The organism is Streptomyces sp. P1-3 (genome assembly GCF_050613155.1).
Lineage (GTDB): Bacteria > Actinomycetota > Actinomycetes > Streptomycetales > Streptomycetaceae > Streptomyces.
The window spans coordinates 6,607,277-6,721,692 of sequence record NZ_CP192512.1 but is presented as its reverse complement, the minus strand read 5'-3'; the positions used below and the strand labels follow the sequence as shown (position 1 = coordinate 6,721,692).

95 protein-coding genes, 1 tRNA gene and 3 pseudogenes (2 of these 99 running past the window's edge) are annotated in these 114,416 nt (G+C 71.3%); 51 read left to right on the top strand and 48 right to left on the bottom strand.

Features of this window, described 5'->3' with window-relative positions:
- On the top strand, positions 1–374 hold the final stretch of the coding sequence (locus ACQUSR_RS28780) for an alpha/beta hydrolase (protein WP_431045516.1). It extends 553 nt beyond the left edge of the window; 374 of the gene's 927 nt are visible here — the last part of the coding sequence; its start codon lies off the left edge, out of view; it ends in the stop codon at positions 372–374.
- Positions 375–413: 39 nt separating this feature from the next.
- Here the strand turns inward: ACQUSR_RS28780 and ACQUSR_RS28775 are convergent, their stop codons facing one another.
- Positions 414–3,449 (bottom strand): ATP-binding protein, encoded by a 3,036-nt coding sequence (locus ACQUSR_RS28775; RefSeq protein WP_431045515.1) that lies wholly within the window; start codon positions 3,447–3,449, stop codon positions 414–416.
- A 35-nt stretch (positions 3,450–3,484) separates the two neighbouring features.
- On the opposite strand from ACQUSR_RS28775, the gene ACQUSR_RS28770 reads away from it, so the two are divergent.
- The 10 genes from ACQUSR_RS28770 (at position 3,485) to ACQUSR_RS28725 (ending at position 18,588) form a co-directional block, all read left to right on the top strand.
- Positions 3,485–3,715, top strand: a complete 231-nt coding sequence (locus tag ACQUSR_RS28770; RefSeq protein ID WP_431045514.1) for a hypothetical protein — start codon at positions 3,485–3,487, stop codon at positions 3,713–3,715.
- Positions 3,712–6,486 (top strand): class IV lanthionine synthetase LanL, encoded by a 2,775-nt coding sequence (lanL, locus tag ACQUSR_RS28765; protein WP_431045513.1) that lies wholly within the window; start codon positions 3,712–3,714, stop codon positions 6,484–6,486. Before ACQUSR_RS28770 ends, lanL (ACQUSR_RS28765) begins: the two co-directional genes overlap by 4 nt.
- Positions 6,483–8,315 carry an alpha/beta fold hydrolase gene (locus tag ACQUSR_RS28760; RefSeq protein WP_431045512.1) on the top strand — a complete coding sequence of 611 codons (1,833 nt, stop codon included), beginning with the start codon at positions 6,483–6,485 and terminating at the stop codon, positions 8,313–8,315. Before lanL (ACQUSR_RS28765) ends, ACQUSR_RS28760 begins: the two co-directional genes overlap by 4 nt.
- Complete coding sequence (locus ACQUSR_RS28755; RefSeq protein ID WP_431045511.1) at positions 8,312–8,461, top strand: hypothetical protein; 150 nt, start codon at positions 8,312–8,314, stop codon at positions 8,459–8,461. Before ACQUSR_RS28760 ends, ACQUSR_RS28755 begins: the two co-directional genes overlap by 4 nt.
- 42 nt (positions 8,462–8,503) lie before the next feature.
- A complete protein-coding gene (locus ACQUSR_RS28750) occupies positions 8,504–8,659 on the top strand; it encodes an ALQxL family class IV lanthipeptide (protein WP_431045510.1) in 156 nt (51 codons plus the stop codon).
- Between the two features lie 41 nt (positions 8,660–8,700).
- Positions 8,701–8,880: an ALQxL family class IV lanthipeptide gene (locus ACQUSR_RS28745; RefSeq protein ID WP_431045509.1), complete on the top strand. Its 180-nt coding sequence runs from the start codon at positions 8,701–8,703 to the stop codon at positions 8,878–8,880.
- A 154-nt stretch (positions 8,881–9,034) separates the two neighbouring features.
- Entirely contained in the window at positions 9,035–10,726 is a 1,692-nt protein-coding gene (locus tag ACQUSR_RS28740; protein ID WP_431045508.1) for an ABC transporter ATP-binding protein, read from the top strand.
- Positions 10,713–12,506, top strand: a complete 1,794-nt coding sequence (locus ACQUSR_RS28735; RefSeq protein WP_431045507.1) for an ATP-binding cassette domain-containing protein — start codon at positions 10,713–10,715, stop codon at positions 12,504–12,506. The genes ACQUSR_RS28740 and ACQUSR_RS28735 overlap by 14 nt, the downstream gene beginning before the upstream one ends.
- Position 12,507: 1 nt before the next feature.
- Positions 12,508–15,384: a helix-turn-helix transcriptional regulator gene (locus tag ACQUSR_RS28730; protein ID WP_431045506.1), complete on the top strand. Its 2,877-nt coding sequence runs from the start codon at positions 12,508–12,510 to the stop codon at positions 15,382–15,384.
- Between the two features lie 48 nt (positions 15,385–15,432).
- A complete protein-coding gene (locus ACQUSR_RS28725; protein WP_431045505.1) occupies positions 15,433–18,588 on the top strand; it encodes a BTAD domain-containing putative transcriptional regulator in 3,156 nt (1,051 codons plus the stop codon).
- Here the strand turns inward: ACQUSR_RS28725 and ACQUSR_RS28720 are convergent.
- The 4 genes from ACQUSR_RS28720 to ACQUSR_RS28705 all read right to left on the bottom strand — a co-directional run bounded on the left by ACQUSR_RS28720 (position 18,572) and on the right by ACQUSR_RS28705 (position 21,478).
- On the bottom strand, positions 18,572–19,339 hold the full coding sequence (locus tag ACQUSR_RS28720; protein WP_431045504.1) for an ABC transporter permease: 768 nt from the start codon (positions 19,337–19,339) through the stop codon (positions 18,572–18,574). The two genes, ACQUSR_RS28725 and ACQUSR_RS28720, sit on opposite strands and share 17 nt — an antisense overlap.
- On the bottom strand, positions 19,336–20,274 hold the full coding sequence (locus ACQUSR_RS28715; protein WP_431045503.1) for an ATP-binding cassette domain-containing protein: 939 nt from the start codon (positions 20,272–20,274) through the stop codon (positions 19,336–19,338). Before ACQUSR_RS28715 ends, ACQUSR_RS28720 begins: the two co-directional genes overlap by 4 nt.
- 170 nt (positions 20,275–20,444) lie before the next feature.
- Positions 20,445–20,876, bottom strand: a complete 432-nt coding sequence (locus tag ACQUSR_RS28710) for a nitroreductase family deazaflavin-dependent oxidoreductase (protein ID WP_431045502.1) — start codon at positions 20,874–20,876, stop codon at positions 20,445–20,447.
- On the bottom strand, positions 20,873–21,478 hold the full coding sequence (locus tag ACQUSR_RS28705) for an NAD(P)-dependent oxidoreductase (RefSeq protein ID WP_431045501.1): 606 nt from the start codon (positions 21,476–21,478) through the stop codon (positions 20,873–20,875). Before ACQUSR_RS28705 ends, ACQUSR_RS28710 begins: the two co-directional genes overlap by 4 nt.
- A 59-nt stretch (positions 21,479–21,537) precedes the next feature.
- Here ACQUSR_RS28705 and ACQUSR_RS28700 point away from each other — a divergent pair, with 59 nt between their 5' ends.
- From ACQUSR_RS28700 to ACQUSR_RS28690, 3 genes are all read left to right on the top strand, one after another.
- Complete coding sequence (locus tag ACQUSR_RS28700) at positions 21,538–21,933, top strand: winged helix-turn-helix transcriptional regulator (protein WP_431045500.1); 396 nt, start codon at positions 21,538–21,540, stop codon at positions 21,931–21,933.
- Between the two features lie 225 nt (positions 21,934–22,158).
- Positions 22,159–24,258 carry a PEP/pyruvate-binding domain-containing protein gene (locus tag ACQUSR_RS28695; RefSeq protein ID WP_431045499.1) on the top strand — a complete coding sequence of 700 codons (2,100 nt, stop codon included), beginning with the start codon at positions 22,159–22,161 and terminating at the stop codon, positions 24,256–24,258.
- Complete coding sequence (locus ACQUSR_RS28690) at positions 24,255–25,175, top strand: hypothetical protein (RefSeq protein ID WP_431045498.1); 921 nt, start codon at positions 24,255–24,257, stop codon at positions 25,173–25,175. The genes ACQUSR_RS28695 and ACQUSR_RS28690 overlap by 4 nt, the downstream gene beginning before the upstream one ends.
- 17 nt (positions 25,176–25,192) lie before the next feature.
- Here the strand turns inward: ACQUSR_RS28690 and ACQUSR_RS28685 are convergent, their stop codons facing one another.
- The 3 genes from ACQUSR_RS28685 to ACQUSR_RS28675 all read right to left on the bottom strand — a co-directional run bounded on the left by ACQUSR_RS28685 (position 25,193) and on the right by ACQUSR_RS28675 (position 28,119).
- Positions 25,193–26,416, bottom strand: coding sequence for a beta-ketoacyl-[acyl-carrier-protein] synthase family protein (locus ACQUSR_RS28685; RefSeq protein ID WP_431045497.1), 1,224 nt, complete (start codon positions 26,414–26,416; stop codon positions 25,193–25,195).
- Positions 26,417–26,623: 207 nt separating this feature from the next.
- Entirely contained in the window at positions 26,624–27,805 is a 1,182-nt protein-coding gene (locus ACQUSR_RS28680) for an aminotransferase class I/II-fold pyridoxal phosphate-dependent enzyme (RefSeq protein WP_431045496.1), read from the bottom strand.
- Between the two features lie 47 nt (positions 27,806–27,852).
- On the bottom strand, positions 27,853–28,119 hold the full coding sequence (locus tag ACQUSR_RS28675; protein ID WP_431045495.1) for a phosphopantetheine-binding protein: 267 nt from the start codon (positions 28,117–28,119) through the stop codon (positions 27,853–27,855).
- Between the two features lie 402 nt (positions 28,120–28,521).
- Between ACQUSR_RS28675 and ACQUSR_RS28670 the strand changes: the two genes are divergently transcribed.
- On the top strand, positions 28,522–30,843 hold the full coding sequence (locus ACQUSR_RS28670) for an MMPL family transporter (RefSeq protein WP_431045494.1): 2,322 nt from the start codon (positions 28,522–28,524) through the stop codon (positions 30,841–30,843).
- A 41-nt stretch (positions 30,844–30,884) separates the two neighbouring features.
- On the opposite strand, the gene ACQUSR_RS28665 is transcribed toward ACQUSR_RS28670, so the two are convergent.
- From ACQUSR_RS28665 to ACQUSR_RS28630, 8 genes are all read right to left on the bottom strand, one after another.
- Positions 30,885–31,121, bottom strand: coding sequence for a Trm112 family protein (locus ACQUSR_RS28665; RefSeq protein ID WP_431045493.1), 237 nt, complete (start codon positions 31,119–31,121; stop codon positions 30,885–30,887).
- Positions 31,118–32,059 carry a DMT family transporter gene (locus ACQUSR_RS28660; protein ID WP_431045492.1) on the bottom strand — a complete coding sequence of 314 codons (942 nt, stop codon included), beginning with the start codon at positions 32,057–32,059 and terminating at the stop codon, positions 31,118–31,120. Before ACQUSR_RS28660 ends, ACQUSR_RS28665 begins: the two co-directional genes overlap by 4 nt.
- Positions 32,060–32,061: 2 nt before the next feature.
- Entirely contained in the window at positions 32,062–32,970 is a 909-nt protein-coding gene (locus tag ACQUSR_RS28655) for a class I SAM-dependent methyltransferase (protein ID WP_431045491.1), read from the bottom strand.
- On the bottom strand, positions 32,967–34,637 hold the full coding sequence (locus tag ACQUSR_RS28650; protein WP_431045490.1) for a condensation protein: 1,671 nt from the start codon (positions 34,635–34,637) through the stop codon (positions 32,967–32,969). The genes ACQUSR_RS28655 and ACQUSR_RS28650 overlap by 4 nt, the downstream gene beginning before the upstream one ends.
- Positions 34,634–39,499, bottom strand: coding sequence for an alpha-(1->3)-arabinofuranosyltransferase domain-containing protein (locus tag ACQUSR_RS28645; protein ID WP_431045489.1), 4,866 nt, complete (start codon positions 39,497–39,499; stop codon positions 34,634–34,636). The genes ACQUSR_RS28650 and ACQUSR_RS28645 overlap by 4 nt, the downstream gene beginning before the upstream one ends.
- On the bottom strand, positions 39,496–40,221 hold the full coding sequence (locus ACQUSR_RS28640; RefSeq protein ID WP_431045488.1) for a class I SAM-dependent methyltransferase: 726 nt from the start codon (positions 40,219–40,221) through the stop codon (positions 39,496–39,498). Before ACQUSR_RS28640 ends, ACQUSR_RS28645 begins: the two co-directional genes overlap by 4 nt.
- A gap of 3 nt (positions 40,222–40,224) precedes the next feature.
- Positions 40,225–41,487, bottom strand: coding sequence for a glycosyltransferase family 4 protein (locus tag ACQUSR_RS28635; protein ID WP_431045487.1), 1,263 nt, complete (start codon positions 41,485–41,487; stop codon positions 40,225–40,227).
- A 167-nt stretch (positions 41,488–41,654) separates the two neighbouring features.
- Entirely contained in the window at positions 41,655–42,608 is a 954-nt protein-coding gene (locus tag ACQUSR_RS28630; RefSeq protein WP_431045486.1) for a DUF3068 domain-containing protein, read from the bottom strand.
- Positions 42,609–42,843: 235 nt separating this feature from the next.
- Here ACQUSR_RS28630 and ACQUSR_RS28625 point away from each other — a divergent pair, with 235 nt between their 5' ends.
- Entirely contained in the window at positions 42,844–43,005 is a 162-nt protein-coding gene (locus ACQUSR_RS28625; protein WP_431045485.1) for a hypothetical protein, read from the top strand.
- Between the two features lie 2 nt (positions 43,006–43,007).
- A complete protein-coding gene (locus tag ACQUSR_RS28620) occupies positions 43,008–44,243 on the top strand; it encodes a helix-turn-helix domain-containing protein (RefSeq protein ID WP_431045484.1) in 1,236 nt (411 codons plus the stop codon).
- On the opposite strand, the gene ACQUSR_RS28615 is transcribed toward ACQUSR_RS28620, so the two are convergent.
- Positions 44,237–45,220, bottom strand: a complete 984-nt coding sequence (locus ACQUSR_RS28615) for a hypothetical protein (protein WP_431045483.1) — start codon at positions 45,218–45,220, stop codon at positions 44,237–44,239. The genes ACQUSR_RS28620 and ACQUSR_RS28615 overlap by 7 nt on opposite strands.
- A gap of 352 nt (positions 45,221–45,572) precedes the next feature.
- Between ACQUSR_RS28615 and ACQUSR_RS28610 the strand changes: the two genes are divergently transcribed.
- On the top strand, positions 45,573–45,953 hold the full coding sequence (locus tag ACQUSR_RS28610) for a VOC family protein (protein WP_431045482.1): 381 nt from the start codon (positions 45,573–45,575) through the stop codon (positions 45,951–45,953).
- Between the two features lie 342 nt (positions 45,954–46,295).
- On the opposite strand, the gene ACQUSR_RS28605 is transcribed toward ACQUSR_RS28610, so the two are convergent.
- Positions 46,296–46,985 (bottom strand): FadR/GntR family transcriptional regulator, encoded by a 690-nt coding sequence (locus ACQUSR_RS28605; RefSeq protein WP_431045481.1) that lies wholly within the window; start codon positions 46,983–46,985, stop codon positions 46,296–46,298.
- 185 nt (positions 46,986–47,170) lie between these two features.
- Between ACQUSR_RS28605 and leuA the strand changes: the two genes are divergently transcribed.
- Positions 47,171–48,922, top strand: coding sequence for a 2-isopropylmalate synthase (gene leuA, locus ACQUSR_RS28600; RefSeq protein ID WP_431045480.1), 1,752 nt, complete (start codon positions 47,171–47,173; stop codon positions 48,920–48,922).
- Positions 48,922–49,713, top strand: a complete 792-nt coding sequence (locus tag ACQUSR_RS28595) for an ABC transporter ATP-binding protein (protein WP_431045479.1) — start codon at positions 48,922–48,924, stop codon at positions 49,711–49,713. Before leuA ends, ACQUSR_RS28595 begins: the two co-directional genes overlap by 1 nt.
- Positions 49,714–49,782: 69 nt before the next feature.
- On the opposite strand, the gene ACQUSR_RS28590 is transcribed toward ACQUSR_RS28595, so the two are convergent.
- Complete coding sequence (locus ACQUSR_RS28590; protein ID WP_431045478.1) at positions 49,783–50,919, bottom strand: NAD(P)H-dependent flavin oxidoreductase; 1,137 nt, start codon at positions 50,917–50,919, stop codon at positions 49,783–49,785.
- Positions 50,920–50,979: 60 nt separating this feature from the next.
- On the bottom strand, positions 50,980–51,588 hold the full coding sequence (locus ACQUSR_RS28585) for a flavodoxin family protein (protein ID WP_431045477.1): 609 nt from the start codon (positions 51,586–51,588) through the stop codon (positions 50,980–50,982).
- 115 nt (positions 51,589–51,703) lie between these two features.
- On the opposite strand from ACQUSR_RS28585, the gene ACQUSR_RS28580 reads away from it, so the two are divergent.
- Positions 51,704–52,297, top strand: coding sequence for a TetR/AcrR family transcriptional regulator (locus tag ACQUSR_RS28580; protein WP_431045476.1), 594 nt, complete (start codon positions 51,704–51,706; stop codon positions 52,295–52,297).
- 116 nt (positions 52,298–52,413) lie between these two features.
- Here the strand turns inward: ACQUSR_RS28580 and ACQUSR_RS28575 are convergent, their stop codons facing one another.
- Positions 52,414–52,998, bottom strand: coding sequence for a YdeI/OmpD-associated family protein (locus tag ACQUSR_RS28575; RefSeq protein ID WP_431045475.1), 585 nt, complete (start codon positions 52,996–52,998; stop codon positions 52,414–52,416).
- Positions 52,999–53,139: 141 nt separating this feature from the next.
- Entirely contained in the window at positions 53,140–53,526 is a 387-nt protein-coding gene (locus tag ACQUSR_RS28570) for a peptidase inhibitor family I36 protein (protein ID WP_431045474.1), read from the bottom strand.
- Positions 53,527–54,256: 730 nt separating this feature from the next.
- Between ACQUSR_RS28570 and ACQUSR_RS28565 the strand changes: the two genes are divergently transcribed.
- The 4 genes from ACQUSR_RS28565 to ACQUSR_RS28550 are packed head-to-tail and all read left to right on the top strand — an operon-like array spanning position 54,257 to position 60,436.
- Complete coding sequence (locus ACQUSR_RS28565) at positions 54,257–56,629, top strand: HAMP domain-containing protein (protein ID WP_431045473.1); 2,373 nt, start codon at positions 54,257–54,259, stop codon at positions 56,627–56,629.
- Between the two features lies 1 nt (position 56,630).
- Complete coding sequence (gene pgsB, locus ACQUSR_RS28560; protein WP_431045472.1) at positions 56,631–57,980, top strand: poly-gamma-glutamate synthase PgsB; 1,350 nt, start codon at positions 56,631–56,633, stop codon at positions 57,978–57,980.
- Positions 57,977–58,459: a poly-gamma-glutamate biosynthesis protein PgsC/CapC gene (locus ACQUSR_RS28555; protein ID WP_431045471.1), complete on the top strand. Its 483-nt coding sequence runs from the start codon at positions 57,977–57,979 to the stop codon at positions 58,457–58,459. The genes pgsB and ACQUSR_RS28555 overlap by 4 nt, the downstream gene beginning before the upstream one ends.
- A gap of 54 nt (positions 58,460–58,513) precedes the next feature.
- Positions 58,514–60,436 (top strand): ArnT family glycosyltransferase, encoded by a 1,923-nt coding sequence (locus tag ACQUSR_RS28550; protein WP_431045470.1) that lies wholly within the window; start codon positions 58,514–58,516, stop codon positions 60,434–60,436.
- A 13-nt stretch (positions 60,437–60,449) separates the two neighbouring features.
- On the opposite strand, the gene ACQUSR_RS28545 is transcribed toward ACQUSR_RS28550, so the two are convergent.
- Positions 60,450–60,650, bottom strand: a complete 201-nt coding sequence (locus ACQUSR_RS28545) for a helix-turn-helix domain-containing protein (RefSeq protein WP_431047903.1) — start codon at positions 60,648–60,650, stop codon at positions 60,450–60,452.
- Between the two features lie 98 nt (positions 60,651–60,748).
- Between ACQUSR_RS28545 and ACQUSR_RS28540 the strand changes: the two genes are divergently transcribed.
- On the top strand, positions 60,749–61,159 hold the full coding sequence (locus tag ACQUSR_RS28540) for a DUF6463 family protein (protein ID WP_431045469.1): 411 nt from the start codon (positions 60,749–60,751) through the stop codon (positions 61,157–61,159).
- Between the two features lie 48 nt (positions 61,160–61,207).
- Here ACQUSR_RS28540 and ACQUSR_RS28535 read toward each other — a convergent pair whose 3' ends face one another.
- The gene (locus ACQUSR_RS28535) at positions 61,208–62,659 is read right to left on the bottom strand and encodes an alpha/beta hydrolase family protein (RefSeq protein WP_431045468.1); all 1,452 of its coding nucleotides are present in this window, start codon (positions 62,657–62,659) and stop codon (positions 61,208–61,210) included.
- 411 nt (positions 62,660–63,070) lie between these two features.
- On the opposite strand from ACQUSR_RS28535, the gene ACQUSR_RS28530 reads away from it, so the two are divergent.
- The 5 genes from ACQUSR_RS28530 to ACQUSR_RS28510 all read left to right on the top strand — a co-directional run bounded on the left by ACQUSR_RS28530 (position 63,071) and on the right by ACQUSR_RS28510 (position 69,921).
- Positions 63,071–63,325 carry a hypothetical protein gene (locus tag ACQUSR_RS28530; RefSeq protein ID WP_431045467.1) on the top strand — a complete coding sequence of 85 codons (255 nt, stop codon included), beginning with the start codon at positions 63,071–63,073 and terminating at the stop codon, positions 63,323–63,325.
- Between the two features lie 45 nt (positions 63,326–63,370).
- Positions 63,371–64,522 (top strand): radical SAM protein, encoded by a 1,152-nt coding sequence (locus ACQUSR_RS28525; RefSeq protein WP_431045466.1) that lies wholly within the window; start codon positions 63,371–63,373, stop codon positions 64,520–64,522.
- A 1-nt stretch (position 64,523) separates the two neighbouring features.
- Complete coding sequence (gene lanL, locus ACQUSR_RS28520; RefSeq protein WP_431045465.1) at positions 64,524–67,355, top strand: class IV lanthionine synthetase LanL; 2,832 nt, start codon at positions 64,524–64,526, stop codon at positions 67,353–67,355.
- Between the two features lie 5 nt (positions 67,356–67,360).
- Positions 67,361–67,462, top strand: a complete 102-nt coding sequence (locus tag ACQUSR_RS28515) for an ALQxL family class IV lanthipeptide (RefSeq protein WP_431045464.1) — start codon at positions 67,361–67,363, stop codon at positions 67,460–67,462.
- Positions 67,463–67,620: 158 nt separating this feature from the next.
- Positions 67,621–69,921, top strand: coding sequence for a M14 family metallopeptidase (locus ACQUSR_RS28510; protein ID WP_431045463.1), 2,301 nt, complete (start codon positions 67,621–67,623; stop codon positions 69,919–69,921).
- Here ACQUSR_RS28510 and ACQUSR_RS28505 read toward each other — a convergent pair.
- The gene (locus ACQUSR_RS28505; RefSeq protein ID WP_431045462.1) at positions 69,884–70,597 is read right to left on the bottom strand and encodes a response regulator; all 714 of its coding nucleotides are present in this window, start codon (positions 70,595–70,597) and stop codon (positions 69,884–69,886) included. The two genes, ACQUSR_RS28510 and ACQUSR_RS28505, sit on opposite strands and share 38 nt — an antisense overlap.
- Positions 70,590–72,650, bottom strand: a complete 2,061-nt coding sequence (locus tag ACQUSR_RS28500; protein ID WP_431045461.1) for an ATP-binding protein — start codon at positions 72,648–72,650, stop codon at positions 70,590–70,592. Before ACQUSR_RS28500 ends, ACQUSR_RS28505 begins: the two co-directional genes overlap by 8 nt.
- Before the next feature lie 166 nt (positions 72,651–72,816).
- Here ACQUSR_RS28500 and ACQUSR_RS28495 point away from each other — a divergent pair, with 166 nt between their 5' ends.
- Entirely contained in the window at positions 72,817–74,919 is a 2,103-nt protein-coding gene (locus tag ACQUSR_RS28495; RefSeq protein WP_431045460.1) for a BTAD domain-containing putative transcriptional regulator, read from the top strand.
- A 207-nt stretch (positions 74,920–75,126) separates the two neighbouring features.
- Here ACQUSR_RS28495 and ACQUSR_RS28490 read toward each other — a convergent pair whose 3' ends face one another.
- Genes ACQUSR_RS28490 through ACQUSR_RS28480 form a run of 3 tightly spaced genes read right to left on the bottom strand, consistent with a single transcriptional unit; the run spans position 75,127 to position 79,264 of the window.
- Positions 75,127–75,789: a response regulator gene (locus ACQUSR_RS28490; protein ID WP_431045459.1), complete on the bottom strand. Its 663-nt coding sequence runs from the start codon at positions 75,787–75,789 to the stop codon at positions 75,127–75,129.
- A gap of 38 nt (positions 75,790–75,827) precedes the next feature.
- Positions 75,828–77,045 carry a sensor histidine kinase gene (locus tag ACQUSR_RS28485; protein WP_431045458.1) on the bottom strand — a complete coding sequence of 406 codons (1,218 nt, stop codon included), beginning with the start codon at positions 77,043–77,045 and terminating at the stop codon, positions 75,828–75,830.
- A gap of 5 nt (positions 77,046–77,050) precedes the next feature.
- Positions 77,051–79,264 (bottom strand): MMPL family transporter, encoded by a 2,214-nt coding sequence (locus tag ACQUSR_RS28480; protein ID WP_431045457.1) that lies wholly within the window; start codon positions 79,262–79,264, stop codon positions 77,051–77,053.
- Between the two features lie 302 nt (positions 79,265–79,566).
- Here ACQUSR_RS28480 and ACQUSR_RS28475 point away from each other — a divergent pair, with 302 nt between their 5' ends.
- Positions 79,567–79,908, top strand: coding sequence for a hypothetical protein (locus ACQUSR_RS28475; RefSeq protein ID WP_431045456.1), 342 nt, complete (start codon positions 79,567–79,569; stop codon positions 79,906–79,908).
- Positions 79,909–80,055: 147 nt separating this feature from the next.
- Here the strand turns inward: ACQUSR_RS28475 and ACQUSR_RS28470 are convergent, their stop codons facing one another.
- Positions 80,056–81,309, bottom strand: a complete 1,254-nt coding sequence (locus ACQUSR_RS28470) for a neprosin family prolyl endopeptidase (protein WP_431045455.1) — start codon at positions 81,307–81,309, stop codon at positions 80,056–80,058.
- A gap of 744 nt (positions 81,310–82,053) precedes the next feature.
- On the opposite strand from ACQUSR_RS28470, the gene pqqD reads away from it, so the two are divergent.
- Together pqqD and pqqE are read left to right on the top strand one after the other, a co-directional pair.
- Complete coding sequence (pqqD, locus tag ACQUSR_RS28465; protein WP_431045454.1) at positions 82,054–82,275, top strand: pyrroloquinoline quinone biosynthesis peptide chaperone PqqD; 222 nt, start codon at positions 82,054–82,056, stop codon at positions 82,273–82,275.
- Positions 82,272–83,411, top strand: a complete 1,140-nt coding sequence (pqqE, locus tag ACQUSR_RS28460) for a pyrroloquinoline quinone biosynthesis protein PqqE (protein WP_431045453.1) — start codon at positions 82,272–82,274, stop codon at positions 83,409–83,411. Before pqqD ends, pqqE begins: the two co-directional genes overlap by 4 nt.
- Positions 83,412–83,591: 180 nt before the next feature.
- Here pqqE and ACQUSR_RS28455 read toward each other — a convergent pair whose 3' ends face one another.
- Positions 83,592–84,281 (bottom strand): DUF4232 domain-containing protein, encoded by a 690-nt coding sequence (locus ACQUSR_RS28455; RefSeq protein ID WP_431045452.1) that lies wholly within the window; start codon positions 84,279–84,281, stop codon positions 83,592–83,594.
- 422 nt (positions 84,282–84,703) lie between these two features.
- Here ACQUSR_RS28455 and ACQUSR_RS28450 point away from each other — a divergent pair, with 422 nt between their 5' ends.
- A complete protein-coding gene (locus tag ACQUSR_RS28450; protein ID WP_431045451.1) occupies positions 84,704–86,176 on the top strand; it encodes an FG-GAP and VCBS repeat-containing protein in 1,473 nt (490 codons plus the stop codon).
- A gap of 27 nt (positions 86,177–86,203) precedes the next feature.
- Here the strand turns inward: ACQUSR_RS28450 and ACQUSR_RS28445 are convergent, their stop codons facing one another.
- From ACQUSR_RS28445 to ACQUSR_RS28425, 5 genes and pseudogenes are all read right to left on the bottom strand, one after another.
- Positions 86,204–86,746, bottom strand: coding sequence for a DapH/DapD/GlmU-related protein (locus ACQUSR_RS28445; protein WP_431045450.1), 543 nt, complete (start codon positions 86,744–86,746; stop codon positions 86,204–86,206).
- Entirely contained in the window at positions 86,715–87,695 is a 981-nt protein-coding gene (locus ACQUSR_RS28440; protein ID WP_431045449.1) for a LysR family transcriptional regulator, read from the bottom strand. The genes ACQUSR_RS28445 and ACQUSR_RS28440 overlap by 32 nt, the downstream gene beginning before the upstream one ends.
- Positions 87,696–87,704: 9 nt before the next feature.
- A complete protein-coding gene (locus ACQUSR_RS28435; protein WP_431047901.1) occupies positions 87,705–88,046 on the bottom strand; it encodes a transposase in 342 nt (113 codons plus the stop codon).
- A gap of 54 nt (positions 88,047–88,100) precedes the next feature.
- Positions 88,101–88,796, bottom strand: coding sequence for a maleylpyruvate isomerase family mycothiol-dependent enzyme (locus ACQUSR_RS28430; RefSeq protein ID WP_431047899.1), 696 nt, complete (start codon positions 88,794–88,796; stop codon positions 88,101–88,103).
- Positions 88,797–88,968: 172 nt separating this feature from the next.
- A pseudogene (locus ACQUSR_RS28425) lies at positions 88,969–89,344 on the bottom strand (IS701 family transposase); the annotation flags it as partial.
- Positions 89,345–89,577: 233 nt separating this feature from the next.
- Here ACQUSR_RS28425 and ACQUSR_RS28420 point away from each other — a divergent pair.
- Positions 89,578–89,703 (top strand): hypothetical protein, encoded by a 126-nt coding sequence (locus ACQUSR_RS28420; protein ID WP_431045448.1) that lies wholly within the window; start codon positions 89,578–89,580, stop codon positions 89,701–89,703.
- Positions 89,704–90,244: 541 nt separating this feature from the next.
- Positions 90,245–90,364: pseudogene (locus ACQUSR_RS28415) on the top strand (transposase); the annotation flags it as partial.
- Between the two features lie 86 nt (positions 90,365–90,450).
- Here ACQUSR_RS28415 and ACQUSR_RS28410 read toward each other — a convergent pair.
- Positions 90,451–91,983 (bottom strand): carboxylesterase/lipase family protein, encoded by a 1,533-nt coding sequence (locus ACQUSR_RS28410; protein ID WP_431045447.1) that lies wholly within the window; start codon positions 91,981–91,983, stop codon positions 90,451–90,453.
- 580 nt (positions 91,984–92,563) lie between these two features.
- Here ACQUSR_RS28410 and ACQUSR_RS28405 point away from each other — a divergent pair.
- The 3 genes from ACQUSR_RS28405 (at position 92,564) to ACQUSR_RS28395 (ending at position 94,526) form a co-directional block, all read left to right on the top strand.
- Positions 92,564–93,088 (top strand): GNAT family N-acetyltransferase, encoded by a 525-nt coding sequence (locus ACQUSR_RS28405; RefSeq protein ID WP_431045446.1) that lies wholly within the window; start codon positions 92,564–92,566, stop codon positions 93,086–93,088.
- A 195-nt stretch (positions 93,089–93,283) separates the two neighbouring features.
- Positions 93,284–93,922, top strand: coding sequence for an ATP-dependent Clp protease proteolytic subunit (locus ACQUSR_RS28400; protein ID WP_431045445.1), 639 nt, complete (start codon positions 93,284–93,286; stop codon positions 93,920–93,922).
- A gap of 1 nt (position 93,923) precedes the next feature.
- Positions 93,924–94,526: a ClpP family protease gene (locus ACQUSR_RS28395; protein ID WP_431045444.1), complete on the top strand. Its 603-nt coding sequence runs from the start codon at positions 93,924–93,926 to the stop codon at positions 94,524–94,526.
- 90 nt (positions 94,527–94,616) lie between these two features.
- Here ACQUSR_RS28395 and ACQUSR_RS28390 read toward each other — a convergent pair whose 3' ends face one another.
- Together ACQUSR_RS28390 and ACQUSR_RS28385 are read right to left on the bottom strand one after the other, a co-directional pair.
- Positions 94,617–95,048, bottom strand: a complete 432-nt coding sequence (locus tag ACQUSR_RS28390; protein ID WP_431045443.1) for a helix-turn-helix domain-containing protein — start codon at positions 95,046–95,048, stop codon at positions 94,617–94,619.
- A gap of 188 nt (positions 95,049–95,236) precedes the next feature.
- A complete protein-coding gene (locus ACQUSR_RS28385) occupies positions 95,237–95,854 on the bottom strand; it encodes an isochorismatase family protein (RefSeq protein ID WP_431045442.1) in 618 nt (205 codons plus the stop codon).
- A 104-nt stretch (positions 95,855–95,958) separates the two neighbouring features.
- Here ACQUSR_RS28385 and ACQUSR_RS28380 point away from each other — a divergent pair, with 104 nt between their 5' ends.
- From ACQUSR_RS28380 to ACQUSR_RS28360, 5 genes and pseudogenes are all read left to right on the top strand, one after another.
- On the top strand, positions 95,959–96,936 hold the full coding sequence (locus ACQUSR_RS28380) for an ArsR family transcriptional regulator (protein WP_431045441.1): 978 nt from the start codon (positions 95,959–95,961) through the stop codon (positions 96,934–96,936).
- Between the two features lie 173 nt (positions 96,937–97,109).
- A complete protein-coding gene (locus ACQUSR_RS28375) occupies positions 97,110–97,664 on the top strand; it encodes an AAA family ATPase (RefSeq protein WP_431045440.1) in 555 nt (184 codons plus the stop codon).
- A gap of 2 nt (positions 97,665–97,666) precedes the next feature.
- Positions 97,667–97,932: pseudogene (locus ACQUSR_RS28370) on the top strand (IS701 family transposase); the annotation flags it as partial.
- Positions 97,933–97,955: 23 nt separating this feature from the next.
- Positions 97,956–98,573 (top strand): TOPRIM nucleotidyl transferase/hydrolase domain-containing protein, encoded by a 618-nt coding sequence (locus tag ACQUSR_RS28365; protein WP_431045439.1) that lies wholly within the window; start codon positions 97,956–97,958, stop codon positions 98,571–98,573.
- Between the two features lie 71 nt (positions 98,574–98,644).
- Positions 98,645–99,160 (top strand): GNAT family N-acetyltransferase, encoded by a 516-nt coding sequence (locus ACQUSR_RS28360; RefSeq protein WP_431045438.1) that lies wholly within the window; start codon positions 98,645–98,647, stop codon positions 99,158–99,160.
- 120 nt (positions 99,161–99,280) lie between these two features.
- Here ACQUSR_RS28360 and ACQUSR_RS28355 read toward each other — a convergent pair whose 3' ends face one another.
- A complete protein-coding gene (locus ACQUSR_RS28355) occupies positions 99,281–99,844 on the bottom strand; it encodes a GlcG/HbpS family heme-binding protein (protein ID WP_431045437.1) in 564 nt (187 codons plus the stop codon).
- Between the two features lie 287 nt (positions 99,845–100,131).
- On the opposite strand from ACQUSR_RS28355, the gene ACQUSR_RS28350 reads away from it, so the two are divergent.
- The 4 genes from ACQUSR_RS28350 (at position 100,132) to ACQUSR_RS28335 (ending at position 104,822) form a co-directional block, all read left to right on the top strand.
- On the top strand, positions 100,132–101,358 hold the full coding sequence (locus ACQUSR_RS28350) for a sensor histidine kinase (RefSeq protein ID WP_431047897.1): 1,227 nt from the start codon (positions 100,132–100,134) through the stop codon (positions 101,356–101,358).
- Positions 101,355–102,023, top strand: a complete 669-nt coding sequence (locus ACQUSR_RS28345; RefSeq protein ID WP_431045436.1) for a response regulator — start codon at positions 101,355–101,357, stop codon at positions 102,021–102,023. The genes ACQUSR_RS28350 and ACQUSR_RS28345 overlap by 4 nt, the downstream gene beginning before the upstream one ends.
- 268 nt (positions 102,024–102,291) lie before the next feature.
- Positions 102,292–103,698 carry an aldehyde dehydrogenase family protein gene (locus ACQUSR_RS28340; RefSeq protein WP_431045435.1) on the top strand — a complete coding sequence of 469 codons (1,407 nt, stop codon included), beginning with the start codon at positions 102,292–102,294 and terminating at the stop codon, positions 103,696–103,698.
- Positions 103,699–103,727: 29 nt separating this feature from the next.
- A complete protein-coding gene (locus ACQUSR_RS28335) occupies positions 103,728–104,822 on the top strand; it encodes an AMP-binding protein (protein ID WP_431045434.1) in 1,095 nt (364 codons plus the stop codon).
- Here the strand turns inward: ACQUSR_RS28335 and ACQUSR_RS28330 are convergent.
- The 6 genes from ACQUSR_RS28330 to ACQUSR_RS28305 form a co-directional block, all read right to left on the bottom strand.
- Entirely contained in the window at positions 104,803–107,088 is a 2,286-nt protein-coding gene (locus ACQUSR_RS28330) for a xanthine dehydrogenase family protein molybdopterin-binding subunit (RefSeq protein ID WP_431045433.1), read from the bottom strand. The genes ACQUSR_RS28335 and ACQUSR_RS28330 overlap by 20 nt on opposite strands.
- 75 nt (positions 107,089–107,163) lie before the next feature.
- Positions 107,164–108,153, bottom strand: a complete 990-nt coding sequence (locus ACQUSR_RS28325) for an FAD binding domain-containing protein (protein WP_431045432.1) — start codon at positions 108,151–108,153, stop codon at positions 107,164–107,166.
- A gap of 18 nt (positions 108,154–108,171) precedes the next feature.
- Entirely contained in the window at positions 108,172–108,717 is a 546-nt protein-coding gene (locus ACQUSR_RS28320) for a (2Fe-2S)-binding protein (protein ID WP_431045431.1), read from the bottom strand.
- Positions 108,718–109,366: 649 nt separating this feature from the next.
- Positions 109,367–110,299, bottom strand: coding sequence for an aminoglycoside phosphotransferase family protein (locus tag ACQUSR_RS28315; protein WP_431045430.1), 933 nt, complete (start codon positions 110,297–110,299; stop codon positions 109,367–109,369).
- A gap of 326 nt (positions 110,300–110,625) precedes the next feature.
- Positions 110,626–110,699, bottom strand: a tRNA-Pro gene (locus tag ACQUSR_RS28310).
- A 138-nt stretch (positions 110,700–110,837) separates the two neighbouring features.
- On the bottom strand, positions 110,838–111,167 hold the full coding sequence (locus ACQUSR_RS28305; RefSeq protein WP_431045429.1) for a winged helix-turn-helix transcriptional regulator: 330 nt from the start codon (positions 111,165–111,167) through the stop codon (positions 110,838–110,840).
- 177 nt (positions 111,168–111,344) lie between these two features.
- Between ACQUSR_RS28305 and ACQUSR_RS28300 the strand changes: the two genes are divergently transcribed.
- Positions 111,345–112,235: an NAD(P)-dependent oxidoreductase gene (locus tag ACQUSR_RS28300; RefSeq protein WP_431045428.1), complete on the top strand. Its 891-nt coding sequence runs from the start codon at positions 111,345–111,347 to the stop codon at positions 112,233–112,235.
- A 250-nt stretch (positions 112,236–112,485) separates the two neighbouring features.
- Here ACQUSR_RS28300 and ACQUSR_RS28295 read toward each other — a convergent pair whose 3' ends face one another.
- Entirely contained in the window at positions 112,486–112,857 is a 372-nt protein-coding gene (locus tag ACQUSR_RS28295) for a transposase family protein (protein WP_431045427.1), read from the bottom strand.
- An 84-nt stretch (positions 112,858–112,941) separates the two neighbouring features.
- Positions 112,942–114,416: the 3' portion of a DUF5722 domain-containing protein gene (locus ACQUSR_RS28290; protein WP_431045426.1), read on the bottom strand. The gene runs 103 nt beyond the window's last position; only the last 1,475 of its 1,578 coding nucleotides appear in the window; its start codon lies beyond the right edge, outside the window; it ends in the stop codon at positions 112,942–112,944.

Genomic DNA, 114,416 nt, shown 5'->3' with positions numbered 1-114,416 from the left:
GGATCGACCCCGACTACCCATCCCGTACCGAGTGCGCCACCGGCTACCTGCTGGCCACAGCCGAGTGCGAGAACGACATCCACCTCTACCTCGCCGATGATCTGGCCGCCGGCACCCGCGCCCCGGCCTCCCCGCTGCTCGCCGACAGCCACCAGCGACTGGCCCCCGCGGTCATCGGCTGCGGCGAGCTCGACCCGCTGCGCGACGAGGGCCTGGCCTACGCCGACGCCCTGGCCGCCGCCGGCGTCCCGGTCAGCAAACACACCTATCCCGGGCTGATCCACGGCTTCCTCAACTACGACACGCACTCCACCGCGGTGAACGCCGCGGCAACCGAGATGTACACCGAGCTCGGCGCGCTGCTGCGCATCTGACGTCTCCAGCCCGGATCACCTGCCGCTGGCGGTTCTTGGTCACGGCTGAAGTCCGTGACCATGGCGCCGCAGGGCTTCGGCCAGCCGGGATCGGCCATCGATACCGAGCTTGCGGTACACGCTGGTGAGGTGGAACTCGATGGTCCGCGTGCCTACGGAGAGCACATTGGCCAGCTGCTTGTTCGTCAGTCCCTGTGCCGCCAGCGTCGCGATCCGCCCTTCACGCTCGGTCAGGCGCTCCCCCACACCCCTTGTCCTCGGCCGGTCGAGCCCGGCGGCGATCCGCTCTCGGTGCAGGTGCTGGACCAGCGGCTCCGCGCCGCACTCCCACACCAGTTCGGTGGCCTCCAGGAGGTGCGCCCGCGCCGCCTCGGGATCACGGTTTTGTCGGTCCATGGCGGCGAGCTCGATCAGGGACAGCGCCAGTTGGTAGGTGGCCGGTGAGTTCCGCAGTGCGACGACAGCGTCGGACAGGAGCCCGCGCGCCTCGGTGTCATGGCACGTCATGGCCAGTACCCGCGACGCGGTCCCGATGGCGCGCCCGGTTCCCCAGCGCCGCGCCGCCTCCAGCTCGCTCTCGGCGAGCACCCGGGCCTGCTCAGGTTGCCCGAGTGCCAGGTGTGCCTGCGCCGCCGCCGACCGCCAGGGGAACACCACGGGATTGGTCACGCGCCAGGCGGTCATCCGGCGACCGCACTCCAGCAGGTCGTGCAGTCCGGCCTCGAGGTCGCCGGTGTGCACCCGTAGATTGCCCCGAGCGACGAGTACGAAGTTCTGCGGGAACAACGTCGGGATGTCACCCCACAGATCTCGCCGTGAGAGGACTTCCCGCGCCTCGTCGAACCTGCCGCAGACGGTGAGCGCCTCGACGAGCGCGGCGGCGCAGCGCAGCGCTTCGCGGTCGTTGTGCGAGGTGTCCCACTCGTCGAACAGGTCGAGGGAGGACTGGAGAAGATCGGCCGCCTGCGGATACCGCCCGGCGAACGAGGTGACCAGTCCGCGCACCAACAGGGCTATCGCAGTGGGCCGTAGGTAGCCGCTGGCGTGCGCTTCCCGCTCGGCACTGCGGCACACCTCTTCGACGCGATCGAGTTCGTCGGCGCGGATCAGGACGATCAGCGCCATGAAGGAGGGGCGTTCGAACACGGTCAGATCCGGGTTCGCGAGCGCTTCCCGGGCGTAGCGCACGGCATCTTTGCATGATCCGCCCCCCAGCATCTCGCGGGCGGCAAGGAAGGTCAGCCGTGCGCGTTGCAGCTGCGGGTTGTCGGGGACGTCCGCGCACAACTCGTCGCGGCGGACGCGGGCTTCCGCCACGGTGGCCAGGTCGGTGTAGGCGGCCACGACGGCCATACAGCGCAGGCGCCAGGCGAGATCGTGGTCGTCGGCCGACAGGTGCTTCACGACTCGATCGGCTGTCTCGATGGCCTCGTGGGTCGATTCCGGGGCGAGGCGGGGAATGAGGTTCAGCGCCGTGTTCGCGGCGTCGCGCGGGTCTGTTGTCTCCTCCAACGCGGCCCGAAGGTGCTGGATGCCCGCGGCCGAGTCGAAGGCCAACTCGGCATGACCCAACTCGCCCAGCACCTCGGCGCGTTGGCCGGTGGTGAGCTGCTGGGCGAGGGCGTGTCGCAGGTAGGTGGCCGAGACGTCCGGCGCCCCTCGCTCCATCGCGCGCCGGGCCACTCGCCGCAGTGTGTCGACCGCCCAGGGCAGGCCGGCCCCGGCCTTGAGCAGGTGGGCGGCGATCTGGTCGTCCGGGGCGTGTGCTTCGTGCAGCAGCCGGGCGGCTTCGGCGTGGCCGGTGATGCGCGCGCCGACGGACATGTCGTCGAGGACTGTGTTGCGCACCAGGGAATGCGTGAACGCGAGCGGGTAGGAGTTGCGCAGGATCCTCAGCCGCACCAGCGTGTCGAGGGCGCGGGCGGTGGTCTGGAGGTCCGTCCCGAGAAGCTCTGACACAAGGCGGAATTCCGCGTTGTCGCCCAGGATCGCGACGGCCTGGGCGAGTTGCTCGGCCTGGGGGCTGGCGTGGAGCTTCCGGCGTAGATGCTCCGCGAGTTTCGGTGAGCTCAGCTCCAGCACGTCCTCGACCCTGATCCCGGCGGGCAGTGTGCCGTCCGGATCCTTCAGCGCCCACAGCAACGCGTGGAGGAGCAGTGGGTTTCCACCCGTCGCCTGATGGCAGGCCGCGGCGAAGTCCTCCCCGATCAACGCATTGGTGGATCGTTGCAGCAGTTGGGTCGCGTCCGCGGGAGTCAGCCCGGTCAACTCGATCCGGTGTGCCGATCGGGCGAGATCATGTCGCGACGCCTCGTCGAGCGCCGGTTGCCCTTCGGTCGTACAGAACGCGAGGAGCGCGGGCATCGAGCGGAGCCGCCTCGCGGTATAGGCGAGGAACCGCATCGAGGGGGCGTCCGCGAGGTGGGCGTCGTCCACCGCGATGAACAGGGGGCCTCGGTCGGACAGGGCGATCAGCAGCCGGTGGAGGCCGTGCAGCATCTCGAATACGGGCTTCACCTCGTCGGGGATGGCGGGGCCCTGGTCATCGAGAACCAACCGGGAGGCAAACCCCGCGCCGTCGAGCAGCTCGCGGCGCTCCTCGTCATCCGCCTCGGAGAGCAGGGCCTCGAACAGCTGGTGCACCACCCCGAACGCGAATTCTCCCTCCAGTGGAGCTCCGGCCACGCGTCCGACCGTGAATCCCTGTTCGCGGGCCTGTTCGGCGACCGCCCGGAGGAGTGCGGTTTTGCCGATCCCGGATTCGCCCTCGACAGCCACCGTGGAACCGGCACCACGGGCTGCGTCCTCCAGCAGGAGACCGAGCGATCTCAGCTCACTGGTCCGTCCGACCAGAGGCGGATCACGCATCGCTTCGTTGATCAACTGGCGTCCACATCTACTCCAGTGCCCGCTGCCGAATATCAACGGTAACTGATCAGTATGGCGAAATCCAGCCGTTGAATCTTGCAATATCTTTCCGTCCTTCGGTACCGAAGGCTCCGTGTCGCAGCGCACCGCGAATTTTCTGCGGTAGCGACCGTAGGGACACAGGAATGCGGTGGCTGACAGGCTCAAGTGGCCCCGAACAATGATCGCAGTAGGGAAATCCCATGACTGAGTGGATCGTCACCATTCCCACCGTCCGCCGCGGCACCTCCGGTACGGATCCGACCCATGGCAGCCAGACCTGGATCGTCCAGACCGACGGGCAGGAGCAGGCCCGCCGGCTCGCCCTGGCCGCCGCGGCCACCGACGATGCCGTGCGCCACCGGCGCGGAGCGGTTCTGGACACCGCCAACATCGACATCGGTGTGCGCGCGGACAACCTCCTCGGCCAGTGAGACCCGGTCTTACGAATCCACCTGAATTCGGCTGGCATCGAGGAGCCATCGTGTCCTTCCACAAGAATGATTCCCTTTCCCTGCCGGGGCTTGCCGGAATCCTCGCGCAGCGGGAAGACCGTGCAGACTGGACGTTCACAACGGACGATTTCTGGTGCCACGTTCAGCCGGCCGACTATCCCTGGCAGTCGCAGGGATGGAAACTGCACGTCTCCGCCACACCGCTTGCGGCGCCTTGCGTGCTGGAGCGAGCGGCCACCGTATTGCTGCGTGCGGGTTGCGCCTTCAAGTTCGCCAGGTCGCTGGAGCAGGTGACCACCCTGGTGTCTGCGTACTGCCCGCGGGGCAACAGCGGGAAGTTCCTCACGGCGTACCCGCGTGATGACGAGCAGTTCCGGCTGCTGGCGGAGGAACTGCACCGTGCGACACAGGGGTTGCCCGGCCCCGCCGTGTTGTCCGACCGCCCGTACCGGCCGGGAAGCCTGGTCCACTACCGCTACGGGGCCTTCCTGGGCAGGACGGTGCTGACCAATGACGGCGGCTACGAGTCGGTGCTCGTCGGCCCGGGCGGAGAACTGGTCCATGACGAGCGCACCCCCTGGTTCTCCCCGCCGCCGTGGGCGGTCTCTCCGCTGACGGGCGACCCGCACGCGAGCGCTGCCCCGCGTCGGCCTTCCGCTGTCCTGCTCGCTGACCGGTTCGTCGTACGGGAGGCGATTCAGCACTCGAACAAGGGCGGCGTCTTCCGGGCGGTCGATCGGCACACGGGTGAGGACGTCGTCATCAAACAGGCGCGTCCCCACGTCGGTTCGGGCCTGTCCGGCACCGACGCGCGCGACGCCCTGCGGAACGAGGCCGAAATACTCGACATCCTCGAACCGCTGCGGCTGGCACCGCGCAAGGTCGCCCTGTTCGAGCAGCAGAACAGTCTGTTCCTGGCCCAGGAGGCGGTCCCCGGGCTGTCGATGCGGCATTGGGCGGGCCGGCACGACGAGTCCGGCGGCCGACAGGAGGCGGACGGCCGGACAACGGCGATGGCGTCGCGGCTGGTGGAGATCGTCGCCGCCGTGCACGAGCGCGGACTGCTGCTCCGGGACCTGTCCCCCAACAACATCATGGTCACGCCCGATGACGGCCTGCGGCTCATCGATCTGGAGCACGTCAGCCGCCCTGGCACCATCGTCGGCCGGGTCCAGACGCCGGCCTACGCTTCGCCGGAGCAGACGGGGGCGCCGGAGCTGGGGCCCGCCCCGGAGCTGACCTCCGACCTGTACGCCCTCGGTGCGACGCTCTTCTTCCTGGTCTCGGGCTCCGACCCGGTGCTGCCCGAAGATCGCCCGGTGTGCCGGCCGGGTCTGCGGCGCATAGCAACGCTGCTCGGTGCCATGGGGGCACGGAGCGCACTCATTCAGTCCTTCACACCGCTGATCCTCGGGCTGATGGATGACGAGCCCGCCCGCCGCTGGCCTCTGGACCAGGTCCGCGACCACCTGGAGAGGCCGGCCGCCACGCCCCACGTACCTGTCCCCGTCCCAGGCGGCGAAGGGCATCGCGCACTGCCGCCGGCGGACGGGAACCGGCTGGCGGCTGACGGGATCAGCCACATCCTGGCCACGATGGACCTCGCCGACAGGAACCGGTTGTGGCCCTCAGGCAGGTTCGGTTCGACGACCGACGCATGCAACGTTCAGCACGGTGCCGCCGGAGTGCTCCAGGTGCTGACCACGGCAGCCCGGCAACTGCGGGAGCCACGCCTGGCCGACGCGGTCCGGGACGCGTCCGACTGGCTCGTCCGCCGGCTGCCCGACGAGCCGCGGCTCCTGCCCGGTCTGTACTTCGGCCGGTCCGGCACGGCATGGGCACTGCACGACGCGGGGCTGCTGCTCGGCGATCAGACTCTGACCGACCGGGCCTTGGAGCTGGCCCGCCGCATACCCGTCGACTGGCCCAACCCGGATGTGTGCCATGGCACGGCCGGCGCGGGTCTGGCCCAGCTGCGGCTGTGGCAGACCACCGGCGAGGCCGAGTTCGGCAAGCGGGTTCGCGACTGCGCGGACTCCCTGGCCGCCGCGGCGGAACACACCGAGGGGCACGTGTTCTGGCCCGTTCCGGCGGACTTCGCCTCGCAGATGGCGGGCTCCACCTACTACGGATTCGGGCATGGCGTCGCCGGAATCGGCACATTCCTTCTGGCCGCCGGGCTGGCCACGGAGAACGACGCGTACCTGCGCCTCGCCCGGGCCGCCGGGCGCACCCTGGCCGACGCCGCGATCCCGGTGGGGGACGAGGTGCGCTGGCCCGCCGAGCTCGGCCAGAGCCGACCCTCCCGCCTGCCGCTGTCCTGGTGCAGTGGGGTCTCCGGAATCGGTGCCTTCCTGATCCGGCTCTGGCGGGCCACCGGCGAGCCGCGCTACCGCGAACTGGCGGAACGCGCCGGCCGCGCCGTGCAGGCGGGGCCGGAACAGCAGGCTCCGGTCATCTGCCACGGGCTGGCGGGAAGTGGGGAGCTCCTGCTCGACCTCGCCGAGCACCTCGACTCCCCCGCGTACCGGATCGCGGCAGAGGAGCAGGCCGCCCGCATCGTGGCCCGGCACGCCCTGCGCGAGGGCCGGATGGTGGTCGCCGACGAGTCGATGCACGAGGTGACGGTGGACTACAGCACCGGCCTGTCCGGTGTCGTCGGCTTCGCCCTCCGGCTCCGGCACGGCGGCCCGCGCCTGTGGATGCCCGACACGGCGACTGCCGCACTCGACCGGAGCGCTGTCCGATGAATCCGCAGACCTACCCCACACCGCTCCGGCGCTTCAGCTTCCGGTTCGACGTACCCGGCCGGTACGCGGCGGGTCTCGCCGCAGGGCACGACGGCACCCTGTGCGTCGAGTCCTGGTCGTTCGGCCCGGCCGGATGCCGCAGTCGCCTCCTGCCCACGGTGAGCACCGAGACGCTGCTCACCCAGCCGGTACCCACCGGCGACGGACGAGTGGTCGTGTTGCGCAACGGCTCACCCGCGCACGAGCTGGCGCTGATCGAACCCACCGACCAGGGCGCGCTCGAACACCGCATCACCCGTCTCGGCCACCCCGCCGCGCGGCTGCTGCCCAGCCCGGACCCCGCGACCCTCGCACTCCTCATCATCACGGACACCGGCAGCCGCAGCACCGTATGGCGTCTCACCGCGTCAGAACGACGCCTGGAGCCGGTGCTGGAGCAGCCCGGGACGTTGGGAGGCGGCCTGTGGCTGGACGACGAAGGCCGCCGACTGGCCCTCACCCACGTGCGGGGAGACCGGCCCGCGGCGGCCATGGCCGACCTGGCGCGTGGCACCGTGACACCGCTGTGGCCGACCGGCGGCCGGCCGCTGCTGGTCGGCCGCCGATCACGGCGGATCCTGGTGGCCGACCAGACGGCCGCCGGCGTGCGGCTGGGCGTGACCGACGTGTACAGCTCGCCGCCGCGCTTCCCTGCGGCCCTGAACGCCATCGAGGGCAGCGTGTCCCCCCTGGCCGCCGATCCCTCCGGGCAGCGCTTCGCCCTCAAGGTCGATCGGGGCGCCCGCTCCCACCTGGCGGTGTTCGACACGAACTCCGACATCGTGGTCGAACACCCGCTTCCCGCGGGCGTCATCGCGGGAACGGGTGCGTGGACCGGGACCGGCCTGCGGTTCCTGTTCGCCGCGCCCCACCGGCCGGCGACCGTGGCCACGTTGGGCGAGTCAGGGGCGTGCGCGTGGCCCGCGCCGTCCCCCGGCGAGGAGACCTGGACACCTGCGCACCTGGAGTGGCTGGACGGCCCGGCGGGGCCGATCGAGGCCGTGGTGTACGGCGGGCCGACGTGGCGCGACAGCCCGGAGTTGGTGATCGCGCTGCACGGCGGCCCGGCGTCCGCCTGGAGATTGGACTTCTCACCGCTCTTCCAGCGCCTGGCCGCAGCCGGGATCGCGGTGGTGGCCCCCAATCAGCGGGGCAGCACCGGCTACGGCCCCGGGCACCACGATGTCCTGCGCGGCGCGTGGGGCGTGCCGGACCTGGAAGACGTGACGCACCTCGCCCGGTCGCTGGCCGAGCATCGCCATCGCATCGGCGTCGCCGCGCCCGCGCTGTACGGGACGAGTTACGGGGCGTTCCTCGCCTTGCTGGCCGCGGGCGTCGAGCCGGGGCTCTGGTCGCGGTGCGCCGTCGTGGCACCGTTCGTGTCCGGACCTCGGCTGCACCGTCAGGCTTCCGCACCCGTGCGCGCGATGCTGGAGCGCCTGGGCGGTCTGCCCACGGCAGACGACGGCCTCGGCCCCCGTGACCTGCTGCGCTTCGTCGGCCGCATTCGTGCACCGCTGCTCATCCTGCACGGCACGCGAGACGACGTCATCCCGGTCGCACACGCCAGGGCGCTGCGACGGCGGCTGCTGGACGCGGGCCGGTGCGAGGGCGAGGAGTTCCGCTACCTCGAGGTGCCCGGCGGCCGGCACGGCCTGCTCGACGAAGCGGGCGGTGCCGAGCTCACCGCCGACCTGGTGCGCTTCCTCGCTTCACGCCCCCATGAACGCCGCGACCGACGCGTCGCGGTCCGTCCCGACGGCTCACAAGCGACGAAAGAAGGGAGGTGACGAGATTGGAAGTGGACATCGAAGCCCTGCAGATGCTCACCGGCGACGACCCCGTCGCCCTCGGCGACTGCAACTGGACCTGCCTGTGGAGCACGGGCGGCTTCTGCGCAATCACCGACGGCTGCTGGTTCACAGCCATCAGATGACATCGCCCGTACCGGATCTCGCTCGCGAAGGGAGGTGACCAGATGGAACTGGACATCGAAGCGCTGCAGATGCTCGCCGGCGACGACCCCGTCGCTCTGGGCGACTGCCAGTGGACCTGCGCCTGGAGCGACGGCTGGGCCTGCTCCCTCAGCAATGTCTGCGCTGTCAGCACAGCCTGCGTCTTTTCGAGCTGGTAGCCGGACAACCACCGAATGATTCATCAGACAGGAGAAACACCATGGAATTCGACGTGAGCGCTCTGCAGATGCTCACGGGCGACGACCCCGTCGCGCTCGGCGACTGCTTCGTCACCTGCGGCTGGAGCGACGGAAACATCTGCAGCATCACCAACCCCTGCGGCGTCACCAACCCGTGCGCCTTCACCACCAACAGCCCGTGCTTCTTCACCGGCAAGTGACATGCGCTCGTAACTGAACGCAGTGCCGGTCGTGTGAGTCACGGACACCCTCATACGACCGGCATCCGGCCGGCGCATTGCCCCCTTAAGACAATGACCTGACGGACAGAAGGCGAGAGAGATGCCCCGTCGTGAGGATCGCCTGCTCGCTCGCATGGCGTGGCAGAAGCCCGGCTGGTTCGCGACCTTCGCCGTGGCCTCGGTGGCCGCGGCGGCCACCGCGCTGCTCATGCCGTTGATGCTGAAGGCGACGACCGATGCCGTGCTGACTCACGACAACGAGACGGCCGCGCTGGCCGAACTCGGCGTGGTGTTGGCCGTCAACGTGGCGGCGCAGGTCACGGCCGGCCACGCCGCGGCCGTGTGCGTCATCGGAACGGCCACGTGGCTGCGGAGGACGCTGCTCCAGCACATCCTCGCGTTGGGGGTCCAGGGCACCGGCCGGTACCCGGCGGCCGACCTCACCAGCCGCCTGCTGGGCGACGCGGCCATGACCGCCCAAGCGCTGCCACTCGTCGTCGGCATCGCGACGTCCCTGGGCACCTCGATCGGCGGTGCCGTCGCCCTGTGGCTGATCGACCCGCTCCTCGGGCTCACCTTCGTGCTCGGGCTGCCACCGGCTCTGCTGCTGATCCGCCGGTTCATGGCGGACTCGACCGACCTGCACGTGCGCTATCAACGCTCGCTCACCGCCATCGCGGTGCGCATGTCCGACGCGCTGACCGGCGTCCGCACGATCCGTGCGGCCGGGACCACCAGCCGTGAGGTCGAGCGCGTGCTCGGTCCGCTGCCGGAGCTGGCCGAGATCGGGCAGGCGACCTGGTCCGTGCAGCGGGGTGCGGTGTGGAGGGGCATGCTGCTCATGCCGATGATCGAGGCCATGGTGCTCGCGGTCGCCGGACTGGGAGTCGGCGGCGGGTGGCTCTCGCCCGGTCAGCTCATCGCCAGCCTGCTCTATCTGGGCTTCGCCCTCGGCTTCTTCAGCCAGATCGACGCCCTGATGGAGTTCGCGGGCCTGCGGGCCAGTGCCCAGCGGGTCGTGGAGATCCTGTCCGAGCACGTGCAGCGAACGGCGGCCGAGCCGTGCCCGATACCGGCCGGCCCGGGTGATGTCGCCTTCCGCGGGGTCACGGTCCGCGCGGGCGGTCGGATGGTGCTCGACCGTGTCGATCTCCAGGTGTGGGCGGGGACGTCCCTGGCCCTCGTCGGCCGTTCCGGAGCGGGGAAGTCGACGTTGGCCGCGCTGGTCGGCCGACTGGCCGACGCCGATGAGGGCACTGTGCTCCTGGACCAGGTCGACGTCGGCGCACTCGACCCGGTGCTCCTGCGTCGGCAGATCGCGTACGCCTTCGAGCGACCGGTCCTCTTCGGGGACACCGTGGCCGAGGCGATCGGCTACGCCCGGCCGGCGGCGACGCGCGCCGAGGTGGAGCACGCGGCGAGCGCCGTACGGGCCGACGCGTTCATCCGGCGCCTGCCCGACGGTTACGACAGCCCCCTGTCGCGGACTCCGCTCTCCGGCGGCGAGGCGCAGCGGCTCGGCCTCGCCCGCGCCGTGCTGCAGGACGCGCGGGTGCTGGTCCTCGACGACGCCACGTCCAGCCTCGACACGGTGACGGAGGCGCAGATCAGCGCCACGCTCACCGAACTCTTCCGGGACCGTACCCGGATCATCGTCGCCCACCGCGCGGCCACGGCCGCACGGGCCGACCTGGTCGCGTGGCTGGACGACGGCCGCGTCCGCGCGGTGGCACCGCACGCGTCGCTGTGGCAGTACCCCGACTACCGCGTCGTCTTCGGCGCGCCCGGCCCGACCACGACCTGGAGGAACGATGAGCCGCAGTGACTGGCAGTTGGTCACCCGGGAACTGCGGCAGCGGCGCCGGGCCCTGGCGAGGGTCGCCGGATGGTCGCTGGTCGAGGCCCTGCCCGCGATGGCGTCCGGAGCCCTGATCTCCCTCGCCCTGGACGAGGGCTTCCTCGCGCACCGGCCACTGGTCGGCCTGGGCTGGCTGGCGGGATTCGGGCTGACCATGCTGATCGGCGCCGTCGGGACCCGAGCGGTCTTCCCGCATCTGGCCGCGACGGTGGAACCCCTGCGGGACGCGCTGGTGCGCAGACTCGTGGACGCCTCGCTGACCAGGGCCGTGGCCGGCGTCGACCGCGGCGACAGCTCCGGCGTCGCCCGGCTCGTCAACCTCGCCGAAGGGGTGCGCAAGCTGGTCTCGGCACTGCTGCGCACCCTGCGTCCCCTCGTCTTCAAGCTGGCCGCTGCCCTGGTCGGCGTGGTGGCTCTGGCGCCCTCCATCGCGCTCATCGTGGCCCCACCGCTGCTGCTCGCCCTCGCGGCGTCCGTCGCGCTGACGCGCGTCATGGCCGGGCAGCAGCGAACGGTGCTCCTCGCCGAGGAAGCGATCGCTCAGGCATCGGGTGCTGTCGTGGCCGGAATCCGCGACGTCGTGGCATGCGCCGCCCAGCAGCCCGCGCTGGCCGGCATCGACAGATCCCTCGACGCCCACGTGCGCGGCGCCAGGCGCATGGCATCGCTCACCTCGCTTCGCACCCTGATCATCGGCCTCGGAGGCGTACTTCCGCTCCTAGCCCTCCTCGCGGCCACTCCCTGGCTGATCAGGCAAGGGCAGCTGCTGCCCGGGGAGATCGTCGGTGCCGTGACCTACCTCAGCGCGACCCTGGTGCCCACCCTGGGCGCGCTCGTCGGCACCATCGGCTCGTCGGGCCTCGAACTGTACGTCGTACTGCGACGCCTACGCGAAGCCACCACACTGCCCGCCGACGCGCCCAAGGACGTCCTGCCCGACCAGGCCGGAGCCCTCCCGGGACCGAGCCTGCAACTGCACGGCCTCACCTTCGCCTACGGCCCCCACGCCCAGCCGGTGCTCGACGACTTCCATCTGGACGTGCCGCCAGGTGATCACCTCGCGATCGTCGGCCCCAGCGGCATCGGCAAGTCCACGCTGGCCCGACTGCTGATCGGCGATCTGCACCCGCAGGCAGGTGAGGTGCGCCTCAACGGCATTCGGCTGACCGACATCTCGGCGCACGTGGCGCGCACCAGCATGGCCCTGATCCCGCAAGAGGCGTACATCTTCGCCGGAACCCTGCGGGAGAATCTCGCCTACCTCCACCCCCACGCGACCGAATCCGAGCTCGACGCCTCCGTCGACGCGGTCGGCCTGCGTCCCCTGGTGCGGCGGCTCGGCTCGTACGACACCTGGCTCGGTCCGGAGACGGCTCAGCTGTCCAGCGGCGAACGGCAGCTGATCGCGCTGACCCGGGTCCATCTGTCCCCGGCGGGCATCGTCGTGCTGGACGAGGCCACCTGCCATCTGGATCCGGCCGCAGAGGCCAGAGCCGAGCAGGCGTTCGCCGCCCGAGGGGGAACCCTGATCGTCATCGCCCACCGCATCACCTCCGCACGCCGCGCCCGGCGCGTCCTGCTGTTCGCCGACACCGGCCCTGTGCTGGGGTCCCACGCCGAGCTCCAGGCGTCCTCCCCGCTCTACGCCGAACTCGTCGGACACTGGCGCACACCGCCGAGGCCACCCCATCAGGCGTCCCCCAGCCGATACCCCGGCGACGGGCTCCCAACGATCACAGCAGGTTGAGATGGCGCGACACCACCAGGCGGAACCACGGCCCTTCGTCGGACGGAGTAATGAGCTCCGCTCGCTGCACGACCTACTGTCCGACGCCACCCGAGGCCACCCCGCCGTCGTCCTGCTCACGGGCGAGCCCGGAATCGGCAAGACCGCACTGCTCGACGGAGCCGTCGACTCGGCCCGTCGAAGCGGGGTCATGGTCGGCCGGGGCAACGGCGCGCCCTTGGAGCGCGAGTTCGCCTTCGGTGTCGTCCGCCAGGTCTTCGGGGGGCTCCTCGCCGACATGGGTGACGCGGAGAAGGAAGAGTTGCTGGGGGCTGCGGGGCATGCGGCGGCGACCGTCCTCAGGGACCGCGGGTTCAGCGCTCCGCCCAGCGTTCGCGGCAGCTTCGCGACGCATCACGCCCTGTACCGGCTGATGGGCGCGCTCGCGGACCGGGGCCCGCTGTTCATCGCCGTGGACGACGCCCACCTCGCCGACGCGCCGTCCCTGCGCTATCTGTCGTACGCGGTCCGCCGCATCGAGACGATGCCCCTGCTGTTCGTCCTGTCCATGACCGAAGGCGAGCGGCCGCACGCGGAGGAGCCGCTCCACGACCTGGTGGCCGCGGCGCACCGCATACGGCCGGCACCTCTGGGACCGGACCATGTCGCGGAGATCGTGCGGTGGTCGGTGGGCGACACCGCCGCCGCACAACTCGCCCCGGCCTGCCACGAGGTCACCCGGGGAAACCCGTTCCTGCTCGGCGAACTGCTGCACACGCTCCATGCGCAGAACACACCATCGGCGCAGATCACCGACGCGACAGTGCGCGAACTGGGCTCCCCGACCGTCGCCGCACGGCTGATGGCCCGATTCCGGTCCTGTCCCGACGCGGCGGCACTCGCCCATGCGGTGGCCATCCTGGGAGACCGCGCGGAATTCGGTCTCGCCGCCGACCTGGCCGACCTCGGCCTCGGCGCCGCTGCCCAGGCGCTCGACGCGCTCGTGCAGATGAAGGTTCTGCAGAACTCCTACCCGCTCACGTTCATCCACTCCTTCGTCCGCAAGGCGGTACTGGAGAACACCCCCGTCGGCCGTCGCATCGCCACGCACATCACGGCCGCCCAGCTGCTGCGCCAGGCACAGGCACCCGCCGAGCAGATCGCGGCCCACCTGCTCAACATCGGCTCGACTCCCCTTCCGTGGGCCGTGGACGTCCTGCGTCGAGCGGCCTATCTGGCCGAGGAACGGGGCGCCCCCGATGTCGCCGCCACCTACCTGCAGCACGCGCTGCGTCAGCGCCCCTCCCCGGCCGAGCGCACCCGCCTGCTGACCGAACTGGGCAGTGCTGAAGTGGCCTTCGCCCCGGCCCGGGGCATCGATCGACTGCGTACCGCGCTGGAGGACGCGGTCGACGCTAGGGACGCCGCGCGGGCGGCACTGAGCCTCGTTCCCGCACTGTGCATCGTCTGCGCCCACGAGGAAGCCGTGGACGTGGCCGATGCCGTCCTCGCCCGGCTCGGTCCGGACGACCGCGATCTGACCTGGGCACTGAACTCCATGGCGATGGTCTCGCAGTTCCAGCGGATGTCGACCGTGCCCGAGGCTCGAGCACGCATCGACCGCATGTCCGCACAGGTGCCGGACAGCGCCAACCTGCGGCGGTCGCGGTTGGCGTTCATGGCGGCGATGAACAGCTGGCACGGCCGGTCGCGAGAGCAGGTCGTACGGTTCACCCGAGACGCCCTCACCGGAGCCGACGCGCTGTTCTTCCGGCCGCCCGGCTACTACTCGCTGTTCTCGCTCGCCTGCGCCGACGAACCCGAGACCGCCAAGGAGCTGTACGCGGTGGCGGACCGCATCGCCAAGGACAGCGGATCACCACGCGCCGCCGCGATCATGGCCATGGCTCACGGCCGCCTGTCACAGGCCTTCGGCGATATCGCCCGCGCCGCCGACGAGTTCCGCGCCGCTCTCGCGGCCTTCAGGGACTGCGGCACCGCCCACGCCACCGACGGCGACGCGCTGAGCTGCGTCGCATGGCTCGTCGACGTCCTCGTGCCCGCCGGCCGACTGCGCGAGGCGCACAAAGCCCTGGCCGACTGGGGGCTACTGGCCGACCCGCTCCCCGAACTCCTCCACCACAACTTCGTCCTGTGTGCCCGCGGCTCACTGCGGATCGCCGACGGCGACCCGCACGGCGCCATCGACGACCTGGAGGAGTGCGGCCGCCGGGCCGAGGTGTGGCAGATGCGGAACCCGGCGGTGGCTCCCTGGAGAACGCGGGCCGCCATGGCGTACACCCGGCTCGGCACGGTGGACCGCGCACGCGAGCTGGCAGCCGAGGAACTGTCCTACGCCCGGCAATGGGGCACCGCCCGCACGATCGGCAACGCCCTGCACGCGCTCGGCAGAGCAGCCGACGGCGAGGAGAGAGCCACGTTGCTCACCGAGGCGGTGGCCATGCTGGAGCGATCCCCTTCCCGGCTCCACCTGGCTTGCGCGCTGCTGGACTTCGGCGTCCACGCGCACGAGCGAGGCCGGCGGGAGACCGGCCTCGACGCCCTCCGACGGGCCGCCGAACTGGCCCGCTCGTGCGGCGCGGAACCCCTTGAGACACAGGTCCGCGGCCACCTTGCGGCCCTTGAGCCGAGCCGGGGCACGGCGCGGCGCACAGCACCGGACGGCCTCACCCCGCAGGAGCACCGGATCGCCGTGCTGGCAGCCCAGGGGGCGACGAACCGGCAGATCGCCGAGCAGTTGTGCGTCACGATCAGAAATGTGGAGTTCCACCTGTCCGGCGCATACCGCAAGCTCAGGGTCAAACGCGACGGGCTCGCAGCGGCGCTGAGCTCTGGCGGCACGCCGACCGAACAGGGCCCTCAGCCAGACAGTGGGTAGCACGTCAGCAATTGCGTGCCTGCCAAACGCCCATGGCAAAATCAGCGGGTGCAGATCGGGATGCTGGGTCCATTCGAGGTGCGCACGGACGACGGCGGCCTGGTCGACGTGCCGGGCGCGCGGCTGCGCGGACTGCTGATCGCCCTCGCGCTCAAGCCGGGGCACGCGGTCCCGAAGGCGTCGCTCGTCGACTGGATCTGGGGGGAGCACCCGCCGGCCGATGCGACGAACGCCCTCCAGCGCCTGGTTTCCCGGCTGCGGAAGGCACTGCCGGACGGGGTGGTCGAGGGGCAGACGGACGGCTACCGGTTGACGGTGGGGCCCGACGCCGTCGACGCCGTGCGGTTCGAACGCCTCGTCATCGCGGGCCAGGCCCGCACCGAGGAGGCTTCCCGGCGGGTGCGGCTGCTACGCGAGGCCCTCGAGCTGTGGCGCGGTGCGGCCATGCAGGACGTCAGCCTGCAGGGCAGCGCCGCGTTCGACGCCGCGGTCGTCCGGCTCGAGGGGTTGCGCCTGACGGCCACGGAGGAGCGGTTCGACGCGGAGCTCACCCTCGGGCGCGGCGCGGAGGTGGTCACGGAGCTGACCGACCTGGTGGCCGCGCATCCGATGCGGGAGCGGCTCGTCGCCGCGCTGATGCGCGCCCTCGTGGCGGCCGGTCGCGACAGCGAGGCGCTGCTGGTGTACGAGCGTACGAGGGAGGCCCTGGCCGACGCGCTGGGCATGGACCCCTCGCCGGAGCTGTCCGCGGTGCATGTCGCGCTGCTGCGGGGCGAGCTGGGGCGGGGCCTGCGGCGAAAGGAAGCGACCCGCAAGACCAATCTGCGCGCCGAGCTGACCAGCTTCGTCGGCAAGGACGCCGATGTCGCCGCGGTCCGCGAACTCGTCGCCGACCACCGGCTCACCACCCTGATCGGCCCTGGCGGCTCGGGGAAGACCAGGCTGGCCACGGAATCCGCGTGCACCCTGCTCGGTGACCTGCCGGACGGCGCCTGGCTGGTGGAGCTCGCGGCCATCGGCGCCGACGGTGACGTGGCGCAGGCGACACTCGCCGGGCTCGGCCTGCGGGACACCCTGCTCGGCGAGGCACCGAACATGGAGCCGACGGACCGGCTCATCGCCGCGATCCGCGACCGCGAGACGCTGCTGATCCTGGACAACTGCGAGCATGTGATCGAAGCGGCGGCGGCGTTCGCCCATCGGCTGCTCGGGGAGTGCAGGCGGCTGCGGATCCTGGCGACGAGCAGGGAACCGCTCGGCATCACCGGCGAGGCGCTGTGGCCGGTCCAGCCGCTTGCCCTGCCGGAGAGGGACGCCCGCCCCGGCGAGATCGAGTCCGCGCCCGCCGTCCGGCTGCTGCGGGACCGGGCGAGCGCGGTGCGCACGGATCTCGCGGTCGACGCCCGCACGCTGTCGACGATGGTGCGCATCTGCCGGGCGCTCGACGGGATGCCGCTGGCGATCGAACTGGCCGCGGCCCGGTTGCGCACCATGTCCATCGACCAGCTCGCCCACCGGCTCGACGACCGGTTCCGCCTGCTGACCGGCGGCAGCCGCACCGCGCTGCCGCGGCACCGGACGCTGCGCGCGATGGTCGACTGGAGCTGGGAGCTGCTGACCGACGCCGAACGGACGGTCCTGTGCAGGCTCTCGGTGTTCTCGGGCGGGGCGAGCCTGGAAGCGGCCGAGCGGGTCTGCGTCGGCGACACCGTCGAGCAGGAGGAGGTCCTCGAGCTGCTCACCGCGCTGACCGAGAAGTCGCTCCTCGTCGCCGCGGGTGACAGCGCACCGCGCTACCGGATGCTCGGCACGATCAAGGAGTACGCCGCGCAGCGCCTCGCCGAGGCGGGGGAGTCGGAGCTGGCGCGCCAGGCGCATCTCGCCTGCTTCACCGAACTCGCCGAGACCGCCGACCCGCAGCTGCGCCGCTCCGACCAGCTGGAATGGCTCGCCACGCTCACCGCGGAGCACGACAACATCAGTTCCGCGATGCGGGGCGCGCTCGCGGCGGGCGAGGCACAGGCGGCGATGCGGCTCGCGGCAGGAGCCGGCTGGTACTGGTGGTTCAGCGGCCACAAGACCGAAGGCGTCGAGCTGATCACCGCGGCCACCAACACCCCCGGCGAGGTGGACGACGAGACCCGGGCCCTGGTGTACGGGCTCGTCGGGATGTTCGCCAGCTCCGGGCGGGCCGACGAACGCGACGCGGCGGAGTGGATCCACGAGACGTACCGGCTCCGCGAGCGCATCAAGTCCCCCAACCCTCTGCTGTCCCTGATCGTCCCCCTGGAGCGCATACTGCGGGAGCCGGGCGCGTTCCTGTCCGCGTGGGAACCGCTGCTGGACCACGAGGACCCCTGGGTGCGCGCGCTCGCCCGGCTGCACCTCGGCAAGATGCGGGTCATGGCAGGCGACGGGGGGCGGGACGCGGACGCATGCCTCGAGACGGCGCTCGCCGAGTTCCGTGTGATCGGCGACCGGTTCGGGATCTACTTCGCACTGGCCGAGCTGGCGGACCGCATCGCCGTGCGCGGTGAGTTCGCCCGTGCGTGCGCACACCTGGAACAGGCGATCGCGGTCGTCACCGAGGTCGGGTCCGTCGAGGACATCATCCGGATGCGGGCGCGCCAGGCCCAGCTGTACTGGCTCCTCGGCGACGAGGACGCCAGCGCGGCCGCCATGGCTGAGGCGCAGCGGTACGCCGAGAAGGTCACCTGGCGGGAGGCGCTGGTCGAGCTGGCCTTCACGAAGGCGGAACTCGCTCGCTGGAGCGGCGACGCCGAGGAGGCTCGCAGGCAACTCGACGTCGCGATGACCATGCTGGGCGACGAGGCGGAGCGTGCAGGCATCCGCGGGGTGACGCACGACTTGCTGGGCTACCTCGCCGACGATCTCGACGAGGCCCGTGAACACTACGCCGCGGCCTGCAAGGCGGCGGCCGAGTCGGGGTACGCGCTCATGATCGCGCAGGTGCTCGTCGGCGTCGCGGACCTGGCGCTGCGCCGCGACCAGCCCGAGCAGGCCGCGCGGCTGCTCGCGGCGAGCGCGGGCGTACGCGGGCTGCAGGACCGCTCCCACCCGGACGTAGCCCGGATCGAGCAGACCGCGCGGCGCCGCCTCGGCGACGCGCGGTTCGCCGAGGCGGCTCGGGAGGGGACGCGGACCAGCTGGTCGCAGCTGGTCGAGGTCACGCTCGCTTCTTGAACGTGGAGACCGCCCACACGTACCCGAGGACGGCGAGCCCGACGCACCAGGCGAGGGCCGCGATCGCGTCGCCGGTCGACAGGTCGCCTCCCAGCAGCCCGCGCAGCGTCTCGATGATCGGGGTGAAGGGCTGGTACTCCACGAACTGCCGCACGCCGGTGCCCATCGTGTCCGCGGGCACGAACGCGCTGCTCAGGAACGGCAGCATGACCAGCGGCACGGCGGCCATACCCGCCGACTCCGCGGTCTTCGCGGCGAGGCCCATGGCGACGGTGAGCCAGCCGGCCGCGAAGCTGAGCAGCACGACGAGACCGATCACGCCGAGCCAGTCGACGGCGCTCGCGTCCGGGTCGAACCCCATCGCGAAGGCCACCCCGATGATGGCCGCGCAGGCCACCAGGCAGCGCACCGTGGTGACGACGACGTGTCCGGTCAGCATGGCTCCGCGGGAGACGTCCATGGTCTTGAACCGGTTGATGATGCCCTTCGTCATGTCGTCGTTCACGGCCGTCGCGGTGGCCCCGAGGCCGTAGCTGACGGCCATCACGAGCAGACCCGGCGTCGCGTAGTCGATGTAGTCGACGTCGGGGCCGACGTTGAAGGCGCCACCGAACACCTTGACGAACATGAGCATCATCACGATCGGGAACAGGACCGCGTTGAACATCGTGGTCGGGTTCCGCAGGGTGTGCTTCAGGTTGCGGCGCAACATGATCGCCGAATCGGCCAACGGTGTCGAGACAGTGCTCACTGTGCGATCGCCTCCTTGCTCGTGCGCTCGGTCAGGGCGAGGAAGACGTCGTCGAGGTCGGGGGTGTGCAGGGTCAGCTCGTCCGCCTCGATGCCGGCCGAGTCCAGCCAGTCGAGGATGACACGCAGCTCGCGCTGGCTGCCGTCGCTCGGGATCTGCAACGACAGCGTCTCGTCGTCGGTGGTGACCTCGCGCAGCGCGGTGGCGGCCGCCCGGTACGCGGCCGGGTCGGTGAACCGCAGCCGCACGTGCCCGCCCGGGATGAGCCGCTTCAGCTCATCGGCGCTCCCCTCGGCGGCGATCCTGCCGTCGCTCAGCACCACGATCCGGTCGGCGAGCTCGTCGGCCTCGTCCAGGTACTGGGTGGTGAGGAAGATGGTGGTGCCCTCGGCCACCAACTCGCGGACGATCTCCCACATCGTGCGCCTGCTGCGCGGGTCGAGACCCGTCGTCGGCTCATCGAGGAAGATGATCTGCGGGTTGCCGACCAGCGTCATCGCCAGGTCCAGCTTCCGGCGCATACCGCCGGAGTAGGTCGACGCCAACTTGGCCGCCGACTCCACCAGGTCGAACCGCTCCAGCAGCCGCGTGACCACCTGGTCGCCGGAGCGCACGCGCTTCAGGTCCGCCATCAGCTGCAGGTTCTCCCGACCCGACAGCAGCTCGTCCACCGCGGCGAACTGACCGGTCACTCCGATGACCGAGCGCACCTCCTTGGTCGCGGTCGCCACGTCGTGCCCCATGACGCGCACCGTCCCGGCGTCTGCTTTCAGCAACGTCGTCAGGACGTTCACCGTCGTCGTCTTGCCCGCCCCGTTCGGGCCGAGCATGGAGAAAACCGATCCCGCGGCGACTTCGAAGTCGATGCCGTCGAGCACGACCTTGTCGCCATATGCCTTGCGCAGCCCTGAAACTGCGATTGCCGAACTCTTCATGCCTCCACCATCCCCGCCGGGCCTGTCACCCATCTGTCACGCCCCTGACACGACCACTGACACGGAGTTCCACCGCATCGCCCCTGGTCAGAGCACCGCCACAGCCCACAGGCGACCGCCTCCGCTTCGACGGCAACCGCCTGCGCCGGGCCCTCCCCCAGGCTGAACCGTCAGCCCGCTCGCTCCGCCGGAGCAACCAGGACCAAGGGGATCTCCCGGGTCGTGGCGGTGCGGTAGCCCGCGTACGCCGGCATCGCGGCTATGACGACCGGCCACAGGCGGGCCGCCTCGGTCACCGTGGCCGGCCGGGCCGTCGCCGTGAAGGTGGCCGCCCCGACCTGGAGCGTGACTTCCGGGGTGGCCAGCAGGTTCAGGTACCAGGCCGGGTGGTGGTCCGCGCCCGCGTTGGACGCCGTCAGGACGTACGCGTCCCCATCCCGCACATAGGCGAGGGCTGTGCGGCGCAGCAGGCCGGACTTGCGGCCCCTGGTGGTCAGGAGCAGGTCGTTCACCCCGGGGCGGGGGCGGCCGCCGGTCTCCTCGAAGCGGCGGATGTGGTCGGCGACCCAGGGCGTCGGGTTGTCGTGGACCGTGTGCGTCATACGGCGGACACCCCCACGTGAGTCCGGTGCAGGGTCGGGACCTCGACCTCGTCCAGCAGCGCACGGGCGAAGTCCCCCGGCGTGATCCGGCTGTCGGCGGCGGCCGGGGTGACCGCGTACCCGCCCGAGGGCTCACCCTCGTGGTCGAAGTCCCCCGCCGGGCTCAGCACCGCCCAGTCCAGCGCCGCCGGCGCGGCCGCCCGCAGCGCGTCGGTGCCGGCGCCGTGGCCGACGAAGAACTCCCGCCAGTCCTGCGGGTACCCGGGGGTGTCCATCAGCAAGGCCCCGGACGCGGTGGGGAGTACGGACGCCAACCCGACCGACACCAGCCGCCGCACCCCGGCCGCCGCGAGCCCCTCCGCGAGGGCGCGGGCGACGGCGGGAAAGAACTCGCCGGGGCGTGCCCCTGGGTCGTACACGGCGACGATCGCCGCGTCGTGCCCGGCCGCGAGCCGCGCCACGGCCGCCGGGTCCGTCGCCTCCCCGTCGGCCCGCCTGGCCGCCGTGACCTCGTGGCCCCGTCGCCGGGCCTCCGCCACGGCCGCCCCGCCGACCCTGCCGCCGGATCCGAATACGATGATTCTGCTGCTCTTCGCTTCCATGGGCGGGAGCGTAGGCGGATGGCTGGTTTCCGATCGGATACCGCCTTACGGTAAGGATCATGGCGAAGTCCCAGGCCGTACGGGCCCCACTGGATCCCGAGATGTTCGACCCCGTCTGCCCGTCCCCGCTGGTGCCGTTCCGCGTGGGCGACAAGTGGGCCACGATGATCCTGCGGTGCCTGCAGGACGGCCCGCGCCGGTTCTCGGAGCTCAAGGTCCCGCTGCGCGGCGTCACGGCCAAGTCACTGACCCAGTCCCTGCGTGGGCTGGAGCGGGCCGGTTTCGTCGTACGGGAGGAGTACAGGGGAACGGAGCGCCGTGTCGAGTACGCCCTGACCCCGCTCGGCCGGGGCCTGCTGGGGCCGCTGGACGCGGCCTGCGCATGGACACGGGATCACTGGGACGAGCTGATCGACGCGCACGAGGCAGGTTCATTGGGGGCGGCTGATGGCTGATCAGTTCGGGAGGCGGTGCTGATTCTGTCGGCATCTGTCGGCGCGGGGCACGACCCGGCACACCTGGGGTGGGCGTGTTCACGCCCGATCGCGGTGGGGCCCGCCCCTGGAAGTAACCGTCTCTCAACCTCCCGTATGCGATGAGGCGTCTCTACCTGGTAGGGGCTATCGCATGCGTCCACCGGGTCGGCCCTGGCCCGCGCGCGTGCGGAGAAGGAGGGGGACGTGGGAATCGATGCGGATCTGCTGGCGGTGGTGCCGCTGGATGCCGAACGTGCGAAGGACCTCGCGGTCACTGGCGCCAAGGCCGCTCATCTGGCCCGCGCGGCCGTGGCGGGGCTGCCGGTGCTCCCAGGCTTCGCCCTCGTACCCGCCGGGCGGGCGAAGGGCGCCCCCACCGGAGAAGAAGCGCTGCGCCTGGCCTGGCGCGAGCTGTCCGGTGAAGGCGGGCGGCCGTTGGTCGTACGGTCCTCCTCGGCGCACGAGGACACGGAGGACTCCTCGATGGCCGGCCGCTTCGAGTCCGTGCTCGACGTAGGAAGCTGGGAGGAGTTCACCGCCGCGGTGCGGGCGGTCCTCGACTCGGCCCGCCGCGTGCAGGTGCTGCATCCTCCCGAGGGGCGGAACGCGGACCCGCTGGACGGCATGGCGGTCCTGGTGCAGCCGATGCTGCGGGCGGTCACCGGCGGGGTGATGTTCGGCGCGGACCCGGTGGAGGGCCGCGAGGACCGCATCCTGGTCAGCGCCGTCAGTGGCGGCCCCGACCGGCTGGTGGACGGCAGCACCCAGGGAGTGCGCTACCAACTGTCCCGCTCAGGCAGACGGTTACGGGCCGATCCGGCCGAACCCCGCTCCGCACGGCTGCTCGGCCGGCGCGAGACCACCTCGCTGGCCCGGCTGGCCAGGAAGACCCAGCGGGTGTTCGGCAGCCCCCAGGACATGGAGTTCGGCTTCGACGCCGAGGGGCGCCTGTGGCTGTTCCAGTCCCGTCCGATCACCGCGATGGCCGTCCGGCCGCCGCGCGGCGCGCGGCTGCTGGGTCCCGGCCCGGTCGCCGAGACCTTTCCCGGGGTGCTCCAGCCGCTGGAGGAGGACCTGTGGGTCACCCCCATGTCCCACGGCCTCACCCTCGCCCTCGACATCGCGGGAGCCGCCCCCCGGCGGCAGCTCCGCACCCTGCCGGTGGTCACCACCGTCGACGGCCGGGCCGCCGCCGACCTGCACCTCCTCGGTGCGGCGCCCGCCACCCATCCCCTACTGCGCCTCATCAACCCGGCGCCCGGTGCCCGCCGCGTCATGGCCGCCTGGCGAGTGGGACGGCTGCGCTCCGCGCTGCCGCTGCTCGCGCTGGACCTCATGGCCGACGTCGACCGGCACCTCGCCCACCTGCCCGCCCCGCAGCAGATGCTCAGCGGCCAGATCCTGGACGCCGTCTCCTGGGGGCGCGCCGTACTGTCCTCCCTGCACGCGCAGGAATCGCTGGCCGGCGCGCTGCTCGGGCCGGGCTCGGGTGCGACGGCCGCCGGTGAGGCGCTGGCCGTGCTGGCCGAGGTCCGGGCGCAGGGCCTGAGCGACGACCAACTGCTCGCCCGCCACCCCGTTCTGCTGTCCCTGCTGCCCCCCACGCTCGGCGAACGCGGCGCCCTCCCGGAGGCCACGGCCGGGACCGGCGTGCCACACGGTGTGGGAGCGCTCCCGGTCCGCGAGGGCCTGCGGCTGCGTATCCGCTGGGTGCAGGAGATGCAGGCCGGGATGATCCGCGAACTCAGCGCCAGGCTACGCGTCGGTGACGGTGTGATCGGGCTCTCCCGCCTCCTCCTGCTGCGCTGGAGCGAGCTGACCGAGGCCGCGGACGGCGGCGGACTCCCGCCCGACCTGGCCGAGCGCCTCCCCCGGCCGGACGCCCCGGCCCTCCCCGCCGCCTTCCGGCTGGCCGACGGCCACCCGGTGGCACAGATCACGGTGGGTCGCGGCCGCACCGGCGCGGGCCAGGGCGCCGGCGGAGGCTTCGGCACCGGCATCGCCTGGGACGGCCACGGCGACCGGCCCGAGCACGCGGTGCTGGTCGTCCGCGCGCTGGACCCCACCCTGGCTCCCCTGCTTCCCGGACTCGCGGGCCTGGTGGCCGAGACCGGCAGCGTCCTGTCCCACCTGGCCGTACTCGCTCGCGAGTACCGGGTGCCCACCGCCGTCGGCGTACCCGGCGCCCTGGACCGCTTCCCGCCCGGCACCGGACTGTCGGTGGACGGCGGCACCGGAGCGGTGGAGAAGACCGGTGAACACGCGCCGCGGACCTCGGCGAGCGGGAAGGGAGCGGCGGCGTGAAGTATGTGAGCTACCTCTTCGGCGGGCTCTCGGCCGCCTACGCCGGGTACTACGTGGTGCTGTACCTGTACCGGTGGGAGTGGCAGCGCGCGCTGATCTCCGGCGTCCTGCTCCTGGTGATCGAAGGCTTCCTGGTCTGCCTGATCCTGCTCTCCCGGCTGTCCCGGCTGGAGCGGCGGCTGGCGGAGTACGACGCCCGCGTCGATGAAGTACGGCGGCGGCTGGAGCAGTCCCGGGAGACGGCGCAGGACCGCCGCTTCCGCTGGATCGCCTCCCAGGACGTGAACGGCACCCAGCGGACCTTCGTCTTCATCCCCGTCCTCATGGTGGCCGGAGCCGCCCTCTCCGGCGTCGCGTTCGTCATACAGAAGATCGCCTCAGCCACCGCCCGCCCGGACGCGGAACGCCGTCTGGCCGGACGGCTGGCAGCCCTCACCGCCCCGGCCGACACCGCGCCCGGCGCGGTGTCGCGCGCGGCGCGGCTGGAAGACCGGCCGGCCGTACCGCCGTCCCGCGCCGGGCGGAAGCTGGCGACCCTGGCCGCCGCCGTCGCCGCTGTGGCGCTCCTGACGCTGCTGCGGGGCAGCCTGGCCGACGCCACCCAGACCCGCCCGGAAGCCACCCCGGACGCGGCGGCCACCACCGTGGTGTTCCGGGTCGAGATGCGCGGCGACGAGACCCCGGAAGCCCAGGAACTCGCCGCGGGCGACCTGTGGCAGACCTGCCGCCGCTCCACCGCCGCCCTGAACGACCGGGCCTTCCTGCAACGCCTGGAGAACGAGGTGTACGCCGGGGTGATCCGCCCCGCCCTTCCCCCGCACGACCTGATGCGGTTGCGGGGCTGCATCGAAGACGCCTCGACGAACCGCGCGACGGCGAGTGTCCTTGGCGAGGGTCAGGCCGAACCCCGGCGCTGAGTGGCCGTCGGGCGTGCTCATTCCCCGGCGAACACCAGGACGGTGTTCTGCCCACCGAAACCGAATGAGTTGCTGACAGCGGCGTTGATGGCCGCGGCCCGGGGGGCTTGGGTGACGATGTCCAGTTCCCAGTCGCCGTCCTGGCGTTGGAGGTTGGCGGTGGGAGGGATGAGCTGGTGTTGCTGGGTGAGGACGGTCAGGGCTGCCTCGATGGCGCCGGCCCCTCCCAGAGCGTGGCCCAGAATGCTCTTCGGGGCGGTGACGGGGGGCGGCACCGGGCCGAAGACGCGGTGCAAGGCGCGTGCCTCGGCTCTGTCGCCGAAGGGGGTTGAGGTGCCGTGGGCATTGACGTGCCCGACGTCGCGTGGCTGGAGGCCCGACTCCTTCAACGCCGTACGCAGGGCGCTCTCGACGCCGGTGCCCTCGGGGTGCGGGGCCACCGGATGGTGGGCATCGCTGGTGCAGGCGTGTCCACAGAGCAGTGCACGCTGATCGGCGCCGCGGCGCAGGGCGTGCCGGGGGCGTTCGAGGACAAGGATTGCCGCGCCTTCTCCCAGGACGAAACCGTCGCGGTCAGCGTCGAAGGGGCGTGAGGCGAGGTGCGGAGCGTCGGTGCGCTGGGAGAGGGCATGCATTTGCTGGAAGCTGGTCACGGTCATCCGCGAGCATCCGGATTCGGCGCCGCCGGCGAGAGCGATGTCGCAGGCGCCCGAGGTGACCATGTCGGCGGCGACCGCCAGGGCGGTGGCGCCGGAGGCACACGCGCTGGCAACGGTGAAGTTCGGGCCGCGGGCATCCAGGGCGATGGCGACCTCGGCGGCGGCCATGCTCGGCACGCTCCGCGGGAGCGCCAGGGGGGAGACCAGTTCCGGGTGGCCTTGGCCCATGAGATCGAACTCACGGGCGTAGGTGTGCAGGCTGTTGCTGCCGACACCGAGGACGACGGCTACGCGGGGAGCGTTCCAGGTGGCCGGGTCGAGTTTGGCGTCCCTGACCGCCTGCTGGGCGGCGGCGAGAGCGAGGTGGATGAAGGGGTCCAGGCGTCGTGCCAGTCGCCGGCCGAGTACGGCGTCGGCATCGAACCCGTCGACGCGGCAGGAGATGTCCACGGGCAGCCCCGCCAGGTCGGGATCCGTGCGAGCCAGGCTACGTCCCCGGCACACCGTGGCCCAGGTGGATTCCGTGGTGAGTCCGGCGGGGGTGATCATCCCGATGCCGGTGACAGCGGCCTCGCAGCGCATGTCCGTTCCCTTTCGTCGTGGGGTGTGGCGACGCGGTGGCTGAGCGAGCGGGCTTGAAGAAGCTCTCAGGGGCCGCGGTGCGTACCAGGACCGGGAGTTCGCGCGGGGCGGGCGCGCGGGGTCAGGAACCGGAGCACCTTGCCTCTCCGTCCCCGACGGTCCGGTGGGGCCGGCGTCGGTGCGGGGACTGCGGGAAGGACCAGAGGACTAGGCCGCAGTGGTTTGGGGCGGGAGGTGCCGTCCGACCACCTCGATGATCCGGTCGACCTGGTCCGGCGTGTGTGCCGCCGTGACCGTGATGCGGAGGACGAGCTGGTCCCCGGCCACACTGGGTGGCAGAAACGCCCCTGTGAAGACACCCGCGTCGAGCAATGCCCGCCATGTCTTCAGACCCGGTTCGGGCTCCCCCGCTGGCAGTGCGACCGCGGGGCCTGGCCAGGCCGGCATACGGTGCCCCAGCTGCGCCAGGCCGCGATGGAGGCGTTGCGCCGAGTCCCGCAGCGCGGCGCGGAGCTCGGGCCGCGCGCGAGCCGTCCGTACGGCCGTCAGCGCGGCGGCTGCGGACGCCGGTGGCAGCGATGCCGAGTAGACCTGGGCAGTTCCGAAGTGACGCAGGTTGCGGATGGCTTTCACCGAGCCTGCGACGAACCCACCGCTGGAGCCGAACGCCTTGCAGAGGGTGCCGGTGACGATGTCGATCGCGCCCTCGGCGTCGAAGTGCTCGCCAATACCTCGCCCGTTGTTTCCGAGCACGCCGAAGTCGTGCGCGCCATCGACGATCAGGCCGGCGCCGTAGCGCTCGGCCAGTTCGGCAAGTTGCGGAAGTGGGCAGAGGTCACCGCCGAGAGAGAACGCGCCCTCGGTGAGAATGACGGGGGTCTTGCCCTTTTTGACGGCGGTACGCATGAGCCTTTCGGCATGGGCGATGTCGTTGTGCCCGAACCGGCGGTGCTCAGCTCGTCCGAGGGAAACGGATTCCACGAGAGAGGCGTGGATGTGCTGGTCCGCGATCACCATGTGATGGGTGCCGAAAAGAGCGGACAGCGAAAGGTTGGCCTGGAACCCCGTCATGGTCAGCATGACCGCAGGACGGCGGAGAAAGTCGGCCAGCTCCTCTTCCAGCTCATGATGGAGTCCAATGGTGCCGAGCAGCGGAGAACCGGTGCAGCAGGTGCCGTACTTGGCGGCAGCTTTCGCGGCCGCCGAGCACACGCCGGAATCGGTCGCAAGCCCCAGATAGTCCGTCGAGGCCGCGTTGATCGCGCGTACGCCATCGACGACTACCTCCCCCGGCGTTGGCCGGTCCCCAATGACCAGGTAATAGGGATAGATGTCGCGACGGGTGACGAACTCGTCGAGTATGGGGACATCATCGATCCAGCCAGTCATGGTGATCCTGTCGATAGGGGGTTCGTCGCAGCGCATCCCGGCCGCGCCTACTTCACGACCGTACGCGTGGAATCCCGGCGTTGAGAGGATGCTTCCTCGGCTGGAACGAAATTCGCTGCGATCTCTTCGAGGGTGCTGTCGAGGTTCACGGCATCCTCATTGAACCGCATTCCCGTCCTTTCCCTGATCATCACTTCCAGTTCCACCAAGGACAACGAGTCCAGTTCGATATCTCGGGCCTTGGCTTGGGGACGAACCAAGTCGTCCGCTATCCCGAACTCCTGGACCAACAGGAGAGCCACCGTCTCGTACATTGACGCGCACCCTTCTCGTACTGGCGGTTTCCATGCAGTCGGCCAGCCGCCCGAGATCGATTCTGCACCCGGTAGACGAAGAGCGCATGCCGACCCCTGACATTTCCACCAGGGACAACGAGTCCCATGCGGTAGTCGACGAAGGCGTTGCGGGCATTCACGGCGCCTTCCGTCCCGGAACTGAGTGATGCCGGGCCGGTTCACCTGAAAGGCTGAGGCGCTCCGTGTAGACCTTCCGGCATAAGCGGCCCGACTGGAGCAGGCTTTGGAACGCGGCCCTTGGCCTATGACCGGGAAGGCCAGCGGTGGACGCCGGTCCGGGTGCCCACCTCGTGCGGTCCCCTTAGCCTGGTGAACCGTGCGAAGGCAACAGATCTCCCGAGTGGACCCACAGGAATCACCGTGCGCAAAGCCGCTCACACCACCGCCTCAGCCGAAAGCCCGTCCCCCGCGCCCGAGGCCGGGCCCGGGCCCGGGAGACCGGCCGACCACTCCCGGCTCGCCGCTCTCGGACGGCTCCTGGTCCGCCGCCGCGTACCCGTGCTCCTGGCCGTGCTGCTGGCCGTGGCGGCCGCCATCCCGGTCGGCGGAGGTGTCGCCGACCGGCTGTCCAGCGGCGGCTTCACCGACCCGGCGGCGGAGTCGTCCAAGGCCCAGGAGTTCCTCGCCGACCGCTTCGGCTCGGGTGCGCCCAATCTGGTGCTCCTGGCCCGCGCCCCGGGACCGGTCGACGATCCACGGGCCGCGTCCGCCGGGCGGGACCTCACCCGGCGACTCGCTCAGGAGCCGGGAGTGCTGTCGGCCGCGTCGTACTGGACGGCCCCCCGCGAGTCGGCACAACCGCTGAAGGCCCGCGACGGGCGCTCGGCGCTGGTGCTCCTGCGGCTGGGCGGCGACGAGGACCGGGTACGGGTCACCGCGAAGGAACTGGTCCCCCGTTTCACCGGCCGCCACGGGGCGCTGCGGCTCTCCGCGACCGGGGAGGCGCAGATCGCGGCGGAAGTCCAGGAGCAGAGCGAGCATGACCTCTTCCGGGCCGAGGCGTACGCGGCCCCGGTCATCCTGCTCATCCTGCTCTTCGTGTTCGGAAGTGCGGTGGCGGCCAGTCTGCCGCTGCTCATCGGGGTGTTCTCCATCCTGGGCACCTTCGTCGTGCTGGAGGTCCTCTCCCGCCTGACCCCGGTCTCCGTCTTCGCCGTCAACATCACCACAGCGCTGGGACTCGGGCTGGCCATCGACTACAGCCTGTTCATCGTCACCCGTTTCCGGGAGGAGATGGCCCGCGGCCTCGGCACCACCGAGGCGGTCGCGCAGAGCGTCCGCACGGCCGGGCGCACGGTGCTGTTCTCCGCGCTGACGGTGGCCCTGTCGCTGTCGGCCCTGCTGGTCTTCCCGCTGTACTTCCTGCGCTCCTTCGCCTACGCGGGCGTGGCAGTGGTGGCGCTCGCGGCCGTCGCGGCTCTGGTGGTACTGCCTGCGGCGCTCGGCCTGCTCGGCCCGCGGGTCGACGCGCTGGACGTGCGGCGGCTGTTCCGGAGGCGACGGCCGAAACCGGACGCCGACCAGGGCACGGGGGCCGGGCAGGCCACAAGGAACGGCGGCTTCTGGCACCGGCTCGCCACCGCGGTCATGCGGCGGCCGGTGCTGTGTGCGACCGGCGTGATCACCTTGCTGGTGGTACTCGGCCTGCCGTTCACCCGGGTCTCCTTCGGCCTGATCGACGATCGGGTCCTGCCCGGCGACGCGCCCGCGCACCGTACGGCGCAGTTCGTACGGGAAGAGTTCGCGAGCCGCGAGAACGCCGCCCTGTCCGTGGTACTGCCGACCGTCAGCGGCTCCGGCGACCGGCCGCGGGTCGCCGCCTACGCCGCCCGGCTGTCGGCCGTGCCGGGCGTGGCCCGGGTGGACACCGTCACGGGCTCCTACGTCGCAGGGCGGCAGGTGGTGGCCGCCTCCGCGGCCTCCGCCTCCTTCGCGGCGGGCGGTGCCAGCTGGCTGTCGGTGGTGCCGTCGGTCGAGCCGTACTCCTCCGCCGGGGCCAGGCTGGTGCAGCGGTTGCGGGCGGACAGCGCGCCGGGCTCGGTGCTCGTCGGCGGTGACGCCGCGGTCCTCGCGGACACCCGTGACACGCTCGCCGACCGGCTGCCCGCGGCAGGGCTGATCATCGGCGGCACGACTGTGGTGCTGTTGTTCCTGTTCACCGGCAGCGTGCTGATCCCGGTCAAGGCCGTACTGCTGAACCTACTGAGCTTGACCGCGACCTTCGGCGCCATGGTGTACGTCTTTCAGGAAGGCCACCTGCGTGCCCTGGTGGGCGACTTCACGGTGACCGGCTTGGTGGACATCACCATGCCTGTGCTGATGTTCTGCGTCGCCTTCGGGCTGTCCATGGACTATGAGGTGTTCCTGCTCTCGCGGATCAAGGAGGCGTACGCCCAGACCCGGGACAACACGCTGGCCGTCGCCGCCGGGCTGGAACTCACCGGACGCCTGGTCAGTGCCGCGGCCGCGCTCGTCGCCGTCGTCATGATCGCGCTGGCCACATCAGGAATCACCTTCCTGAAGCTGCTGGGTGTGGGCCTGGCGCTGGCCGTGCTGCTGGACGCCACGCTGGTGCGCGGCGTGCTCGTGCCGGCCGTGATGAGGCTCGCGGGCCGGGCCAACTGGTGGGCGCCGCCCGCACTGCGCCGCCTGCACGCCAGGCTGGGGCTCACCGACGAGTGATCGTCCCCCTTCGCCCGGGACCGCGGCGTCGGTCGTCGGAGTCATGGCTCCCATCGTGACGCGGCGGCCGCGGCGGGGTGTCTCGCCAGCAGCAGGAGGTGCTCCTCCGCGCCGACCTGTTCGCCTGAGGAGGGCAGCAGCTGCGGAATGCCGTCCAGGATCGGATAGCGCAGCCGCAGCCGCGGGTTGTAGAGCGCCTCGTCCGAGTGGAGCAGGGCGAGCGGGCCCTTGTCGAGCGGGCAGGCGAGGATTCTCAGCAGCGGGTCATCGGGTTTCATGGCGTACTTCCTTCGATACTTTGGACTGCCGGGTTCCGCTGATCCGGCTTCGCGGCGGCGGGCTCGGGGTTGTGGCGGGGCAGGGTGAGCAGCACGGTCACCGCCAATGCGGTGCCGCCGAGCCGCAGGGCGAGTCGCAGCGGCTCGTGCGGCAGCGGCTCGCCGAAGACGACCGTGCCGCAGGCGACGGTGAACACGCAGGTGACCGTGGTGCAGACGGGCACGATCAGTGAGGCCCGGCAGCGCTGCAGCGCCGTCTGCGAGAGCACCAGCCCGCCGGCGCCCGTGATCAGCAGCAGATACGGGTACGGGGTCAGGGCCAGCCGAGCCGGCGCCGCGCCCGGACCATGAGTCGCCAGCACCCCCGACACCCCCTTGACCGCCAGCGAACTCACCCCGTACAGCAGGCCGATGGCCACGCCGTACGCCACGCCGGTGGTCGGCAGCCGGTGCCGCCGCCGGGCCCGCCGCTCCGCCGCGACGTACAGCCACAGGCCCGTGGCCAGCGACGGCGCGCACACCGCGAGCAGCACGGCGGCGGGCGCGGAGTGGCTGATCGACTCCCCGCCGCCGTGCAGCGAGGCGACGACCATCACCAGCGCGCCCAGGATCACCACGATGCTCCGCCGCTCGCGCCCGCTGGTCCGCTCGCCCAGCACGGCGGAGGACAGCATCAGCAGCAGGACCAGACCGGACACGAACAGGCCCTGCGCGGCGGCGATCGGCAGGGTGCGGTAGACGACGAGCTGGGCGCCGAAGCCCAGTGCGAGGGCGAGTGCGCCGCCGATCCACAGCGGGCTGCCGAGCACCAGCCGCACCAGCCGGGCGGGGCTGGTGACGCTCAGCGGAGGCAGAGCGGACAGGGCGCGTTTCTCCAGCACGAAGCCGGTGCTGTAGAGGACGTTGGCCAGCAGCGCGCCCGCCACACCCCACAGCACGACTACACCCGCCTCGCGTGCACCAGCAGGATGGAGGCCAGGGACGGCAGGCGGCAGGCGACCCGGTCCAGTCCGCGCAGCGGGCGTGGCACCCCGTGGAACGGCGCCCCGGCCACGGCGGTCACCTCGAAGCCCGACGCGGTCAGGAAGCCGCGCAGCGCCCGGGCGGTGTACAGCCGCAGATGGCCGACGACCTGGCTGCCGGGGCGGCCGTGGACGCCGCGCAGGCTCACCTCCGAGAACACCGGTTGCACCCCGGCGAGCAGCAGGCCGCGGTTGTACCAGGCCGCCAGATTGGGGGTGGACAGCAGCAGATGGCCACCGGGGCGCAGCACCCGGCGCAGCTCGTCCAGGGCCGCGTCCGGGTCGACGACATGCTCGATGACCTCGCTGAACAGCACCGCGTCCGCGCTGCGGGCCGCGAACGGCAGCCCGCCGTCGGTGAGTTCCCCGCGGACCACGGCCGGCAGCCGGGGCGCCGCGCGGCGCAGGGCGTCCTGCGACCAGTCGACACCGATGACGCGGTGCCCGCGCAGATACGGCAGGGCCACGGCCGCGGCCGTGCCGTCGCCGCACCCGATGTCCAGCACCGTTGCCGGGCGGCCGGCCCCCGCCGGGCCGAGGGCGCGGGCCAGCATCCGGGCCTGCCGACGGCTGCGTTCCGGGCCGGAGGCGACCGGCACGGCGGGGTCCTCGTAGAAGTCCCGCAGCCCGGGCGCGGTCGCGGTCGCGGTCGCGGACCAGGCGCGCGGAGACGGGACGGGACGGGCGGGGGACGACGCGGCGAAAGGGGTCGGGGCGGCACGGGATGAGGCAGGGCGGGACGAGGCGGAACGGGGCGGGGTGGAACGGGGCGGGGTGGAACGGGGTGAGGTGGTCACCGGCCCGGTGGTCGCGGGGCGGTCGCTCATGATCCGCCTCCGGGGGACGGGGACGGGGCCGGTGGTGGGGACGGGGGCGGGGGCGGTCCGGCCGCGGGACGCTGATCAGAGGCGGGCTCGGGCGCGCTGGCGGACAGCGACCGAGTGAAGATCTCCGCCAGCGCCGCGCCCGCCGCGTCGTCGAGCAGCGCGCGCGACCAGCGCAGCGTCAGGTGCAGCCGGCCCCCCGTGGAGGCGCAGGTGAAGGTGAGGCCGCGCGGCATCCGGGCTGGGGCGGAGAACCAGACCGCGTGGGCCCGGCCCGCGTCGCCGAAGTCCAGCGGGTACGCGATCCGTCCGATGTTGCTGAGCAGGACCGTCGACGTCCAGGGGGCCGCCGCCCGGCGTACGCCCCGGGTCAGCGCGGCGCGCAGGCCGACCGGCAGCACCGGGGCGGTGAGCAGGGTGCCGGCCGGCCCCAACTGCGCGGTGGGCCTTGCCTTCAGCGCCCGGGTCAGCTCGGCGGTGCGGTGCACCAGGCGGGCCACCGCCGCCGGGTCGGGGTGCTCGGCGGTCAGCAGCTCGGCGTCCGTCTGCTCCTGCCTGCCGAAACCCACCTCGACCAGCCGGGTGCCGTTGCCGATGGGCATCTCGGCCGCGCGCGGCCGGTCGTCGATCGGCATCGTGATCCGCACCGGTGCCGCCGGCCGGTCATGGAGACGGTTCCAGCGGGCCGCCGTCAGACAGGCGGCGACCAGCAACCGGTCGTTGACTGTCGGCCGGACCGCCGCCCCTTCCCCGGACCCCGTCCGGGCGGACCCCCGACCGGGGTGCGGCGGGCGGGCCGGGACCGGCAGGTCCAGCAGCAGCATCCCGTTGCCGGGTGTCCCCGGAGTGCGGGTGTCGGCGGCGATCCGGGTCGGCCGGGACCCGGAGCGGGACGCGCCGGACCCGGAGCGGGACGCGCCGGACCCGGAGCGGGACGCGCCGGACCCGGAGCGGGACGCGCCGGACCCGGAGCGGGACGCCCGCCGCGCCGGCCCGGGGCCGGACGCGGTGCGGGCGGGAGGCGGCGCCGGCGCCGGCGCGTTCTCCCGGCCGCTGTACAAGGTGGCCGCGGTGGCGAGGATCCGCAGACAGGACGGCCCGTCCAGGGCGGTGTGATTGATCGTCAGCAGCAGTACGCAGCCCGGCTCGTCCGGCGTGGTCACCTGCTCCAGCCGGATGGGCGGGGAGAGCTCCAGCGGCGGGCACCGGTCCAGCGCGCGGGCGCGCGCGGCGGCCAGGGCGTCGGCGGCGGGCGGCGGGAAGCTCACCGGGTCCAGGTCCGGTCCGTCGGTCAGCTCCCACTCGTACCGCCACCGCCACCAGTTGCTCGGCGCCTGACGCATCAGGATCCGCGGATGCCGCCGCAGCGCCTGGTGGAAGGCGTCACGCAGCCGGCCGGGCTCCGGGCGGCCGGGCAGATGGACCTCGATGTGTATGGTCTCCGGCTCCTGCTCCTGGTAGCAGTGCCGGGACACCTCGTCGACCGTGGGGAAGGGCACCCGCGGCAGCGGTCCGGCCGCCGCCGGGCTGCCCGGCCCGCCGGGATGGGCGGGCGGATGGGCCGGTCCGCTGGGGTGCGCGGCTCCGGGCCCGCCCGGTCGCGGCGACCCCGCACCGGGCACCGGGACCGGCGTGGGATCGTCGCCGCGGCCTTCGTCGAGGGTGGTCATCGGCCGTTGTCCTTCCCCGTGTCGTGCGGGTTCTGCTGCGCGTGCGGTTGCGGGTGGTGGTGGTGCGGGTGCGGGGGTCCGGCGGGCGCCCCGCCCCCGGCCAGCCCGCCCAGGCGGGGCTGCCCCGCGGCCCCGGGTGACCGCCCGCCACGGCGGGGTTGCCTGGTGGCCTCAGGAGTCCCACGTGCGCCTGCCAGTCCGACGGGCCCGGCTTGCCCGCCCGGCGCGGGATGCCCGCCGGGCCCCGGTGGCACTGTGCCCGTGCCGGGTTGCCCTGCGGCGGGCTGTCCGCCGGTGCCGGGCTGGGTACTTGACCGGGGACGTTCGCCTGTGCCCAGTTGCCCGCCCGGCGCGGGATGCCCGCCGGGCCCCGCCGGCTGTGTCCCCGTGCGGGGTTGCCCTGCGGCGTCAGGCGGTCCGGCGGTGCGGGAGCCGCCCGGGCCGGGGTGTCCGCCCGCGCCCGGCTTGCGGTGCGGGAGTGGGCTCGGGGCGTTCGGGGGTGGCCCGCCGAAGGGCGCCGGGCTGGCCGAGATGGTGCGCCCGGAGGCCACGCCGACGCCACCGGCGGCCGCACCGGCCCCGGCACCCGCCAGGTCGCCGTCCGGCCGCCCCTCCACGTCACCGTCCGGCGGCCCGGACGGGACCTCGCCCGGCCATCCGGCCGCGTGGCGGCCGGGGATGCGGGCCGGGACGGTGACGACGGCGGCGGCCAGGGCGATGACCGCCAGCAGCTGGGCCGCCGGGCTGAAGGCGCCGTCGTCCAGCCCCGCCGGGCGGCCCGCGCCGGTGGCGGCGACGATGCCCGCGGCGGCCATGGCTGCCAGCGCCGTCGGCGGCAGCAGCGCGGGGCGCCACCAGGCGACCAGGGCTAGCACCGGCACCGCGAGCGCCAGCGGACCGGCGACCACGACCAGCACCGCGGTCAGGGCGACCGTGCCGAGCACCCCGCCCGGCGGCGGGGGCACGGCCTGCCGCTCCTCCGGTGCCGGGGCGCCCGCATGACGCCGGATCAGGGCCAGCCCGAGCAGCAGCACCACACCCAGCGCGCCGCCGATCAGCCCCGCCTGGTAGGTCGTGGACGGCTGGTAGCTCAGGTGGACCGTGCCGCCGGCGCCGGCCGGGATCAGGAAGCCCTGCTGCCAGCCGTCGATCCGCAGCGGGGTGAGCCGGCGGCCGTCGAGGGTGGCGTGCCAGCCCTTGTTGTGGTTCCCGTAGGTCTGGAGGTAGACGGCCTGGCCCGCGCCGACCCGGACGGTGCGGTCGTCGCCGGACCAGTCGGTGGCCTTGACCGTGCGGCCCGCCGCGGCGGGCGCCGGGGCCGTCCCGCGTCGCAGGGTGACATCGGTCAGGACCAGCGGGCCCGTGTCGCCCGCCTCCACCCGGTGCCGTCCGGAGTCCAGGTCGAGGGTGCCGTCCTCGGCGTCGCCCGCGCACAGTTCGACCGTGACCGGCCTGCGCTCGGTCAGGTCCCGCACCCGCCCGGACGCCTTGGTGGCGTGCAGGGTGCCGTCCACCGCGAGCGGCGGGCCCTGGCCGCAGGGCAGCGCGAAGCGGGCCTTGGGGTCCGGCGGCGGGGTGCGCAGCTCGTCGAGCGCGGGGATGTACACCTCGCTGAGTCCGACCGGGAGTTGGAGGTCCCGCCCGGCCAGCGGATTGTGCAGCGCCAGCGGCGCGGTCTTGCTGATGGTGATGTCCAGCCGGTCGGTGGTGATCGGCTCGAACCTGGCCTGGCCGTTCTCGTCGACCCCGGCCGTCGCGGCGCCGTCCGGCGAGTTGATCACGACCTGTTCGGGCCGGGTGGAGATGCCGCCCGCCGCCGCGAACACGATCTCGTCGATCTCCTTCTTCTTCGGCCAGCGCAGATGCAGCACCGGGCGGTCCCCGGCGATCCACGCGGTGGTCAGGTCGCCGTCCACCAGGTTGCGGGAGCTCAGGCCGGCACCGGCCCGGCTGGTGGAGTCGGCTGTCACCGAGATCCGGGCGCGCCGCCCCGGCACCACCGCGTCCAGCAGCTCGTCCAGCTCTCGGCCGGGCACTGCCAGCGCCTGCGCCGAGAGCGCGTACTCGCCCGGGGAGGTGGTGCGGAACTGGCGGTGCAGCCCCACCTCGGCGGAGACCGGCGACAGGCCGCCCGGGTCGCTACCCCGGTGCAGCGAGAAGACCGTGGCCGGGGAGTCACCGCCCTGCGCGTCCGAGGGCAGCGCCAGCAACCGGGTGACCTGCACCCCGGGGACCGACACCTCCGAGAATCCGGCGCCGGACAGCCCGGGCCGCGGCTCCTGCGAGGCCACGATGGTGATCTTCAGCCACTTCGCGGGCCCGGCGGGGGCCCGCACCGACTGCGCGCCCCCGCCGGGCTGCAGCGGGCTGTCCACGCTGCCCTGCTCGGTCTGCACCCGGACGACGGTGGGCGCGGCCCGCAGCCCGTCGCCGGGCAGCGGCGTCAGCTGGAGGGAGGCGGGCATCGTCACGGTCTCGGTGAAGTCGGCGCGCAGCCACTGCCCGGCCGGGCGGCCCGCGCTGCCCTCGGCCCACGCGGTGTCCGGGTTCGCGTCGAAGGCGTTCACCGGGTCGTACTGCGGCAGATGGAACAGCCAGTTGCCGCTGCTGGAGGCCGTCACGCGGGCGGCGCCGCGCAGCACCGCCGTCGTCTGGTGGCCGGTCCCGGACACCGGCAGGATCTGCTTCGGTTCCGCGCCGGGGTGCTGCAGACTGCCGGAGTGGTTCCGCTCGTCCGCGGTGTAGGTGTACGAGGTGTTGGCGTTCACCAGGCCGAAGCGGGTGTCGGCACGGCGCAGACCGTCCGCGACGACCTGTAGCGGCGGGGTGTCGAGCCCGGGATGGGCGTCCCCGGTGAGCACGGTCGGGCGGTTCCGCAGCGAGGGGTCGGCCGACATCTGGAGTAATGCCTCCGGTCCGCCGCTGACCCGCGCGGTGGCCGCCACGGACCGGACCCCGACCGGCCCCGGCCGCGCGGTGCCCACCGGCCGGTAGATCTCCACCGCCTGCCGGCGCGGGAAGAGCCCTTGCACCTGCACCGGGGTGTCGTCGGGAATCCGGCCGCCGGTCAGCAGCGGACCGAAACCGGTGACCTTGCGGTAGCCGGACGCCTCCAGGGTGGCCGCCACCGTCTGCGGCGGCACATAGCCGAGCTGGTCGGGATCGAGGTCGTTGCGCACCACGACGTCATACAGACCGGCCCGGGTCAGGAAGTCCCGCAGCCCCGGCACCTCGGCCCCGGTCATCAGCGCCTGCTCCACCGCGTCCATCGCGCGGCGCGACCCCGGGGTGCCGAACGGCACGTAGTCGCGCTGCGCCCAGCGGGAGTCCGCGAGGACGTCGAGCGGCTGGTCGATCGGATCGCCCCAGGTGTACAGGCCGTGTGCGGTGGCCGGGACGACCAGGGCGCGGCTGCCCGCGGAAGTCTTCTCCAGCCAGTCCGCGGCCTGTTCCCAGTGCCCGGGGAGCTTCTTGAACGCCCCCGGCTGGAGCACCGTGCCGTTGAGATACGGCAGGGCCAGGCCGGGCAGCAGGAGCAGCGCGGCCAGCGCGGGCACCAGCCGCCCGGCCCCCGGGAGCCGCCCCAGGGCTGGTCCGCGACCGGGCTCCCGCCCGGCCGGGTTCGCGGGCGCGGGCCCGGCGCCCGGCGCGGGTGTCACGCGGGCGGCCGCCACCGCGGTCAGATGGGCGATGCCGAAGGCGAGGGCGAGCGCCAGCCCCGGCTGGAACTTGTAGATGTTCCGGAACGGCTTCAGCCAGCCGTTCAGCCACTCCTGCACGGTGCCGTGGAAGGGCGCGCCCAGCGCGCCCCCGTATCCGGCGAGCGTGATCAGCGTGACCGCCAGCACCGTCAGCAGCAGCCAGCGGCGCTCGGGCAGATCGCGCCGGGCCAGCCCGGCCAGGCCGAGCGCCGCCGCGCCCGCCGAGCCCAGCACGGCGAGGGTGTAGGTCGCGGCGGTCCAGCCGCCGGGCAGCCAGGCGTCGCCGAAGTGCAGATAGGCCACCCAGTTGCCGGCGCCGCGCAGCAGTTCGGTCGCCGACATGGTCGCGGTGGTGGTGTCGGCCTGCTCGACGTACGGCATGAAATCCTCGCCGTACACGCCCAGGAGCAGCAGCGGCACCACCCACCAGGCGGTGGCCAGCACCACGCCCGGCAGCCACCAGGCCAGCAGCGCCCGCCGCCGCTTCCCCGCCGGGCGGCTGAGCAGATACAGGCCCACCGGCAGCAGCGAGGCGAGTGTGGAGGCGGCGTTCACCCCGCCCATGAACGGGATCAGCAGCGCGGAGCGGGCGGCGGCCACCCGGGCGCTGGTGGCCGGGTCGGTCAGTGGCAGCAGCACCCAGGGCAGCAGCGCGCCGGGCAGTGCGGCCGCCGACGTGGAGCCCACCACGATGCTGAAGGTCGGCCACAGCGCGTACCCGGCGGCGGCGAGCAGCCGGGTGGCGGGCGAGCCGACGCGCAGCCGCTCGGCGAGACGCAGCGCGCCCCAGAAGGCGGTCGTCACCACGATCGACAGCCACAGCCGCTCGGCCAGCCACACCGGCAGGTGCAGCACGTCGGCCAGCGCGTAGTACGGCAGCATCGGGAAGGCGTAGCCGATGTACTGGTCCGCGATGCCGCCGAATCCGGCCCGGTCGTGCCACAGCCGGGTGAGGTCGCTCAGGAAGCCGAACGGGTCGAGCGCCACCCCCAGTTTGGTGTCGAAGGTCATCCGGCCGGGGGACGGGGCCAGGAAGGCCACCAGCACCAGGGCCCAGAAGCCGAACAGCCAGCGCCGCCCCCGGGGCCGTCCGGGATCCGGAGGCGGTGCCGCCGCGGCGGCGCTCGGTGCCGGAGGAGGGGAGTGGAGCACCTGGGTCATGACGACCGCCTCAGGATCAGCAGGAGGTTCCACGTGGCGACTTCACGCAGTCCGGGCACCCGGGTGACGGCCTCGGCGAGGAACGGCCAGTACCGGGAGCGGGCGCAGACCACGGACACGTCGTCGCGGTCGCGCACCTGCCGCAGCGTGGGCCCGATGTGGAGGGGGAAGAGGTTCTCGCCGACGGTGTGCTTGGGCCAGCGACCGGTACGCCGCCGGTAGCGCTGCCGCGCCCGGCGGGCGCCCACGTAGTGCCAGGGCGCGGTCTCATGGCCGCCCCAGGGCGAGAACCAGTTGGTGAACGAGACATAGATCAGCCCGCCGGGCCGGGTCACCCGCACCATCTCGCTCAGGAAGGTCTGCGGATCGGCCACATGCTCCAGGACGTTGGACGAGAAGCAGACGTCCGCGGCACCGTCCGCCAGCGGCAGCAGATAGCCGTCCGCGACGACCGCCCCGGCCGGCGCTCGGCCGCGCGCGCCCAACTCCCGGACATCGGGCTCGAAGAGATAGCTGTGCGCGCCGCGGCGCCGGAACTCCTCGGTGAAGTGGCCGCTGCCACCGCCGATGTCGACGACCACCCGGTCGCGCAGCGGCACATACCGCTCCACCTGCCGCACGGCGTCCCGTGCCAGCAGCCCGTAGCAGTGGTCCGGGTCGGTCTGCTCCCGCAGGAAGGCGCGGAACAGCGCCACCGACCGCCGCATCGATGGATCGCGCATGCCCTACCGCCCGGATCCCGGCCCCGGCGGGGACGCCGGAGCCACGGCGGCCGAACGCGGCGGCCCGGAGGCGGCGAACGCCTCGGCCGCCACCTCCCGGAAGCCCCGGACCGTGCTGCTCCAGCGGAAGCTCTCGGCGCGGCGGCGGGCCGCCGCCCCCAGCGCGTCCCGCCGCCCGGCACTGAGCGCCAGGGCGCACCAGGCGGCCGCGAAGGAGCTCTCGCCGCGCGTCAGCACGCCGGTGGCGCCGTCGGCGATGGAGTCCCGCAGGCCGGGGATGTCGAAGCCGATGGCCGGGGTGCCCCGGATCGCGGCCTCCATCACCACCAGCCCCCACCCCTCGACCAGCGAGGGGTGCAGCAGCAGCCAGGACGCGCACAGCAGGCGGTGCTTCTCCTCCTCGGACACATGCCCGGCGAAGGTGACCCCGGGCCCTGCCATCGCCTCCAGCCGGGCGCGCTCAGGCCCGTCGCCGACGATGACCAGCCGCCCGCGGGTGACCGGCCGGACCCGCTCCCACAGCCGGAGCAGCAGGTCGATCCGCTTGTACTCCACCAGCCGGCCCATGGCGACGAACAGCGGTTCGCGGGCCTTGGGCAGCAGACTTCCCGGCTCCGCCACGCCGTTGTGCACGATCCGGATCCGGTCCTGCGGTACGCCCAGCGCGCGCAGCGCCGCGGCGGTGGAGCCGGAGACCGCGACCATCAGGTTGCCGCGGTGCGTGCCGGCCAGTGCCCAGTGCTCCAGGCGTCTGCCGAGCCGTGCGGCGGGCGCGGGCAGCCGCTTCCCCCACAGGTCCGTGTGCACATGGTTGACCAGGCACAGGGTGGGCCCGCGGTGCCACAGCGGCGCCAGATACGGCATGCCGTTGCTGACCTCGACCAGCAGATCGCAGTCGCCGACCTGCCGGGCGAACGCGTGGCGCGCCCGCAGATAGTGATCGGCGTCGCCGCCCACCGACACCACGCGGTAGCCGCGGTGGGTGGCCGGTCCGCCGCACAGCAGCGTGACCTCGTGGCCGTGGGCGGTGAGCCCGTCGGCGATCCGGTCGATCAGTAGCTCGGAGCCGCCGGCGGCCGGGTTGCCCAGGTCGCGCCGGGCCAGGAAGACGATCCGGCGCGGCACCGGGGACGCCGGCCGTGCCGGTGGTGCCGCGGGCAGCGGGACGGGCGCCGCGGGGAGGTGCGAGGTGGCGGGGATCCGCGCGGTGGGCGCGGTGTGCGGGAGGGCGTGTGCGGGGGGTGAGGTCTTCACGTGCTGGGGCATGAGCGCTCCAACTCGTCTCAGGGGGAGGGAGAGCGGGGGGAGCGGACCGGGGGTGCGTGCGCTTGCTCGTGAGGTGTGCTCAAGTTTTCGCCGAAGCGTTCGACTCCGGCTACTCACCGGAGTGACAATTTCCGGGCCGCCCGTGAGGGGCGATTCATCACCCCCGCTCAGGGACGGGTCCGGCGCGGCCGACCGCGCACCAGCAGCAGGACTCCGGCCGCGGTGAGAAAACCGCCGGTCACAGCGGCGATCAGCGGCACGGTCCGGCCCACCAGCTCCAGCTGGTCGTTGTCATCCTTGGCCAGGTCCACCTGGGCGCGCTGGGTGGCCGCGGTGAACTCCAGGCCCCTGCCGTGCAGCAGCGTGACCCGGTCACCGCCCTTGCCTCCGGGGGCGCGCAGCGCCAGCCGGGGCGAGATGGCCGCGTTGATGATGCGGCCGGTGCGCTGGTCGGCGACGAGTTCGATCCGCTCGTTGGAGTACCACTCCTCGGCCTGCACCTGGCCCTGCCCGGCGCGGCCGACCAGCCGTCCGGGCACCTGCCGGGAGCCGACCTCGGTGGGCCGCACACTGCCGGTGAAGCGGTAGCCCCGGTGGCCCTGGACCTGCGCGGTCCCGGCGTACCGGAGCGGCACCGTCGCGCCCAGTGTGCTGTCCCACCAGCGGTACGTCCGCTTCTCCAGGTCGAAGGGGAACTTCAGGTAAGCCTCGCCCTGGAAGGGCCGCGGGGATTCGCCGCAGCAGTGCTCGGGCGCGTTGGTGCGCCGGTCGGTGACCCACCGCTCGGTGGTCCACTGAAAGGACTTGCGCGGATCCTTCAGCGGCAGGCTCCGGGGCGTGTCGATGGTCGTGGACACATCCCACACGGCCGTGTGCCGGTCACTGTCCCGCACATCGCCCAGCACATGGCGGGTGATGGTCAGCCGCTGGCCGGACCGCTCCCTGACCGCGTCGGTGTCGAAGTAGGTGCCCTGCCCGGTGAAGACCGTCGTGACATCGGTGTCGATGGGGGTGCGCTTGGCGCGCGGTTCGACGTACCAGGCCAGCATCGGCGCCAGGACCAGCAGGAATATGCCGAAACCGAAGATGATCAGATGCAGCGGAGATACCGAACGGCGCATGGCATGCACTCCGTCCCGTCGGGAGTCTCGGAATTCTCGGTGGGGGTGGCTGGGCCGTCTCTCCGAGACGGCCTGGTGGCCGTGGCGGGTGCGTGCCGACCGGCCCTACTGACGAGTTATCTGTTTGGGGCGGGACCGTAGGCAAAGGGTTGACTTAGTGTCAATGCCCCCCGCATCCTTACCGTGAATCCGGACCGGGCCGGTGCGTAGCCAGATGGAAGGGGCTAGACGCGCCATGCCCAGACTTCTCGTCGCGGCACTGACCGCGGTCCTCGCCGCCGGGCTCGCCGTGGCCGCCGCCGTCGGAATCGTCGCCCTGCTGAACGCCCCACCCGATCAGCCGAACGTCCCGCTGGTCACGTTCCCCACGGCCGGAACGGAACCGGGGGAGCGTTAGCCGTGGCTCCCCTGGGCTCGGCATGGTCCGGCGTCCCCGCGCGGCTCAAGCGGGCCTTCGCCGAGCAGTTCATCGCCGGGGTCCCCGCGCTGGCGGAGGACATCCTGCGCGAGATCCGCCGCGAGTACCCGAGGCTGCCGTCCACCCCCGACGAGCACGGCGAGCCGATGGCGCTGGTCGCCATCCGGGGCGCGCTGGAGCACTTCGTCGAGCAGATCACCTCGGACTCGGGCCGTCCCCGGGCGCATCCGCCCACCGTCTTCCAGCAGTTCGGCCGCGGTCAGGTCCAGCACGGCCGCAGCCTGGACTCGCTCCAGGGCATGTACCGGATGGGCGTGCGGCTGGCCTGGCGCCGGGTCGCCGAGATCGGCCAGCAGATGGAGATCCCGGCGCCCGCGATGTACGAGCTGGCCGAGACCGGCTTCGAGTATCTGGACGGCCTGGTCGCCGAGTCCATGCTCGGCTACGCCGAGGCCGCCGCCCGCGAGGCCGGGGAGCGGCTGCGGCTCCAGCGTCGCCTGCTGGAGGTGCTGCTCAGCGAGCCCCACCGGCAGGACCCGGACGCGCTCGCCGAGCGGGCCGCCCGGATCGGCTGGCCGCTGCCGGAGCGGGTCGCGGTGGCCGTGCTGCTGCGGCCCGCCCGGCTGGGTCCCGCCCAGGAGGCGCTGCCGCCGCCCGTCGTGGAGGGTGTCCTGCTGGACATGGAACGCGAACAGCCGCGCATGGTCGTACCCGAACCGGAAGCGCCCGGACAGCCGGAGCTGCTGCGCCGGGCGACCATGGGCTGGTCCGGTGCGCTCGGTCCGTCGGTGCCGCTCACGGACGCCGCCACCTCGCTGCGCTGGGCCACCGTCGCGGTCGGGCTGATGGAGCGCGGGCTGCTTCCCGGCAAGGAGTTGCTGGACTGCGCCGAACACACCGAGGCGCTGGTGCTGTTACCTCCCCAGGAGCTCATCGACGCCCTCGCCCGGCGGCGGCTGGCGCCGCTGGCCCAGTGCGGCCCCACCCACCGCCGGCACCTGGCGGAAACCCTGCTCGCCTGGCTGGAGACCCGTGGCGGAGCCCCGGAAGTGGCCGCCCTGCTCGGAGTGCACCCGCAGACGGTCCGCTACCGGCTGCGGCAGATCCGGGAGCTGTGGGGGGACGAGGTGACGGACCCGGACAGCCGGTTCGAGCTGGAGCTGGTGCTCCGTGCCCAGCGGCTGCGCGGCGGCTTCGGACCGGGGGTTGATCACTGATAGTCGGTGATGGCGATCCGCGCCTTGTAGGTCACGGCGCCACGGCCGCAGCCGCGATGGTCCGCCGGCGGGTAGAAGTTGATGTCCGGGCCGCCGAAGTGGCTGTCGCTGTGGTCCGGCACCCCGGCCCACACGTACTCGCCGGACTTGTGGCGCACGATCGACTTCACGTGATGCCGGTTGCCGAGCGGTGCGGGCAGCGGTGTCACGCGCAGCGTCCGCTTGTCCAGTGTGTACACGTGCCTGCTGTCGCTCAGCAGCAGCCGGTGCTTGTCGGTGTAGTCGGGCTGGAGGTCGTGGCCGTTGCCGCGGATCGTGATGGGCCGGCCCACCTGCTCCAGCCGGAGGTTCCGGAAGCTGCCGACGACCCTGTACCGCCGGATCTCCGTACGCCCGATGGCCCACAGCAACTGGTAGAGCGGGTCCCACAGCACCCCGTGCGCCTCCAGGAGCCGGTAGGACTTGATGTGCTCGAGCGAGCTGATGTGCCCGTTCTTCGGGCCGTAGAGGTGGAGGCTGCCGTTGGGCCGCGGCTCGCCCGGTCGGCGCCTGGTGCCCGCCCCGGCCACGATGACCGCGCCGCTGCCCCGCACCCGTTCGATGCTGTGCGGGTAGTTCTCGACCCGGGCCGACCACAGCAGCTTCCTGTCCCGCTTGCGGTAGATGCCGACCCGGCCCTTGGAGGGGCTGTCGCCCGCGGCGACGAGGACGACGTCCCCGTCGTTGGCCGTGCGCCGGTACCGCGCCTCCAGTACGTCGCCCCAGCCGGGCCTGAGTTCCCACTTCACGTGGGGAGCGGTGAAGGACGGCGCGGTCCGGTCGAACTCCATGACCCTGTCGTTGCCGCGGTCCACCCGGGTGACCACGACGCGGTACGGCGGCGGCGCGGCCCCCGCGGTACCGCTCGACAGCCCCGCCCCCGCCGGCACCGCCACCACGCCGACGATCCCGGCACGCAGCAGACTCCGCCTCTCCATATGTGTCCCCCTCCTGTACGGATTCCTGTGCCGAGGAGCCCTTGTGGCCCCGTCATGGAAGAGGGGCCGCGGCGACGGGCGGGTTGCCTCGCCGTTCATCGGACGTCACGGAGGATGCAGCCGACGGCGGGCTCTCGCCCACGCCGAGGGGGTGCCGCCAGGCCGGGTGCTGGTCACCGGGAAACACCGTGGGTGCGCTTCGGTGTCGGCGAGAGGGACCGGGACGGCCCTGAAATCAGCTCGCCCGTGCTCGTCTCGTCCGGTACGGTGCGGGATTGTTTTCACTGCTGGGAGCCCATGAGGTTCGCGTGTGGCCTCCCTGGCAGTTCCCGGACTGAGGGCAGGTTTCGTTATGGCATGTCGTATCAGTGAGCTCGTGCTCGGTTGCCGCGACCCTGAGGTGCTGGCGCGGTTCTGGTGCGAGGTTCTGGACTTCGTCGTGCTCGATCGCGAGGACGACGGCACGCTGGAGATCGGGCCGCGCGAAGGGTTCGGTGGTCCGCAGCCGACGATCATCCTCAGTTACAGGGATGAGCCGGAGAAGGGGAAGTCCCGGCTGCACATCGACGTCAACGCCACCGACCGCGATCAGGACGCCGAGCTCGAACGCCTTCTGAAGCTCGGTGCGCGCCCGGCCGACATCGGCCAGACAGGGGAGGAGCAGTGGCATGTCCTGGTCGACCCCGAAGGCAATGAGTTCTGCCTGCTCAAGGCCCGCCTCAACCCACTCTGATGCTCATCGGTCACGCCTCAGCACCAGGTGCCTGGGGTCCGCCGCGAAGTCCGGTGTGACGGGCGTGTCGTCATCGTGAAGTAAGTGAGGTCTCCGGTAGAGGGTTCATCGACCAAGAAGAACCTGAACACCGGAGACCTCGTGGCCACCCCAGCGGTGACGAGGCGGCCTGACCTGACCGATGAGCAGTGGGCGCGGCTGGAACCGCTGTTGCCTGTGCCCACTCGGCATCGCCTGCACCATTCCCGAACCAGCGGACCACCAACAACACCGCAAGTGCCGCGGCCGCCGAGGCGGTCGCCCTCCCAGCGGCGAGTTGCGGTTCGCGGCGGCCGACACCGCTCAGGCCCGTCGCAGGTGTGCGAGTGTCTCGGCCAGTTCCTCCCGGCTGGCGCGCGCAGCGGCTGCGGCGTCGCCGCGTTGCACGGCCTTGACCAACTCAGCGTGACGCTTGTCGCCGGGGTCGGGGTCCTGGGAGCGGAGGTCGAGCAGGTCGAGGAGGCCGATCAGGCCCTCCCGGAGTGCGGGGGTGAACTCGCCGAAGAGGTCGGTGAGTACGGGGTTGTGTGCGGCGGCGACGACCGCGGTGTGCAGGGCGATGTCCGCGTCGACGAAGGCGGCGTCGCCCCCCGAAGAGGCGGCGCGGCGGCCTTCCAGCGCCGCGTCGAGGGCGGCGATGTCGGCATCGGTGCGCCGTTCGGCTGCCAGCTGTGCGGCTTGCACCTCGATCAGCATGCGGACTTCGTAGATGTCGGACAGTGCTGCCCGGCGCAGCCGGGTGGGCCAGTCCTCCTCCGCCTCGGTGGCGAGGACGAAGACGCCCGCGCCCTGGCGGGGCTGGACGAGTCCGGCACCGGTGAGGGCCCGCAGGGCCTCGCGGATCGTGGAGCGGCCGACCCCGAGTGCTTGGGCGAGGGTGGTCTCGCCGGGCAGCTTCGTGCCGACCGGCCAGTGCCCTTCGACGATCTGCGTGCGCAGCTGCTCGGTGGCCTGTTCGACCAGGGGGCTGGGGCGGAGAGGGCCGAGGGGCATCGCGGGGTGGGCCTTTCAGAAGTCAGGTTGTCTGAGGAGCTGAGCTGTGACTAGTGTACTCGTCATGATCTTCTGCGGTCTCCTTCTCCTCGGCTGCCGCGGCGGGGCCTGAACGACCGGCACCCCGCCGCGGGGTGCCGTGCTGCCGGTCGACACCCGACCGAGCGAAGGAACTCAAAGCGAAGATGGCCACCACAGCCGGCACCGCCGACGCCCCCTTCTGGAACCCGCAGCGCCCCAGCGGGATGCCGTCCCACCGGTATCGCGCCGCGTACGACCGGGTCGAGCTTCCGCTGACCGACCGCCGCTGGCCCACCGCCCGCATCGACCAGGCCCCGCTCTGGGTCCCCGTCGACCTCCGTGACGGCAATCAGGCCCTGGCGGAACCGATGGGCACCTCGCGCAAGCGGCGCATGTTCGACCTGCTGGTCACCATGGGCTTCAAGGAGATCGAGGTCGCCTACCCCTCCGCGAGCCGCACGGACTTCGACTTCGTACGCCATCTGGCCACCTCCGGCGCCGTGCCGGACGATGTGACGATCGTGGTCTTCACCCCGGCCCGCCGCGACCTGATCGACCGCACCTTCGAGGCCATCGACGGCCTGCCCCGTACGGTGGTGCACCTCTATACCCCGACCGCACCCGTCTGGCGGGACGTCGTCCTCGACCGCGATCGCGACGAGGTGCGCGACCTGATACGGGAGGCCGCCACGCACATGGCTCGACTGGCCGACGCGCGGCCGGGGCAGGACATCCGCTTCGAGTTCTCCCCCGAGGTGTTCGTCCTCACCGAACCGGACTTCGTGCTGGAGATCTGCAACGGACTGACCGAGCTGTGGGACGCCTCCCCGGACCGGCCGGTGATCCACAACCTCCCCGCCACCGTCGAGATCGCCACCCCCAACGTCTACGCCGACCAGATCGAGTACGCCCACCGCCACCTGGCTCGGCGCGACAGCGTCATCCTCTCCGTACACCCGCACAACGACCGCGGCACCGGTGTCGCCTGCGCCGAACTCGCCGTCCTGGCCGGCGCCCAGCGCGTGGAGGGGTGCCTCTTCGGCAACGGCGAGCGGACGGGCAACGTCGACCTGGTCACCCTCGCACTCAATCTGCACGCCCAGGGCGTGGACCCGATGATCGACCTCTCGGACATCGACGCCGTGCGCGACACGGTGGAGCACTGCACCCGGCTGCCGGTCCACCCACGTCATCCGTACGGCGGCGAACTCGTCTACACCGCCTTCTCCGGCACCCACCAGGACGCCATCAGCAAGGGCCTCGCCCACCACGCCCGACGAGCCGCCGAGTTGGGAGTTCCGCCGTCCCAGGCTCCGTGGGAGGTGCCCTATCTGCCCATCGACCCGGCCGACGTGGGACGCTCCTACGAATCGGTCATCCGCGTGAACAGCCAGTCCGGCAAGGGCGGTATCGCCCACCTGCTCCAGGCCCACTACGGCCTGGACCTGCCGCGGCAGCTGCGCGCCGACTTCTCCCGTACGGTGCAGGCGGCCACAGACGACAGCGGTCGCGAGGCCACTCCGAAGGAGCTGTGGGAGCTCTTCCGTTCCACCTATCTGGAGCCCGGCCAGGACGGCCCCCTCACCCTGGCCTCCTGGAGTACGCAGCAGACCGCTCCCGGCGAGCACTGCTTCAGCGGCTGGCTGCAAGGTGCCGACGTGCGCGCCGGATGGTACGAGGGCACGGGCAACGGACAGCTCTCCGCCTTCGCGCGGGCACTTGAGGGAGCCGGGCTGCCGGTCGACATCCTCGACTACAGCCAGCACGCCACCACGACCGGCCCCGACAGCACCGCCATGGCCTACGTCCAATGCCGCACGGCCGACGGCACCACCCACTGGGGCGCGGGCCGCGACACCTCCGTACTGACCGCCTCGGTGCACGCCGTGCTGGCCGCCGTCAACCGGGGGCTGTGATGGCGCCGGCGCATGAAGTGCTCCGGGTCGCGGACGTGGACGTGGTCCGCGACGGCACTCCCATCCTGCGGGAGGTCTCCCTGACCGTACGACCCGGCGAACACTGGGCCCTGCTCGGCGCCAACGGCGCGGGCAAGAGCACCCTGCTGACCCTGCTGGGAGCCCTGGGCCACCCCACCCGCGGCACCGTCCAGGTACTCGGCCGCACCCTGGGCCGGGTCGACCTGCGCGAACTGCGCTCCGCGGTCGGCCACGTCGACCCGCGCCACCCGCTGCGCTCCCCGCTCCGCGTCCGCGACGTCGTCCTGACCGGCCTCACCAACAGCATCGAGCCGGTGCCCCGTTGGTCCCCCACTTCCGAACAGCTGGCACTCGCCGACCGCTTGATCGACACCCTCGGCATGACAGCCAAGGCCGACGCCCGCTGGCCCACCCTCTCCCAGGGCCAGCGCGGCCGCACCCTGATCGCCCGCGCGCTGATGCCCCGGCCGCAACTACTCCTGCTCGACGAACCCGCCACCGGCCTCGACCTGGCCGGCCGCGAACAACTCATCGACAGCCTCGACACCCTGCGAAAGGCCCATCCCACCCTCGCCACCGTCCTGGTGACCCATCACCTGGAAGAACTACCCCCGGGAACCACCCACGCCCTGCTACTGCGCGAGGGACGCACGCTCGCCCAGGGGCCCGTCGACTCCGTCCTCACCAGCGACCAGTTGAGCAGGTGCTTCGACCACTCGGTGCGGCTCAGCCGGACCGAAGGGCGCTGGACGGTGCGGACCAGACGCTGAGCGCACCCCTCCTCGCCTCCTCGGGCGGGACATCCCGCCCGAGGAGCGCTCACCGACCGCCTACGACCACTAACTTTTGGAATTGATCATCTGGTCGCGCCCGGGCGCCGGATGACCCAGCGCCGCCTGGGTCCCGGCGATGAGATCGTCGAGGTAGTCGCGGGCACCGCGCTGCCGCGTGAGCGCTGCGGCCTGTCCGGACCAGAGGTTGACGTATTCGGCCAGACCGCGTTCCGCGGCCGCTGTGCGCAGCGGGCGGGTGAGGGTGTACTGGAGCGGATAGGGTGCCAGTTCTCTCTCGTACTCCAGCGCCTCACGCGTGAAGCGGTTGGGAATGGCCCGCGCGAGCCGTCCCGAGAAGGCCCGGGTCAGTACGGTCGTATGTGCGTCGGGGCCGTGCAGCGCGGCCCGGTGGATGGCACTCGCGCCGGACTCCTCGGTGGCCAGGAAGCCGGTGCCGATCTGCACTCCGTCCGCCCCGAGAGTCAGCGCGGCGGCGATGCCCCGGCCGTCGGCGATGCCGCCGGCGGCCACGACGGGGATCGACACGGCCCGTGCGACCTGCGGGACGAGGGAGAAGGTCCCGACGAGCGACTCGTTCACGGGGCGCAGGAAGGAGCCGCGGTGCCCTCCCGCGTCGCTGCCGGAGGCGACGACGGCATCCATGCCCGCCGCCTCGATCGCCAGAGCCTCCTCGACGGTGGTCGCGGTGCCGACGGTCCGGATGTCCCGGCGCCGCGCCTCGTCGAGCACCCGGGCCTCGGGGATGCCCATCACAAAGCTGATCACCGGTGGCTCCGCCGCGAGCAGCGCGTCGATCTGTTCCGCGAAGCCGGGGGCGGGCGGTGGTTCCTCCAACTGGCTGGTCGGCAGTCCGAGTTCCTCGAACCAGGGGCGCAGCAGTGCGGTGTACCGGGCCATCCGGTCAGGGTCGGGCGGGGCCGCGGCCTCGTCAGGGTGCGGGACCCAGAGGTTGACCGCGAAGGGCCGGGTGGTGGCCTTCCGTAGATCGGCCACCAGCTCGCCGATCCCGTCCGGGGTGAGGATGTGTCCTCCGTACGAGCCGAGCCCGCCGCCCTGGGAGACGGCGGAGGCGAGTGCCACCGACGACAGCCCGCCGCCGAAAGGCCCCTGCACTATGGGGACGTCGATGCCCAGCAGTTCGACGAGCCGGCCGCGGGCCCAGGAGCGCTTCCCGTTGGTCATGACGGTCTTCCTTTCTTCAGGGCGTGGAGAGCCGCCGGGCGTTTGGGGGATTGAGGGCGTTCACGGCGCGAGGGCGAGCGCCGTACGGCCCGACACCTGCGCGAGCGCGGTCTTGGCGACCCGGCGCCCGAGGTGCTCGGCGGTCCGCAGATCCGCCCCGGACGGGGCATCGTCCCGACCGAGGTCGGAGGGCGACTGGGCCATCGCACCGAGGAAGCCGCCGAGGCGGTTGAGGTCCTCTGGGGTTCCGGTCGTGGAGTACTCACCGCCGGGCAGCAGGCCCAGCGAGACCCAGTTCATGCCGTGCTGCGCGGCGAAGAGCGCGAGGGAGACCAGGACATTCAGTTTGTCGCCGTTGACGCCGGCGGAGTTGGTGAACCCTGCGGCGAGCTTTCCGGCCCAGCCCTGCTTCATCCAGACCGGGGCGCTGGCCTCGGCGAAAGCCTGGAAGACGGCGGACTGGCTGCCCATGTAGGTCGGCGTGCCGAAGACGATCGCGTCGGCGGCGGCCAGCATCTCCCACAGTCGGTCGTTCACGACAGACACGTCGCACAGCTCGGATTGCGCTCCGGGCACCGACGCGGCCCCGGCGGCGACCGCATGAGCCTGGCGGGCGGTGTGGCCGTAACCGCTGTGGAAGGCAACGGCGACCGTGATGTTCTTGGACATGGCGAAGTCCTCGCAGGTCAGGTAGTCGGCGGAATATCCCGCCGCTCGAAACGAGGGTAGACGACCGGTCAACTAATAACCACCCTCTTAGTTGACCGCCCGTATACTCATCGGCATGGGACGGACGAGCACGGCGCGGGAACGATTGCTGGACGCAGCGTGCAGCCTGATGCTGAGCCGCGGCTACGGCGCGATCGGCGTCGCCGAGATCTGCGCTCGCGCGGACGTGAAGAAGGGCAGCTTCTACCACTTCTTCGAGTCCAAGCAGGCCCTGACGATGGAGGCGATCAACGCCCACTGGGCGGCTCAGCGCCCCGGCTGGGTGACGACCCTGGGCGGCGACGGGCCCGCGGAGGACCGGCTGGAACGGCTCTTCCTGGACCAGGCCGCCGCCCAGCGCACGGCGAAAACGGAGGGTGGCGCGGTCAACGGCTGCCTCTTCGGCAATCTGGCGCTGGAGCTGAGCACGCAGGACGCGGTCGTTCAGACCCGCCTGGCAGAGATCTTCGACGAGCAGATCACCCTGGTCCACGCCGCGCTGACGGATGCCGCGGAACAGGGCACGATCCCCGCCCCGGCCGCGACCCGCACCACCGCCCGCGCGGTACTCGCCCAACTGGAGGGCATGGTCATGTTCGCGAAGCTGACGAACGACCCCTCCGTACTGGACGGGCTGTGGGCGCAGACCTCCCGACTGCTGCAGAGCTGACGAGCTCGTGCGTGGTCGGCCTTAGCGTGTCGCCGACGTGATCGTTGAGTCTGGCGTGGTGGGGAACGCTGCGCGTGTCGGCAACCAGCGGATCACGGGGAGTTCCACCGGGGCGATCACCCTTCGCCCGTCTGCCGTCCCTCCGCCAGGTCCCGTACCGCCCGCTCCAGCCGCGTCTGCCGGGTCTGCGGCGTCGCGGCCTGGAGGAGCGGGAGCATCACGAGGTAGCGGGCGGTCCGGTCGAGCGCGTCGAACGCCGCACGCGCCGCCGGGTGTGCGGCAAGCGCCGTCGCAAGGTCGTCAGGGACAGCGGCTGTCGCTTGCGATGCGTACGCGCGGTCCCAGCGGCCGTCCTCCTGGGCCCGTTGGACCTCGGCGAGGCCGGGCCCTCGCATCCGGCCCGCCGCCGCCAGCACCGCGACCTTCTCGACATTCACCCGCGACCACAGGCTCCTCGGCCGCCGCGGCCCGTACTTCTGCAGGTAATACCGCTCGTCCAAGCCCCGACGCTGCCCGGAGATCCACCCCCAGCACAGCCCCACGTCGACCAGCTCGTCATCCGTGACCGACGCGATCCCCGACGCCTTCTTCGCAACCTTGACCCACACACCCTCGCGGCGAGTGTGATGCTCAGCCAACCAACCCTCAAAAGCCACCGCATCCGCGAACGCGACGACCTCCACCCCGTTGAACTCCTCCATGCCAGCCAGGCTAACCCAGCCACGCCCGCTGAACCTTCCCGGCTGACGGGCTGCCCTCGACCGCCCGCTCCGGCACCACGTCGGTGGCGGTCGGCGCGTACCGCATCTGACACACAGAGCGGGCGACCGAAGACTGCGGGGTCAGTTCATGAACCTGACCGAGGAGATCTGGTCGTTGAAGTTGCCGTTGGCGTCCTTGAAGTCGATGGACTCCCCGGGGACGAGGGTTACCGGTGCCCCCTCGTAGTCGTAGTGCGGGTACAACCGCACGATGCGCCCAGTGTCGTTGTAGACCGTGCTGGTGATGTCGTTGAAGTTGTAGTCGTCGAGGTGAGCGATGTCCTTGTACGTCGACAGCACTCGTGCGTCGTGGGTGTCCTTGTTGAAGTCCCAGTTCTCGTAGAGGCAGAGCTCGTCCACAGGGCAGACTTCGATCCCCGAGCCGCGCTGGATGTCCGCCGCGTACGCAGAGGTGCTGGCCGCCCCGGCGAGTACAGCGGCGCAGAGGGCGAGCGTCACACGCTTCATCACTTTCGATCCTCCTGTCGAAGGGCTCCCGGCTGTCTCAACGACCCCGCCGACGAGGTTCGCCGTTGGCGTCGTATCCGGCTTCTTAGATCTATCCACCTGGCCTCGGCGGCTGGTTGATCGTCACTCGGGTCCCAGTGGCACCCCGAAGCTCACCATCCAACCCGTGCCGTCAGTCCGGTGCTCCTTCATGCCCGACCCTGGTGCGGGGACGAAGGCGGCGCCCCGGCCGCAAAAGCATCGCCGCTCAGCTGTTCGGGAGAACCCTGGTGCGCAGGAGATCTGGCTCATTAACACCGCCGTCGCCGGACGGTGACCATCGGACCTGGAATTCCCCCGGCGTTGAACAAGATTTTCACTGAGCGCATTTGTTACGCGTCAGTTTGTAATCCCTGGAGATGGCCTTCAGTTCACCCGAAGCCGTACGTGACGCGGTGAATGCAGACAGGAGGTGTTCGCGCGATCTCCCACACCGGCAGGGTGTTAGGAATTCTCCCATTTCGCGGTGAGGTCGGAGGCATAAAAGCGACTTGTCCTCGGGTGAGTTGAGTGCGGTTCCGTAGGGGCCCAATAGGGGGCACAGTACGAACGAACTTGTGATTATCCTGTGAACCCGGTGTCCGTACTGGTCGAGTTGCCGCACGGCTATCCCCCCACATGCAGAGAGGTCGCTGCCCTGCACCCTGTTGCCCGTGCGCCCCGTCCGCACCGCATCCGACGCCGCGCCGACATGCCCCTACTCGGAGGCGTCCGCCCACCGATCGCCGCACTGCTCTGCGCCCTGCTGGCAGTTGCCGCGCTGACCGCACTCGGTCTCGGCACCGTTCACGAACAGGATGTCCCCCAGGCCGTTCGCGACGCGGAACGCCGGATCGCCGAGGATGCCGCCGACTCGGTCGGGACCTCCATCAACGCAAGAGCCGCGGCAGTGCGCCGCTCCGCGGCTTCGAACACGCCCGCCGGCAGCGGAACTCCGGCGGCGTTACTGCGGTCCCTGGTCCCGACCGGGCACCCCGCGCGGGGCGTTGTGCTGCTCGACCCGCGCACTGGCAGGTCCCTGGCGGCCAGCGGTGAAACGGTTCCGCTGACCGGGGTGGACGCGGCGGCTCTGGTGCGGACCGGTGCCGCGAACATCGCACCCCGGTTGGCCCCTTCAGGGAACGCCGAACCGCGGCTGTTGCTCTTCGCCCGGGTGTCCGTCCCGGCTCCGGGCCGCAAGCAGGACGGGAATCGTGACCAGGCAGGGGACCTGACGAGGAAACGGGAAGCTGTCTCACGCGAACTCCTTCTGGTCGTCTCGGAAAAGGTCGACGCCCCAGAGGTGTACGGGCGCGGGCGAACCGGTCAACTGGTGGGCCGTAACGGAAAGGTGCTTGCCACCACCGCCGCCACCGGCGCGGCCCTCGCCGCGCCCCACACCGAGCACCGCACCCTGCCCGCCGCCGCGAACGCCGGCCCGCACGCCGGCGACACCTCGGGCAGCGCGCTCGGCGACGGTCACGACGGGCTGCGCAGGATCACGGGGTGGGCATCGGTCGCCGCGGCGGACGGCAAGGACGACGCCTCCGGCCTGGGGCTGACGATCCTCACGGTCAGGGATGTGGCCCCGGCGCAGAAGGCGGCCGACCACACATGGTTCGCCATCGTGGCCGCGGGCGCGCTGGTGGTGATCGCCGTGCTGGTCACCCGGGTGCTGTTGGGCACCGTGCAGCGTCCGCTGCTGCGGCTGCACCTGTCCGCTGCCCGGCTGGCCAGGGGTGCCTGCGATCTGCCTGAGGCACGGGAGGAGCTGGCGCGGCCGGTGCCGGTCGCCGCGTTCGGTGAGCCGGCCAGGGCCGGCCGGGCGCTGGAGTCGATTCGCCGCCAACTGCTCGGCGAGACGGGACCGGAGCCTGCGCGCCCGGTGCGGCGCAGCCCCGGTATCCGGACCGCGGTCCTCGTCTGCGCACTCGTGATCGCCGCGTGGGGGGCGCCGCTGCTGTTCCTGCTCAACCGCGTACCGGCCGGCAAGGCCGTACCGTCAGTCGCCGTCGCCGACCAGCAGGCACGCACCGAGGCCTCCGCTGACCGTGTGCGACGGTCCCTCGACCGGAGCCGCACCGACCTCGCGGCCGTGGCCGCAGCCGTCTCCGGTGTGCCACGGGAGCGGGCGACGGAAGTTCTGCGGCGCGAACGCGCTGCCCACCCCGCGTACCGGTCGCTGTACGTGCTGGACCGCACCGGTGCCATCGTGCTGCGGGTGGGCAAGCAGCCGCTGCGCACCCTCGCCCATGCGCCAACCGGCGGCGGAATCACCCAGGTCAGCACGTCGGGCAAGATCCCCGCGATAGCCGCCTACGCCCAGATCCCGGCGGCCAAGAACGTCAAGGACGCCAAGCACCTCGAGAACGCCAAGCACGCCAAGAACGTCAAGGACGCTCACGACGCCGTCCCGGCTGTCGTCGTCGCCGAGATCCGCGTCAAAACACTGAACACCCTGGCTGCGCGGCAGGGGCTCGGCAGCGTGTGGCTGACCGACGAGCGCCACAGGGTGCTCGCGGCGAGCGGGGACTTCGAAGCCTTCCAGCCTCTTCCCAGCCGGGGCCTCACCCGCCTGGTGGCCAAGACCGAGGCAGCGCCTGGCGGCGCGGGCAGCCCGGCATCGGCCGTACTCCACGCGGGGGCCGTGCCGGGCGAGGGCCCATCGGTCGCAGCCGCCGCGTCACTGGCCCGGACGGGGCCCGCCGCCGGACTCGGCTGGCGGGTGGTCTCCGCCCGGCCTGTCGCAGCGCTGAAGCTGACGGCATATCAGATTCAGGCGCGCACCATGCTGGCCGGGCTGCTCGCCCTGTCCCTGGGCGCCGCCTGCCTGAGCTGGCTGCACATCGTGGTGGTCAGGCCGCTGCGCGACCTCACCAGGTACGCGGAGCGGCTGGCCGGCGGTGACCGTCGCACTGTGCTGTACCCGGTCCACCACGACGAGTGCGGCTCGGTCACGCGCAGTCTGGAACTGCTCCGGCAGGCGCTGGTGGAGCGGGACCGCGGCGGCGGAGCCCCCCTGGCCGCCGCCCCCGCCCAGTCGTTCCAGAGCGGCGGAACGCCGCAGCAGCGAAGGACCAACTGACATGCTTTTCCTCTACGGTGTGCTGCTGCTGAGCTGCGCCGTGCTGCTGGTCGCCGGCGTGCTGGAGCAGCGGCGCCACTACGCCGCGCTGGCGCAGATCCCCACACGGGTGCTGGTCAACGGCATTCGCGGCAAGAGCTCGATCACCCGGCTGTGCGCGGGGGCGCTGCGCGGCGGTGGTCTGGTCACCGTGGCCAAGACCACCGGCACCGCCGCCCGGTTCATCCACCCGGACGCCACCGAGGAGCCGGTGTACCGGAAACTGGGCATCGCGAACGTCGTCGAGCAGATAGGGATCGTCCGGCGTGCGGCGGCATACCGGCCGGACGCTCTGGTGATCGAGTGCATGGCGGTGATGCCCGCGCTTCAGGAGATCAACCAGGAGAAGCTGATCCGCTCCACGATCGGCGTGCTGTGCAACGTCCGCGAGGACCACCTCGCCGAAATGGGTCCGACGTTGGACGATGTGGCCCGCTCGCTGTCCCGGTCGATGCCGGTCGGTGGCGTCTGCGTCACCGCCGAGCGAGAGCGGCTGCACATCCTCAAGGAGGAGGCGGACAAACGCAGGTGCCGCCTGATCACGGTCGATCCGGAGTGGGTGACCGACGAGGAGCTGCGCGGGTTCAGTTGGTTCACCTTCAAGGAGAACGTCGCCATCGCGCTCGCCGTGGCCGAACTGCTCGGTGTGGACCGGGCCACCGCCCTGCGCGGCATGTGGGACGCGCCGCCGGACCCCGGCGTGCTCTCCGTCGAGCGCTACCGCACACCGGACGGCAAGCGGCTGCGCTTCGCCAACGTCTTCGCCGCCAACGACCCCGAGTCCACGTTGATGAACGTCCGCCAGTTGGAGGAGCTAGGTGCGATCCGCCGCCCGCTGAACGTTGTCATCAACTGTCGCCCGGACCGGGTGGAGCGCAACGGGCAGATGGGAGCGATCGTCCCCGACCTGGCCCCGGAGACGGTCTTCCTCATCGGACATCCGACCAAGAGCGCCCGCGACGGCATCCCGCCGGGCCGGTCGTCGGCTCGGGTGGTGGACCTGGGCGGCGACCGGCGCGACGCACAGGAGTTGACCCGCGCCATCCTCGCCGAACTGGGCCCGGATTCCTCGCTGGTGGCCATCGGCAACATCCACGGCCAGGGCGAACTGTTCCTGGAGCACCTCGGCGAGCTGCCCTCTGACCACGCCGACGAGCCGCTTCCGTTCGCGCACCCGCCCGAGCCGGAGCCGTACGGCTGGGTGGCCCCGCTGAACGGCCCGATGCCCGCCCCGATGCCCGCCGCGCAAATGCCGAGCCCAGCCTCCGCCCATGCCGACGCCCTGTACCAGCCGACAAGGAACCCGCTGTGATCCCCGTCAACGTCACTCCGCAGACCGTCGCGCTGGGGATCGCCATCGGACTGGTCTTCTCGCTGGTCTGCTACCTGACCACCAACCTCTCCCCCGGCGGCATGATCACCCCGGGCTGGCTGGCGCTGGCCCTCGTCACCGACGCGGTCCGGGCCGCGATGGTGATCGGCATCACGGCGCTCACCTTCCTCGCGACCAAGGCCCTACAGCGGCATGTGATCCTCTACGGCAAGCGGCTGTTCGCCGCCGTGGTGCTGTCCTCGGTGCTGCTCCACAACACGGTGCTGCTCACGCTCCAGCACGAGTTCCCCCGTCTCCACACCGCCCAGACCCTGGGCTTCATCGTGCCCGGCCTGATCGTCTATCAGCTGCTCCGCCAACCGTTGGCGGCCACCGTGATCTCCACCACCGCGGTGACCCTCTGCACGTATGTGGTGCTCGTCGCCGGGTTGCTCCTGGAGGCGGTGCCCATCGGCTGACCGAGCCGTACCGCCCGCGTCCGCCGCGCCCATCCGTACGTCGAAGAGGTCATCATGGCCACCACCCCCCTCACCCGGGACCCCGCCGACCGCCGCCACCGCTCCCCCCGCGCCAGACGCGCCTTCCGTGCCAAGCTCCGTCAACGGCCCACCATCAGCTGGGAGTCGTCCGCCCTTCTGCTGATCCTGGCAACGGCCGCGGTGCTCTACACCTGGGGAATCGACCGTGCCGGGGTGCACCCGTACTACAGCGCGGCCGTACGGTCCATGGCGGCGAACTGGCACGCCTTCGTCTTCGGCGGGCTCGACCCGAGCGGCTCGATCACGGTGGACAAGATCCCCGGCGCGCTGTGGCCGCAGGCCCTCTCCGTCAAGCTCTTCGGACCGCACAACTGGGCGGTGGTACTGCCGCAGGTGCTGGAGGGCGTACTGGCCGTCTGGGTGCTGCACCGGATCGTCCGTGCCTGGGCCGGCCCCCTGGCAGGGCTGCTCGCCGCGCTGGTACTCACCCTCACCCCGGTCACCGTCGCACTCGACCGGCACAACATCCCCGACACCCTGCTCGTCCTGCTGCTGGTCCTCGCAGCGGGATCGCTGCAGAAGGCCGTCAGCACAGGGAGACTGCTGCCGCTGCTCGCCTGCGGGGCATGGGTGGGGCTGGCCTTCCAGACCAAGATGCTCCAGGCGTGGCTCGTCCTGCCGGTCTTCGCCATGGTGTACCTCCTGGCAGCGCCTGGCTCGTGGTTGAACCGCGCATGGCGGGCGCTGCTCGCCGGGGTCACCGCACTCGTCGTGTCCTGCTCGTGGCTGCTGCTGGTGTGGGCGACCCCCGCCGCGGACCGTCCCTACATCGACGCGACCACCAACAACAACCCCTTCACCCTGGTCTTCGGCTACAACGGGCTGAGCCGCTTCGGCGACGACCCGCACGCGCTGGGCGCCGTCGCCGGCACCGCGGCCAGCCGCACCACCGAGAACACCGGTTGGACCATGCTGGTCAACCAGAGCGTGGGCCCGCAGATCGCCTGGCTCCTGCCACTGGCCGTACTGGCCTTGGCGCTGGGCGTGGCGTGGCGCGCCGGACAGCCGCGCACCGACGGGCCGCGGACGGGGTTCCTGCTCTGGGGCGGTTGGCTGACGGTGCACGTCGTGGTCTTCAGCAACTCCAACGGCAACCACGGCTACTACACCACCGTTCTGGCCCCGGCCATCGCCGCGCTGACCGGCGGCGGAATCGCCCTCTTCTGGGCCGAGTACGACGCCGGTGGCCGACGTCGAGCGGCGCTGCCCGCCGCGATCGGGCTCACGGCACTGTGGGCCGCGGTGATTGAAGGCCCGCACAGCGAATTCGCGCCCTGGCTCCTGCCGGTGGTGCTGATGCTCGGCCTGTGCGGGACCGTCGGCCTGTGGACCCGCGGGCCACGCACAACGCGACGGGCGGTGCACAGCGCCCTGGCAGCGTCCCTGGCGTCCATACTGCTCGCCCCGGCCGTCTGGTCCGCTTCCTGCCTGGTCCCGCGGTACGCCGGCTCACCGATGTCGCCGCTGGCCGGACCGGTCGGACCCGGCTACCGCCAGACGCACCACCACCGGGTCAAGATCCCGCGATTCCCGTTGAACGAGCCGTCCGCACGGGACACCGCGCTGCTGCGCTACCTTTCCGCACACCGTTCCGGGGAGAAGTACCTGCTCGCCACCCAAGCCGCCTACGGCGCCGAGCCTCTGCTGCGCGCCACCTCCCAACCCATGCTGGTCATGGGCGGCTTCACCGGCCTGACCCCGTATCCGACCGCACGAGGGCTCAGTGACCTGGTCTCCACCCGTCAACTGCGCTACGCCCTGCTGACCACCCGCCGCCCGTCCACACCGGCATCGGCCTGGGTGAAGACAAGCTGCACCCCCATCCCCCCAAGCGCCTACGGCCGAACCTCGAAGGGAAGCCTCACCCTCTACGACTGTGCTCGACGGGGCAATTGACCCAACAGCCCTGTCAGCGCGGCTCGGCGGCTCCGCCGGGGTCGCTGTGCAGCAGCAGGTGGGCCATCGCGGGGTCGGCGGAGGTGGCGACGAACGCCATCTCGGCCTTGGAGGCGTAGCGGCGGTAGATCGCCGCCTTGCCCACCCCGGTCCGCGTCGCGACCTGGTCGACGGTCAGGGCCGGGTAGCCGCGAGAGCATCGAAACCACCGTATCGGAACTACGGTTCCAGGGATCGCTGTCCCCCTCTACGCAGAGAAAACCGCGATGAAGTCGCACAGCGTGGCTTCGCGACAAGAACGGAGAAGCTCAGATGATCAAGTGGGCCGGCTGGATCATCACATTATGCGGAACCGCACACACGCTCGGCGCCCTGACGGTGGAGAAGGCCGCGCGCCACGCCGGGACATGGTTCAGCGGCGGACTGTGGCACGAGGACCTTGCCGACATGAGCCCGGCGGGCAGCGCGTACTGGCTGAGCCTGGGCAGCTTCGGCATACCGCTCATCCTGGTCGGCATGACGGTGCTGTGGCTGGACCGCCGCGGCATCACCCCGCCGGCATTCATCGCCTGGGCGCTGGGGGGCTGGACCGTCGTCGACGCCGTGGTCCTCCCGTTCACGCCCTGGCCGCTCTTCGCGCTCGCGTGCGCCCTGCTGCTGATCGGAGCCCGCCGCGCCCGCCGCGACAACCCCGCGCCCAAGGCCGGGCTTCCACGAACGTGAACACAGGGCGCGCCAGTGGCTAGGCGGACAGGGGAAGGGCTGCCGCCCCTACCGATCTCTTCCGGGGTCGAACTGACGGGCGGCTTCCACGTGTTGGCCGTCACGGTGTGGGCGGGCAGGGCGGCGATCTACTCCGTCGGATGAGCTCCGTTGATCGGCCTGGCGGTGGGGACGCCCTATGAAGTCGATCTCGGGATAGTGCCGGGAGGGGCCGTCGAGCAGGTGGCTGTCCCGTTGACGCAGGTGCTTGTCGAAGAAGGCTGCGAGGTAGGTGCGTTGGATCGCGATGGCGCGGTCGGGGGCGATCGTACCGAGTGATTGGACGAGTTGCTCGGGGGTTTTCCTGAAGGGGCCGGGTGCCTGGTGGAAGAAGGCCTCCCAGTCCAAGAAGGAGAGGTGCTCGGCGCCACGCAGCTTGATGTCGTACCGCTCTGCGCGCAGGTGCTTCCAGAATTTCGCCCAGCTCCCGTCGGTGTCCATGTTGTGGTTCTGGGCACTGAACAGCAGGAAGGGGCGGTCGAGGTCCTGGGTCTTCGCCGGTCCGAAGAACTGTCCGTCCAGGTTCGCGCCGGCGTCGATTCTGGAGTCCGCCTGCATGGCCGCCGGCACCACCGCTCCGCCGAGGGAAGGGCCGAACATTCCGATTCGCTTCATGTTGATCGCGTCGGACAGCCCGCGCGGAAGGCGTGCGTGGTCCACGTCCGGGTTGCGGCCACGGGCGATCGCGGCCAGCTGGTCGAGGACGAAGCGGGTGTCGGCGACCCGAATGTCGATCACGCGGGACGCCGGTGTGCCCGGCGGCATGGCGCTCACTTCCAGCCGCCCGTCGGGGAACTGCACTTCGCCGCTCTCGTGGGTGTCGTCGAGGGTGACGACCAGGTAGCCGCGGCTGGCCAGATCCTGGGCGAGTGCGGTGCCCGTCGCGCGGTTCGAGCCCCGTCCGGGCGAGTACAGCACGACCGGCAACTTTCCGGCCTTGCGAGCAACCGGAGCGCCGGTGTGCCCGGCGGTGGTGGGCAGGGTCACCGTGTTCGGCGGCACCTGCATGGCTCCCAGGAGATGCGCGGCGGCAGCGGGCTGTATCCAGGGTGCCGCGGGGTAGCGGTCGGTGTCCGTGGCCGGATACCACAGCGAAACCATCACCTCGCGCGGCCGGCTGCCCGGCAGCCACGGATCCGTGCGGTGCGGATCGACCAGGTGGAGGTCGACCGTCCCGACCCCGTAGCGGCCGGACGGGGCGGGAAGCGTCAGCTCACCAGGGGCCTTCGCCTCGCCCAGGGGCGCCGCCTTGGCTGTGGGTGCCGCCTTGTCCAGGGGCACCGCCTTGGCCATGGGTGCCGCCTCGTCCAGGGGCGCCGCCTTGGCCACGGGTGCCGCGGCGTTCTTCCCGGCTGCGGCGGCTGATGCGACCCCCGCGCCCAGGAAGACGGCCAGCGCCCCCGTGGTACCGGCGACCCGGGCCCGCATCCGGCCGCGAGGCTTCCTGCGTGCATGCTTCATGAGCAGCTCTCCCTGATGCAGTTCCGCTCCGTGATCAGTACTTGGCGGTACCCGGTGGCGACCGCGGCTTCCGCTACGGCTCTCCTCAGTGCGGAGAGTCGGGGAAGGCGCATATCTCAACTCTTTCGTGTGGGGGGTACCCAGGGCATGCCACGGGCGCCATCGCAGTTGGGTCCGATGCGGAGCCGGGAAGCGCACGTCTATGCCCTGACGCAGGGAAGTATTACAGCACTTGCAACTGCAATGGCAATGGCCGCCCTGCCAACCGGTCTGCGCTACCAGGGAGTAGCGCTGGACTGGACTTTACGTACCCGTATTGATTGCCCACGCTTGGTAATCAACGCGGCGGCTTAGCGCCCGATTTGGGATTCGCTACCGACCGGAATTACCGCCCTCGGTGCCACACGACGGATGCGGCATCTTCTTGCGGCGCCGGAACGCCTGCACGCCGAGGTGGACGAGATACGCCGCTCCAGCCAGCTTCACGCCCGTGAACACACCGCCGAACTCTCCACCAGCGGGCCACTCGAAGGGTTTCAGCGAGCCGCAGGTCTACGCCGCTGGGGCCTGGACGCCGCGCCACGCGTCGCGGCCTTCCTTGAGCGCGACGACGGCAATGGCGAGCACCGCGATCCCCTGGTCACGACCTCGATGCCAGCACCCTAAGGACGGACTAAGGCAACGCACAGAGTCGTGAGCACCATGAGGGACATGGGAAATCGCCCCACGGTCCCTCAGGAAGGGGGTGCTCACGCCATGGACGGCCCGGCCGATGCCACGACGGCTCCGAAGCCCGGCTCCACCGGTCCCACGGATGTCATCTGGGACATCACGTACGCTTGCCCGCTGCGCTGCACCCACTGCTACTCGGAGTCGGGGCGGCGCCCCGCCCAGCAGCCGGATCACGAGGAGTTGCTGCGGATCGCGGATGCCATCATCGCGCTGCGGCCGGGTGTGGTATCCCTGGCCGGTGGCGAGCCCCTGCTGGTGCCCGGGATCGCCGACATCGCGGCGCGGCTGACGGACGCCGGGGTCCAGGTGGTGCTGTACACCGGCGGATGGCGGCTGACGCCCGGCATGCTGAACGATCTCGCGGATGTGTGTCACCGCGTCGTCGTGAGCCTGGACGGCGCCACCGCGGAGGTGCACGACCGGATCCGTGGCAGGGCGGGGTCCTTCGAGCGGGCGCTCGACGCGCTCGGCCTCCTCGACCGGACCTCCCGCGCCCGCCGCGAACGAGGCATGCGGCCCGTCCAGTTCGGTGTGGACTGCGTGGTGGTCCGCAGCAACTTCGACCAGCTCGACGAGTTCTGCACCCGGATCGCGCCGCGCTTCCCCGAGCTGCGGATCCTGTCGTTCGGCGCGGTGATCCCGGCCGGACTCGCCAGTCGGGCCGGCTTCGCGGACCATGAGCTGCTCTCGGACGCGCAGATGGCCCAGCTCTCCGGAGAACCGCTCCACCAGCGGCTCACAGCCCTGGCCCCGTCGTCCGTGCTCGTCCTGGTCACCGACAACCTGCATCTGCAGATGCACCCGGGCCAGACCGCGCGGGGCCTCGACTTCCAGGTGATCCAGGTGGAGCCCGACGGCGCGGTGCGGGCCATGCCGGTCTACGAAGGCACGGTCGGCAATCTCCTCACGGACCCCGCGGACGTGCTCTGGCAGCGCGCGGTCTCCCGGTGGAGCGACCCGTTCGTGATCCGGACCCTCACCCCAGTACAGACCGTGCGCGACTGGGCGGAGGCGGCCCGGCGGATCGACTACCGCTTCGGCTCGGACGCGGTCCGTGCCCGTATCGACCGGCGGCCCGTCTTCGTACCCGTCGATCTCCCCTCCCCGGCTCCTGGAACCCGAGGTCAGTGACATGGATCCGATGCCGCCGCGGGACGCACGACGCGCGGGCGACGACACCTTCCTCGTCGATGTCGTGGAGTCGGTGCTCTCCCGGCACTCCCGGCACCAGGACGAGGACGGCGCATGGCGCGTCCGCCCGGGGGACTTCTGGTGCTATGTGTCCCCCGCCGACGAGCCCACCAGGGTGCAGGGCTGGAAGCTGCACATCTCCGCGACTCCGCTGTCCGCCCCGCTGGTCCTGTCCCGCGCCGCGCATGTGCTCGTACGCCGGCGGTGCAGGTTCAAGTTCGCCGGCACCCTCGGACGTGCCGGGGAGCTGGTGTCGCACCGCTACGACCGGGGCGGAGGAGGCAAGTTCCTCACCGTCTACCCGGAGTACGACGACGACGGGCTGCGCGCCCTTGCCGAGGAGCTGCACCGGGCCACCGAGGGGCTGCCGGGGCCGGGGATCCTCTCCGACCGTCCGTGTTTCCCGGGCAGCCTGGTCCACTACCGGTACGGGGTGTTCAGCGGCGTACGTGCCCTGGGCGACGACGGTACGCACGGGGCGATGCTGATCGCTCCGGACGGCACACTCGTGCGCGACCAGCGCCATCCGTGGTTCTCTCCGCCGCCCTGGGCGCCCCGTGATCCCTTCGCCGTGGAACGGGCCCCCGCGCCCCGTGAGGGCGCGGCCGCGGCGCCCCGCCCGGCGCCCAAACCGGTTCTGCTGGACGGGCGTTACCTGGTCCGTGAAGTGGTCCGGCACGCGTTCGCCGGCGGCGTCTACCGGGCCACCGACCAGACCACCGGCGCCCCCGTCATCGTCAAGCAGGCACGCCCGCACACCGCCGCGACCCTGACCGGACAGGACGTCCGCGACCGGCGGCGCCATGAGGCCGCCATGCTGGACCTGTTCGCCGACAGCGGCTACACGCCGCACCCGATTGGCGTCTTCGAGCAGCAGAACGACATGTTCCTCGTGCAGGAGGCCGTTCCCGGCACGACGCTGCGTCAGTGGGTGCTCGACCACCTCGACTTCGACGACGGGGGCCCTTGGGGAGTCCCTCTGGCGGACGCCCTGCGCCTGGCGCGCGGCCTGACCTGTGTCATGCGCTCCGTCCACACGGCGGGGTGGGTGCTCAGGGACTTCAACCCCAACAACGTGATGATCAGTGACAGCGGCGATGTGCGCCTGATCGACCTGGAGATGCTCGCCCGGCCCGGCGAACCCACGACCCGCATCTACACGCCGGGATACGCGGGCGCCGAGCAGAGCACCGCGCCGAGCATCGGTGCGGCGCCCCGGCCGGCGTCGGACCTCTACAGCCTCGGTGCCACCTTCTTCTACCTGGTCACCGGCGTCGACCCGCTGCTCGCCGCCGACGCGCCGGCCACCCGCCCGTACCGCGAACGCCTCGCCGCCTGGCTCGTACGGCTGTCGTCCGGCAACATGGCCGCGCACCGGCTCGCCCCGCTGATCCTGGACCTCCTCCAGGAGAACCCGGAGCTGCGGCCCGGTGTGGACGAGGTCCTGGCCCGGCTGGCGGAGACGCCCGTCGGCGAGAGGCCGCCGAGCGGCCCGGCCCCGGCGCGCGGTCTCGCGGGCCGCGAGCTGAAGCGGCTCGTCTCGGACGGCCTCGACCATCTCCTCGTCACCATGGACCCGGAGCACGCGGAGCGGCTGTGGCCCACCGGCCCGGTGGGGGCGGCGACGGACGCGTTCAACGTCCAGCACGGCGCGGCCGGTGTCCTCGGCGTGCTCGTCCGCGCCCACGCCGACGAGCCGCATCCGGGGCTGCGTACGGCCGTGGAGCAGGCGGCCCGGTGGATCAGCCGACGGGTCGGGCGGGAACCACGGACCCTTCCGGGGCTGTACTACGGCAGGTCCGGGACCGCCTGGGCCCTGCTGGACACGGCCGTGACTCTCGACGACGCGGCGCTGCTCGCCCGGGCGAAGGACCTGGCGGTGCGGGTTCCGGTCCGCTGGCCCGGTCCCGACGTCTGCCACGGGGTGGCCGGTGCGGGAATGACCCAGCTGCGGTTCTGGGAGGCCACCGGAGAAGAGCGGTTCCTCGACCGGGCACGGCAGGCGGCCGACCATCTCTCCCGGGCTGCCGTCCGCGAGGAGGGCTCCGTCGTGTGGCCGGTGCCGCGGGAACTCCTGTCCAGCCCCTCCGACATCACTCACTACGGATTCGCCCACGGTGCCGCCGGAATCGGCGCGTTCCTGCTCGCGACGGCACGGGCCACCGGCACCGCCGCGTACAGGGAGCTGGCGGCCGAGGCCGCACGGACCCTGCTCGCTGTGGCCGAGGTGGAGGAGGGCGCCGCGTACTGGCGCAGCGGAGAGAAGAACAGCCCCCGCAGGACCCACTGGTGCAGCGGCTCCTCCGGTGTCGGGACCTTCCTGGTGCGGATGTGGCAGGAGACCGGGGAGGACGACTTCCGGGAGGCCGCGCACGGGGCCGCCGTCGCCGTCCGCCGCTCCCGCTGGCACGTCGGCACCGCTCAGTGCCACGGTCTCGCGGGCGACGGGGAGTTCCTGCTCGACCTCGCCGAGGCGTGCGGCGCGGACACCTACCGCGAGTGGGCGGGAGAACTCGCGGCAGGGATCCACGTCCGTCATGTCCTGCGGGACGGGCGTGCCGTCCTGCCGGACGACGGCGGGACGGATGTGTGGGCCGACTTCAACACCGGCCTGTCCGGAGTCCTCGCCTTCCTGCTGCGCCACGCCCATGGCGGGCCCCGCCTGTGGCAGCCGCGCTCCTTCACGGGGCACGGCGACGAAGACTCCGGCACCGCCGCGGCGCGGGCCGCGGCCGTGCCGGCCCATCACCACCGGACAGCGGAGAGGGGGTGAACATCATGGAGTTCGACGTGGACGCCCTCCAGCTCCTGGAGGAAGAGACCGCCGAGAGCGGCGCCTGGCCGCCGCCGACCGCAGGCACGTGCTGCAGCACCTTCTGACGCAGCGGCACCTCGGCCCACCGTTCCCGCCCGCTGACGGCGGGAGCGGTGGGCGCCTTCATGGGGGCACCGGCCGCGGACCGACGCAGGCCCAGCCGGGCACGGCGCAGGCACGGGCCCCGGCCCGGCACCGCACGGCGACACGACAGGAGCACGACGTGAGGACACGGCATCCTTCCGGCAGGGCGGTACGGGCCATGCTCACGGCCGCGGTGAGCGGTTCCGTGCTCCTCGCCCTGCTCGCGCCGGCATCGCCCGCACCGGCCGCCTCCGCGCGGCAGGTCCTGACCGCCGAGCGGGCCGTGCCCCGGCCGTGCCACACCACCCTGCTGCCCCCGCACACACCGGGCGTGGCCGCGCACCCGGTGACCGCCGCGGCGGACGGCGTGCTGCGCGCCCGGCTCGCACCCCTCGCCGGGGCGGAGGGCGACTGGGACCTCGCCGTCTTCGACGCGGACAGCGGCACGCTCCTGGCGGCCTCGGCCGCGCCCCGCAGCCGCGAACTCGCCGAGACCTCCGTCGCCGAGGGCCGGCGCCTTGTGGTGCAGAGCTGCCGAAGGCTGGGGCCCGCACGCACGGTGTCGCTGCATGTGGACCTGCTGGCGCAGCCCCCAGGGAGCGGCCCGGCACACGCCGCCGCGCGCACGGAGGTCGGCCCTCCGCACAGCTCGGCGCTGCCGTCCGGACGGTCCGGCTACCGCCATCTGCACGAGTACGAGTACGAGCTCAAGGAACTCGCCCGCGCCCACCCGTCCCTCGTACGCTCCTTCGTCCTGCCGCACCCGACGGTCGAGGGCCGGGACGTCTCCGGAGTCGAGGTGAGCAGCCACGCGCCGCACATCGCCGACGGCAAACCGGTGATGCTCACCCTGGGTCTGCACCACGCGACCGAATGGCCCAGCGGTGAGATCGCCCTGGAGTGGGCCTATGAGCTGGTGCGCGGCTACCGCACGGATCCGCGGGTCCCGGGCCTGCTCGACCGGACCCGCGCGGTCATCGTCCCGGTGGTGAACCCCGACGGGTTCTCGGTCTCCCGCGGGGCCACGCCCCGGGGTGACTTCACCCGCTTCGACTACGAGAACAAGCGCAAGAACTGCAGCGCCCTGGACGCCCCGCCGTCCCACGCCTCGGGGCCGTGCGGGGCCAACCCCGCGGGCCGCGACCGCGGTGTGGACCTCAACCGCAACTACGCCGGGTTCTGGGGTGGTGTGGGCGGTGCCCCGCAGTGGTACGCCGACCACTACCGCGGCCCCGCCCCCTTCTCCGAGCCGGAGACCCGGAACGTCCGCCACCTCGTCTCCACCCGGCAGGTCACCGACCTCGTCTCCCTGCACACCTACGGCAATCTGGTGCTGCGCCCGCCGGGAGCCCTCGACACCCGTCCGCCGCTGGACGAGCCGGCCTACCGGGCCCTGGGCGCGCGGCTGGCCTCCCGCACCGGCTACCGCAGCGAACCGGCCTGGCGGCTGTACGAGGCGACGGGCATGACGGAGGACTGGTCGTACTGGGCGACCGGAGGCTTCGGTTTCACCCTGGAGATCGGTCCCGCCAAGGCCCATGGCCCGTACGCGGACGCCGTCGTCGCCGAGTACACCGGCAGGGCGCCGGCGGCCGGCGCGGGGAAGGGCGGAGTCCGCCGGGCGCTGCTCGACCTGCTCGCCCACACCGCTGACCCGGCCGCGCACGCGACGCTGACCGGCACGGCGCCCCGCGGCCACCGGCTGCGGCTCCACAAGACCTTCCGGACCCCGACCTCGCCGGTGCGCGGGCCCGACGGCTCGACCGGGCCGCCGCTGAAGGTCACCGACACGCTCGTATCGGACCTCGTCGCTCCCGGCGGCCGGTTCACCTGGTCGGTCAACCCCTCCACCCGGCCGTATGTCGCGGGACGGTACGGAAGGGACCCGCAGGGCCCGGCCCAGCCGGTGGCCGAGCTCGCCAATCCGCCCGGTCTGCCGCCCGAGAACACCGGGTTCCCGCAGGATCCGGCCGCGGACCGGGTCCCGTTCACCGTCCTCGGCCCGCCGGAGGCCGACACCGGCCGGATGACCGTGTCGGTATCCTGGACGTCGCCCCGCACCGATTGGGACCTCTACGTCCTCGACGCGGACGGCCGTCCCGTGGCCCAGTCCGTCACCGGCGGGGCCGACTCCGAACAGGCGGTCATCTTCGACCCTCCCCCGGGCCGCTACACCGCCGTCGTCGTCAACTACGACCAGACGGAGGCGGACCCGGACGACTGGACGGGCCGGGTGACGTTCCAATCGCCACTGCCCGCCACCTACGGCCCCTCGGAGTCGTACTCCCTCAGCTGCTCGGACCGCGCCGGGCGCACCCTCGGCATCGCCGAGGTGCGGGTCGGGCGGGGTGAGCGGGTGGACCTGGGCGAGGTGTGTGCCCGGCCGGCGAGCGGCGCCGCGTTCACGCCGGGCCGGTCGGGCCGTGCCGCAGATAGGTGAGTACGGCGGTGACCCGGCGGTGCAGCTGGGACTCCTCCGCCAGGCCGAGCTTGGCGAACGTCGAGTTCACGTGTTTCTCGATGGTCGACTCCGACAGCGACAGCGACTCGGCGATGGTCCGGTTGTTCATGCCCTGCGCCATCTGCCGCAGTACGTCGAGCTCGCGGCGGGTGAGCTGGGCCAGCGGTGAGTCGGTGGTGCGGATGTGGCTGCCGACCAGCACCTCCACGATGCGCGGATCGATCACCGAGCGCCCCGCGGACACCTCGCGCAGGGCGCGCAGCAGCTGATCGAGCTCGCCGATCCGCTCCTTGAGCAGATACGCCAGGCCGTCCGTGCCGCGCTGGAACAGGGCGAAGGCGTACTGCTCGTTGGCGTGCTGCGACAGGACGACCACGCCGGTGTCCGGGTGCCGTGCCCGGATGGAGTGTGCGGCGGTGATGCCTTCGGTGTGGTGGTCGGGAGGCATCCGGATGTCCGCGATGACGGCGTCGAGCCGGAACCGCTCGACCGCGTCGAGGAGCTCCCCCGCCGTGCCGACCGCCGCGACGACATCGACCTCGCCGGTGTCCTCAAGGAGCCGGCGGGTGCCCTCCCTGACCAGATAGTGGTCTTCGGCGATGACGATGCGCAGCCGCTCGGGAGCGGTCGTCTCGGGTGTCTTCAGGTCAGGCATGGGTCGTCTCCCTCCGTCGCACGGTGAGCCGTGCGTGAACGGTCGTGCCGCCCCCGGGCCGGGACTCGATGGACAGCTCGCCGCCCACTGCCTCGATCCGGTCGCGCATCCCGGTCAGCCCGGAGCCGAGCCGGGACCCGGTGGGGAAGCCGACCCCGTCGTCGCTGATGGCCAGGAGCAGGGCCTCTTCGTCGTGCGAGATACGGATGGCCACCCGGGCCGCGTCCGCGTGTTTGAGCACGTTCGTCAGCGCCTCGGACACCAGGAAGAACGCGGACTCCTCGATCTCGGGCGCGAAACGCCGCGCGCACACCGTGGGTTCCACATGGACGGTGACGGGGATCGGCAGCCGGCGGGCCCGGGAGGTCACCGCGGCGGCGAGGCCCTGGTCGGTCAGGACCGGGGGATGGATGCCGTGTGCGAACTCCCGCAACTCTTCGATGACCCGGACGGCGTCCTCCTGGATCTCGGTGAGGGTGCTGTCCACGGCGCCCCCGCGGCCGCGCAGTTGATTGCGCGCCAGCCGTAACTTCGCCACCAGTGCCACGAGCTCCTGCTGGATCCCGTCGTGCAGCTGCCGCTCGATGCGCCGCCGCTCGGTGTCCTGGGCCTGCACTATCCGGGTCCGTGAGGCGTTGAGCTCGCTCGCCTGGCGCTGGACCTCGTCGACCCGCGCGGACAGTTCGGCCGTGAGCCGGGCGTTGTGCACGGCGAGCGCCGCCTGTCTGGCCAGTGTCTCGACCAGGTCCCGGTCCTCAGGGGTGAACCGGCCCTCGTCCTTGGGCCCGTACTCGATGAACCCGAGGGCCTCCTCGCCGTGCCGCAGCTGCACCCCGGCCTGCACCCCGACCTGTGCGCCGATGTCATCCGAGGCCCGGGAGCCGGCCGTCGCCACGGCGAAGGGCCCGTCCCCGGTGTCGGTCGCGCCCAGCTCGACCCGTACCCAGCGCAGGTTGAGCCCCTCCCGCAGACTGGTCGCCAGCTGCGGTGCCAGCCGTTTCACGTCGTAGGCGTGCTCCAGCGTGGTCCCGCACTGCACGAGCAGTTCGAAGTTGGAGGGGCGCGCCCCGAACACCCGGCGCGCCGCGAGCTGGTTCAGCCGCCCGCGCACCGGCTGGAACAACATGGTCGCGATCACCGCCACCAGAACGGCCAGACCAATGGGCAGGTACTGCCCCGCCGTCAGGCCCAACGCTGTGGTCATGCCCAGATACCAGCCGCCGGTGATCAGCCAGAGCAGCCCGTACACCGCGGGCTTGCGCAAGGTGATGTCCATGCCGGGCAGCAGATGCCGGAACCCGGCGTACACCATGCCGACCGAGATCAGCAGATAGGGCAGCGCCCCGAGCGCCGCGCCGATGAAGTACGCGACTCCCGTCTCTCCCTGCCACATCCGGAACAGCCGCGACGAGCCTCGCCCCAGCAGCACGGCGAACGCCACCACCGCAACCAGCGTCAGACGGCTGCTGCGGGCGCCCCGGTCCCGCGCCCGCAGCAGGGACCGGACGAGCAGCAGGCCCGCGCCCACCGCCGGCAGCCACGCCTCCGGCTGCACCAGCAGCCGGGGCAGCAGCTGTTCGGGAACGTCCGACGCCATCAGGGCCAGCGGGTAGAGCGTCAGCAGCCACAGCGCGCTGAGCAGGACACGCTCGTGGACGTACCGGTGACGCCCGTCCGGCAGCAGCGCCACCAGACGGACGAGCAGCAGGCCCACGACCACGTCGATCGTCCTGACCACGAGCAGACCGGTCCACACCAGCGGCGTGGGCGGGTTCCAGGCCGAGGGCTCGACGAAGAGCGTCAGCGTGAAGCGGACGACCAGCCCCAGCGCCGCCCAGGAGCCGGCCGCCACCAGCCGCCGGGCCACCGGGTGCGCCGGAGCGCGCCACCACAGGAACAGCCCGGCCGCATAGCAGGGCAGCACCGCGCCCAGGCTCCATGCCAGCGTCCGCTCGGCGGAGATCCAGATGCCGCCGGCGGGCACCGCGTAGAGCAGTCCGAGCCCGCCGCACAGGACGAGGACGCGGACCGGCCATCCGTGAACACGTGCCATCCCACGAGTTTCCCGGTCTCGCCGCACGGTGTACAGAAAGGCTGCCTCCCTCCCCCATGGCGGCAAACCTCCATACCGAAGCGAGGCCGTCCGGGTGCCGCGCGCCCCGCGCACCCGCACACACTCGTCATGTCCGGGGTCCCGCCCCGGAGCTGGGGGGAGCACGATGACGATCACACCGACCGAGGAGTCCGGCCGTGCGGCGGGCTGTACCTGGGAGGACTGGACCGCCGCGCCCGGCCTGCTGCGCCGGGCCATGTCCAGGACCGAGCCCATGGAGCCGGCGCTCGGACAGCGGCTGGGAATGACCTACCAGTTGCTGGGCGAGCCGGCCCGCGCCCTGGACATCCACCGCAGGACCGCCCTCGCCGGGACTGGGACCCCGGACGAGATCACGGCCCTTGCCTGGGCGGCCGCCGCGCACTGCGCACGGGGCAGGCTGCGCCCGGCCCGCGCGCTCGGACAGCTCGCCCTGCGGGCCCTGCGGCACTGCTGCGATCCCCGCGCCCAGGCCGTCACCCACGCCACCGCCGCGACAATCGCCGCGCTGGAGGGCCACGGCGGTCTCGCCGAGCACCACGCGGACCGGGCCAGGGAGGAGGCGCGTTCCTCGGGGGACGCGATGCTCCATCTGTTCGTCCATACGAGCCTTGCGGCGGAACGTCTTGAGCACGGCGCATGCCGGGACGTCTGCGACACGCTCGGCACCGCGCTGCGGGCCCTGGGCGGTGACCATGACGGCGCCGATGTGCCGCTGGTGCTGCTCGCCCGCTGTCGGCGTGGCGCCGCGCACTTGGCCCTCGGCGAACTGGACCGTGCGATCGCGGACTTCACCGGCGCACTCGACGGCTACCAGCGGCTCGACGAGTCCTTGGAGAGCGGCCGGCTGGGCGCCGCGGCGCTGGTCGGCCTGGGGGACGCACACCGGGAGCGCGGTGATCTGGGCCCGGCGCGGGCGGCCTATCAGGAGGCGGTGGTGCGTACGGAACACTCGGGCGATGCCCAGCTGCTGGCCTCGGCGCTGACCGGTCTGGCGCTGACACGATGTACCGACGCGCCCGGTACCGCGGCCGTGCTGGCGCGCCGGGCGGCCGACGGGTGCGTGGGCCCGCAGCGGATCCGTGCCCTGCTCGCCGGCGGCTGGATCGCTCTGGCGGACAACCGCCCCGAGACGGCGGTCGAGGCGGCCCGGCAGGCGGCCGGGGAACCGGGCGCGCAGGTCTCGCGGACGGTATGCGCGGAGATCCTCGAACTGGAGGCGATGTGCCTGGCCGACGGGCGGGCACGGCAGCGGCTCCTCGACGACGCGGAGGCGTTGTGGGCCACGGCGCAGCGTCCGCTGGCGGTCGCGCGGGTGGCCGTGGCCCGGGCGCGGCTGCGTCCCGCGCCGACGCGGGGCACGGTCCGGGCGCTGCGTGAAGCCACGCTCTGGCTGCGGCAGTTCGGAGTGTCTCCCTCGGCGGCCGAGGCGGCCGGTCTGCTCAACCGGGTCATGGCGGACCGGGAGCCGTGCGTGAGCGTCGGCGTCCTGGGCGGCTTCCGGGTGATCCGGGACGGCGTCCCGGTGGGTGCCGACGAGTGGCAGTCGAAGAAGGCCCGCGACCTGCTGAAGGTCCTGGTGGCCCGGCGCGGTCTGCCCACATCCCGCGAGGCCCTGATCGACACCCTGTGGCCGGACGAGGATCCCGCCCGCTGCGCCAACCGTCTGTCGGTCGCCCTGTCGACGGTACGGCTCGTGCTCGACCCCGGACGCCGGATGCCGCAGGACCACTTCATCACCGCCGACAAGCATGTCGTCGGTCTGGCCCGGCTCCGCGTCGACGTGCAGGAGTTCCTGGCCGCCGCCCGCCATGCGATCAGCGGTGCGCAGCGCACCGGAGGCGGCGCCTTCGCCTCCCTGGCCGCCGCCGAGGAGCTGTACCGGGGGGACGTCCTGGAGGACGAGCCGTACGCCCCGTGGGCGGCGGGCCTGCGCGAGGAGGCGCAGGCCGTCCATCTGGAGCTCCTCACCCGACTCGCCGCGGCCGCCGCCGAGAACGACGACCGCCACGCCGAGGCCCACTACCGCCTGCGGCTCCTGGAGCGTGATCCCTACGACGAGGACGCCCATCTCGGTCTGGTCTCCCTACTCGCCACCACGGGCCGCCACGGCGAGGCACGCCGGCGCTACCTCCTGTACGCCGCGGCGATGAACGAGATCGAGGTGACCCCGGCCGCCTTCCCGTCCGCCCGGCGCGGCACGATGGCCGGGGCGGGGCACGGGTGGTGAGTCACGGCGGTTCGGGACGTACGAGAGCCTGCCGCCAGGACACCGGCCAGCCGGCCGTCGACGGCATCGCCGTGGCCACCCGGCTGTGCCTCGTCCGGTACGCGGCCACGCCGGCCCTCCGGATTCGGAGGCTCGCCGGGTCGCGGTCGTGGCGGAAAGTCTCCTCCGCCCTGCCTGGCCGCCGTACTGCGGTTCGCACCTGCCCGCTCAGGCGAGCGGACCGCGCTGCTGGCGGGTGAGCAGTCCCCGTTCGAGGGCCGTGACCACCGCGTGCGTACGGTCGCTGACGTCGAGCTTCGCGAAGATCCGCAGCAGGTGGGTCTTCACCGTCGCCTCCCCGATCACCAGCCGTTTGCCGATCTCCGCGTTGGAGAGGCCGTCGGCCACCGCGCTCAGTACGTCTGCCTCTCGCGCGGTCAGGGCCACCGGCGCGGGCTGACGCATCCGGGCCACCAGCCGCTCCGCGACCCGCGGGGCGAGGACGGTCTCGCCCCGCGACGCGGCGTGGATGGCGTCCACGAGCTGGTCGCGGGTGGTGTCCTTGAGGAGGTAGCCGATCGCGCCCGCCTCCACCGCGCGCTCGATCTCGGCGTCCGTGTCGTACGTGGTGAGGACCAGCACCCGGGTCCGGGGCCCCCGGCTCGCGACGATCTCGGCGGTGGCGGCGACCCCGTCGAGGATCGGCATGCGCAGGTCGAGCAGCGCCAGGTCGGGCTCCAGGCGCTCCGCGAGTTCGACGGCCGCCCGGCCGTCGCCCGCCTCGCCGACGATGTCGATGCTGGGCTCCGAGGCCAGCAGGGCGACGACTCCGGCACGCATCACCGTATGGTCGTCCACCACGATGATGCGGAGCTGCTTGTGTTCCGTCATGTCACACCTGACCGTTCATGTCACAACGACCGTTCATGTCACACCTGACCGTTCGTGGGAATCACGGCGAGGACGCGGGTGCCGTCGCCGACCGAGCTGGTGACGGTGAGCTCGCCGCCGAGTTCGGCGAGGCGCTTGCGCATGCCGTCGAGGCCGAAGCCGCGGGACCGCTCGACCACGAAGCCCCGCCCGTCGTCGGTGATCTCCAGCTCGACGCCGTGGGGGTGCTCCGCGAGGACGACGCCCACCGTGGAGGCGGCCGCGTGCTTGCGGACGTTGGCCAGCGACTCCTGGGTGCAGCGCAGGAGCGCGATCCGGGTCGGCTGGTCGCACGCGATGTCCGGCAGGTCAGCGCTGACGGTGAGACCGGTGTCCTCGGTGAACCGGTCCAGGGTCCGGCGCAGGGTCTGGGCGACCGAGCCTGGTGCCACCCCGCTCTGTGGGGCGGCGCCGACGAGGACGCGGGCTTCGGCGAGGTTCTCGCGTGCGGTGTGCTCGATCGAGAGCAACTGCTGGGCGCTCTTGGCGGGATCCGCCTCCAGGCCGACGCGGGCCGCCTCCGCGAGGACGATGATGGACGCGAAGCCCTGGGCGAGGGTGTCGTGGATCTCCCGCGCGATCCGTTCCCGCTCGTCGGCGGCGCCTTGGCGCTGGTGGGCCTCGGCCAGTTGCCGTTCGGTGCTCTCCAGCTTCGTCTCGGCGCTCTCGAGCCTCGTCTCGGTGCTCTCCAGCTGCGTGCTGAGGAGGCGGGCGCGCTCCTCGCCCTGCTCCACGACCCGGTGCAGCAGCAGTCCGAGCAGTACGCCGGCCGCGTAGCCGATGAGGGCGAAGACGACGTTGCCGGTGAGGAACTCCTCGTTGCGTACGGCGCTGCCGGCCACGGTCGCCGCGGCGGCGACACCGCTGAAGGCGATCGCGGACCGCGGGCTTGCGGCGAGGATCCAGAAGTGCGGGAGCGACACGATGAACAGGGCCGCGCCGCCGCCGGGCAGGTAAGCCATCGCCCCCAGGCCGAGGGCGAGTACGGCCAGGTAGGCGGACGGGCGCAGCACGCGGTTGGCGGGGAGCACGCGCACGATCGCGTAGCCGAGGGCGAAGGCGGCCAGCAGCGCCAACGACCAGTACTTCGCCGGGGCGGTGTCGTCCTGCGCACCGATGACCGAGGGCGCCAGACCGAGGAGCACCCAGGTGACGGCGTACCACCGGCGGAGCGTCCGTATCCGGAACCGGTCGTTGGGCTGTGGCCGCTGGTTCATGCCGGTCAGCCTACTTTTTCGAGTGGCTCGGCAGCCGCGGGGGCGTGTGCCTGCGCCCGGCGCATGCCGCGCGAGGGCCACCAGCACTTCTCACCGAGCAGCAGCATGAGCGCGGGCAGGATCATGATCCGGATGACGACGGCGTCGAGGAGGACGGCCACCGCCAGGCTGAAGCCCATCTGCTTCATCTCCATGATGTGCAGGGGGACGAAGCTGGCGAACACCGTCACCATCACCAGGGCGGCGCTGGTCACCACGGAGGCCGAGCCGGCGATGCCGTCGAGCACGGCCTTGCGGGTGGGCACGCCGCGCAGCGCGGCCTCCCTGATCCGGCTGATCACGAACACCTGGTAGTCCATCGACAGGCCGAAGAGGATCACGAACAGCAGCAGCGGCACCCGGGAGCCGATCGAGCCGGTGGAGGTGAAGTCGAGCAGCCCCTCGGCCCAACTGCCCTGGAAGACAAGGACCAGCAGACCCAGCGAGGCGCCGGCCGAGAGCAGGTTCAAGAAGATGCCGACCAGGCCGAGGACGACGGAGCGGAACGCCCACACCGTCATGGCGAAGGTCACCAGCAGCAGCGATCCGATGATCAGCGGCAGCTTCCGCTTCTGGTGCTCGGGGTAGTCCGCGTAGCGGGCGACGTCTCCGGTGACCGCGGTCTCGGTGCCGGGCAGCTCGCCGACGGTGGCCGGGACGTAGTTCCCGCGGAGCGTTTCGAGGGAGCCCTGCGCCACGTCGGAGCTCACGTAGTGCGGTACGGGCAGCTCCAGCAGGCTGATCCGGCGGTCAGTTGACGTGCGCAGCTCGGCGGTGCCGGCGAGCCGCGGGTCGGCCTTCGCACGGCGGGCGAGCTCGCGCAGCGCGGCGGTCACCTCGTCCGCGCGGTCGGGTTCGGCGCGTACCACGACCTGGTGCATGGACTTCAGCTCGGGGAACGCCTGGTTCAGCCGGTCGTACGTCTGCATGGCCGGGATGTCGCGGGGGTGGGTCTCGCGGCCCATGTCGGTGAGGTTGAGTCCCAGGAGCGGGGTGGCCAGGGCGAGCATGGCGAGTACGGCGACGGCCAGGGTGGCGGCGGGGCGCTTGCTCGTGGGGCGCAGCATGGCCGCGGTGATCCGGCCGGTGCCGGTCCTCGGCTGCTTCTGCCGTACGGGCTTGCCGCCGCGGGCCGCGCGGTCGGCCTTGCGGGCGGCCCGGCGTTCGGCCCGAGCGCCGAGCTTGGCCAGCAGCGCGGGCAGCACGGTCAGCGAGCTTGCAACGGCGACCAGCGTCACGACGATCGCGCCGGTGGCGATCGAGGAGAAGATGACGTCATCGGCCAGGTACAGCGTGGCGCTGGAGACGGCGACCGCGAGCCCGGAGACCACGACGGCCCGTCCCGAGGTGGCCGCGGCCAGCTCCACCAGGGCCTGCGAGCTGAGCCGGCCGCCGGAGCGGGCCCGCTCCTCCCGTTCCCGCTTGAGGTAGAAGAGGGTGTAGTCGACGCCGACGGCCAGGCCGATCAGCAGGATGACGTTGGTGCCGATGCCGGCGTCCGGGAAGGCGTGCGAGGCCAGCATGGACAGGCCGATGGACGCGGCGATCGAGGAGAGCGCCAGCAGCAGCGGGACGGTGGCCATCGCCACGGAGCGGAAGACGATCAGCAGGGTGATCAGCGTGACCGGCAACGCGATCATCTCGGTGCGCGCGAGATCGCTGCCGCGCAACTCCTCGACGCCCTTGCCGATGGAGGGGCTGCCCGTCTCCTCGATCCGCAGGCCGGGATGGTCGGCCTGGACCTCGTCGGTCTGGGCGCGCAGCGGATCGACGTGCTTCTTGCCGTCGAGCTCGGGGCCCTTCATGGTGACGTCGACCCGGACCGCCGTGCCGTCGGTCGAGCGCACCGGGGCGGCCACGGACCTCACTTCGGGCAGTCGGCGCATCCGCTCGGTGATGTCGCGGGCGGCGGCGTCGGCGGCGGCCTGGTCGAGTCGGCCCGTGCCGGGCTCAGCGGTGATCAGCACGCGCTCCAGGGGCCTTTGCTCCAGACCGCCCTCGGCCGCCATCGCCTCCGCCCGGCCCGCCTCGCCGATGCGGAAGTCCTCGCTGGCGGCGGGGTTGCTGCCGACGCCCACTCCGGCACCGAGGCACAAGGCGACGAAGAGGAACCAGCCGGCGATGGCGCGCCAGGGGTGCCGGGCGCTCCAGCGAGCCATGCGTACAGGGAGATTGGTCATGGCATTCATGCTGGTCGGCGGGGTGCCGTCGCCGACAGCCTCGACAGGTTGAACCTCGGGTCCACCGGTCGGTGGACCCGAGGACGTGCCACCCGTACAGGCGCCCTGTCGCTTGTGGCTCGGCCTGGTCCCCGTGGAGCTGCCGCGCGGTTGCGGGGAGCCGTCGGAGGCCTCACGGGATGAGCAGGGCCTTGCCCGGGACCGAGCGGGCTTCTGTCGCGTGTTGTCCGGGGTGAACTCGGCGGCGACCGCGTCGGCCGGGTCCTCGACCTCGGCCAGCCGGCGGGCGGCGGCACCGCGGTGTGCCGTTCGACGTCGAGCCCAAGGGGGCTATCGGCGGCGCGCTCGAAGAACGCCTCGCCGATCGCCGTGTTGCCCACTTCTCAGGCGTACACAGGCTCGTATCTGCCGTCCGGTATCGCCTCGGCGAACTGGCGGAAGCACTCGGCGATGTTGTCCCGGCCGCGGATCTCGCCCTCGTCGGGCACGACAGCAACCGCGTCGGCCGCGAAGAGCGCTGCAACTGCTGCGGGATCGCGGCCGCCACCGGGGCCACGGCACAGGCCCGGGATGTGCCGGAGCACTTCCGCAGCGGCACCCGCTATCACGCGCCCGGCCCGGACGGCCTACCGCCTGGCGTCTGAAGGGCTCGGCTGAGCGCCGGCCGACCAGATGCCGCGCGAGCACAAGACCCAAGACCGAGCTGCCCAGCCGACAGGGGGGCGCCGGTCCGGTGCCGCCAGGGCCGTGAGGCCGACCAAGCCGACCCGTGTCCCTTGGGAGAGGCGCTCTCAGCAGCCGTTCCCGCCCGGGCCGCCGAAGAACAGGTAGGTGCCCCAGTCGGACGCCGTGTTGTTGGTGATCTGGACGGAGTAGCAGGGGCCGCTGACCGATCCCGCCTCCGACAGGGTCGCGTACACCGCGCCGCCGGTGGCGGGGTTGACCGCTGCCGCCCGTTGGTACGCGGCTTGGCCGAAGCCCGCCGCGGCCTTTTGCCCGGAACCCATCGGGGGCCACATCGTGATCTTGGTCGCGACCTCGCCGCCGAACTTGGCGCGAGTGGCTCCGGTGCTCAGCGGACCGTTGCCGAAAAATGATGCCGGGAAGCAGCCGATCGGATGGTCGTCGAAGTAGAACCACCACGCGTTGTTGGTGAGATAGAAGCCCATCTTGTACTCGACCTGTGATCCGCCGGTCTGCGAGAACTGCAGGGGGACTCCCGGAGTCACGTAAGGGTTGGCGACAAGGCGGAACACGCCGCCGTCCAGGTTGTAGAAGTTGTGGCCGACGTGGTAGGTCTCCCGGGTCGTGAAGACGAAAAGGTGGGGTGCGGCGTTGCCGTACCGCTCGATGTCGACATGCCAACCGCATTCCACGGTCTGCAGGAGGGTGCTTTCGTGTCCCGCGGAGTACCACTGCTGACTGAAGGTCCACTGATTCCCCCCGGCGAACGGGTTCCACACGTTGACCTTGCTTGAACCGCCCAGGCAATTGATATTCTGCTCGCCGGTCGCGTATCGCTGCTGGAGCGCCAATGCCGATGCCTCGGCGGCGGTGGGTGCCGCGGGCTCGATGAGGTGATCCCTCGCCGAGAGGGCCGCCAGGTTCGGGAATCGGCACAGCCCCGACAGGGTGGTGCGGTACAGCGGCGTGGTGCCGGCAGGAAAGGCCCGAGCAGTCCCCGGATCCTGCGGCTGCGGCTGCGGCTGCACGATCTCCCGCGATCTCGGGTCAGGTGGCGTCGACTCGTCGGGTTCGGCCACCTGGGGCGGGCCTTCGGCAGGGGCGACGGCGAGACCGCCCCAGCGCCGCGCGGCCGGATGCAGGTCATCGAGGACGCAGTCGATGACCTGACCGTCGGTTTCGACGAAACTCTCGACGGCGCTCACACCCTTGTACAGATCCATGACATACGCCTGCATCTCCTCGAAGGCAGATGCGCTTTCGACTGCGGCGCCGGGCAGTTGGCGGAATTCTTCGTACCTGGCCGACGTCACGGATTTGAGGAATGCGTCGAAGGGTTGCGGGGAAAGAGTAGCGGTCATGGGGGTGACGCTCCCGGGTCTGGAATCGGTGGCCGCCTTGATCGGTGGCCGGATCGTCGGGATCGCGTACCGGCGGCACGTCGGTGACGACTCACTCGCCCTCAAGGGTAATACGCCACTTCACTCCGTGCACGCCATCCGTTCGTGTGACCTGCCATGGCACTCGGGGCGTGCGGTCGCACGAATTCACGGACTCGATGATTTGAACGCGTTGTTGAATTCCGGAGATGTTTCGAGTGGTCGATTACGCGTACTCGTGGTACAGGTGAGAGGAAAGCGGTACCGGTCATCTGGACGTCGCTGACGTGGCCTGTTCTCGGCTGGGCGGTTGGGACGCGTCATTGATTCAGATGCGGCGCAATGGAATTCACTCTTGGTGCGGTCGATGGTCGAGTGGACGACATGGTGGTCGCCGCGAGGCGACAGACGGCCGGCGAGGCCTACCCACAGGGGCAGGGGAACCGTGGTTCCTCCTGATCAACTCGCTGCGAGCGCCACAGCGCCCGGAAGCATGGCATCGAGCGCGTTCGGTCCCGGAGTGCCCGCTTGGAGGCCGCATAGGCGCCGCTGTAGACGGCGCCCATCAGCCCGGCGGCCGACGCCGGTGCGCGAGCCTGCCTCATACCGCGATGCCCTGCGGTCCAGGGGCCTGCCGACGGAAGGTCGTCGGGGCAGAGCCGGAGGTCTCGGGACACTGCCTCACCATCCGCTGAGGTCTGGCAGCCCACGCTGGCCCCCGCCGCCGTGCTGCGCTACGACGGCGTCCGAGAGAAAGAGCTGCTGATCGTTCCCGAGCGTGTGGTGGTTCTCAACCGTCAGGCCGGTGCGGTCCTGCGCCTGTGCGACGGCACACGCACCACCGAGGAGATCATCGCTGTGCTCGCCAAGCGCTACCCGCAGGCACCCGTGGCCGCAGACGTGCTGGACTTCCTCAGCCGGATGCGCACCGAAAGGTGGCTCCGATGACAGGCCCTCTCTCCGGTACGGCTCCCCCGTGGTCGCTGGTAGCCGAGGTCACCCACGCGTGCCCATTGCGCTGCCCTTACTGTTCCAACCCGCTCGATCTGACGCGCCGTTCGCATGAGCTGGAGGCGGCGGAGTGGGTCCGGGTCATGGAGGAGGCCGCCGATCTGGGCGTCGTGCACGCCCATCTGTCCGGCGGGGAGCCGCTGCTGCGACCGGATCTGGTCGCGATCAGCGCCGCTGCCACGCGGGCGGGGCTGTATACCCAGCTTGTCACCAGCGGAGTCGGACTGACCGAGGAGCGGCTGGGACAGCTGGTCGGGGCGGGACTGCGCAGCGTCCAGCTGTCGGTGCAGGACCACGCACCAGGTGCCTCGGACCGGATCGCCGGCCGCCGTGGTTCGTTCGCCGCGAAGGAGTGGGCGGCGGCAGCCGTGCGCGCGGCGGGGCTGTTCCTCTGCCTCGATGTCGTCCTGCACCGGGAGAACCTGGACTCCCTCGGGGACATCGTTGAGCTGGGCCTGGCCTGGGGCGTGGACAAGCTGGAGCTGGCGCATGTCCAGTTCTACGGCTGGGCCTTGGCCAATCGGCAGGCTCTGCTTCCGTCCCGCGAACAGGTGGCTCGCGCCCGCGAGGAGTTCGAGCGGTGGCGGGAGCGGCTGGCGGGGCAGCTAGAGCTCATATGGGTGGTACCGGACTACTTCGAGGGCGTGCCCAAACCTTGTATGGGCGGCTGGGGCGTGGCCTCCCTGACCGTGACACCCGACGGCACAGTGCTGCCCTGCCCTGCGGCGTCCGCGCTGCCCGGCCTTGATCCCTCGAACGTCAAGGACCACTCCCTGGCCTGGATCTGGGAGCACTCCCCGGCCTTCAACGCCTACCGGGGCACCGCCTGGATGAGCGAGCCGTGCCGCAGTTGCCCACAGCGGGAGCAGGACTTCGGCGGCTGCCGCTGCCAGGCATTCGCCCTGACCGGAGACGCGACACGAACGGACCCGGCATGCCGCTGGTCACCGGACCATCATCTCGTCCGAACGCTGACCGAGGCGGCTTCCGAGCCGCTGCCCGACGGTGACCGGGTGGGGTGGACACCGCGTGCACCAGGTGGAAACCAGCGACAGACCGCTGGTCCGCCCTGAACGCAGGTACGGACGAGGAGCACGACCAGCGCGGCACATGGACAGGACCGTGGGCCTCTGAGTCCGCAGAGGCCCCGAACCTCTTTGGTCAGGGCGAGCGACCCCTGTCTGACGAACAGGTGGTCGTCGTGCTCACCAGGCAGTGCCTCGGCGTACACCGTCCTGCCCAGGGCGGAGTGATCAGTAGGTGAGTGCGTCCTCGGCGGTGCCGAAGAAGCTGGTGACCTGGCCGTCGTTGACCGTGACGGGGCCATCGTTGATCGGCACCGTCGTGGGGCTCTCGGCAGAGGTGAGTGCCACCTCCACCTTGTCGGCGGCCTTGCCGCCCGCGGTGTCGGCGCGCGAGAACAGGATCCCGGCATAGGCGCTCTCGCCGGCCTTCAGGATCCAGTCCTTGCCGGTGGGTCCCACGTGCTCGGCGGCGCCGTCGAGCCCCGGAATCGTGATCGCCAGCTCGTTCGCCGGCAGCAGGCAGGCGGCGCCGCCCTTGTTGGTCGCGGTCAGCAAGGCGTGGTTGACGGGCTTGGACGCGACGGTGACGTTGTAGCTCAAGTCGGTCGTCTCGCACATGCCCACGCCTCCGTCCTGATCGTCGTCGGCCCCGGGCTCCGACGACGGCGGGGTGCTGCCACCGCTGTCGGAGGAGCCACCGCTGGTTCTGCCACCGTTACTCGGTCTCGCCGTCGAGGGCGTGTCGGAGCCCTTGTCCGCACCCGCAGCCGACGGGCTCGCTGCCGCGCTCGGAGCGGCCTTGCCCTTCTCTGCGTCCTTCTCGGCGTCGCCGTTGCATGCGGTCAGTGCCAGGATGCCGAGCGAGAGAGCGGCGAGTGCGGTGGTGGTGGTGCGGCGTGAACGGGCTGCGTAAGCCATGAGGAGCCCCCCAGAAGTCGGAATGTCCCGGTGATCGTGCCTCATGGGAGCGATGCTTCCGCCCGCTTACACCGAGTGGAAGCCGTTTTCACACAAGTCTGTGACATTGCGGCAGTGGGGGTGATTGCCTCGGATAACGGACGACTGGCGTCCTCCCAGGCGGTGATGAGCGAAGACCCCACAAGTGCCGGTCCGTCGGCCTCGCCCCTGCGCACGCCAGCAGGCGGGCGGCAGCGCTGAGACGACGCCCCGGGGCCGGGGCCGGGAGGGAGACGGCACGCCCAACTTCCTGAGAAAACGGGCGACGTGGGCATGGGCTTCGTGGTCTTGATCAAATCGCGTGACGATCCAGGGCAACCGTTCCGCCACCCCGTGGGTCACCTCCTTCGCACGCATTTGCACCTCTGAAGCGGAGAGCAGACTTGCGAAAGAACCTTCTGGCAGCCACCGCCATGGCTGTCGTGGCCGCTACCGGCGGCCTGGGACTGACCCTCGCCACGCCCGCCACCGCGGCACCGGTGGGCAGGAGCGCCGCCGACGGCGACTTCAACGGTGACGGCTATGCCGACCTGGTCGTCGCCACCCCCAAGGCGACGGTGAACGGGCAGAAGCAGGCGGGGCAGGTGACCGTGCTCTACGGCTCGGCCTCCGGCGTCTCGACCGGACGTTCCGCCATGATCGGCCAGAACACCTCGGGGGTGCCCGGCTCCGCGGAGGCGTACGACCAGTTCGGCTCGTCCTACGCCGCGGGCGATCTGGACGGTGACGGCTACACCGATCTGGCGGTCGGCGTGTCGTCCGAGAAGTCGGCGGGTCACGACGACTACGGCATCGTCCAGATCCTGTGGGGCGGCCCCAGGGGGCTGACCAACGGTGCGCTGACCGTGTACGGCCCGTCGGTTGGGGCCTCCGCCTATCTGTACGGCTCCGGGCTCGCGGTCGGTGACTTCGACGGGGACGGCCGCGACCAGCTCGCCGTGGCGGGCTTCGCCGGGGTGTCGGTCTTCGACGACGGGTTCACCCGGACCGCGGCTCCGGCCCGGACCGAGCTGACCACCGGCCCCGAGGGTGAGTCCCGGGGGACGGGATCGCTCACGGCGGGCGACTTCGACGGGGACGGTGCCGAGGACCTCGCCGTGTCCGGCGCCGATGACCTCGACAACGACGACGATCGCGGCGTGTGGCTCGGCTACTACGCGGGCGGCGCCCACGGCATGACCTACACCGAGAACCCCGCCACCGTGCCGCTGGACGCCGCACATGTGCGAGCGGCGGGCGACATCGACCGGGACGGCTACGACGACCTGGTCACCTCCGGCTCGGGCCCGTCCGGCGCGGGCGTCCTCGCCGTGCACTACGGCGGCCCTGGCGGCATCCCGGACAGCTCCCGCACCGCCCTGATCGACCAGGACACCGCAGGCGTCCCGGGGGCCGGCGAGCCGGGTGACTACTTCGGCGCCGCCGCCTCCGTCGCCGACGTCACCGGCGACGGGTACGCGGACATCGCCGTGGGCGCGCCCGGCGAGGACGTCGGCAGCCTCGACGGCGCCGGAGCGGTCTGGCTGCTCAAGGGCTCGGCCTCCGGCGTGACCGGTGCCGGCGCCCAGTCCTTCACCCAGGACACCGCGGGCGTGCCCGGCGCGGCCGAGAGCGCGGACCGGTTCGGGTACGCCGTGCGTCTCTCCGACCTGAACGGCGACTCCCGCGCGGACCTCACGATCGCCGCCCATGGCGAGGACGTCTTCGACGACGGCGTCCGCCACTCCGACGGCGCCGACTGGGTGCTGCGCGGCAGCGGTTCGGGCCTGACGGCGTCGGGTGCCATGTCGTTCAACGAGAAGGCGTTCGGCCTGACGTACCGCAACAAGTTCTTCGGATCGGTGCTGGAGAGCTGACTGCTCGGTGTGGCCCCGGAGAGGTCGTCACCACCGTCGGTGCACGGTTGCCTTACTGCCGGTCACCAGGCTTGCCGGCGGAACGTCATCGGTCACGACCGCGCCAGCGGCGACCACGGCATCACGGCCAATGCTGACGCCAGGAAGGATCGTGGCACCGGCGCCGATCCACACGTTCTCCGCCACATCGATGGGCGCGCCGCTCAGCCACCCCCGTCGCTCCTCGGGATCGATCGGGTGACCGACGGTGATGAACGTGGCCTTTGGTCCGACCATCACGCGCTCGCCGAGCCGGATGCCGGCGTAGTCCAGGAACGTGCAGTTCTGGTTGATGAACACGCGCTCCGCGAGGTCCAGGTGAAGGCCGTGGTCCGTGTAGAAGGGCGGATAGATCGTGACTCTCGCCGACAGCGGCCTGCCGAGGATCCGTTCGAACAGTTCCGCCTTGCCCGCTTCGTCCTCGAAGGGCAGGACGTTCAGGCGGGAGGTGAGCTCGGTGACCCGCAGAACCCTCTCGGCCATGGCCTGGAACTCGGCGCTATGGATGCGCATGAGACGGTCGCTGGACAAGCCACGATCCTTTCTGGTGTACCGGTGTTGCCCAGGACGGGAGCCAGACCGTCTCAGGGAGCCTTGGCAGGCTTCCGAGGTGGGTGATGATTCCACGGAGTCCTGGGTGTGGATTCGTTCTGGGGAGAATGAGAGAGAGTGGGTATGCGAGGGTCGGATTCACGACAGGGATGCGGCGTAGGTCGTAGTTCGTCGGCCAGATGTACCGGTCGCGTGCCCCAACGAGGGTGGCCACGTCCGCGGAGTCCGCGAGGGTGTCCAGGAGTACTTCGTCTCCAAAGTGCGGGCCTGCCGCGTCGATGCGTAGGTCGAATTCGGTGGCGAGCTGATCGTAGAACTCTGCCCATTCGCTTCGGGGCGCGATACCCGGCACCCATATCCGGTGCTTACGCAACTGCGGTGGCGTCAGTCTTCGCGCGGAGGCGAGCGGATGTCTCGGGCCGACGAGAAGTTCCAGCGGCGAGTCGAACGCGTGAATCATCTGCACGTCGGGCGGCAGCGCGTCCGGGGCAGTGACGGTACGGAACGAGGCGTCGATATCGCCTGCTTCGACGGCGGCGACCGCCACGCGTGGGTCGTTGACCCGAAGGGTCACCACGTCGAGGTTGGTTTCGGGATGCGACCGCCAATAGTCGTGCAGAACAACGGCCTGCGCGCTTCGCAGGCCGAGAACGTCGATCCGAAGGGCCCGGGAGCCCGGCCTGACCGCGGTGATGGCGCGCTCGACCCCCGCCACGACGCTCCGCGCGTGGGGGAGAAATGCCTGACCATCGAGCGTCAGCTCAACTCCTCGGGCGGTACGTGTGAACAGACGGACTTCCAGCTCGCGCTCCAGGGCGGCGATCCGCTTGGAGACTGCCTGCTGCGTCACGCCCAGCTCATCGGCCGCATGTTGCAACCGTCCGAGCTCGGCCGCCCGGACGAACGATCGCAATGCCTCAGTGTCCACCGGTTCACCTTAGGCGTGCACAACTGATCGTTGTGGCTCACCGTGGATCGGTTGTTCGATCACGCTCCAGCGTGGCTGATGTGATGCAAGCATCCGAACGGTCGGCCGTCGCGAGGAGCCATGTGCGTGTGAGATTGGAGCCCAGCAGCACGAATGACGGGACTGGCAGGCGGTGAGCGCGGCCAGCGGGAGCGGTCCGTACTCGGCGGGCATGTCCCGCCACGGCATACCGGTGCGGACCCGGAACCGTATGCCGTCGATCAGCCGCCGTCTGGCCCACATCGGCGGTCGTCCAGGCTTCTTCTCCTTCGGCAACAGCGGTTCCAGGACCGCCCACTGGACGTCCGTCAGCTCTCCACGCGCGCCATGAGGCGAGATCGTTCCAGATCCGTGCCGCCTGCCCCATCAATCTGCGGGGTCAGGCGGCCATGGACCTAGTTCCGGCAAGTGGGGGCCGGTTGTGTCCAGGTGACCGTCGGTGCTGCGGCCGGCCATCCAGGCTGCAAGGTCACGCACTGCTCCGGAGACCTCGACTGTCGTGCCCGTGCCCGTGCCCAGGGCTTGGGCGAACTCATCGTCCGTGGCTCGCAAGAGCAGCCGAGTGCTGACTGGGGCACGATCGGACAGGAAGTCCAGAGCGTGCAGGGCGAAGTCCCGCGGCCAGTCCTGGGGGCGGTATCCGACCGCGAGGTCAACAGCGTGGATCTCTGCCTCTCGCCATCGTGCCAGCGCGGTATCCAGCACCCTGGCATGGCGGAACCGGACCGTGCGCTGCCAGTCCGCTGCCGTCAGTCGGCTCCACGCATCTACCAGCGCCCGCTGGGCAAGCTTCAGATCCTCGCGAAGCTCGGCCAGGGGCCGGGCCGCCCCTTGGTCGATGGACCGGTCACGCTCTGCCTGCCCGCCGTCGTACATGTCGATGAGCTCACCCTGCAAAGCGGCCAGGGCCTGCCGCTCGAAGGCACGGGCGTTGTCGACAAGGTGCTGGAGTACGTGCCCCCGGTTCCACCCCGGCAGGGCAGAGGCTGCGTCCTTCCGCTGGTCGTCGAGTTGATCGACCAGTTCAAGCACCCGAGCATGCGACTGCGAGACCCGAACCACCAGTTCGTCAGGAGCCACACGCGAGTTGACCACTGTCTAAGCCTAGCCATGTTGATCCACTTCCGAGACACCCCCGAGAACTCCAGTTGGAAGTGGTTGCCTGAGCTGGTTCTTCCTTGGTAGCGGCATCGCCGAGCGGCGGCTGGGTGTCGTCTGCGCCAATGGGACCAGTTCAGGGCAAGTGTGGCTGGGGCGTCGTGGGGCCTCGGTCGGGGAAACAGAGCGCCCAGGAGTCACGGGATCTCTGCCACGGTGAGAGGGACGGTGCCGATGACGTCGTTTCTGCTGGCCCCTTTTTGGCGGTCCGGGCCGCGAGGACGGCCAGGACGGCGTGGGCGAGCATGGCCAGGGTGACGTGTCGGTACCAACCTGGATATCGACGGACCTCGTACTGGTTCAGGCCGCAGTCGTTCTTCGCGGCCTGGAGGCACCCAGCGGGATCCGGCGACCTTGGCCAGGTCCCGACGGCGGTGCCGTTGGGCGGGCGTAGGCGAGGTAGACGCGATGTCGTCGCGCCGGGCCGGGCTGCGGCGGGGCAGAACTGGCCGGAGTCGCTGCGTGGTGGCGCGCGGGCGAGCCGGCCGGTGGGGTATCCCACCAGGTTCAAGAGGAAGGGCCGCTGCCGGGAGGTGTTCCGGCTGCATCACGATGTGAAGCGGCCCTCGATCTGGCTGGTGTCGTACCGGCGTCTGCATTTGCCGACGATCGGGTAGGTGCGGTTGCACGAATCGCCAGACGCCTCGGCTGTCCGGTCGGGCGGGGCTAGGCAGTGGTGCAGTCGGTGACTGTGTCGCGTGCCGGGCACCGCTGGTACGCGTCGGTGCCGTGCAAGGTCGCCACTGAGCTGCCCGAGCAGCCTACCCGGGCCCAGCACGAGCGTGGCCGGGTCGGGTCGGCCTCGGCGTGAAGCACCTCGCCGCCCTCTCCCAGCCCCTCGTGCCCGGTGACGAGGCATCCGTGACACGCCCATCTGTCAGCTGAAGTGGGCGGCGATGTCCTCCGCGAGTTCATGGCTCTGCGTAAGAAGGGGTGGACACTGGTGCGTGTCATCAACGGACACGACACCGTGATCGGCCTCTCCCCCATGGCTCTCCAGGCATTGGCCAATATCAGGTACGGGAAGCGGCGGGAGTAGCAGCCCCGCCCATGCGCCACGGGGCTGCGCGCGGACGGGGGCTGTCGGCCGACATGGGGCGACGTACAGCAGTGCCCCCTCGGAGTGGGACATCCCTTGCCGGGGGCACTGCGGTGTGTGCCGCGGTATCGCCAGTCAGAGCTTGACGTGCCATTTCCCGCGGGCGAGCCGTGTGGTGCCGTCGGGCTTGAGCGGTGCGCTGGGTGGTGGCGACGGGGCCGTGCTGGCGTGAGCCGCGGGCCTGATCGACGCCACAACCCACCAGGTCCTGGACCTGCCTCCCCGAACGGGACACCGAATCGCACAGACAGGGAAGGTGGCCTATTCAACGAACTTGATCGAATCGATCAACGCCCGACCGCGGAAGACCACCCGGAACCGCGGCCACTTCCCCTCCGAGCAGGCCGCACTGAAGGGACTCAACCTGGCGATGCACTGAATCAGTTCTCACTGTTCTTCGAGGACAGGCTCACCCCCCGGAGACTTACACAAAGTCACTGACACGGCCTGACTCTGCGCTCAGGGGCGCAGCAGTGGGTAGTTGTGTGTGCGCCACAGTTCTTGGCGGTCTGCGATGGAGGGCTGTGTCGGGGTGGTGCTGTCTTCGGTTGTCCAGATGTGGGCAGGGGTGGTGGATGGGTTGAGGGGTTTCCAGCCGGGGTCGCCGTTGGTGGCGAAGGTGGTCCATGCGGTCATCATGGTGTGTGAGAGGTGGTGGTCTGGTGTGGTGGGTGGGCCGCCGATGAGGAACTCGGTGCTGGTGGCGGTGATGTTGCCGAAGGCGAAGGGTATGTCGGCGTTGTGCCAGGCGTGTACTTCTCCGTGTGGGCCGGTGCGCTGTCTGGCGAAGCGGGACATGAACGCCCGGCCGCCTGCCTGGGCATGTGTGTCGGCGAGGCGGCTGCTGTACTCCGCGAAGAGCATGTCGCCGTAGATGGTGAGGTAGATGTCGAGTACGGGTGCGTGGGGCATGAGGTTGCGGTAGCCGGGCACCAGGTCGTCGGGGAGTCCGAAGTCCTTGGCGAATCGTGCCAGTTGTTCGTCGGTGGTGATTTTCTTGCTGCTGCCGACGGCGTCCAGTAGCCAGTATTCCTGTGTGGTGTGGCACACCAGGAGGTCCACCTCGCGTGCGGCGCCGGCGGCGATCCCGGTGAGGGGGTCTGTGGGGAGGATGTCGCCGTCGGCGACCGGCCCGTAGATGACGGGGTCGTAGTGGCGGGCTCCGGAGTCCGGATCGTGCCGGTAGTCGTCGACGACCTTGTCGGAGGCGGCCACCAGTGCCTGTGGTGACGCGGAGGCCAGAGCGACGGCAGTGGCGGGGATGCCTGCCGCGGCGGCGACTTTCCGGGTGGTCTGCGCTGCGAGTTCGACGGAGTAGCAGGGGCTGGCGACGCTGTGGGTGATGGCACGGCGGAACAGCCCGCGTGCCCGGTCCATCACCATCAGACAGGCGATCGAGGCCGCTCCTGAGGACTGCCCGGCCACGGTGACGTTGTCGGGATCGCCGCCGAAGGCGGCGATGTTCTCGCGTACCCACCGCAGTGCGGCGATCTGGTCGAGCAGGCCCCGGTTCTCCGGGTACGGCGTTTCTCCGCTCTCCGGGTACGGCGTCTCTCCGCCGTCGGGAATGCTGCCGAAGCCCTCGAAACCGAGACGGTAGTTGAACGTGACCATGACCAGCCCAGCGCGGGCCAGTGCCGTGCCGTCGAAGTCGGGCTGCGCGGAAGACCCGAAGGTGTAGGCACCGCCATGGATCCAGACCAGGACGGGGAGTGAGCCATCAGGCGCTGCCGGAGTCCAGACGTTGACCGTGAGAACTTCCTCGTCGCCGGGCGACCAGGACGGAGCGCCGGGCAGGCACGCCGACTGCGGAGAGATGGGGCCGAAGCTGTCGCAATCCCGGACACCGGTCCACGGCTGGGCGGGGCGCGGCGCGCGGAACCGGTTGGCGCCGAATGGCGCAGCGGCGTAGGGAATGCCGAGGACCGCGACCACGTCGGGGACCGACCGACGGCCTCGCACCAGTCCGTCCCTCGTCCGGAAGGTGTCCACGGAGGTCTCCTCTCATCAGGCATTACATGACATCGCCGAGTGGATCCGGCCAGCGGCCTGACATCGAGCCGGGCGCAGGCTCCAGCATTCCAGCGATCAGAGCTCTGACACCAACACCAAGATCACGTCAATTGACGCGTTGGCGATGTCAATCCCCGTCGGCCGGTAGGCGATGCGGCGAACGGCCGGCTCACCCAGTCGACAGAGGCGCGTCCGTGCACCCGTGGGTGGCGGGGGCGTCGGCGCGTTAGCCTGCTTCCATACCGTCAATTCACGGAGATCTCCGCGTCGTGCCCCTACGAAGCCGCACGTCGCGGAACCGGTCCGACTCGCCGAGGACCCCCTGGGACCGCACGGACAGATGAAGCCGTGACATGCGACAGGACACGTGATCCTGTTGCAAGCTCTGACGAACGCCGAACCACCCGACAAGTAGCTGAGCGTGATACCAGCAAGCATCGCCGGGCATCCGCGAGACAGTGACGGTATGACCACTTGGGCCATCACTGAACTCGGTCCACATGACCGGCAAGCCGTGGCGGACGCCGGCAGCCTGACCGATGCCATCTTGGGGCGTGGCATGTTTACCGTCGAACAAGTCCTTGAGGACCTCCGCGACGGCGCCCTCCTCTTCCTGACCGCATACGCAGGAAAGCCTCCCGTCCTGGTGGGTGTGGCGACCGCCCGTGTGCTGGACGACGATGGCTACCGCGACCTCATCGCCCCGATGTCACCCGGCACCCTCCCCGCCCCTCCGCCCTCAGTCAGCGGCCGCCGGATCGGCCGGCTGAACTCCTTGGCCGTGACCACGCCGATGCGCGGACGTGGCCTTGGCAGTGCCCTTACCGCACACCGCACCGAGTGGCTGCGAGAGCGGTGCACCGAGGCGTACACGATTTCCTGGCTGCACAACCAGCAGGGCCGCAGCGAAGGTCTGCTCAGGGCCTTCGGCTGGCAGCCAGTCGCCATCCTCCACGACTACTGGCGGCAGGCCACAACGACCGGCGACCAGTCCTGCCCCCAGTGCGGCCGCCCCTGTCACTGCCCTGGCCTGCTGCTGCGCCTGCCCATCCCTTCATCGGGGGAGCCGACGCACGGCATATGACGACGGCTCCTGTACTGGCGTTACCGCGTGCACGATGGACGGCCTGATCGCCGGGAGCGGCGGAGAACAGGGCTGAGCCGTCATCTCTGCCCGTGGCGAATCTGCGGCGGGCAGAGAAACCGCATCCGGGGATCTCCCTAGGTCAAGAGTGGAGTCGACGGCATCCCTGCCTCGACGGAGATCAAAGGAGATCAGATGACTTCAGTCACCACGCTCCCGCCCCGCGCGGAGGAGGGCGACACACCGCCCAGCCGCTTCGACGACCATCTCGCGGCACAGCTGCTCGCCCAGCGGATCGTCCTCCTCGGCACACAGGTCGACGACGTGTCGGCCAACCGGGTGTGCGCGCAGCTGCTGCTGCTGTCGGCGGAGGACCCGCGCACCGACATCAGCCTGTACATCAACAGCCCCGGCGGATCGGTCACCGCGGGTCTCGCCATCTACGACACCATGCGGCTCATCCCGAACGACGTCTCGACGCTGGCGATGGGGTTCGCCGCCAGCATGGGCCAGTTCCTGCTCGCCGTGGGGGCGCCCGGCAAGCGGTTCGCGCTGCCGAACGCGCGGATCATGATGCACCAGCCCTCGGCGGGCATCGGTGGCACCGCCGCGGACATCGAGATCCAGGCGGAGAACCTCCAGTTCACCAAGAAGGCCATCGAGCGGATCACCGCCGAGCACACCGGGCAGAGCGAGGAGACGATCGCGCGGGACGGCGACCGGGACCGCTGGTTCACGGCCGAGCAGGCCAGGGAGTACGGGATCGTGGACCGGGTGGTGGAGTCGCTCGCCGACATCCGCCCGGCCTCGTCGCGCCGACGGATGGGGTTGTGACATGGGGTCGTACACGGTTCCCTACGTCATCGAGCGGACCGCGCAGGGTGAGCGGTCCTACGACGTCTTCAGCCGGCTGCTAAACGAGCGGATCATCTTCCTCGGCACCGAGATCGACGACGGGGTCGCCAATGTGGTCATCGCGCAACTCCTGCATCTGGAGTCGGCGAACCCCGAGCGCGAGATCTCGATTTATCTCAACTCGCCTGGTGGATCGTTCACTTCGCTGATGGCGATCTACGACACGATGACGTTCGTGCAGGCGCCGATCTCCACCTTCTGCGTCGGTCAGGCGGCGTCGACGGCGGCGGTGCTGCTGGCCGGCGGAGATCCCGGGCGACGGTTCGTGCTCCAGCACGCGCGGGTGCTGCTCGGCCAGCCGGCGAGCGGCGGCCGGCAGGGGACGGTCTCCGATCTCAGCCTCGCGGCCAAGGAGATGGTCCGCATCCGCTCGCAGGTGGAGGAGGTCCTGTCCCGGCACACGCAGCACGACGTGGCGACGCTGCGCGCGGACATGGACCGGGACAAGGTGCTCACCGCCGAGGAGGCCGTCGCCTACGGGCTCGCCGACGAGGTGCTGAGCCGACGGCTCGCGTTCGTCTGACCCCGCGCGGCCGTGGCCGAAGGCCGGCGAGCCGGCCGGTTCGGCGGTGGTGCGCCTCGCGCGCCCCGTCCGTACCGGCCGCCGGTTCGGTCAGGCGGCGAGGCAGAGGCCGTCGTACTGCGCCGTGGGCGACGTGCGGCCCCGGCCCACCCGGCTCCGGGCGTACCGGGCCAGCTCGTCCTGGGCGAGCGAGAGCAGGTCGGCGAGGCCGAGCCCGAGGGCCTGGGCGGCCGCCGCGAGCACCTCGGAGGAGCCCTCCTTGCGTCCGCGCTCCAGCTCCGACAGGTACGGAATCGAGATCCGAGCCGCCTCCGCGACGTCCTTCAGCGTGCGCTCCTGGGCGAGCCGCTCGCGCCGCAGCACATCGCCGACGAGGTCGCGCCACAGGGGTTCCCTCGGCGCGGGTGTCTGTGGGGCTCCCGCCGGTCGCTGCGGGGCGCGGGTCGCCCCACCGGAACCGGGCGGCGAGGTCTGCGGGCGCAGGGGGATGACGCGGGCTTCGTTCGGCGCATGAGTGCTCACCCCTTCAGCCTAGGGATCCGGGGCGCCGGCGGAAGGGAGCGGCGTTCTGCCCTGGGTGAAGCCGTGCGGGCGGACTGGAGGTGTCGCGAGCCGGTGAACCTTCCCGGTCACAGCACTAAACGGGTAGTTCCGTTGTCCGAGCAAACAGCGGAACCCACCGGCTCAGGCGACGATTTCTGACTGGAGTACTAGCCGCGGGCGGCGGCGAGTTGTCCGACGAGCGTGGCGAACGGCATGTCCAGATCCGCGTACAGCTCCGGCGCGATCGGATGGGCGTTGTCGGCGAGGATCTCGACGGCGAGGCTGGCGTAGTCGCTGACGATCACCCCTGCCTGCCGCAGTCGCAGAAGTCCGGTCTCCCGCTTGGTCGCGGAGAAGGTGCCGGAGGCGTCGACGGCGACGTAGGCGGTGTAGCCCGCGGCGGTCGCGGCTATCGCGGGGAAGGCGGCGCAGACCTCGAGGGAGACCCCGGCGATGAGGATCTTGTCGCGTCCGGTCGCCTCGATCGCCTTCCGGACGCGGTCGTCGTGCCAGGCGTTCACCGTGCTCCGGTCGATCACCTCGAGGTTTTCCGGCAGTACGGCCCGCAGCTCGGGGATGAGGGGGCCCCACATGCCGTCCGCCGCGGTGGTGGTGACGACGACGGGGAGGTTCAGGCGCAGCGCGGCCTTGGCCAGGCAGGTGACATTGTGCTTGAGCTCGTTCACGCCGATGTCGCGTACGCCGGTGAACAGCCCGATCTGGTGGTCCACCAGCAGCAGAGCGGCGTTGTCCGCGGTGAGGGTCTCGTGGAATGGGTTCGTCATGTCATTTCCCCTGGTCTTCCGGGTGGTTGCTGGGTGGCCGTCCGTTCGGCGGCCGTGACGACGATGTTTGACCAGCACGCCCCCGCCCCGTAAATGTTTCATTCGTGCCTGAATCCTCGTACGCCGAGTTCGACTTCACCTCCGCCGACCTCGCGCGTCTGAGGTTCGCCTTCTCACCGCTGTCGGAGGCCGTCGCGAGCCTGCGCACGCTGCGGGATCCCGGCCGCCACGCACTGCACCTGCCGTGGATCCGCGCCGTACGCCCCCGGCTCGCCTGTCTGGACCTGCGACTGCTGTGCGCGCTGGTGCCGCTCGGCCCGTACATCGCCGACTTCCTGACCCCGCCCCCGGCCGGGCCACTGCCGGACGTCACCGCCGAACTGGAGCTGGTCGCCGCGGCGGACCCGGAGGAGGCCGCCCGCGAGGCGGCCCGGGTTCCGGGAGCCGACGCCCCGCCAGTGCGGGAGTTCCTCGCCGATCCGGCCGCCGGGGTGGCTCGCGCGGCCGCCGAGCTGCGGCTGTACTGGGACACGGCGCTGGACCCGTTCTGGCCGCAGATCCGCGGCCTGTTCGAGTCCGAGGTGCTGCGCCGAGCCCGGCAACTGACCCGCGACGGCGCCGGTGCGATGTTCAACGACCTGCACCCGAACATCACCTGGAACGACGGCCGCCTGCGCGTGCGGACCCGCGCCTGGCGGCGCAGCGGACCCCTCGACGGGGACGGCATGATCCTCGTACCGAGCGTCTTCCACTGGCCGGACACGACGGTGATGGCCGAGCCGTACCAGCCGATGCTGGTGTACCCCGCCCCGGGTGTCGCCACGGTCTGGTCGCACGAGACCGTGCCCACAACCGACGCGCTCAACGCTCTCATCGGCCGCACCCGCGCCCGGATCCTGGTCGCCCTCACCGAGGCGGCCACCACGAGCATCCTGGCGCGCCGGCTGTCCATGGCGCCGGGCGCCATCAGCCAGCACCTCAAGGTGCTGCACAAGAGCGGTCTGGTCATCCGCAACCGCAGCGGACGCGAGGTCTTCTACGAGCGCTCCCCGGTGGGGCACTCGCTGTGCGGGGCGCCCTGAGGGCGTGGGCGGTCCGCGGACAGCGGTGTCCGGCGTCGCCGTGGCGCGCGGTGGGGCACGCGGTGGGGCATGAGTACTCCAGCCGTAGATCGTGATCTTGCTGGTGGCCTGTGGCCGTGGGGCCGATCGATATCGGATCGCATGAGACGGATGCGAGCTGGCACGCTTCTCCAATGGATCACACGGACGTGCTACTCATCGGGGGGCGGGCCGGAGTCGGCAAGACAACGGTGGGATGGGAGGTTTCGGCGTTGCTGCGGGCTGCGGCGGTCCCTCACGCGGTCGTCGATGGTGACTTCATGGGGCAGGTGCATCCGGCCCCGGAGGGAGATCCTCACCGTTCGGAGATCACCGAGCGCAATCTCACCGCAGTGTGGGCGAACTTCGCCCGAAGCGGCTACCGCCGACTGATCTATACGAACACTCTCAGTGTGCTGCCCGAGGCGACCGGCATGTTCCAGCGGGCCATGGGGACGGGGGTGCGGATCGTGCGGGTCCTTCTCACCGCCACCGATGCCACCGCCCGCGAGCGGCTGGTGCGCCGGGAGCTCGGCTCTGAGCTGGAGCAGGAACTGGAAGGCAGTGCCCGCAAGGCGCGGCTCCTGGACCAGCGCGTCCCCGCGGAGACCGTGCGGGTGGTGACGGATGAGAGGGCTGTCGTGGACATCGCGCGCGAGGTCGTGGCCGCCACCGGCTGGTCCGGGCAGCACTCCGCGACGACGCCGTGATCGTGTCGGCCCGCCGCATCGCGGGACGCTTCGCCCGGGTGGAACCGCGTCGCCGGGCAAGGGAGTTCGTGCTCGGGCTGCTGTCGGACCTGCCGCGCAAGACCTGCTGGACGGTCGCCGGGTACGCGGGAACGCGACCCCGGACGGTCTGCAACACCTGCTGCTGCGGGCCAAGTGGGGCGCCGGCGTGGTTCGCGACGCCCTCCGCAGGTTCGTCGTCGAGCATCTGCACGACGGCCATGCGGTGAAAATTCCCTCGCGCTGTGGCCGGAACGGGCTAAGACTCGTCTCATGGCTGACATGGAGGCGTTCCGGGACGCGGTCACCGCGTGGGCGGCGGGTGGCCCCGGCGACCCCGCGCACGAGCTGGCCGCGCGGCTGCCCGTCCGGGCGGCCGTCCTGCTCGAAGGGCCGAGCGACGTCGCGGCGGTCAACGCACTGGCCGAGAGCCGCGGCCGGAACCTGGCGGCCGAAGGGGTCTGCGTCCTGCCGATCGGCGGTGCGATGAGCGTCGGGCGCTACGCCCGACTCCTCGGTTCACCCGGCCTGGGCCTCCGCCTCACGGGACTGTGCGACGAGGCGGAGCGCCCCTACTACGCACGCGGCTTCGAACGGGTCAATGCGGCACAGCAAGGCTTCTTCGTCTGCGCGGCGGATCTGGAAGACGAGCTCATCCGCGTGCTGGGCGTGACACGGGTGGAGGAGCTCGTCCGGGCGGAAGGCGACTTGCGTGCCCTGCAGACCTTCCTGCGCCAGCCCGCACAGCAGGGCCGCGCCCCACAGCAGCAGTTCAGGCGTTTCTTCGGAACAAAGAGGGGGCGCAAGATCCGCTACGGCCGCGTCCTCGTCGAGGCCCTCGACCCCGACCGCGTCCCAGCCCCACTCGATGGCCTGCTCTCCAGCCTCTGACCGCTGGGCGACGTCGATCCCGGCAGCGGCCAAGTTCGCGAAGCGCCTCACACGGATGACAGACTGCACAGATGATCGACGATCTTCCCGTCGGCCTGACGGCTCGGCGCCCTGCCGGCGAGGACCATCTCCGAGTGCTCGCCGTACTGGGCACATGGTGGGGTGGCCTGAAAGGGCAGGCAGGGTCGACGGAACGTGCGCTGCTTCTGCCCCGGCTGTACTTCCAGCACTTCACCACCACCAGCTTTCTGGTGGAACGCGACGATCGAGAGGTCGCCGCGTTCCTGGTCGGCTTCCTGTCGCAGACAGAGCCCGAAACCGCCTATGTGCACTTCGTCGGCGTCGACCCGGCTCTGCACGGGCAGGGTATCGGGCGTGCCCTTTACCGGGCCTTCTTCGCACTCGCGCGGTCACACGGGCGCCGTTACGTGCACTGCATCACCAGCCCGGAGAACACCACGTCGCAGGCATTTCACACCCGGCTCGGCTTCACAGCCTCGGCTGTGAAGCCGGACTACGACGGCCCCGGACTCGATCGCGTGGCGTTCACCATCGACCTTTCCGCAGACCCGGCCGCCGTCCCCTAGCGGAACCCGCCCCAGCCCATCACCAGGCACCTACCGATCTCGGTGAGACGTCGGGCGCGTGAGGGAGGCGGTCGCGGTCTTGGCCTCTTCCAGGCGGGGCCGGGCCCCCGGCCCCCGCGGTCAGCGGGAGACGGCCGCCACGCCCGCCTCGGCGTACTTCTCGTCCAGGTCACCGCTCGGTGCCCCGGCGACGCCGATGCCCGCGATGGGGGCGCCGGCCGCCTTGACCGGTGCGCCGCCTGCCAGGAAGAGGGTGCCGGGGATGTCCTTGAGGTTCGGCGCCTGCTCCAGGCGCTTGGCCAGCTCGGAGGTCGGGGCGTTCCAGGAGACGGCGGTGAACGCCTTCCGCTCGGCCGAGGCGTACGACTGCGGTCCTGCGCCGTCGCCACGCAGCGTGACCACCGTGTTGCCGTTGCGGTCGACCACGGCGACGGACACCTTCTGGCCGTCCTTCTCCGCCGCGTGCAGGGCTGCCTGCGCGGCGCGGGTGGCGGCGTCGGCCGACAGGTGCGTGGACCGGGTCAGATCCGTGTCGCGCGCCTCGGTCCGCGCCGGGGCGGCCTGGGGGGCGGCGGGAGCGGCCGGGGCGGCGGTGGCGGAGACGCCGCCGAAGGCGGCCACGCCGACCAGCGCGGTGGCGGCGGCTGCGGTCAGCATGCGGGCACGCGGGGACAGCTTCTTCATCGGGGACTCCTGGGGCTCGGTGCTGGGCGGCGGGCTCGGTACGAGGGCCGGCGCGGGCGGAACCGGTCCGCCGTGGCTCCATCCTCGAAGCGGGGCGGGGTCCGGGGCATCGGCGTACCGGCTGCCCCGGCCGTGCATGATGGGGGATACCGGCATCAGCCGATCGGTTGATGCGGGACGCTCCCGGCCCGGGTTACGACTGCTGGGAGAGCCCCGGCAAGGAGACGTACGTGCGCAGCAAGAGACCCCCGGCAGCGGATCCGGACGCCCGCTGGCTGGGCCCGGTGATGCATACGGCGTTCTTCCTGCTGCTGGGGGCCTCGCTGGCGCGCTTCCTGCTCCGGCACCCCGGGGAGCCCCGTACGCCGTGGGTCATCGCGCTTGGCGCCGCGCTGCTGACGTTGTACGCGCTGGGGCCGGTCCTGGGCCCGCAGTCCACGGACCGCGGGCCGCACGTCAGGTCGTGGTCGCCCCCTCCCCCGTCGCGCGCCGGGCGGGCCCCGCTCCCGGGCCGGTTCGGCGCGGTCGTCGTGATCTGGGTGGTGCTCGTGCTGCTCGCGCCGAGCTTCGCCTGGTGCGCCGTTCCGCTGTTCTACACGGGGCTGCGCACGCTGCCCGAGCGGGCGGCCTTGCTGCTGGTCGCGCTCCTGACCGCGTTCGTCGTCGGCGCCCAGCTGCGGCTCGCGGGCGGCTTCGATCCGTATCTGCTGCTGGCCCCACCCGCCGTGGCCGCCATCGCCACGGCGGTCTTCCTGCACATGGAGCGGCAGGCCGCCCGGCAGCGTGCGCTGATCGACGACCTGATCCGTACCCGGGAGGAGCTGGCCGCCACAGAGCGGCGCGAGGGGACGCTCGCCGAGAGGCAGCGGCTGTCCATGGAGATCCACGACACGCTGGCGCAGGGGCTGTCCAGCCAGCAGATGCTGCTCCAGGCCGCCGACCGCACCTGGGCCGACGCCCCGGAGACCGCGCGCCGCCACGTCCGTACGGCCACCGAGATCACCGCCCGCAACCTCGCCGAGGCGCGCCGCTTCGTGCACGACCTGGCCCCGGCGGAGCTGGCGGGCGGTGTGCCGCTCCACGAGGCGCTGCGGCTGCTCGCCGCGCGCGAGCGGGGCCCCGGACTGGAGGTCCGGTTCCACCTCGACGGCGCCCCGGCCCCGCTGCCGGACCGGGTGCAGTCCGCGCTGCTGCGCATCGCCCAGGGCGCGCTGGCCAACGTCCGCGAGCACTCCGGCGCGACGACCGCCGCCGTGACGCTGAGCTTCCTGGGCGACCAGGTGGTGCTCGACGTCGCCGACGACGGGCGGGGCTTCGACACGGCCGCCGGCGGGCCCCGGCCGGTCGCGGAGACCCGCCCGGCCGGGGCAGCGCGCCCCGTCGTGGGCCGGGGGCACGGACTGCCCGCGATGCGCGCCCGTGCGGCACAGCTCGGCGGCGCCCTCACCATCGAATCCGCGCCGGGCGAGGGCACCGTCCTGTCCGCCGCCCTCCCCCTGGAGCCCGCCCCATGACCGCCTCCCCCTCCGACGCCGGCCCGACGGCCACGCCCGCCCCCGTGCGGATCCTGCTCTGTGACGACCACGCCGTGGTACGGGCGGGGCTGCGGGCGCTGCTCGGCAGCGCGCCCGGCATCGAGGTCGTCGGCGAGGCCGGTCACGGCGAGGAGGCGGTCACCATGGCCGCCGTGCTGCGGCCCGACGTGGTCCTGATGGATCTTCAACTCGGTGCCGGGATCAATGGGATCGAGGCCACCCGCCGGATCGCCGCGGCCGGGCCCGGCACCCCGCACGTCCTGGTTCTCACCACGTACGACACGGACGCCGACATCACCCGTGCCATCGAGGCCGGGGCCACCGGCTATCTGCTCAAGGCCGAACGCCCCGAGGAGCTGTTCGCCGCGATCCGGGCTGCCGCCGCAGGCCGTACGGCGCTGTCCCCGCCCGTCGCCCAACGGGTCATGGCGCAGATGCGGCGGCCGCGCTCCGCCCTCACCGACCGGGAGCTCGACATTCTCGGCCAGCTCGCCCGCGGGCTGGGCAACCGGGAGATCGCCCGCGCCCTGTTCATCAGCGAGGCCACGGTCAAGACCCATCTGGGCCGGATCTACTGCAAGTTGGGAGTGGACACCCGGGCGGGTGCGGTCGCGGTCGCCAAGGAGCAGCGGCTGCTGCCGTGACCCGGCGACCGACGGTGACCGCGTGGTGGGCGCCCTCGGGGTTTGGGCCCGAGGCATCAAGCCGCTGATCGCTCTCGCGGCACGGAGCCGCCTGAGGACCGCATTGCGTGAGGAGCTCTCAACCGCTGACGGATACGGCGAAGCCGACGGCTTCGGTGCAGCCTCGGGTGTCGCGCAAGTCTTCTCCCTGCTCCTTCTGATTTCATGGGTTTCGTTACGAAATGTCCCAGTGGCCCAGACCAGAGCCAGGACGGATGGGGCGGAAGCGGTGCCGACTTCCCCTGCTGCTATCGGCAGTGACCTGCTGTTTCTCGACGCCCTCGGCCCCACCGGCCCCTACCGCTCCCGGGACCACCTGACCCTCTGCGACGTCTCCGGAACCCCGGCGGGCCGGCTGAGCCTCGTGCCCAAGCTGTACGTCTCACGGGCCATCAGCGCCCTGCGCAAGGCAGAGGCCCTGCCCGTCGAGGACCGCCTGACCGCCCTGAAGCACGCCGGCGAACTGTTCGCCACCGGCACCGTGGCCGGCCTGACCGCCACCGAGTACGCGACCGCCGTCTGCCGCATGTCCGGCACCCCGCTGGCCAACGTCCGCACGGCGATCCACAGCATCCGCGCCCGCGCCGCCGAGGCGTACCGCAGCGCGCAGGCCGCTCGCCCGGTCGGCGCGGTGAACGACTGGCGCGACCCGCTGGCCCGCACCGGCCGGGCGGTGTGGACCCGGCGCGGGGACGTGCTCGCCGTGCACGCCCCCGGAAACCACCCCGCCGTCCACACGACGTGGCTGGAGGCCCTGGCCCTGGGCTATCACGTGGCCATACGCCCCTCGCGCCGCGAGCCCCTCACCTCGTACCGCCTGGTCGCGGCCCTGCGCGAGGCCGGCTTCGGCCAGGACCGGGTCGCCTGGCTGCCCACCGGCCACGACGCCGCCGACGAGCTCCTGCACCGGGCCGACCTGAGCCTTGTCTACGGTGGCCAGGACGTCATCGACAAGTACGCCCACGTCCCCACCGTGCTGCCCAACGGCCCCGGCCGCTCCAAGATCCTCGTCACCGCCGAATGCGACTGGCGCGACCACCTCGACGTCATCGCCGACTCCGTCGCCCGGCACGGTGGCACCGCCTGCGTCAACACCACGGCCGTCTTCGTCGAGGGCGACCCGGCCCCGCTGGCCGAGGCACTCGCCGAACAACTCTCCGCCATCCCGAGCCTGCCTCCCCAGGACGACAGGGCCGTCCTGCCTGTCCACCCGGCTGCGGACGCCCGGGCCATCTCCGACCACCTGCTGGGCCTGCGGGCCAAGGCCGTGGGCGCCACGGCACGGCTCGGCGGCGACGGGGTGGCCGACGGCCTCGGTGACGGCAGCGCCGCGCTGCGCCCCGCCGTCCACGTACTCGACGACCCCCATGACCACCGGGCCGGCACCGAGCTGCCGTTCCCCTGCGTATGGGTCGCGCCCTGGACCCGGCAGGCGGGCACCGGCGTCCTGAAAGACACCCTCGTCCTCACCGCGATCACCGAGGACGAGGAGCTGCTCGACCAGCTGCTGGCCGAGCCGTCGGTCCGCAACCTCTACATCGGCGGCCACCCCACGCACTGGATGGAGCCCGGCATCCCCCACGACGCCTACCTCGGCGAGTTCCTGATGCGCACGAAGGCCGTCATCCGAGGCTGACCCGACCGGCCGAAAGGAGAACCCGCACCGTGACCGACTCGATCCTCGACCTCCCCCTGGACCGCGATCTCGATCCGGACGAGTTCGTGCGAGCCGCCATGCGCTGGCACTTCGATCCCGAGACCGGATCACCGTACTGGTTGCGACGTGCCCAGACCCTCGGCTTCGACCCCCGCCGGGACGTCACCACCTACGCCGATCTCGCGCTCTTCCCGCAGACCGCCGACGAGATGCGCGACATCCCCGCCCGGGACCTGATCCCGCACGGCTACGGTGATGCCCCGCGCGTGTTCGGCGTCTTTGAAAGCGGCGGCACCACCGGCGCGCCCAAACGCGTGGTGTTCATGGACGAGTGGAACGAGCGCACCAGCGACTGGATGAGCCTCCGCATGGACGCGCACGACATCCCGCGCGACGCCGACTGGCTCACCATCCTCCCCAGCGGCCCGCACCTGGTCGGCATGTTCAGCCGACAGAGCACCAGCCGCCGCGGCGGCATCCCCTTCGCCATCGACATGGACCCGCGCTGGGTGAAGAAGCTGATCGCCGCAGGCAAGGGCGCCGACGCCGCCGCCTACGCCGGCCATCTGCTGGAACAAGCCGCGTTCATCCTGCGTACCCAGCGCATCGGCGTGCTGATGACCACCCCACCGATGCTGGAACTGCTGGCCAGGGACGAGGAGCTGACCGACCTGATCGCGAGGAGGGTCCGCGCCATCCTCTGGGCCGGCGCACACATGGACGACGACACCCGCGACCTGCTGAGGAACGAGATCTGGCCGGACACCACCCTGCTCGGCGTCTACGGCAGCACCATGATCCTCGGCTGCTCGATGGAACGTCCCGGGCTCGCCGACGGCGAACCGTGCACCTTCGACCCGCCGTCCCCCTGGACCACCTTCTGGGTCATCGATCCGGACACCCGCGAGCGCGTCGCATACGGCCAGCGCGGCCAGGTCGTCATGAATCACGTCAGCAAGGGCTTCCTGCTGCCCAACAACCTGGAACGCGACACGGCCATCCGCTCCCAGCCCCCCGACGGCACGACCGCGACCGACTCGGTGAGCACGGTCAAACCGCTCGAGACCTTTGGCGACCAGCGCGTCATTGAGGGCGTGTACTAGCCGCTTCTTCAGGGGCGAGTAGCCAGGCGACTCCCACCAAGTCCTCGATGGTGATCGGCAGCTTGCGGAACCGGCGTCCCGTCGCATGGTGCACCGCGTTCGCGATTGCCGCCGCCACCCCCGCCTGGCCGATCTCGCCGACGCCCTTGACGCCGAGCGGGTTGACAACGGCGTCCTCCACCTCGATGAGGTCGACGTCGATGTCGGGTACATCGGCGTTGACCGGTACGAGGTACTCCGCAAGGCTGGTATCGGCCCAGCGGCCGGTGGCCGTGTCCATGTGGGTCGCCTCCAGGAGCGCCTGGCTCTGGCCCCAGATCATGCCGCCCATGAGCTGGCTGGGGGCCATTTTGGCGTTGAGAATCCGGCCCGGCGCGAAGGCGCCGGCCATCCGGCGGACCCGGATCAGGCCGAGCTCCGGGTCGACGCCGACCTCGGCGAACTGGGCGCCGAAGGTGACCATCGCCCAGGGCGCGTCCCGCGGTGGCGGGCCCCACGCGCCGGTGGCCTCGACGTCCGGCAGACGGTTCCGTTGCAGCAGCGCGGCGTAGCTCTCGCCGGTCTCCGGGGCGGAGCGCAGCTGCATCCTTCCGTCCCGCACCACGACGTCCTGCGCATTCGCCCCGTACAGCGGCGATCCGGGATCGGCCACGGCTTGGGCGATCAGCTGGTCGCGCAGCGCCGTACCGGCCGTGTGTACGGCCGCGCTCACCATCCCCGCGCCTGCCGATCCCACGGCCGACGCCACGTGCGGGAGATCGGTGTCCCCGCCCGTGAACCGGCACTGATCGACCGGCAGGCCCAGAGCCTCGGCGGTGACCTGGGTCATGGAGGTCAGAGCCCCGGTGCCGATGTCGGTGACGGCGGCCTGGACGACGGCCGTGCCGTCGGCGTAGACGCGGGCCCGGGCTCGCACCGGGTTGTACGGCTCGAACACCGGATAGGCCGCGGTCGCCATGCCCAGCCCGATCAGCCAGGGCCCGTCCCGCTGCGGCGGGTCGGCCCACCGGTGCCAGCCGATCCGCTCGGCGCCGCGCTGGTAGCACTCGCGAAGCCCCTTGCTGCTCCAGGGGTGGCCGGTCTCGGGGTCGGTCTCCGCGTAGTTGCGCAGCCGCAGCTGAAGCGGGTCGATCCCCACCCGCTCGGCGAGTTCGTCCATGGCGCACTCCAGCGACAGCAGGCCGGTGGCCACGCCCGCGCAGCGGGTGAACGTCGGGGTCATGGTGTTGGCGTGGATGAGCCGGTAGACGCCCTCGTATGCGGGACAGGCGTACAGCTTGCCGGACAGTTCCAGCGAGGGCTCGGCGAAGTCGTCGAACGGGGAGGTGAGGGAGAGCTTGTGGTGGCGTACGGCGGTGAGCCGCCCCTGGTCGTCGGCGCCGAGGGTGACACGGTGCTCCTGCTCCTCGCGGTGACCGCAGGAGGCGAACATCTGCTCACGGGTGACGGCGAGTCGTACGGGGCGTCCCACGGCGCGTGCCGCCAGCGCGGCCAGGGTGGCGTGGTGCCAGACCTGGCCTTTGCACCCGAAGCCGCCCCCGGTGTAGTGGCTGATGACCTGGACCCGGCTGTGCGGGATGCCGAGCAGCGCGGCGACGGTGTGCTGAGGGGCCGTCACACCGTGCGTGGTGTCGTACAGGGTGAGCCGGTCGCCCTCCCAGGAGGCGGTGGCGGCGTGGGTCTCGATGGGGTTGTGGTGGTTCGCCGCGAAGGAGTATGTGCTCTCCACGATGGCGGTGGCCCGGCCCAGCCCGGCGGAGACGTCGCCCCGCTCGGAGCGCCCGGGGACGAACCCGGCGCAGACGCCGCCCGCTGGGCGGCCTGGAACGAACCCGACGAAGACCGTCTCGGGCTCGTAGGCGGCGTCCCTCCCCTGGTCGATGACGGTGACCGCGGGCTCCTCGGCGTACCCCACGCGGACGAGCCGGGAGGCGTGCAGCGCGCGGACGTAGGTGTCGGCGACCACCATGGCCACGTGCTGTCCCGCGTAGTGGACGCGGTCGCTCTGCATCGGGAAGAACGTCTCGCCGGGTGCGGCGGTTCCCTCTAGGGACGGGATCAGGGGAGGCTGCCCGGCGATCTTGCCGATGGTGCCGTGGGTCAGGACGGCGATGACGCCGATGGCCCGCTCCGCCTCCGAGATGTCGATGGCGGTGATGCGGCCGTGGGCGATGCGGGCGCCGACCAGGACCGCGTGGGCGAGGCCGGGCAGCGGGATCTCCGCCGCGTAGTGCGCCGCACCGATGACCTTGACCGGGCCGTCCACCCGGTCCAGGGGGGCGGCCGATGGGACCGTCGGGGGCGGCGGGCGTGGTGCTGTCGGAGGCGGTGGGCATGGTGCTCATGACGCGCTCCCGGTGAGGGTCCGCAGTGCCCGGACGATGGTGCGCCGTGCCAGTTCGGGCTTGAAGGCGTTCATGGGGGTGGTCCGGGCGGGGGCCAGCTCCTCCTGGGCCGCCCGCGTGAAACTCTCGTCCGTGGCGGGGGCGCCCCGCAAGACGGCCTCGGCGCGGTGGGCCCGCCAGGGCCTGGTGGCCACGCCGCCCAGAGCGATCCGTACGTCGCTGATCGCCCCGTCCATCAAGCTGAGCGTGGCGGCGACGGAGACCAGCGCGAACGCGTACGACTCGCGGTCGCGCACCTTGAGATACAGCGAGCGGCGCGCCATCGGCAGGGCGGGCACCTCGATGGCGGTGATCAGCTCGCCGTGCTCCAGCGGGTGTTCGCGGTCCGGTGTGGACCCCGGTTCAAGGAAGAACTCCTCGAAGGCGTACCGCCGTTCGCCGGCCAGGGTACGGGTGTGGATGACGGCGTCGAGGGCGGCGAACGGGACGGCCACATCGGAGGGGTGCGTGGCGATGCAGTGTTCGCTGGTGCCCAGGACGGCGTGGCCGCGGCTGACGCCGAGCAGCGCGGAACAGCCGGTGCCCGGCTCGCGCTTGTTGCACGCGGCCTGGTGGTCCCGGTAATAGCCGCAGCGCACCGCCTGCATCATGTTGCCGCCCATCGAGGCCATATGGCGCAGCTGCGGCGAGGCGCCCACCTCCAGCGCCTGCGCGACCATGGGGAACCGCTCCCGTACGGCCGGCGACTCGGCCGTGTCGCTCATCCGGGCGAGCGCGCCGATGCGCAACGCTCCGTCCGGCAGCTCCTCGACACCGGTGAGCGGCAACCAGTTGACGTCGACCAGGCGGCGCGGGGTGCGGACGTGCTGGCGCAGCAGATCGACCTCGGTGGTGCCGCCCGCGAGAAAGGCGCTGCCGGGATCGCCCTGGACGGCACGGACGGCCGCTTCCACTCTGGCGGCCCGCAGATAGCTGATGGGATGCATGGCGGTCTTCAAGCCCCCTCAGACCCGCTCGCGCGCGGCGCGGATGGCCGCTCTGATGTTGAGGTACGCGGCGCATCGGCAGATGTTGCCGCTCATCCACTCCTTGATCTCCGCGTCGCTGGAGGCGTGTCCCTCCTGGACGCAGGCGACCGCCGACACGAGCTGCCCCGGGGTGCAGTAGCCGCACTGGAAGGCGTCGTGCGCGATGAACTCCTCCTGCATGGGGTGGAGCCGCCACCCCGCGCGGCCGTCCGGCTCGGCCAGCCCCTCGACGGTCGTGATCTCCTGGCCCTCGCAAGCGATGGCCAGCGTCAGGCACGCCAGGACGCGCCGCCCGTCCACCATGACCGTGCAGGCACCGCAGGCGCCCTGGTCGCAGCCGCGTTTGGCGCCGGAGAGGTGGAGGTCGTCGCGGAGGGCCTGGAGGAGGCTGACGCGGGGTTCGATCTCGATCACGTGCTCGGTGCCGTTGACACGGAGCCGGACCTTCTCCGGGAGGGGACCGCGCTCGACCGCTTCGGCGGTCCCTTCGGTCCTCACCGGTACGTCTGGCCTTGCTGACATGACGTCCTCTCCCAGCGGCCGGGCTGGTCCGCCCGCGCAGGCCGGGACGGCCCGCCCGGGCAGCCGTACGCGCGAGCCCTGACCGGCACCGTGGCGAGCATCACATAGCAGACATATCTGGGCAAATGGACAATCGGCGAGGCTGGCCTTGGCGGCTCCTGCGTCCACCCTCACAAGGCCCATCGGAATCGGTCCGCGACCACCGGGCCTGCTGTTCATCAGCCCTGGAGGGCCCGCCGGGCGACCAGCGATGGTCTGTGGCTCTTGCCCAGGACTCGACCTGCGGCCAATGGCCCCGGGCTTCAGAGGCGCAAAGTGGACTCCACGGCTCCACGGTGGTCCGCGCCCCAGACACCATCGCCCACGACCGTAGCCGGGGCCGCGTGCTCGCAGCGCGGCGCGCACGGGTGGGCCATGGAGCCTGTCCCCGGTTGCCCAGGCCCCCCGCATCCATACACCAGATGGCGGGCTCGCCGGCAGGTTCGACCCGCGCCTCCCGGCGATGCGGCCCTTCAAGTCCTCGAACACCGCCTGCCAGCGGGACTGCGCTGTCCTCTCCCGGCCCCCCCGGGATCTTCAGCATTCGCACACCTGTGATCACTGGCGGCTTCACTCCCGCCCGACCAGCCTCCAACGGCAAGATCACGCTCTAGGCGCGCTCCGTGAGCAGCTCCGCCAGGCGGTCTGCGAATTGGGTGAGCCAGTCCAATCGCGGTCCGCTGCGGCAGATACGGAATCCATGACGGCGGCCCCAGAACGCAGCCTGAACAGCATGGAGCTGCGCCCAACGCTGGACGCGGTCGCGATCGAGCTCCGCGGCCTCGGCGAAGACGTCCAGGGTGCGGTGGACAGCCTTGCGCAGATCGTCCGCTTCGAGGAGCGTCAGCGCGCGCGACTTGAGCAGTGTGCCGCCGTCGTAGGCGGGGTCTCCCGCGTACCCCTTGGGGTCGACGGCCAGCCATGGCTCACGGTCGGCGCGGAGGATGTTTCCGGCGTGGAGGTCGCCGTGGATGAGGCTTTCCGGCTGGACGCGGCCCAGCTCGCGGACGGTCGCCACGGCGGCGTCCAGTACGTAACGCGGCAGCGTGTGGGGCAGCTCCCGGTCGTCCTCGCGGAGTTGCTCCTCCCAGACGTCGGCCTGCTCCCACAGCCGGGGCAGGCCAGGCGGCGCGGGGATGGCCAGCCGGTGATTGATCCGCCCTGCGACCAGCACCACCTCATCGCCGTCTTCGACCTCTGCCAGGGTCGAGGTCCGGACCCGTTCCAGCAGCATCGCGAAACGCTCGTCGTCGCGCTCGTACAGCAGGACAGCTCCGCGCCCGCCCCACGCCGTGAACGCGTCCGGCTCGTGAACATTACCGGGGTGCGGAAACGACACCTTCAACACAGCGGTCCCTCCAGCCCGCCGTCGCACCGGCACGACGAGCCCGACGCCCCCATGCATCACCTCGCCATCCGGCACGCACCCCCAGCGCCCCAGCAACTCACTCACAATCCGAGGAAGTTCGGCCAGCCACTCTGCTCCGGGCTCTCCTTCACGCTCGATGGTGCTCCGCGCGAATGCCTCTGGTATCCCGACCATCCAGGCACTTTACGCACCACCCCCACATCTCCCACACCCCCCACCAAGCCGAGCCCAAGCCGACCGGTGAACCGAACCCACGATCGAGACCGACGCGCCCAACACGCCGTGAGCTGCTCACTGGCGTGCGGCTGACGACCGCGCCCTACTGCCGCGACCTGCCGGGCAGATCGACCGGATCGACGACGGACGAAACGGGCACGATTGACGTCTTGGGAGTGTGGGAGCACGAGCGCTCCCAGAGGGCTCCCGCATGGGAGCAAACACACGTACGCCAAAGGCCGTATCCGATGATCGGAAACGGCCTTTGACCTGCAATTTCACCGTCGGGACGACAGGATTTGAACCTGCGACCCCTTGACCCCCAGTCAAGTGCGCTAATTCTCCTCTTGTGCCCCCGCACGGGGCGCAGTCGCGTACTCGCGGCGCACTACCGCAGATCAAGATCAGCCATGGGGTGCCTTCTGAGGGCCGGACAGTAGACCAAGAGGCCGAGGCGTCGCAGCGGTGATCTCGACTGCGCTTCCGTGTGCCAGGCTCACGGGAGGGCTTCGAGACGCTCTATGTGCTCCTCGCCCCATTGGCCGAGTGGAGTGAGAGCGGCAAGGAGCGAATGACCGAACTCGGTCAGTGAGTACTCGACCTTCGGTGGCACCTGGTGGTGGACCTCGCGGTGCACCAGGCCGCTGGCCTCCAGCTCCCGAAGTTGCAGGATCAGCATCCGCTCGCTGATGCCCACCACCGTCCGGCGCAACTCGCCGAAGCGCAGCGGCCCCTCGCCGAGCCAGAACAGGATCAATCCCTTCCATTTCCCTCCCATGACGTCGATGGCAGCGTCCAGGCCGCAGGTATAGCTCCGCTTACGCACCAGCACTCCCCTAACAAAACTGTGGGTACCAGACAGAACTGTAGGTACTTGTAGAACTGTTGGTGCCACCGCAGCATGGATCACGCGTCGTACCGAGAGGGCAGCAACTCCGTGCGATGCCAGCGATTCGACCCGTTTCACGCTTCAGATGAATCGACATCAGGCAGGAGCAAACGTATGACCGGGCACCACCGCACTCCCGTGACCGTCGTCGGGCTGGGCTCGATGGGCAGCGCATTGGCTGAGGCATTCATTGACGCCGGACACCGGACCACCGTCTGGAACAGGACAGCATCGAAGGCCGCGCCACTCGTGTTCAAGGGCGCCGTTCACGCGCAGACTATGGACGAGGCAGTCGCGGCGAGCCCGCTGATCATCGCCTGCCTGACCACATACGAGAGCACCATCGAGGCCCTGGAACCGGCCACTGCCACGCTCAAGGGTCGGTCCCTTGTGAGCCTGAACAGCGGTTCGCCAGCCGGTGCCCGTCAGATGGCCGAATGGGCGCTCGGGCACGGCGCGCGTTACCTCGACGGGGCGATCAAGAACGTGCCGTCCGCCGTCGGAGCTGAGGACACCCTCCTGTATTACGGCGGCGACAACACCGTCTTCGACGAGTTCGCGTCGACGCTGCGGGTGTTGGGCGGCGACACCGTCTATCTCGGTACCGACGCCGATCTCGCTGCCCTGTACGAGATGGCGGTGGGCGGCACCCTGCTGCCCGCGCTCGTCGGCTTCTTCCAGGGTGCGGCAGCGGTGCAGGCGCGTGGCCTTGAGGTGGCCTCAATGGTGCGTTTCAGCATCAAGTGGTTCGAGATGATCAACTCGGTGCTGCCGGTCTTCGCAGAGGAGATTGACCGCGGCGACTACGGCAAGCCCGCGTCCTCAGTAAGTCTGTTCCTGGCTGGAGCCGCCCATGACGAGGAACTCGGCAAGGAAGCAAACCTCGACATGGAGTGGCACAAGCCCTTCCATGACTTGCTGAAGCGAGCCGTCGAGGCCGGCTACGGCGACCACAGCATCTCCGCCCTGACAGAGATACTCAAGAACCCGGCGCCGACCGCATAACCCGGGACCGCACACAACTGTGGGGGGACGGGGATCAATCACCCAGCCACCCGGATCGCAGGTCGGACACGCTCAACTACGGCCGTACCAAACAGCTGCGACACCTGCCTGCGCAAGGCGCAACGCTAGAGTCCGGGCACCCCGTTGGGGGCGCGCATCCCGGTAACCGTCATCTCAGTTACGGGACAACCCTTACGAGCTCGTGCATGGTTGGCGGTGAGGCGTCGAGGACGTTGCTAACGTCCGATGTTCACATCTGCTGGCCGATGCCCAGTCCGTGGTCTGCTGATGGGGACAGCCGGCCGGCGACAGCTTGGACGGTGTCGCTCATTTGCTCGCGATAGCCGAGGTGGCGGGCCAGGGCTCGCCAGTTCTTCAGGTGGGCGATGCCGTGCTCGACCCGGATGCGTCGCGAGGAATGCGCCTTGCGCTGGCGCTCGTACATCTCCTCATACCAGTCCGGGGCGTTCTTCTTGAACTTGCGGTGCGGTGGTGTCACCACGCGTCCGCCGGTCTGCGCACCCAGACCCTGGTAGCCGGCGTCGGCGAGGATCTCCGGTGAGGGGTGAATCCGACGCTCCGGCGGCCGTTGGGCGTCTGCTGGGCGAAGTGCTCCATGCATGACGGTGAGCTCATCCGGGCCACGGTCGGCGCGCGGCTCGGATGAGCTGTTTCCCGTCAGCGCCGGGCTCGCGCTGTCACGGTGTCACTGGAACGCGTAGCCGAGCAGTGATTCCCTGGTGCGGCCTTCGCAGCCGGCCTCACCGGATACGAAGTGGTCGCCGGTGGACGGGACGTAGCAGCGGTACAGGGGTACCGAACCGCTCACCTGACTGGTGTGGATGGAGCCGACAGGCCCCATGGGGAACTGGCCCTCGCATCCGGGGTCGGAGGTCAGCATCGTGTGCCCGGCCGCCTTGCACTCGTAGAGCATGGTCGTGCCGGGCGCCTGGTGACGCAGCAGCTTCCAGGTCTGCTCGTGGGTGAATCCGGGCGGCAGCAGCCGAGAAGAGACGACGTGGCCCCGGTCGGGGTTGTACCCGCGGCGCAGCAGTGTGTGGGGCAGGTCCTCGAAGCCGCAGGAGAGCTGGGGTGATGCCAGGTCGTTGCGGTTGGCCAGGGCCCAGGTGGACCATGCGGGCTTCGCCGCACCGTCGTGCCTGCGAAGGCCGAGCTTGAGGCCGCCCTCGGCGGGGTTGTCCTGCATCCGATGGTAGATGTAGCTCTCGATGTCCGGCGTGCCGAGCACGTTCCGGAATGTGTCGCACACGGCTGCGGCCTGCGCCGACTCGCTGGACTGGTCCCCGGAGTTGATCCCGCTCTCGGTGAGCTGGATGGTCCAGGCCGAAGGTGTGTCAGGGAACTGCTGGCGAAGCCAGCCCACCACCACGCCGATGTTGCCGTAGGTGACCATGGGGAAATCGTCGGCGGAGAAGGCGGACTTGAACAGGTCGGGCGGGTAGGGGTGGTAGGCGACCCGCCATTGGCGCGACCCCGCCCGGGCGGCCAGGCCCTTGAGCACGGTCATGCCGGACAGCATCGGCTCGTGGTCGGACGGTCGGTCGAAGGCCGTACCGAAGTGGTGTTCCAGCGAGGTCAGCACCTTGGCAGTCGGCTGCTGGGCGGTGATGCGGTCGTAGGCGGCGTTGTAGTTGGCCGCGATCTGGTCGAGCCATTCCGTCGTGTCGCACGGCTTGCCCCGGCCGCATCCGATGTTGAACCAAGTGTTGGTGTTGACCTCGTTGTTGATCACGAAGTCGGCGATCCGGCCGTGCCCGTGCAGTCCGTCGTAGCGCCGGGCCAGCATTCCGGCGAACCGTCCGAAGTCGGAGGGGTCGTTGGGTACACAGAAGATCTCGAAGCCGGGCTGGGCGGGCTCGCAGGGGCGGCCCTGGCGGGCCCAGGAGGGAGTGCCGTAGACGATGGCGGTCACCACCAGGCCACGGTCCGTCCATTCCTTGATGGCCGAGTCCACGTTGGACGGGATGGCGAAGCAGTGCCCGTCGAACTCCTGCTCACCGGCGGCGCACGGAGCGGCCTTGGCGCTCGGCTCCCACTCCGCCCAGACGAGGTTCATCGACACACCGCCGGCGTTGTTGCCGGAGATCTCGTCCTTGTTGGGCCAGAAGTCCGGCTGGACGCCCTTGATGCGGTAGTCGGACCGCGTCGGGTAGGGCAGCG

Excerpts from the sequence above, each read along its gene's own strand:
- ACQUSR_RS28730 (WP_431045506.1), top strand. The coding sequence starts at position 12,508 with ATGGCGCGACACCACCAGGCGGAACCACGGCCCTTCGTCGGACGGAGT.
- ACQUSR_RS28350 (WP_431047897.1), top strand. The coding sequence starts at position 100,132 with ATGCATACGGCGTTCTTCCTGCTGCTGGGGGCCTCGCTGGCGCGCTTC.
- ACQUSR_RS28525 (WP_431045466.1), top strand. The coding sequence starts at position 63,371 with ATGGGAAATCGCCCCACGGTCCCTCAGGAAGGGGGTGCTCACGCCATG.
- ACQUSR_RS28640 (WP_431045488.1), bottom strand. The coding sequence starts at position 40,221 with ATGCGCGATCCATCGATGCGGCGGTCGGTGGCGCTGTTCCGCGCCTTC.
- ACQUSR_RS28750 (WP_431045510.1), top strand. The coding sequence starts at position 8,504 with ATGGAACTGGACATCGAAGCGCTGCAGATGCTCGCCGGCGACGACCCC.
- ACQUSR_RS28395 (WP_431045444.1), top strand. The coding sequence starts at position 93,924 with ATGGGGTCGTACACGGTTCCCTACGTCATCGAGCGGACCGCGCAGGGT.
- ACQUSR_RS28685 (WP_431045497.1), bottom strand. The coding sequence starts at position 26,416 with ATGCGCTGCGAGGCCGCTGTCACCGGCATCGGGATGATCACCCCCGCC.
- ACQUSR_RS28565 (WP_431045473.1), top strand. The coding sequence starts at position 54,257 with ATGCCCCTACTCGGAGGCGTCCGCCCACCGATCGCCGCACTGCTCTGC.
- ACQUSR_RS28580 (WP_431045476.1), top strand. The coding sequence starts at position 51,704 with ATGGGACGGACGAGCACGGCGCGGGAACGATTGCTGGACGCAGCGTGC.
- ACQUSR_RS28650 (WP_431045490.1), bottom strand. The coding sequence starts at position 34,637 with ATGACCACCCTCGACGAAGGCCGCGGCGACGATCCCACGCCGGTCCCG.
- ACQUSR_RS28405 (WP_431045446.1), top strand. The coding sequence starts at position 92,564 with ATGTTTACCGTCGAACAAGTCCTTGAGGACCTCCGCGACGGCGCCCTC.
- ACQUSR_RS28735 (WP_431045507.1), top strand. The coding sequence starts at position 10,713 with ATGAGCCGCAGTGACTGGCAGTTGGTCACCCGGGAACTGCGGCAGCGG.
- ACQUSR_RS28515 (WP_431045464.1), top strand. The coding sequence starts at position 67,361 with ATGGAGTTCGACGTGGACGCCCTCCAGCTCCTGGAGGAAGAGACCGCC.
- ACQUSR_RS28585 (WP_431045477.1), bottom strand. The coding sequence starts at position 51,588 with ATGTCCAAGAACATCACGGTCGCCGTTGCCTTCCACAGCGGTTACGGC.
- ACQUSR_RS28615 (WP_431045483.1), bottom strand. The coding sequence starts at position 45,220 with ATGGAGAGGCGGAGTCTGCTGCGTGCCGGGATCGTCGGCGTGGTGGCG.
- ACQUSR_RS28355 (WP_431045437.1), bottom strand. The coding sequence starts at position 99,844 with ATGAAGAAGCTGTCCCCGCGTGCCCGCATGCTGACCGCAGCCGCCGCC.
- ACQUSR_RS28540 (WP_431045469.1), top strand. The coding sequence starts at position 60,749 with ATGATCAAGTGGGCCGGCTGGATCATCACATTATGCGGAACCGCACAC.
- ACQUSR_RS28455 (WP_431045452.1), bottom strand. The coding sequence starts at position 84,281 with ATGGCTTACGCAGCCCGTTCACGCCGCACCACCACCACCGCACTCGCC.
- ACQUSR_RS28385 (WP_431045442.1), bottom strand. The coding sequence starts at position 95,854 with ATGACGAACCCATTCCACGAGACCCTCACCGCGGACAACGCCGCTCTG.
- lanL (WP_431045465.1), top strand. The coding sequence starts at position 64,524 with ATGGATCCGATGCCGCCGCGGGACGCACGACGCGCGGGCGACGACACC.
- ACQUSR_RS28645 (WP_431045489.1), bottom strand. The coding sequence starts at position 39,499 with ATGACCCAGGTGCTCCACTCCCCTCCTCCGGCACCGAGCGCCGCCGCG.
- ACQUSR_RS28625 (WP_431045485.1), top strand. The coding sequence starts at position 42,844 with ATGCCCAGACTTCTCGTCGCGGCACTGACCGCGGTCCTCGCCGCCGGG.
- ACQUSR_RS28480 (WP_431045457.1), bottom strand. The coding sequence starts at position 79,264 with ATGACCAATCTCCCTGTACGCATGGCTCGCTGGAGCGCCCGGCACCCC.
- ACQUSR_RS28320 (WP_431045431.1), bottom strand. The coding sequence starts at position 108,717 with ATGTCAGCAAGGCCAGACGTACCGGTGAGGACCGAAGGGACCGCCGAA.
- ACQUSR_RS28700 (WP_431045500.1), top strand. The coding sequence starts at position 21,538 with ATGGCGAAGTCCCAGGCCGTACGGGCCCCACTGGATCCCGAGATGTTC.
- pgsB (WP_431045472.1), top strand. The coding sequence starts at position 56,631 with ATGCTTTTCCTCTACGGTGTGCTGCTGCTGAGCTGCGCCGTGCTGCTG.
- ACQUSR_RS28705 (WP_431045501.1), bottom strand. The coding sequence starts at position 21,478 with ATGGAAGCGAAGAGCAGCAGAATCATCGTATTCGGATCCGGCGGCAGG.
- ACQUSR_RS28630 (WP_431045486.1), bottom strand. The coding sequence starts at position 42,608 with ATGCGCCGTTCGGTATCTCCGCTGCATCTGATCATCTTCGGTTTCGGC.
- ACQUSR_RS28300 (WP_431045428.1), top strand. The coding sequence starts at position 111,345 with ATGACCGGGCACCACCGCACTCCCGTGACCGTCGTCGGGCTGGGCTCG.
- ACQUSR_RS28295 (WP_431045427.1), bottom strand. The coding sequence starts at position 112,857 with ATGCATGGAGCACTTCGCCCAGCAGACGCCCAACGGCCGCCGGAGCGT.
- ACQUSR_RS28550 (WP_431045470.1), top strand. The coding sequence starts at position 58,514 with ATGGCCACCACCCCCCTCACCCGGGACCCCGCCGACCGCCGCCACCGC.
- ACQUSR_RS28680 (WP_431045496.1), bottom strand. The coding sequence starts at position 27,805 with ATGACTGGCTGGATCGATGATGTCCCCATACTCGACGAGTTCGTCACC.
- pqqE (WP_431045453.1), top strand. The coding sequence starts at position 82,272 with ATGACAGGCCCTCTCTCCGGTACGGCTCCCCCGTGGTCGCTGGTAGCC.
- ACQUSR_RS28505 (WP_431045462.1), bottom strand. The coding sequence starts at position 70,597 with ATGCCTGACCTGAAGACACCCGAGACGACCGCTCCCGAGCGGCTGCGC.
- ACQUSR_RS28530 (WP_431045467.1), top strand. The coding sequence starts at position 63,071 with ATGCGGCATCTTCTTGCGGCGCCGGAACGCCTGCACGCCGAGGTGGAC.
- ACQUSR_RS28740 (WP_431045508.1), top strand. The coding sequence starts at position 9,035 with ATGGCGTGGCAGAAGCCCGGCTGGTTCGCGACCTTCGCCGTGGCCTCG.
- ACQUSR_RS28490 (WP_431045459.1), bottom strand. The coding sequence starts at position 75,789 with ATGACGGAACACAAGCAGCTCCGCATCATCGTGGTGGACGACCATACG.
- ACQUSR_RS28655 (WP_431045491.1), bottom strand. The coding sequence starts at position 32,970 with ATGAGCGACCGCCCCGCGACCACCGGGCCGGTGACCACCTCACCCCGT.
- ACQUSR_RS28575 (WP_431045475.1), bottom strand. The coding sequence starts at position 52,998 with ATGGAGGAGTTCAACGGGGTGGAGGTCGTCGCGTTCGCGGATGCGGTG.
- ACQUSR_RS28325 (WP_431045432.1), bottom strand. The coding sequence starts at position 108,153 with ATGCATCCCATCAGCTATCTGCGGGCCGCCAGAGTGGAAGCGGCCGTC.
- ACQUSR_RS28535 (WP_431045468.1), bottom strand. The coding sequence starts at position 62,659 with ATGAAGCATGCACGCAGGAAGCCTCGCGGCCGGATGCGGGCCCGGGTC.
- ACQUSR_RS28375 (WP_431045440.1), top strand. The coding sequence starts at position 97,110 with ATGGATCACACGGACGTGCTACTCATCGGGGGGCGGGCCGGAGTCGGC.
- ACQUSR_RS28760 (WP_431045512.1), top strand. The coding sequence starts at position 6,483 with ATGAATCCGCAGACCTACCCCACACCGCTCCGGCGCTTCAGCTTCCGG.
- ACQUSR_RS28400 (WP_431045445.1), top strand. The coding sequence starts at position 93,284 with ATGACTTCAGTCACCACGCTCCCGCCCCGCGCGGAGGAGGGCGACACA.
- ACQUSR_RS28365 (WP_431045439.1), top strand. The coding sequence starts at position 97,956 with ATGGCTGACATGGAGGCGTTCCGGGACGCGGTCACCGCGTGGGCGGCG.
- ACQUSR_RS28485 (WP_431045458.1), bottom strand. The coding sequence starts at position 77,045 with ATGAACCAGCGGCCACAGCCCAACGACCGGTTCCGGATACGGACGCTC.
- ACQUSR_RS28470 (WP_431045455.1), bottom strand. The coding sequence starts at position 81,309 with ATGACCGCTACTCTTTCCCCGCAACCCTTCGACGCATTCCTCAAATCC.
- ACQUSR_RS28710 (WP_431045502.1), bottom strand. The coding sequence starts at position 20,876 with ATGACGCACACGGTCCACGACAACCCGACGCCCTGGGTCGCCGACCAC.
- ACQUSR_RS28570 (WP_431045474.1), bottom strand. The coding sequence starts at position 53,526 with ATGAAGCGTGTGACGCTCGCCCTCTGCGCCGCTGTACTCGCCGGGGCG.
- ACQUSR_RS28635 (WP_431045487.1), bottom strand. The coding sequence starts at position 41,487 with ATGCCCCAGCACGTGAAGACCTCACCCCCCGCACACGCCCTCCCGCAC.
- leuA (WP_431045480.1), top strand. The coding sequence starts at position 47,171 with ATGGCCACCACAGCCGGCACCGCCGACGCCCCCTTCTGGAACCCGCAG.
- ACQUSR_RS28715 (WP_431045503.1), bottom strand. The coding sequence starts at position 20,274 with ATGAAGAGTTCGGCAATCGCAGTTTCAGGGCTGCGCAAGGCATATGGC.
- ACQUSR_RS28605 (WP_431045481.1), bottom strand. The coding sequence starts at position 46,985 with ATGCCCCTCGGCCCTCTCCGCCCCAGCCCCCTGGTCGAACAGGCCACC.
- ACQUSR_RS28495 (WP_431045460.1), top strand. The coding sequence starts at position 72,817 with ATGACGATCACACCGACCGAGGAGTCCGGCCGTGCGGCGGGCTGTACC.
- ACQUSR_RS28500 (WP_431045461.1), bottom strand. The coding sequence starts at position 72,650 with ATGGCACGTGTTCACGGATGGCCGGTCCGCGTCCTCGTCCTGTGCGGC.
- ACQUSR_RS28745 (WP_431045509.1), top strand. The coding sequence starts at position 8,701 with ATGGAATTCGACGTGAGCGCTCTGCAGATGCTCACGGGCGACGACCCC.
- ACQUSR_RS28610 (WP_431045482.1), top strand. The coding sequence starts at position 45,573 with ATGGCATGTCGTATCAGTGAGCTCGTGCTCGGTTGCCGCGACCCTGAG.
- ACQUSR_RS28770 (WP_431045514.1), top strand. The coding sequence starts at position 3,485 with ATGACTGAGTGGATCGTCACCATTCCCACCGTCCGCCGCGGCACCTCC.
- ACQUSR_RS28675 (WP_431045495.1), bottom strand. The coding sequence starts at position 28,119 with ATGTACGAGACGGTGGCTCTCCTGTTGGTCCAGGAGTTCGGGATAGCG.
- ACQUSR_RS28315 (WP_431045430.1), bottom strand. The coding sequence starts at position 110,299 with ATGGTCGGGATACCAGAGGCATTCGCGCGGAGCACCATCGAGCGTGAA.
- ACQUSR_RS28590 (WP_431045478.1), bottom strand. The coding sequence starts at position 50,919 with ATGACCAACGGGAAGCGCTCCTGGGCCCGCGGCCGGCTCGTCGAACTG.
- ACQUSR_RS28595 (WP_431045479.1), top strand. The coding sequence starts at position 48,922 with ATGGCGCCGGCGCATGAAGTGCTCCGGGTCGCGGACGTGGACGTGGTC.
- ACQUSR_RS28345 (WP_431045436.1), top strand. The coding sequence starts at position 101,355 with ATGACCGCCTCCCCCTCCGACGCCGGCCCGACGGCCACGCCCGCCCCC.
- ACQUSR_RS28360 (WP_431045438.1), top strand. The coding sequence starts at position 98,645 with ATGATCGACGATCTTCCCGTCGGCCTGACGGCTCGGCGCCCTGCCGGC.
- ACQUSR_RS28665 (WP_431045493.1), bottom strand. The coding sequence starts at position 31,121 with ATGAAACCCGATGACCCGCTGCTGAGAATCCTCGCCTGCCCGCTCGAC.